The 102,698-nt window shown below is 35.6% G+C and carries 97 protein-coding genes and 2 pseudogenes (1 of these 99 only partly in view); 71 read left to right on the plus strand and 28 right to left on the minus strand.

What is annotated here, in order from left to right:
- Positions 1 to 415, plus strand: partial view of a hypothetical protein gene (locus tag J0N78_RS26370; protein WP_307794963.1) — the 3' portion only. Its footprint begins 269 nt before the window's first position; the window shows 415 of its 684 coding nt (coding positions 270-684); the start codon falls outside the window, past its left edge; the stop codon is at positions 413 to 415.
- Positions 416 to 567: 152 nt separating this feature from the next.
- Here the strand turns inward: J0N78_RS26370 and J0N78_RS26220 are convergent, their stop codons facing one another.
- The 3 genes from J0N78_RS26220 to J0N78_RS16900 all read right to left on the minus strand — a co-directional run bounded on the left by J0N78_RS26220 (position 568) and on the right by J0N78_RS16900 (position 2,908).
- Positions 568 to 1,419: a LysM peptidoglycan-binding domain-containing protein gene (locus J0N78_RS26220; RefSeq protein ID WP_209124246.1), complete on the minus strand. Its 852-nt coding sequence runs from the start codon at positions 1,417 to 1,419 to the stop codon at positions 568 to 570.
- A 280-nt stretch (positions 1,420 to 1,699) separates the two neighbouring features.
- The gene (locus J0N78_RS16895; RefSeq protein WP_209124247.1) at positions 1,700 to 2,140 is read right to left on the minus strand and encodes a Dps family protein; all 441 of its coding nucleotides are present in this window, start codon (positions 2,138 to 2,140) and stop codon (positions 1,700 to 1,702) included.
- A gap of 99 nt (positions 2,141 to 2,239) precedes the next feature.
- The gene (locus J0N78_RS16900) at positions 2,240 to 2,908 is read right to left on the minus strand and encodes a B3/B4 domain-containing protein (RefSeq protein ID WP_209124336.1); all 669 of its coding nucleotides are present in this window, start codon (positions 2,906 to 2,908) and stop codon (positions 2,240 to 2,242) included.
- Positions 2,909 to 2,994: 86 nt separating this feature from the next.
- Between J0N78_RS16900 and queG the strand changes: the two genes are divergently transcribed.
- The 6 genes from queG to J0N78_RS16930 all read left to right on the plus strand — a co-directional run bounded on the left by queG (position 2,995) and on the right by J0N78_RS16930 (position 7,845).
- Positions 2,995 to 4,134, plus strand: a complete 1,140-nt coding sequence (gene queG / locus J0N78_RS16905) for a tRNA epoxyqueuosine(34) reductase QueG (protein ID WP_209124248.1) — start codon at positions 2,995 to 2,997, stop codon at positions 4,132 to 4,134.
- A gap of 69 nt (positions 4,135 to 4,203) precedes the next feature.
- On the plus strand, positions 4,204 to 4,734 hold the full coding sequence (locus J0N78_RS16910) for a methylated-DNA--[protein]-cysteine S-methyltransferase (RefSeq protein WP_209124249.1): 531 nt from the start codon (positions 4,204 to 4,206) through the stop codon (positions 4,732 to 4,734).
- Positions 4,735 to 4,888: 154 nt separating this feature from the next.
- Positions 4,889 to 5,788, plus strand: a complete 900-nt coding sequence (locus J0N78_RS16915; RefSeq protein WP_209124250.1) for an amidase domain-containing protein — start codon at positions 4,889 to 4,891, stop codon at positions 5,786 to 5,788.
- Positions 5,789 to 5,956: 168 nt separating this feature from the next.
- On the plus strand, positions 5,957 to 6,430 hold the full coding sequence (trmL, locus tag J0N78_RS16920) for a tRNA (uridine(34)/cytosine(34)/5-carboxymethylaminomethyluridine(34)-2'-O)-methyltransferase TrmL (RefSeq protein WP_209124251.1): 474 nt from the start codon (positions 5,957 to 5,959) through the stop codon (positions 6,428 to 6,430).
- Between the two features lie 396 nt (positions 6,431 to 6,826).
- Positions 6,827 to 7,132, plus strand: a complete 306-nt coding sequence (locus tag J0N78_RS16925; protein WP_209124252.1) for an antibiotic biosynthesis monooxygenase family protein — start codon at positions 6,827 to 6,829, stop codon at positions 7,130 to 7,132.
- Positions 7,133 to 7,287: 155 nt separating this feature from the next.
- A complete protein-coding gene (locus J0N78_RS16930) occupies positions 7,288 to 7,845 on the plus strand; it encodes a DUF5366 family protein (RefSeq protein WP_209124253.1) in 558 nt (185 codons plus the stop codon).
- A 138-nt stretch (positions 7,846 to 7,983) separates the two neighbouring features.
- Here the strand turns inward: J0N78_RS16930 and J0N78_RS16935 are convergent, their stop codons facing one another.
- Positions 7,984 to 9,837 carry a transglycosylase domain-containing protein gene (locus J0N78_RS16935; protein ID WP_209124254.1) on the minus strand — a complete coding sequence of 618 codons (1,854 nt, stop codon included), beginning with the start codon at positions 9,835 to 9,837 and terminating at the stop codon, positions 7,984 to 7,986.
- 213 nt (positions 9,838 to 10,050) lie between these two features.
- Between J0N78_RS16935 and J0N78_RS16940 the strand changes: the two genes are divergently transcribed.
- On the plus strand, positions 10,051 to 11,946 hold the full coding sequence (locus J0N78_RS16940) for a PrkA family serine protein kinase (RefSeq protein ID WP_209124255.1): 1,896 nt from the start codon (positions 10,051 to 10,053) through the stop codon (positions 11,944 to 11,946).
- A 26-nt stretch (positions 11,947 to 11,972) separates the two neighbouring features.
- On the opposite strand, the gene J0N78_RS16945 is transcribed toward J0N78_RS16940, so the two are convergent.
- Positions 11,973 to 12,677, minus strand: coding sequence for an Ig-like domain-containing domain (locus J0N78_RS16945; RefSeq protein ID WP_209124256.1), 705 nt, complete (start codon positions 12,675 to 12,677; stop codon positions 11,973 to 11,975).
- A gap of 406 nt (positions 12,678 to 13,083) precedes the next feature.
- Here J0N78_RS16945 and yhbH point away from each other — a divergent pair, with 406 nt between their 5' ends.
- Positions 13,084 to 14,253 carry a sporulation protein YhbH gene (gene yhbH / locus J0N78_RS16950; RefSeq protein WP_209124257.1) on the plus strand — a complete coding sequence of 390 codons (1,170 nt, stop codon included), beginning with the start codon at positions 13,084 to 13,086 and terminating at the stop codon, positions 14,251 to 14,253.
- 134 nt (positions 14,254 to 14,387) lie between these two features.
- On the opposite strand, the gene J0N78_RS16955 is transcribed toward yhbH, so the two are convergent.
- The 3 genes from J0N78_RS16955 to J0N78_RS26375 are packed head-to-tail and all read right to left on the minus strand — an operon-like array spanning position 14,388 to position 16,917.
- A complete protein-coding gene (locus J0N78_RS16955; RefSeq protein WP_209124258.1) occupies positions 14,388 to 14,885 on the minus strand; it encodes a 3-isopropylmalate dehydratase small subunit in 498 nt (165 codons plus the stop codon).
- Entirely contained in the window at positions 14,875 to 16,125 is a 1,251-nt protein-coding gene (locus J0N78_RS16960; RefSeq protein WP_209124259.1) for a 3-isopropylmalate dehydratase large subunit, read from the minus strand. Before J0N78_RS16960 ends, J0N78_RS16955 begins: the two co-directional genes overlap by 11 nt.
- 24 nt (positions 16,126 to 16,149) lie before the next feature.
- Positions 16,150 to 16,917 (minus strand): IclR family transcriptional regulator, encoded by a 768-nt coding sequence (locus J0N78_RS26375; RefSeq protein ID WP_209124260.1) that lies wholly within the window; start codon positions 16,915 to 16,917, stop codon positions 16,150 to 16,152.
- Between the two features lie 300 nt (positions 16,918 to 17,217).
- Between J0N78_RS26375 and J0N78_RS16970 the strand changes: the two genes are divergently transcribed.
- The 16 genes from J0N78_RS16970 to J0N78_RS17045 all read left to right on the plus strand — a co-directional run bounded on the left by J0N78_RS16970 (position 17,218) and on the right by J0N78_RS17045 (position 33,927).
- Positions 17,218 to 18,564 carry an MmgE/PrpD family protein gene (locus tag J0N78_RS16970; RefSeq protein ID WP_209124261.1) on the plus strand — a complete coding sequence of 449 codons (1,347 nt, stop codon included), beginning with the start codon at positions 17,218 to 17,220 and terminating at the stop codon, positions 18,562 to 18,564.
- Positions 18,565 to 18,574: 10 nt separating this feature from the next.
- Positions 18,575 to 19,951, plus strand: coding sequence for an FAD-dependent oxidoreductase (locus tag J0N78_RS16975; protein WP_209124262.1), 1,377 nt, complete (start codon positions 18,575 to 18,577; stop codon positions 19,949 to 19,951).
- Positions 19,948 to 20,655, plus strand: coding sequence for an isochorismatase family protein (locus J0N78_RS16980; RefSeq protein ID WP_209124263.1), 708 nt, complete (start codon positions 19,948 to 19,950; stop codon positions 20,653 to 20,655). Before J0N78_RS16975 ends, J0N78_RS16980 begins: the two co-directional genes overlap by 4 nt.
- 3 nt (positions 20,656 to 20,658) lie before the next feature.
- A complete protein-coding gene (locus J0N78_RS26380) occupies positions 20,659 to 22,035 on the plus strand; it encodes a dihydroorotase (protein ID WP_209124264.1) in 1,377 nt (458 codons plus the stop codon).
- 37 nt (positions 22,036 to 22,072) lie between these two features.
- On the plus strand, positions 22,073 to 23,311 hold the full coding sequence (locus tag J0N78_RS16990; RefSeq protein WP_209124265.1) for an ABC transporter substrate-binding protein: 1,239 nt from the start codon (positions 22,073 to 22,075) through the stop codon (positions 23,309 to 23,311).
- A 63-nt stretch (positions 23,312 to 23,374) separates the two neighbouring features.
- Positions 23,375 to 24,247 (plus strand): branched-chain amino acid ABC transporter permease, encoded by an 873-nt coding sequence (locus J0N78_RS16995; RefSeq protein WP_209124266.1) that lies wholly within the window; start codon positions 23,375 to 23,377, stop codon positions 24,245 to 24,247.
- Positions 24,244 to 25,260 carry a branched-chain amino acid ABC transporter permease gene (locus J0N78_RS17000; protein WP_209124267.1) on the plus strand — a complete coding sequence of 339 codons (1,017 nt, stop codon included), beginning with the start codon at positions 24,244 to 24,246 and terminating at the stop codon, positions 25,258 to 25,260. Before J0N78_RS16995 ends, J0N78_RS17000 begins: the two co-directional genes overlap by 4 nt.
- 6 nt (positions 25,261 to 25,266) lie before the next feature.
- Complete coding sequence (locus J0N78_RS17005; protein WP_209124268.1) at positions 25,267 to 25,989, plus strand: ABC transporter ATP-binding protein; 723 nt, start codon at positions 25,267 to 25,269, stop codon at positions 25,987 to 25,989.
- On the plus strand, positions 25,983 to 26,693 hold the full coding sequence (locus J0N78_RS17010; RefSeq protein ID WP_209124269.1) for an ABC transporter ATP-binding protein: 711 nt from the start codon (positions 25,983 to 25,985) through the stop codon (positions 26,691 to 26,693). Before J0N78_RS17005 ends, J0N78_RS17010 begins: the two co-directional genes overlap by 7 nt.
- 102 nt (positions 26,694 to 26,795) lie before the next feature.
- Complete coding sequence (locus J0N78_RS17015) at positions 26,796 to 27,542, plus strand: IclR family transcriptional regulator (protein WP_209124270.1); 747 nt, start codon at positions 26,796 to 26,798, stop codon at positions 27,540 to 27,542.
- A 34-nt stretch (positions 27,543 to 27,576) separates the two neighbouring features.
- On the plus strand, positions 27,577 to 28,914 hold the full coding sequence (locus J0N78_RS17020; protein ID WP_209124271.1) for an MmgE/PrpD family protein: 1,338 nt from the start codon (positions 27,577 to 27,579) through the stop codon (positions 28,912 to 28,914).
- A 76-nt stretch (positions 28,915 to 28,990) separates the two neighbouring features.
- Complete coding sequence (locus J0N78_RS17025) at positions 28,991 to 29,608, plus strand: flavin reductase family protein (RefSeq protein WP_209124272.1); 618 nt, start codon at positions 28,991 to 28,993, stop codon at positions 29,606 to 29,608.
- A 121-nt stretch (positions 29,609 to 29,729) separates the two neighbouring features.
- The gene (locus J0N78_RS17030; protein ID WP_209124273.1) at positions 29,730 to 30,944 is read left to right on the plus strand and encodes a CaiB/BaiF CoA transferase family protein; all 1,215 of its coding nucleotides are present in this window, start codon (positions 29,730 to 29,732) and stop codon (positions 30,942 to 30,944) included.
- A 10-nt stretch (positions 30,945 to 30,954) separates the two neighbouring features.
- On the plus strand, positions 30,955 to 31,893 hold the full coding sequence (locus J0N78_RS17035; protein WP_209124274.1) for a hydroxymethylglutaryl-CoA lyase: 939 nt from the start codon (positions 30,955 to 30,957) through the stop codon (positions 31,891 to 31,893).
- A gap of 314 nt (positions 31,894 to 32,207) precedes the next feature.
- Positions 32,208 to 32,618 (plus strand): MarR family winged helix-turn-helix transcriptional regulator, encoded by a 411-nt coding sequence (locus J0N78_RS17040; RefSeq protein WP_209124275.1) that lies wholly within the window; start codon positions 32,208 to 32,210, stop codon positions 32,616 to 32,618.
- Between the two features lie 34 nt (positions 32,619 to 32,652).
- The gene (locus tag J0N78_RS17045) at positions 32,653 to 33,927 is read left to right on the plus strand and encodes an MFS transporter (RefSeq protein WP_247747390.1); all 1,275 of its coding nucleotides are present in this window, start codon (positions 32,653 to 32,655) and stop codon (positions 33,925 to 33,927) included.
- A gap of 144 nt (positions 33,928 to 34,071) precedes the next feature.
- Here J0N78_RS17045 and J0N78_RS17050 read toward each other — a convergent pair whose 3' ends face one another.
- A complete protein-coding gene (locus J0N78_RS17050) occupies positions 34,072 to 34,899 on the minus strand; it encodes a histidinol-phosphatase (RefSeq protein ID WP_209124276.1) in 828 nt (275 codons plus the stop codon).
- A 205-nt stretch (positions 34,900 to 35,104) separates the two neighbouring features.
- Here J0N78_RS17050 and J0N78_RS17055 point away from each other — a divergent pair, with 205 nt between their 5' ends.
- Both J0N78_RS17055 and J0N78_RS17060 read left to right on the plus strand, forming a co-directional pair.
- Positions 35,105 to 35,500: a 2Fe-2S iron-sulfur cluster-binding protein gene (locus J0N78_RS17055; RefSeq protein ID WP_209124277.1), complete on the plus strand. Its 396-nt coding sequence runs from the start codon at positions 35,105 to 35,107 to the stop codon at positions 35,498 to 35,500.
- 199 nt (positions 35,501 to 35,699) lie between these two features.
- Entirely contained in the window at positions 35,700 to 36,173 is a 474-nt protein-coding gene (locus J0N78_RS17060; protein ID WP_209124278.1) for a hypothetical protein, read from the plus strand.
- Positions 36,174 to 36,275: 102 nt separating this feature from the next.
- Here J0N78_RS17060 and J0N78_RS17065 read toward each other — a convergent pair whose 3' ends face one another.
- Complete coding sequence (locus tag J0N78_RS17065; RefSeq protein ID WP_209124279.1) at positions 36,276 to 37,124, minus strand: family 1 encapsulin nanocompartment shell protein; 849 nt, start codon at positions 37,122 to 37,124, stop codon at positions 36,276 to 36,278.
- Positions 37,125 to 37,136: 12 nt separating this feature from the next.
- A complete protein-coding gene (locus tag J0N78_RS17070; protein ID WP_209124280.1) occupies positions 37,137 to 37,745 on the minus strand; it encodes an IMEF encapsulin system ferritin-like cargo protein in 609 nt (202 codons plus the stop codon).
- 262 nt (positions 37,746 to 38,007) lie between these two features.
- On the opposite strand from J0N78_RS17070, the gene J0N78_RS17075 reads away from it, so the two are divergent.
- Entirely contained in the window at positions 38,008 to 38,277 is a 270-nt protein-coding gene (locus tag J0N78_RS17075) for a DUF1507 family protein (protein WP_209124281.1), read from the plus strand.
- 119 nt (positions 38,278 to 38,396) lie between these two features.
- On the opposite strand, the gene J0N78_RS17080 is transcribed toward J0N78_RS17075, so the two are convergent.
- The gene (locus J0N78_RS17080; RefSeq protein ID WP_247747391.1) at positions 38,397 to 39,932 is read right to left on the minus strand and encodes a glycine betaine uptake BCCT transporter; all 1,536 of its coding nucleotides are present in this window, start codon (positions 39,930 to 39,932) and stop codon (positions 38,397 to 38,399) included.
- 369 nt (positions 39,933 to 40,301) lie between these two features.
- Here J0N78_RS17080 and J0N78_RS17085 point away from each other — a divergent pair, with 369 nt between their 5' ends.
- The 3 genes from J0N78_RS17085 to J0N78_RS17095 all read left to right on the plus strand — a co-directional run bounded on the left by J0N78_RS17085 (position 40,302) and on the right by J0N78_RS17095 (position 43,217).
- The gene (locus tag J0N78_RS17085; RefSeq protein ID WP_209124282.1) at positions 40,302 to 41,240 is read left to right on the plus strand and encodes a manganese-dependent inorganic pyrophosphatase; all 939 of its coding nucleotides are present in this window, start codon (positions 40,302 to 40,304) and stop codon (positions 41,238 to 41,240) included.
- Between the two features lie 371 nt (positions 41,241 to 41,611).
- Positions 41,612 to 42,778 carry an iron-containing alcohol dehydrogenase gene (locus J0N78_RS17090; protein WP_209124283.1) on the plus strand — a complete coding sequence of 389 codons (1,167 nt, stop codon included), beginning with the start codon at positions 41,612 to 41,614 and terminating at the stop codon, positions 42,776 to 42,778.
- A 37-nt stretch (positions 42,779 to 42,815) separates the two neighbouring features.
- Entirely contained in the window at positions 42,816 to 43,217 is a 402-nt protein-coding gene (locus tag J0N78_RS17095; RefSeq protein WP_209124284.1) for an acyl-CoA thioesterase, read from the plus strand.
- 255 nt (positions 43,218 to 43,472) lie between these two features.
- Here J0N78_RS17095 and J0N78_RS17100 read toward each other — a convergent pair whose 3' ends face one another.
- The 3 genes from J0N78_RS17100 to J0N78_RS17110 form a co-directional block, all read right to left on the minus strand.
- The gene (locus tag J0N78_RS17100; RefSeq protein ID WP_209124285.1) at positions 43,473 to 44,498 is read right to left on the minus strand and encodes an AimR family lysis-lysogeny pheromone receptor; all 1,026 of its coding nucleotides are present in this window, start codon (positions 44,496 to 44,498) and stop codon (positions 43,473 to 43,475) included.
- Between the two features lie 265 nt (positions 44,499 to 44,763).
- Positions 44,764 to 45,204 (minus strand): cupredoxin domain-containing protein, encoded by a 441-nt coding sequence (locus J0N78_RS17105; protein ID WP_209124286.1) that lies wholly within the window; start codon positions 45,202 to 45,204, stop codon positions 44,764 to 44,766.
- 278 nt (positions 45,205 to 45,482) lie between these two features.
- Positions 45,483 to 46,445 (minus strand): DMT family transporter, encoded by a 963-nt coding sequence (locus J0N78_RS17110; RefSeq protein ID WP_209124287.1) that lies wholly within the window; start codon positions 46,443 to 46,445, stop codon positions 45,483 to 45,485.
- A 144-nt stretch (positions 46,446 to 46,589) separates the two neighbouring features.
- Here J0N78_RS17110 and J0N78_RS17115 point away from each other — a divergent pair, with 144 nt between their 5' ends.
- On the plus strand, positions 46,590 to 47,654 hold the full coding sequence (locus J0N78_RS17115) for a M42 family metallopeptidase (RefSeq protein ID WP_209124288.1): 1,065 nt from the start codon (positions 46,590 to 46,592) through the stop codon (positions 47,652 to 47,654).
- Between the two features lie 168 nt (positions 47,655 to 47,822).
- Positions 47,823 to 48,134, plus strand: a complete 312-nt coding sequence (locus tag J0N78_RS17120) for a DUF5634 family protein (RefSeq protein WP_209124289.1) — start codon at positions 47,823 to 47,825, stop codon at positions 48,132 to 48,134.
- A 154-nt stretch (positions 48,135 to 48,288) separates the two neighbouring features.
- On the opposite strand, the gene trhA is transcribed toward J0N78_RS17120, so the two are convergent.
- Complete coding sequence (trhA, locus tag J0N78_RS17125) at positions 48,289 to 48,939, minus strand: PAQR family membrane homeostasis protein TrhA (protein WP_209124290.1); 651 nt, start codon at positions 48,937 to 48,939, stop codon at positions 48,289 to 48,291.
- Positions 48,940 to 49,162: 223 nt separating this feature from the next.
- Between trhA and J0N78_RS17130 the strand changes: the two genes are divergently transcribed.
- From J0N78_RS17130 to J0N78_RS17160, 7 genes and pseudogenes are all read left to right on the plus strand, one after another.
- On the plus strand, positions 49,163 to 50,251 hold the full coding sequence (locus tag J0N78_RS17130; RefSeq protein ID WP_209124291.1) for a D-alanine--D-alanine ligase family protein: 1,089 nt from the start codon (positions 49,163 to 49,165) through the stop codon (positions 50,249 to 50,251).
- Between the two features lie 167 nt (positions 50,252 to 50,418).
- A complete protein-coding gene (locus J0N78_RS17135) occupies positions 50,419 to 50,631 on the plus strand; it encodes a hypothetical protein (protein WP_209124342.1) in 213 nt (70 codons plus the stop codon).
- 172 nt (positions 50,632 to 50,803) lie between these two features.
- On the plus strand, positions 50,804 to 51,721 hold the full coding sequence (locus J0N78_RS17140; protein WP_209124292.1) for a proline dehydrogenase family protein: 918 nt from the start codon (positions 50,804 to 50,806) through the stop codon (positions 51,719 to 51,721).
- A 26-nt stretch (positions 51,722 to 51,747) separates the two neighbouring features.
- A pseudogene (locus J0N78_RS17145) lies at positions 51,748 to 52,002 on the plus strand (aminotransferase class III-fold pyridoxal phosphate-dependent enzyme); the annotation flags it as partial.
- 324 nt (positions 52,003 to 52,326) lie between these two features.
- A complete protein-coding gene (locus J0N78_RS17150) occupies positions 52,327 to 53,574 on the plus strand; it encodes a PucR family transcriptional regulator (RefSeq protein WP_209124293.1) in 1,248 nt (415 codons plus the stop codon).
- A gap of 113 nt (positions 53,575 to 53,687) precedes the next feature.
- Complete coding sequence (ald, locus tag J0N78_RS17155) at positions 53,688 to 54,815, plus strand: alanine dehydrogenase (protein WP_209124294.1); 1,128 nt, start codon at positions 53,688 to 53,690, stop codon at positions 54,813 to 54,815.
- A 233-nt stretch (positions 54,816 to 55,048) separates the two neighbouring features.
- Entirely contained in the window at positions 55,049 to 55,798 is a 750-nt protein-coding gene (locus J0N78_RS17160; protein ID WP_209124295.1) for a glycerophosphodiester phosphodiesterase family protein, read from the plus strand.
- A gap of 64 nt (positions 55,799 to 55,862) precedes the next feature.
- On the opposite strand, the gene J0N78_RS17165 is transcribed toward J0N78_RS17160, so the two are convergent.
- From J0N78_RS17165 to glgB, 5 genes are all read right to left on the minus strand, one after another.
- On the minus strand, positions 55,863 to 58,292 hold the full coding sequence (locus J0N78_RS17165; protein WP_209124296.1) for a glycogen/starch/alpha-glucan phosphorylase: 2,430 nt from the start codon (positions 58,290 to 58,292) through the stop codon (positions 55,863 to 55,865).
- 14 nt (positions 58,293 to 58,306) lie between these two features.
- Positions 58,307 to 59,731, minus strand: a complete 1,425-nt coding sequence (glgA, locus tag J0N78_RS17170) for a glycogen synthase GlgA (protein ID WP_209124297.1) — start codon at positions 59,729 to 59,731, stop codon at positions 58,307 to 58,309.
- Positions 59,732 to 59,825: 94 nt separating this feature from the next.
- Positions 59,826 to 60,932, minus strand: a complete 1,107-nt coding sequence (glgD, locus tag J0N78_RS17175; protein ID WP_209124298.1) for a glucose-1-phosphate adenylyltransferase subunit GlgD — start codon at positions 60,930 to 60,932, stop codon at positions 59,826 to 59,828.
- 116 nt (positions 60,933 to 61,048) lie between these two features.
- Positions 61,049 to 62,206, minus strand: coding sequence for a glucose-1-phosphate adenylyltransferase (locus J0N78_RS17180; RefSeq protein ID WP_209124339.1), 1,158 nt, complete (start codon positions 62,204 to 62,206; stop codon positions 61,049 to 61,051).
- Entirely contained in the window at positions 62,196 to 64,127 is a 1,932-nt protein-coding gene (gene glgB, locus J0N78_RS17185; protein WP_209124299.1) for a 1,4-alpha-glucan branching protein GlgB, read from the minus strand. Before glgB ends, J0N78_RS17180 begins: the two co-directional genes overlap by 11 nt.
- Positions 64,128 to 64,444: 317 nt before the next feature.
- Here glgB and J0N78_RS17190 point away from each other — a divergent pair, with 317 nt between their 5' ends.
- The 15 genes from J0N78_RS17190 (at position 64,445) to J0N78_RS17260 (ending at position 78,923) form a co-directional block, all read left to right on the plus strand.
- A complete protein-coding gene (locus J0N78_RS17190; protein WP_209124300.1) occupies positions 64,445 to 65,146 on the plus strand; it encodes a DUF2225 domain-containing protein in 702 nt (233 codons plus the stop codon).
- Positions 65,147 to 65,298: 152 nt separating this feature from the next.
- Positions 65,299 to 65,754: a chemotaxis protein CheX gene (locus tag J0N78_RS17195; RefSeq protein ID WP_209124301.1), complete on the plus strand. Its 456-nt coding sequence runs from the start codon at positions 65,299 to 65,301 to the stop codon at positions 65,752 to 65,754.
- 444 nt (positions 65,755 to 66,198) lie between these two features.
- On the plus strand, positions 66,199 to 66,603 hold the full coding sequence (gene psiE, locus J0N78_RS17200) for a phosphate-starvation-inducible protein PsiE (RefSeq protein ID WP_209124302.1): 405 nt from the start codon (positions 66,199 to 66,201) through the stop codon (positions 66,601 to 66,603).
- A 37-nt stretch (positions 66,604 to 66,640) separates the two neighbouring features.
- The gene (locus tag J0N78_RS17205; protein ID WP_209124303.1) at positions 66,641 to 68,185 is read left to right on the plus strand and encodes a bifunctional GNAT family N-acetyltransferase/carbon-nitrogen hydrolase family protein; all 1,545 of its coding nucleotides are present in this window, start codon (positions 66,641 to 66,643) and stop codon (positions 68,183 to 68,185) included.
- Positions 68,186 to 68,375: 190 nt separating this feature from the next.
- Positions 68,376 to 68,879 carry a FixH family protein gene (locus tag J0N78_RS17210; RefSeq protein ID WP_209124304.1) on the plus strand — a complete coding sequence of 168 codons (504 nt, stop codon included), beginning with the start codon at positions 68,376 to 68,378 and terminating at the stop codon, positions 68,877 to 68,879.
- 67 nt (positions 68,880 to 68,946) lie between these two features.
- Positions 68,947 to 69,504 carry a glycerol-3-phosphate responsive antiterminator gene (locus tag J0N78_RS17215; protein ID WP_209124305.1) on the plus strand — a complete coding sequence of 186 codons (558 nt, stop codon included), beginning with the start codon at positions 68,947 to 68,949 and terminating at the stop codon, positions 69,502 to 69,504.
- 118 nt (positions 69,505 to 69,622) lie between these two features.
- Entirely contained in the window at positions 69,623 to 69,811 is a 189-nt protein-coding gene (locus tag J0N78_RS17220; protein WP_209124306.1) for a hypothetical protein, read from the plus strand.
- A gap of 129 nt (positions 69,812 to 69,940) precedes the next feature.
- Positions 69,941 to 71,686, plus strand: a complete 1,746-nt coding sequence (locus J0N78_RS17225; RefSeq protein ID WP_209124307.1) for a phospho-sugar mutase — start codon at positions 69,941 to 69,943, stop codon at positions 71,684 to 71,686.
- 166 nt (positions 71,687 to 71,852) lie between these two features.
- Entirely contained in the window at positions 71,853 to 72,167 is a 315-nt protein-coding gene (locus tag J0N78_RS17230) for an ArsR/SmtB family transcription factor (RefSeq protein WP_209124308.1), read from the plus strand.
- 88 nt (positions 72,168 to 72,255) lie between these two features.
- Entirely contained in the window at positions 72,256 to 72,657 is a 402-nt protein-coding gene (locus tag J0N78_RS17235) for an ArsI/CadI family heavy metal resistance metalloenzyme (RefSeq protein ID WP_209124309.1), read from the plus strand.
- A gap of 16 nt (positions 72,658 to 72,673) precedes the next feature.
- Positions 72,674 to 72,877: a hypothetical protein gene (locus tag J0N78_RS17240; RefSeq protein ID WP_209124310.1), complete on the plus strand. Its 204-nt coding sequence runs from the start codon at positions 72,674 to 72,676 to the stop codon at positions 72,875 to 72,877.
- Between the two features lie 175 nt (positions 72,878 to 73,052).
- Positions 73,053 to 74,462 carry a SpoVR family protein gene (locus tag J0N78_RS17245; protein ID WP_209124311.1) on the plus strand — a complete coding sequence of 470 codons (1,410 nt, stop codon included), beginning with the start codon at positions 73,053 to 73,055 and terminating at the stop codon, positions 74,460 to 74,462.
- A 408-nt stretch (positions 74,463 to 74,870) separates the two neighbouring features.
- On the plus strand, positions 74,871 to 76,328 hold the full coding sequence (locus J0N78_RS17250) for a PAS domain S-box protein (RefSeq protein WP_209124312.1): 1,458 nt from the start codon (positions 74,871 to 74,873) through the stop codon (positions 76,326 to 76,328).
- A gap of 59 nt (positions 76,329 to 76,387) precedes the next feature.
- Positions 76,388 to 77,593, plus strand: coding sequence for an aminotransferase-like domain-containing protein (locus J0N78_RS17255; RefSeq protein WP_209124313.1), 1,206 nt, complete (start codon positions 76,388 to 76,390; stop codon positions 77,591 to 77,593).
- Between the two features lie 217 nt (positions 77,594 to 77,810).
- Positions 77,811 to 78,923 carry a histidine kinase N-terminal domain-containing protein gene (locus J0N78_RS17260; RefSeq protein ID WP_209124314.1) on the plus strand — a complete coding sequence of 371 codons (1,113 nt, stop codon included), beginning with the start codon at positions 77,811 to 77,813 and terminating at the stop codon, positions 78,921 to 78,923.
- A gap of 45 nt (positions 78,924 to 78,968) precedes the next feature.
- Here the strand turns inward: J0N78_RS17260 and J0N78_RS17265 are convergent, their stop codons facing one another.
- The 3 genes and pseudogenes from J0N78_RS17265 to J0N78_RS17275 all read right to left on the minus strand — a co-directional run bounded on the left by J0N78_RS17265 (position 78,969) and on the right by J0N78_RS17275 (position 81,057).
- Positions 78,969 to 80,324, minus strand: a complete 1,356-nt coding sequence (locus J0N78_RS17265) for a sodium-dependent transporter (protein ID WP_280637244.1) — start codon at positions 80,322 to 80,324, stop codon at positions 78,969 to 78,971.
- Positions 80,325 to 80,470: 146 nt separating this feature from the next.
- Positions 80,471 to 80,761, minus strand: coding sequence for a M48 family metallopeptidase (locus J0N78_RS17270; protein WP_209124343.1), 291 nt, complete (start codon positions 80,759 to 80,761; stop codon positions 80,471 to 80,473).
- A pseudogene (locus J0N78_RS17275) lies at positions 80,695 to 81,057 on the minus strand (LemA family protein). The gene J0N78_RS17270 and the pseudogene J0N78_RS17275 overlap by 67 nt, the downstream one beginning before the upstream one ends.
- Positions 81,058 to 81,440: 383 nt before the next feature.
- On the opposite strand from J0N78_RS17275, the gene J0N78_RS17280 reads away from it, so the two are divergent.
- The 16 genes from J0N78_RS17280 to J0N78_RS17355 all read left to right on the plus strand — a co-directional run bounded on the left by J0N78_RS17280 (position 81,441) and on the right by J0N78_RS17355 (position 99,208).
- Positions 81,441 to 82,211, plus strand: a complete 771-nt coding sequence (locus J0N78_RS17280; protein ID WP_209124315.1) for an ABC transporter ATP-binding protein — start codon at positions 81,441 to 81,443, stop codon at positions 82,209 to 82,211.
- 18 nt (positions 82,212 to 82,229) lie between these two features.
- Entirely contained in the window at positions 82,230 to 84,131 is a 1,902-nt protein-coding gene (locus tag J0N78_RS17285) for an AMP-binding protein (protein ID WP_209124316.1), read from the plus strand.
- 4 nt (positions 84,132 to 84,135) lie between these two features.
- Positions 84,136 to 85,020 carry a branched-chain amino acid ABC transporter permease gene (locus J0N78_RS17290; RefSeq protein ID WP_209124317.1) on the plus strand — a complete coding sequence of 295 codons (885 nt, stop codon included), beginning with the start codon at positions 84,136 to 84,138 and terminating at the stop codon, positions 85,018 to 85,020.
- Between the two features lie 4 nt (positions 85,021 to 85,024).
- A complete protein-coding gene (locus J0N78_RS17295; RefSeq protein WP_209124318.1) occupies positions 85,025 to 86,086 on the plus strand; it encodes a branched-chain amino acid ABC transporter permease in 1,062 nt (353 codons plus the stop codon).
- A gap of 106 nt (positions 86,087 to 86,192) precedes the next feature.
- Entirely contained in the window at positions 86,193 to 87,467 is a 1,275-nt protein-coding gene (locus tag J0N78_RS17300; protein ID WP_209124319.1) for an ABC transporter substrate-binding protein, read from the plus strand.
- Between the two features lie 75 nt (positions 87,468 to 87,542).
- A complete protein-coding gene (locus J0N78_RS17305) occupies positions 87,543 to 88,331 on the plus strand; it encodes an ABC transporter ATP-binding protein (protein ID WP_209124320.1) in 789 nt (262 codons plus the stop codon).
- 153 nt (positions 88,332 to 88,484) lie between these two features.
- Positions 88,485 to 89,651 carry an acyl-CoA dehydrogenase family protein gene (locus J0N78_RS17310; RefSeq protein WP_209124321.1) on the plus strand — a complete coding sequence of 389 codons (1,167 nt, stop codon included), beginning with the start codon at positions 88,485 to 88,487 and terminating at the stop codon, positions 89,649 to 89,651.
- A 60-nt stretch (positions 89,652 to 89,711) separates the two neighbouring features.
- A complete protein-coding gene (locus tag J0N78_RS17315; protein WP_209124341.1) occupies positions 89,712 to 91,355 on the plus strand; it encodes an AMP-binding protein in 1,644 nt (547 codons plus the stop codon).
- Positions 91,356 to 91,456: 101 nt separating this feature from the next.
- Positions 91,457 to 92,812 carry an acetyl-CoA carboxylase biotin carboxylase subunit gene (gene accC, locus J0N78_RS17320; protein WP_209124322.1) on the plus strand — a complete coding sequence of 452 codons (1,356 nt, stop codon included), beginning with the start codon at positions 91,457 to 91,459 and terminating at the stop codon, positions 92,810 to 92,812.
- Between the two features lie 16 nt (positions 92,813 to 92,828).
- Entirely contained in the window at positions 92,829 to 93,041 is a 213-nt protein-coding gene (locus J0N78_RS17325; RefSeq protein ID WP_209124323.1) for an acetyl-CoA carboxylase biotin carboxyl carrier protein subunit, read from the plus strand.
- A gap of 22 nt (positions 93,042 to 93,063) precedes the next feature.
- A complete protein-coding gene (locus J0N78_RS17330; RefSeq protein WP_209124324.1) occupies positions 93,064 to 93,993 on the plus strand; it encodes a hydroxymethylglutaryl-CoA lyase in 930 nt (309 codons plus the stop codon).
- A gap of 3 nt (positions 93,994 to 93,996) precedes the next feature.
- Positions 93,997 to 94,779 (plus strand): enoyl-CoA hydratase, encoded by a 783-nt coding sequence (locus J0N78_RS17335; protein ID WP_209124325.1) that lies wholly within the window; start codon positions 93,997 to 93,999, stop codon positions 94,777 to 94,779.
- A 15-nt stretch (positions 94,780 to 94,794) separates the two neighbouring features.
- Entirely contained in the window at positions 94,795 to 96,324 is a 1,530-nt protein-coding gene (locus tag J0N78_RS17340) for an acyl-CoA carboxylase subunit beta (RefSeq protein WP_209124326.1), read from the plus strand.
- A gap of 92 nt (positions 96,325 to 96,416) precedes the next feature.
- Positions 96,417 to 98,357 (plus strand): AMP-binding protein, encoded by a 1,941-nt coding sequence (locus J0N78_RS17345; RefSeq protein WP_209124327.1) that lies wholly within the window; start codon positions 96,417 to 96,419, stop codon positions 98,355 to 98,357.
- 129 nt (positions 98,358 to 98,486) lie between these two features.
- Positions 98,487 to 98,699 carry an alpha/beta-type small acid-soluble spore protein gene (locus J0N78_RS17350; RefSeq protein WP_075387538.1) on the plus strand — a complete coding sequence of 71 codons (213 nt, stop codon included), beginning with the start codon at positions 98,487 to 98,489 and terminating at the stop codon, positions 98,697 to 98,699.
- A gap of 260 nt (positions 98,700 to 98,959) precedes the next feature.
- The gene (locus tag J0N78_RS17355; protein ID WP_209124328.1) at positions 98,960 to 99,208 is read left to right on the plus strand and encodes a hypothetical protein; all 249 of its coding nucleotides are present in this window, start codon (positions 98,960 to 98,962) and stop codon (positions 99,206 to 99,208) included.
- Positions 99,209 to 99,428: 220 nt separating this feature from the next.
- On the opposite strand, the gene J0N78_RS17360 is transcribed toward J0N78_RS17355, so the two are convergent.
- The 4 genes from J0N78_RS17360 to J0N78_RS17375 all read right to left on the minus strand — a co-directional run bounded on the left by J0N78_RS17360 (position 99,429) and on the right by J0N78_RS17375 (position 102,365).
- Complete coding sequence (locus J0N78_RS17360) at positions 99,429 to 100,526, minus strand: ABC transporter ATP-binding protein (protein ID WP_209124329.1); 1,098 nt, start codon at positions 100,524 to 100,526, stop codon at positions 99,429 to 99,431.
- Positions 100,527 to 100,640: 114 nt separating this feature from the next.
- Positions 100,641 to 101,537, minus strand: coding sequence for a PucR family transcriptional regulator (locus J0N78_RS17365; protein ID WP_209124330.1), 897 nt, complete (start codon positions 101,535 to 101,537; stop codon positions 100,641 to 100,643).
- An 81-nt stretch (positions 101,538 to 101,618) separates the two neighbouring features.
- Positions 101,619 to 101,816, minus strand: coding sequence for a hypothetical protein (locus tag J0N78_RS17370; RefSeq protein ID WP_209124344.1), 198 nt, complete (start codon positions 101,814 to 101,816; stop codon positions 101,619 to 101,621).
- Between the two features lie 333 nt (positions 101,817 to 102,149).
- Positions 102,150 to 102,365, minus strand: a complete 216-nt coding sequence (locus J0N78_RS17375; RefSeq protein ID WP_209124331.1) for a DUF5342 family protein — start codon at positions 102,363 to 102,365, stop codon at positions 102,150 to 102,152.
- Between the last annotated feature and the right edge of the window lie 333 nt (positions 102,366 to 102,698).

A 102,698-nucleotide genomic window follows, 5' to 3' on the forward strand; every position in this document is an offset into this window, starting at 1 on the left:
TTTACTGGCGACGACCTTTGGGTTTGTGATGTTATACTTATCATTATTCGGTTTGTGGGCTGCTGCAACTTCGGTGATGGAAGAACCGATTTCATTTACGACAATATTTAATGCAGCTATGGTTTTTTTACCAGCTATGTGGATGATGATAGGTGTAGCTGTTTTGTTATATGGTCTTCTTCCACAAATGACGAGTTTCGTGTGGTTGTATTTAGGTTATTCCTTCTTTGTTGTTTATTTAGGAGGATTGCTTCAATTTCCTGAATGGATGGGAAATTTATCGCCATTTGGTCATATTCCACAAATCCCTGTAGAAGATATGAACTTTGTAAAAGTCTTGGTGTTAACATTGATAGCAGCTGTTTTTATAGTAATTGGGTTTATCGGATATAGAAAACGCGATATTGCAGGGTAATTCAATTGAAATTCTACTGCCTCTCGTTCAGATGATTATTTGGATGAGAGATAGTGGTAATTCAGAAATATTTGGAGCCAATTATTTGAATTAAATTACTCCCCGTGAAAAAGCAAAACTACCATATCAAAATGATATGGTAGTAGGTTATTTTATTTATAGACTTTTACTTTTACTTCCTGTACGCCCCAGTTGATCGCATCTTGCTTGTTTGGGATGAAAATATCAATTTTATTACCTTGGATAGCTCCGCCTGTGTCGCCAGCTATTGCATTTCCGTACCCTTCTACGTAAACTTTTGATCCTAATGGAATGACATCTGGGTCAACCGATATGACTTTTTGATCAGGGTTATCTTTTAAATTAATGCCTGTAGATGTTATCCCTGAACAACCAGCACAGGAGGCAGTGTATGCTGTTGCTGTCATAGTGAGCTCCATGGCTACGTCCTCTTCTGTTCCATCCTCTTGAGCTTCTAAGGGCTCAGATTTTGTAGCTTTTTGTTCTTGAATGACTGGAGCTTCAATGGAAGCATTCGTAGTTTGGGCTTCTGTGTTTACACTCACACTATTCTTTTCTACCACTTGATTTTCGTTTGTTTCTGATGAAATAATTACTTTTTCACTAGAAGGGCTACCTTTGAAATAGATTGTTAGCGTATCGCCTGTTCTAATAAGATCAGGATTTGCTATCATATTCCATTCCTGCAAATCTTTCCAGGAAACGCCTTCAATCTGTTCAGCTATAGTTGATAATGTATCACCTTTTTGAATGACGTATTCCTCAGTAAGAGCTACTTTTAAACGGTCTTCAGGATAGATAAGATGTGTAGATAGACCGTTCCAATCTTTTAAGTCTTCTACTAAAATATTATTTTCTTTTGCGATTCCCCATAATGTATCTCCTTTTTGAACGGTGACTTCTTTAGCGGATGTGTGTGCTCCTAATCCTAATGTTCCATAAAATGCAGCTACTGTTACTAAAGAAACGATCCTCTTTTTCATATGCTACCTCCAACGTTTGATCTAACTACTTTATGTGGTTTTTATGATAGCACAGAAAATACTGAGACAAAGAACAAGCTGTTAACAATTGCTTTACACAAATAACGAACATATGAATGGAGTGTTACTTGGTACTGTAAAGTCGTCAAAAATAGTAAAAAATTATGAGATAGCTTTAAAGTTAAGCTATATAAGTGGATTAGTCAACCATACAAAAAAATACTTTTTAAAAAAAGCCCTTCTTTTAAATGAAGGGCCAAATTTTTACTAAGTGTGCATATTATTTTAAGAAAGAACGTAGCATCCAGTTATGCTTTTCTAATGATTGGTGAATAGCTAAAAGCATATCTGCAGTTGTTTCATCACCAAGAGTATCTGCTGCTTCCATACCTTCTTTTAATTCATCAATTAATGTATCAAAATCTTGTATAATGGTTGCTACCATATCATCAGCTGTCTCATTTCCGCTAGCTTCAGAAACTGATGCTGTTTCTAAATACTCTTTCATTGTGGCAACAGGCTGACCTCTCAGAGCTAATAATCTTTCTGCTAACTCATCGATATGTAAAGCTGCTTCGTTATAAAACTCTTCAAATTTATCATGTAGTGTGAAAAATTGTGGCCCTTTAACATACCAATGATAATTATGAAGCTTAACAAATAGTACACTCCAGTTTGCAATTTGCTTATTAAGAATAGTAGAAACTTTTTCTTGACTCATTAATAATCATCCTTTCAATTTTTTATCACAATTTACTAATTCCCATCTTAGTCGATTTATAAACCAATTTCTGTGACCTTTTCATGAATTATTTTCCAATTATGTGACGATAGAAAATTGAAAGTTGCCTCCGTGAATTTGAGTAAACATGTTTCCCACAGACTGAACCAATTGTCTACATTCACTTTCGTTCATCGTGGGTTGAAGGTAAACGATGTGAACAGCACTCGTCGTTTTCTCTGTAATGATAGATCGTTTTGAGTCAACGATCGGACTACCGAAAGCCCCTTGATCATCTGCAGAGAGCAGTTTACCTTCCATATTGTTTACACGCCCATTGATCCCTAAGTATTTATCTTCAGAAGTACCTACACGAATGGTAATAGATCCACTCAATTGGTTTAAATCATAAATACCAAAAGGAATTTGATGACGAAGGGAAAGAAAGTTATTTACATCGACTGCAGAATTTACTGAGGGTAAAAAATCATTCTTTTTTACTCTTCGAAAAAGAGCTTCTGAGGAAGGGCGATACCGTCCAGGGTCAATTCCAAGCGATTTAAAGGCTTTTCTCCATTCTACAATTCCAGTATAACTAATCAAATCGTTACTTTCTAGCTGAATGGCCATTTCTTCTTGGTATAAGCGGAATCTGCCTTTTAGCATTTGTGGTGAGTCAGATACGACAATTGAATTATATGTAATGACTCCGATTTTGAATTGAGGTACACGTCTCATAATTTCTTCAGATATTGTAAGCTGCCCCATCGCTTCCAAAAGAACACCTCTTTATTTTTTGTTTTCATATAGTGTAGCATATAATTGAGCTATCTTTGAAAGAAAGGGTTTTTTATATGGCATATGCCCAGTTAAAAGATGAAATCATTGCATATAGTAAGAGTATTGAAATAGATAAAATTGGTTTCGCTAGTGCTAATCCTTTTCTGACGTTGAAGGATAGACTAATTGCACACCGTGAGTTAGGGTATGAATCTGGATTCGAAGAACCCGATATAGAGAAGCGGGTCGATTCGAAAAACGTCATGCCTGAAGCAAGGTCAATAATAGCAATTGCCTTAGCGTATCCTTCAAAAATGAAAAATCCTCCAAAAAGTAGTAAAGGAGAAAGAAGGGGTATTTTTTGTAGAGCATCATGGGGAAAAGACTATCATCATATTTTAAAGGAAAAACTACAGCTTTTAGAAAATTTTATTTTAGAAAAGGTTCCGAATGCCCGTATAACATCCATGGTTGATACAGGAGAACTTTCGGATCGAGCTGTTGCCCAAAGAGCTGGGATTGGGTGGAGTGGGAAAAATTGTGCCATTATTACGCCTGAGTTCGGTAGCTATGTGTATTTAGGGGAAATGATTACTTCTATTCCATTTACACCGGATCAGCCTCTTGAAGACCAGTGCGGTTCTTGCAGGCGTTGTATTGATGCTTGTCCAACAGGAGCCCTCGTTCAAGGAGGTCAATTAAATTCTCAAAAATGCATAGCATATCTTACCCAGACGAAAAATTTTTTACCCGAACAATTTCGAGCAAAATTAGGGAATCGGTTATATGGTTGTGATACGTGCCAACAAGTATGTCCAGAAAATAAGGGAATTGACTTTCATATGCATAAAGAAATGGAACCAGATCCCGAAGTAGCAAAGCCGCTTCTTTTACCATTGCTATCGATGAGTAATCGAGAATTTAAAGAGCGTTTTGGTCATGTTTCAGGATCATGGAGAGGAAAAAAGCCAATTCAAAGAAATGCAATTATTGCTTTAGCGCACTTTAAAGAAACAGAGGCAATCGATCCTTTAACAGAGCTTTTAGAAAAAGACCCCCGTCCTGTTATTCGCGGGACAGCAGCATGGGCACTAGCCGTCATTGGTGGTAAATCTGTAGAAAAACAGTTAAAAAAAGCGAAAGACCGAGAAAAAGACACGGATGTTATAGGTGAGATAAATAGAGGGCTAAATATCATCGCTCAAGAGCTCTAACGTTCGTGGAAAAGATATAATTTATTCAGTAAGATAGGTACAAGACTGGAGTTGGAAGGAAGGGATAACATGTCGGCTCAGTCAACGGTGTATTATGATGAAATGGAAAGTCCAATTGGGTCATTAACAATTTCAGCAACAGATCGAGGTGTTTGCCATATTCACTTTGGTACATCGGAGTTTAGTTTACCGACCCTAAAAGCTTGGTTGAAAAAGCAAGGAATCAAAGGAGAACTCGAACATAATAAAGAAAAGATTTCTCCTGTCATTGAACAGTTAACAGAGTATTTTGTAGGTGACCGTCACGACTTTCAACTTTCAATCGATCTTTATGGAACTGGTTTTCAAAAGAAAGTTTGGGAAGCACTTAGAAACATAGGTTATGGAGAGACACGATCATACAAGCAAATCGCACAAGAAATTGGAGCTCCAAAAGCGGTAAGAGCAATCGGAGGAGCCAATAACCAAAACCCAATTCCAATCATTATTCCCTGTCACCGTGTAATTGGTAGTAACGGGGCCATGGTAGGATACGGCGGAGGACTAGATAAAAAAGAAATCCTTCTCCAAATGGAAGGTGCGATTGAAAAAATTTCATAAAATAACTCTTTGTGGGCAGGAATTCCTGTCCTTTTTTTTTGCAGGAAATAATATTCGTCCGTAATCTGTTCTTACCTTTTCTGTGGTCTAGCTACTCTTTTGGGTGAATAAGGATGTTTTATAGGGGAATAAGCATAGGGGAGGGACGCTCCTTATGGTTGATCGGTACGAACAGCTGAAAAATTTAATTGAATTAAGAAATGCTCTGTATGTAGAAGCTTACCGAAAAAATGATGTCGTGTTCATAACAGAAAGTGATAGAAAATGCTTAGAAAGAAAACTATATAGCTTACAAGCAAGAAAAAGCGAACTTGTAAATTCAACAGTGAATGCACAAGTGCTTGGACAACAAACATATGGTGATGAAGTCAAGGTAGAGTACGCCCTTCATTATCAACAATCGATCAAGCAACAGAAAAACTTCTACATTGAGGAGTCGATTCAGTATCGTCTAGCAACATTCAGAGGAAATGAGATTGTCAAAGACGTTGAAATCATCGTCGAATGCGAAGATGATACATTACTTAATCTAGAATGGATACGTGAAGGTGAAGCTCGGCAGGAACGATGGCAATATGATCGTCGTGAAGCGGTTCGATATGCTGAGAGATGGTGGAATGATTATAATCCAGCTTATCGTAAGTTTAAAGATAATTGTACTAATTTTATCTCTCAATGTTTGAAAGCTGGTGGTGCACCAATGGTGGGTTATCCTAATCGCTCTAAAGGCTGGTGGTATCAAGGCAATAACTGGAGCTACAGCTGGTCTGTTGCCCATGCACTAAGGTGGTACTTAAGTGGGGCAAAATTGGGTTTAAGGGGAGTTGAAATGTCTTCAGCAAGTGAATTATTACCAGGTGATTTAATTTGTTATGATTTCAATGGAAATGGAAGATGGCAGCATAATACAATGGTTGTGACTAAAGATGAAAATGGTGAACCACTTGTAAATGCCCAAACGACTAATAGTCGTTTGCGATATTGGAAATATGAAGATTCGACTGCCTGGACACCAAACATTAAATACAAGTTTTTTCGTATTACAGGTTCTTAATAAATTATAGGTACAGTTGATCTGATGACTGTGCCTTTTTATTAGGGTGACTTTGTGGACTAAAAAGTAGTTGGTGATGACAATGAAAGTGGGTTAGAAACTTTTCTTAAGAAATACAAGTGGTATAATAATTTCGAGCAGATTAAAATTGATTGAGGTGTACATATCGTGGGATTACATATCGTTTTATATCAACCTGAAATTCCTGCAAATACAGGAAATATTGCGAGAACGTGCGCGGGGACAAATACATCATTACATTTAATTCGGCCGTTAGGGTTTTCAACGGATGATAAAATGCTGAAACGAGCAGGATGTGATTACTGGCCAAATGTGAAAATACATTACTATGATTCAATGGACGAGCTTTTCGCTAAGTTTCCAAATGGCTTGTTTTACTTTATTGAAACAGTAGGTACGAAAAATTACAGTGAATTTGACTACAGTGACGCTACAAAGGATATATTCTTCGTGTTTGGTCGTGAGACGACGGGGCTCCCTAAGCAATTATTAGAAGAACGAAAAGAATATTGCTTGCGCATTCCGCAAACCGAAAACATTCGTTCATTAAATCTTTCTAATACGGCGGCGATAGTTATATATGAAGCGATCCGCCAACAAGGGTTTCTAGGACTAAAATAAGCAAGAAAAATGGACCTTCCTCAACAAGAGTAGGTCCATTTTTTAGGATGTTTAGCGCAAGCGCCCAGCGTCTAGCGAGACTTGGCTAAACGGGCACTTGCGCTTTTCTTATTAAGTATTAATTTTTGTGAGCTTTTTCTTCGTAGCCAGCAGTAAAGATAGCTGAAAGAAATGCTACACAAATGCCAAGAATAAGTATTAATCCCATTGTAGGTTTTCCTCCTTAAAAGCAATCCTATTTCCTTATTATAATGTAACATAATCGTGTTGTGAATGTATGGGGCTAAGTTTTCTTTAACAGAAATATGATTTTTCTATGAACGGCATTAAAATTTCTATAAATGCCATTGTTTTATGTATAATAGTGGTGGTAAAAAATAAAGGAGGGATTTTTTTATGTACGTAGTAATGAATGAGCTTCATGTACCAAAAGAAGCAAAACAACATTTATCAGAGCGTTTCGGTAAAAGCTCAGATAATATGAAGAATGTACCTGGTTGTTTGGAATTTTTATTTCTCGATAATGAGAATGAAGATGGTAAACAGGTGGTATTTACAAAGTGGGAAACGAAAGAAGACTATGAGGCATGGCTACATAGTGATGCATTCAAGCGTGCACATCAGGAAAAACGTGAGTCTAAAGAAAAAGGGCCGGCAACAGGGAACGAACTTAATGCTTATCGTGTCATCCACCATACGTAGAAGCTTGTCTCGTCGACAGCAAATTAAATTTCAAAAGTAAGTAATTAATGTGTCAGGCTCCATGTTTTACACGGTGCCTGGCACATTGTTTTTACACTTATATGAGATAACGAACCCATGTAAAAAAACGTTTTTAAGCAGGAGAGTATCGTTCAATGAAAAATTCATATATTACAAGTCATTTTCCTTTATTTTCGATCTTAATTTATAGTACCGCTTTCGCACTTTATGCAGAAGGGTATATTGCTCGTCAGCTACAAACGCTTGGGTTATATGAAGGGATGATGGAATTTTTTTCAGAAAGTGGTATTAAACTAACGCTATTATTTTTATTATTATTGTTCATTTTTATGATATTCTCTGCTTTAAAATTAATTGCAGATACAGTAGTACAACTTTCATTATTATTTTTTTCTCGAGACGAAAAAGGGGATGAACTAAAACGTATACGATCCGGTACTTGGATTTATTTGATTTCGAGTTTGGTCGCCTTATTTTTCTTCCATTCGGTGTTTGTAGTTATCATTGTTTTTATTAGTGCTACATTTTTTTATTTTATTTTCTTTTTATTTAAATTGAGTGATTCTTTAAATCCATTAAATATGTTTGGTTTAATTCTATTTCATTTATTATTTTGGTTAGCTTTCATGATTTCAGTAGTCTATGCGTTCCTTCGACTTTACAACAGTTTTATTGCGAGTTTATCGTTATAAAGAAGATGACTCTAAAGTAAGCTAAGGACTAGAAAGACAAATACTTATGAGTCATCTTATTCCTCTCTCCAAAGTAAAGTTACATCCTTTAATTGTATGAGGCGAAATAATTTTTCAGAAAAAAGTCTTCTTCTCTTATTAACGCATAATTTCACGCCAGATGAGCATATGTAGTCCTCTTTCATAAATGGATTGAAGGGAAGCCGGACGGTCTTTTCCCACCCAGACTCCAGCAGTATAATCATTTCGTATTCCAACGAACCACATGTCATGGTATGAGTTAGTAGTCCCAGTTTTTCCCCCAATATAAGTGCTTGGTTGATTTACCTTTTTCCCGGTACCTTCTGTTACAACTTTATAAAGAAGTGCTTTCATCTGTTGATTGACACTTAAGTTCCAAACTTGTTTAGGCGATTCTGGCCATTCATAAAGTATATTTCCTTCAAGGTCTGTCACTCTACGAATACCATATGATCTTTGGTAAACTCCATCATTCGCAAAAGTAGTATACGCTTGAGTTAACTCGAGCGGGGAAATACCATTGGTTAAGCCTCCGAGAGCAGCTGGTAATTTATAATCGGCTGCAACAATCTTACTAAAACCAAATGTTTTTAAATAACGGAACGAAGTGTCAATTCCAGTTCGGTCAAGGATTCGAACAGCAGGAGTATTGAAAGAGTGTTTAAAAGCGGTTTCTAGTGTTACATTGCCATACTGCTTTCCGCCAAAATTTTTAGGACAATATTTATTTTTACAAAAATTATTGGCATTGATTGAACTTTGGTTAGAAACAGCGAACTCTGCAAGATAGGGAGCGTAAACAAGTAAAGGTTTAATAGCCGAGCCTGGTTGCCTAAATGCCTGGAAACCACGGTGAAAATCAAATTTTTTGTAGTTTTTCCCACCTGTAATAGCAACAATTTCATTTGTAGGGCTATGAATAACGACTGCTGAACTTTCAATATCATTATTTGGTAAATTCTTTTGTATAGCTTTAATAGAAGTAACTTGTATATCAGGGTCTAGTGCTGTCTCAATCTTAATGCCTTTCTTGATAAGCAACTGAACTCGCTGTTCTAATTTTTCAAGTATGGATGATTGATCTTCAGGAGTGGCACGCTCGAATTGTTGCTTGTAGCCTTCTTTTTCAGCAATTAATTCAGTTAACTCATAATGAATATATGTGACATAGTCAGGATAAAGGTCAACCTTTTTGGATAATGACAAGTGAATGTCTTCATCGATCGTTTCTTCATAAACATGTTCATCAATTACGTTACTTTCTAGCATTTTCTCTAGAATCCATTTTTGTCTTAACTGAGTATTTTCCTTGTTTTTTATGGGATTATAGTGAGCCGGATTATTTGGAATCGCACTTAAAAAAGCAACTTCGGCTAACGTTAATTCAGCACTTGACTTGCTAAAGTAAAATTGACTCGCTGCTTCAAAACCATAAACTCCATTATGGAAAAATATTGAATTAATATACATTTCAATAATTTTTTCCTTACTATACATTTGTTCAAGTTTGTAGGCATATAATAATTCACTAAGTTTTCGATTGTAAGTTTGATCTTGTGAAAGAAATATATTTCGAACGAGTTGTTGTGTAACCGTACTAGCTCCTTCTTCAATGCTATTATGTTTTAAGTTTGTCAAAAAAGCTCTTAGGATTGCAGAGGGATCATAACCTTTATGATCGAAGAAACGACGGTCTTCAGTTGCAATAAAAGCATCTATTACAGTTTGTGGGATCTTTTCAAAAGGTAAGTATTTACGATTTTCAGCTTGATATATTTCTGAAATCAAGTTTCCGTGACGATCATAAACATAGCTGTTCGTGGATAAATGGATTTCTTTAATATCAACGTGCTCATCAAAAACCGATTGGATGTTTTTCGATACAGCCACCTCGTCGACGAAGATAACAAGCACATATAAAAAAATAACCAATAGGATTGCGGTTATAAAAAAACCGGTACCATTTCGCATAAACACACTCATCTCTAAATAGTTTTCTTTCATATTTTATATGATAAAGAGCTATAAAACTAGTTATCCTTCAATTTTCATCATAGATGTACTCTTGTTAATTATTCCAACTTGTCAGATAGATTTATGAATTGAGGGCATGATTAAGTTTCTGCTTGCATAGGATGAAGTAACAGCGGCAAATGTTTAGACTTGAAAGGAGGAACCAAATTAATGGATATTTTAGGTAGAATTAGGTACCACAGGGAAGAAGAGCAGAAATTACATTGGCGCGGTACATTTGCTGAGTACTTACAGATCATTAAGGAGAATCCTCAGGTTGCTCAAACGGCACATTCACGTGTTTACAATATGATTAAAGATGCAGGTGTTGAAGAAGTAAATGGAAAGAAGGAATATAAGTTCTTTAGTGATCAAATTTATGGAGTAGAAGAATCAATTGAGAAGCTTGTAGAGGAATACTTTCATTCAGCTGCAAAACGATTAGATGTCCGTAAAAGAATTCTATTATTAATGGGTCCTGTTAGTGGTGGTAAGTCTACATTAGTAACAATGTTAAAACGTGGGTTAGAACAATATTCGCGTACAGATGCAGGTGCCGTTTATGCGATTGCAGGATGTCCGATGCATGAAGATCCGCTTCATTTAATTCCACAACACTTAAGAGAAGACTTCTATGAAGAGTATGGTATAAAAATAGAAGGAAACTTATCACCTCTTAATATGATGCGAGTTGAAAAAGAATATGGTGGTCGGATTGAGGACGTTTTAATTGAAAGGATTTTCTTATCCGAAGATAAACGTGTCGGTGTGGGAACGTTTAGCCCTTCAGATCCAAAATCACAGGATATCGCAGATTTAACGGGTAGTATCGATTTTTCTACTATTGCAGAATATGGATCAGAATCAGATCCTCGTGCCTACCGTTTTGATGGAGAATTAAATAAAGCCAATCGTGGGATTATGGAATTCCAGGAGATGTTAAAGTGTGATGAAAAGTTTTTATGGCACCTATTATCTCTTACACAAGAAGGAAATTTTAAAGCAGGACGTTTTGCATTAATTTCTGCAGATGAACTGATTGTTGCACATACGAATGAATCCGAATATAAATCATTTATTTCAAATAAGAAAAATGAAGCACTTCATTCTCGTATGATTGTTATGAAAATTCCATACAATTTGAAAGTATCTGAAGAAGAACGAATTTATAAAAAGATGATTAGAGATAGTGATATTTCCAATGTTCACATTGCCCCACATGCTTTAAGAATAGCAGCAATCTTTACTATTTTAACTAGATTAAAAGAACCTAAAAAGCAAAGTGTTGATATTGTTAAGAAAATGAAACTATATGACGGAGAAGTTGTTGAAGGCTTTAATAGTCAAGATTTAGAAGAACTAAAGAAAGAATATCCTGATGAGGGTATGACAGGAATCGACCCTAGATATGTTATAAACCGTATTTCCTCGGCAATTATTCGTAAAGAAATGACATCAATCAATGCTTTAGATGTGCTTAGATCTATTAAAGAAGGCTTAGATCAGCATGCATCGATTAATAAGGAAGACCGTGAGAGATACATTGACTTTATATCGATTGCTAGAAAAGAATATGATGATATCGCGAAGAAAGAAGTTCAAAAAGCCTTTGTTTATTCATATGATGAATCAGCGAAAACACTTATGGATAATTATTTAGATAATGTTGAAGCTTATTGCAATAAAAATAAGCTGTTTGATCCATTAACAGGTGAGGAAATGCCACCAGATGAGAAATTAATGCGTTCAATAGAAGAACAGATCGGTATTTCTGAAAATGCTAAGAAAGCTTTCCGTGAAGAAATTCTTATCCGAATTTCGGCATATGCAAGAAAAGGAAAGAAATTTGATTATAATTCACATGAACGCCTAAGAGAAGCCATTCAGAAAAAACTTTTTGCAGACTTGAAAGATGTTGTTAAGATTACGACTTCCACAAAAACTCCTGATGAATCACAATTGAAGAAAGTAAATGAAGTAATTGCAAGGTTAATTGATGAACATGGTTATAATTCAGTATCTGCTAACGAATTACTGCGCTATGTCGGAAGTTTACTAAACAGATAGTTTCATAAAAAAAGGTACACCCTCAGTCAATAATAGACTGGGGGTGTATATATTCTAATCATCAATTCTTTTATTCTTACGTAAAAAGAATTAGGAGTATAAAGAAATTGTTGTTCATCATAATGTAACCACATATGTAGGTTTCTCTGGTGATGCTTTTTGTTTATTTGAACGATATCAAAATCTTCTTCTAGTTTGTTCGATTCGTTTTTATATGCGTCTATGGTTGCAATTTCCATTGAGTTCACAGACATATTCTCATTTTCCTGATCCAATTTCGTGTTTTCTAAACTAGCTACCGAAAAGTTGAATTGATAGTTTGTTGATAAAGGGATACCGTTGCTGGATTCCAACATTGAAGTAAAATAGATACTATATGTTTCTCCCTCCAAATAACGGTTAGGTGGAGGTAAAACTGTGACAGTTTGTTGATTATCATTGATGATTAAGCTGTTAACATTATTTCCTTTAGAGTCGAGGACATAAAGACTATTTGGTGCAATTGATAAAGGATTAATATTGTTATTAAAAGTAAATGTCCAAGTTTTATTATTAGGTACATTGAGGTAATTATCCAGTTGTTTAAATTCAACATCTTCATCGACAATACTTAAAGAATCACCTTCTTCAAATTGAACTGGCGTTGTCGTTTGGTCTTGAGCTGAAGCTTCTGTCATAAAAAGTGAAGGGAATAAGGTGAGAATTAGAAGCATAAGTGTCCATTTTTTCATAAAAACCTCCAATTCTATATTTACTTCATACTATATATAGCATAAAAACTAATGTTTATGCAGAGCTTATATGCTTATCTTTCTACTATACTATAGACGATTTTTATCGTAAAAAGGTTTCAAAAAAAATGAAATTTCATACATTATGAATAAAACAAACTGTTGACCTACCTAAATTGCTTGTCCAATAAAAAAAGAGCTCAATTTGTCAGAATTTATTGTCAACTCTCTTGTCTAGCTGCATAGGATAGAGTAAGCATCTGTTTTAGTCATTGTTTTCTAAGAATGACTAAAAAGGGCAGTCTCAAAAGCATTATATGTGAAGAAGATGGAGTATGTGAATAAAAAATTGACATTTGAAAAAGTGGTGTAGAGAAACCTTAAAAAAATCAAGGAGGGGAATGAAATGAAAAGTAACAAAATCAATTATGCCGTTTCAAAGGAGAATTGGTCCCTCCACCGTAAAGGATACCAAGATCAGAGAAGGCATCAAGAAAAGGTCCAAGACGCAATTCGTAAAAACCTACCTGACTTAGTAAGTGAAGAAAATATAATCATGTCTAACGGTAGAGAGGTTATTAAAATTCCGATTCGGTCACTAGATGAATATAAAATTCGTTACAATTACGACAAAAACAAACATGTCGGTCAAGGTCAAGGAGATAGCAAAGTAGGAGATGTCGTAGCTAGGGATCCGAATGCTTCTGGTCAACAAGGTCCAGGAAAAGGGCAAGGTGCAGGAGATCAAGCTGGAGAAGATTATTACGAAGCTGAAGTATCGATTATGGAAGTTCAGGAAATGTTGTTTAATGAGCTGGAGCTACCGAATTTACAAAGAAAAGAACAAGATGAGATTATCGTAGAAGAAATTGAGTTTAATGACATTCGAAGAAAAGGCCTCATGGGCAATATTGACAAACGTAGAACGATCCTTTCAGCGATTAAAAGAAATGCATTAGAAGGAAGGCCAGGAATTGTTCCAATCTACAATGATGATTTGCGTTTTAAAACATGGAGTGAAAAAATTAAACCAGAATCAAAAGCAGTTGTGCTAGCGATGATGGATACGAGTGGAAGTATGGGGCGATGGGAAAAATATATGGCTCGCAGCTTTTTCTTCTGGATGACTCGTTTCCTAAGAACGAAGTACGAAACGGTAGACATTGAATTTATTGCTCACCATACCGAAGCGAAAGTCGTTTCTGAAGAAGACTTTTTCTCAAAAGGAGAAAGTGGTGGTACGATTTGTTCATCTGCCTACCGAAAAGCACTTGAACTCGTTGATGGCAAATATGACCCGAAACGCTATAACATTTATCCATTCCACTTTTCCGATGGTGACAATTTAACGTCCGATAACGCTCGATGCTTGAAGCTAGTAAATGAATTGATGGGTATATCGAGTATGTTTGGATACGGGGAAGTCAATCAGTATAGTCGTCACTCCACATTAATGTCAGCATATAAAAACATCAAAGATGAGCGCTTCCGTTACTACATTCTAAAGGAAAAAGCCGATGTATTTCATGCAATGAAGAGCTTCTTTAGGAAAGAGGAGACTGGCGTAATGGCCTAGGTAGAGCTATAGGAGGCTTGGTTTTAAGAAGTCAAACTTTCTTAATTTTTGGTGTAAAAAAGAACCTACTCAAATGTTTTAGTTTGAAGTAGGTTCTCTTTGTATTTTTCTGACAATATATGAAATGTGACTTATTAAACGAAATTATAGCTTTTGTATTTTTTTAAGTAATTTACTAATCCACCATTATTTAAGATATTCACCATAACGTCTGGCATTTGAGTCCCTTGATAGGTAACTTCACGTTTGAGGCATTTTATCTTTCCCAAGGTTAAATCAATCTCAATCTCGGTATTATTTTTAATATCATGATCTGTAACTTCAATGACTGGAAGACCAATATTAATTGCATTTCTAAAGAAAATCCTTGCAAATGATCGAGCGACTACAGCTGAAACCCCCGCAGCTTTTAGAGCAAGTGGAGCTTGTTCTCTTGATGAACCACATCCAAAGTTATGCCCACCAACTACGATATCACCTGATTGAACCCGCGTTCTAAATTCGGGATCTAAATCTTCTAATACATGGTTTGCTAAATCGCTTAAATCAAGAGTTTTAGTGTATTTACCTGGAATAATTCGGTCAGTATCAATATTATCTCCATATACATGTGTATGTCCTTTAAGCTTCATGATATACCTCCTCTACCATCTGTGGATCAGTAATTTTTCCATACAATGCTGAAGCGGCCACCGTAGCAGGTGATCCTAAGTAAACATTAGAGTTTCGATTACCCATTCTTCCTTGGAAATTTCGGTTAGTAGATGAAATAACGTTTTCTCCATTTCCAGGGACACCTTGATGTGTTCCTACACATGGACCACAGCCTGATGTGATAAATGAAGCTCCTGCAGAAGTAAGTGTTTCAAGAGTTCCGTCTTTTAAAGCATCAAGGAATACCTTTCTTGATGCCGGAGCTATAATTAATCTAACGTCTGGGTGAATTTTTTTACCTTTTAAAATGCTTGCAGCAGAATGGAGGTCTTCGAGTCTACCATTGGTGCAACTACCGATAAAAGCCATTTGAATGGGCTCCCCAAGAACATCCTTTAGTGGTTTGACATGGTCTGGTGAATGTGGGATTGAGACAACAGGCTCAATGTTAGATGCATCAATTTCGTGAATTTCACAATAAATCGCGTCGTCATCGGCTTCAATGTGTTCGAATTCGTAAGGGAGAGTTAATCCTTTGGTATTGACCAACCCAGCTTTTGCTCCCATTTCGATTGCCATATTTGATATTGTCATTCGACTATCAAGGCTTAATTCTTCAAGTGCCTCTCCAGTAAATTCAATCGCTTTGTAAGTTGCCCCTTCTATTCCTAGCTTTCCAACTAAGTATAAGATCAGGTCTTTGGCTGTTACCGAAGACTTTAATTTTCCTTTTAATTCTATTTTGATCGTTTCAGGAACTTTTACCCATGTTTTACCTGTCAGCATTACACCAGCTAAATCCGTAGAACCAACACCAGTAGAAAAAGCTCCAATTGCTCCATATGTACAAGTATGTGAATCAGCCCCTAAAAATAATTGGCCTGGTTTTACATGTTCATTTTCAATGATAAGTTGATGACAGATACCTTCACCAACATCATAAAGTTTAATATTTTGTTCTTTTGCAAACTTTCGCATTAAGTCATGTAAGTTAGAAATGCGTTCATTAGGTGCAGGTGAAGCGTGATCAATAATTAGTGTCATTTTTTTAGAATCCCAAACTTTTTTTCCGCCCATCTCCGCAAATGCTTTTATGGTCAGAGGAGCAGTTGTATCAGTTGCCATTACACCATCAACATCAATAATGGTAATTTCATTTTTATATACTAGTTTGTTAGAATGCGCAGATATAATTTTTTCAATTATCGTTTGTCCCATAGTCATCACCTTCGTAGCTAGTATTTATTTGATATAACCCATTTGCTTTGAAATTTCATAAGAAGCTTTTTTTAATTTTTGAATATAGATTTGTTTGTCTTCAGCTGTTAATCGAGTGGTCAGGCCCGAAACTGAAAGGCCAGCAATTAATTGATTATTAACATTAAAAATTGGGGCTGAAATTGAGTACGCCCCAACTGCTCGTTCATTTTTACTAAACGAGTAACCATCCAGACGTATTTTCTTTAGCTCTTCTTCTAACTGAACTTTCTTAATGGGAATTTCATTAAATTCATTCCAATCATTTATAAGTTCATCCAAAAGTACTTGATCAGAATATGCAATTAATATTTTTCCAGAGGCACCTCTTAAAATTGGATAGGGATAACCTAGTTTAATAAATTGACGTATATCTTCTTGTCCCTCTACTTTTTCGATGCATACCCGATGTTTGGCTTGAATGATATTTAAGCTAACGGTTTCTTTTATCTCAGTGGAGAGCATTTTCATAATTGGCAGTGCTTCTTGCCTAACATCTAGACCTTCACTAACGATTTGACTTAATCCTAGTAGAGGAATACCTAACTTATAAGTTCCAGTACTTTCATTTTTTATAATAAGTCCCTTTGTTTTTAAAGAGTTAAGGATTCTAAATACGGTAGTCTTCTTTAAGCCTGTTTTATCAATAAAGTCTTGAAGTGCAAGTTCAGGTTGTTGTAGGGAGAAACAATACAGGAGATCGATCGCCCTTTCTACAGATTGGACTTTATCATTTTGTTTAATAGTAAACACCTCACCTTCTTTACAGTAAGTATTCCGTAATCCGGATTTAAAATACTAATAATGGAATTGATGTAATCGTATTAAAATAAATTTAGTTTGTCAAGAAAACTTACTATTTTTTTTTAGAATGTTTTTCTTCGTAAAACATTGGTATATCAAATGATTGATAAGGATATTAGAGTTTTTAGGTTAAGAATTATTAGAAAATTAAATATTGACTATTTTTTTTACCTAGTGTTAAAATTTAAATAAATTCAGAACGCGTTCCACATTGTGGAATTTCATTAGAAATAATAGTTAGGAGGGGTAGTGCTGGAAAATCTGAAGAAACTAAGTACATTTGCTTATCAATTTAATTCAGAAGACGTAGAAAGTGACATTTTAAATAGAGCGAAATTAATTATATTAGATTCAATCACTGCCATCGTGCATGGGAACCAAACAAAAGAAGTACATAAATTTGCTCAAAGCTTATGTTCAGAAAAACAAAGTTCTAGATTAAATCTAGTTTCTATTTATGGAACATCCCATTATACAGAATCAAATATAGCTGCGATGATAAACGGGTTAGGTATGGTAAGTGAGGAAATGGATGAAGGGAACCCCATAGCGAAAGGACATCCTTCGTGTCACTTTCTTCCATCATTACTAGCAACAGCAGATTTAAAAAAAATGGATGGAAAGACATTCCTAGAGAGCTTTATCGTGGGCTATGAAACTGGAGCTAGAATGGGGTCAGCAGTTACTTTAAAGAAAAATATACACCCTCATGGGAACTGGGGGACTATCGGTTCTGCATTTGCGTTAGGAAAGGCAAATGATTTCAACAAAGAAGATTATATGAATGCTTTTTCTGTAATTGGATCATTAACTTATGTTTCTTTATGGCAACCTGTTTTAGAAGGCCATCGAATGCGGGATATATATATTGGGTTAAATAATCTAAATTCTCTTCTCGTACCTCATTTGATTACTGCTGGTTATTCTAGCGAATCGAATTCACTACGAGAGGTATTTACCAACATCCTGGGAGAAGGATTTAACGAGCAGAAGTTAACTGAGGATTTAGGGAAAGATTATTACTTAATGAAAACGTATTTTAAATTCTATCCATTTTGTAGGTTTTGTCACCCACCAATCGATGCAGTTAACAAGTTAATTGAGAAGGTAGATTTTACTTCTGAAGAAATTGAAAAATTAGATGTTTATACGTATTCCCTTGCATCAAAACTAAATAAGAAAAGTGTAAACAATAAATATGCAGGAATGTTCTCTATTCCTTTTTCTTTAGCTAAAACAGTTCTAAACATCAAATGCCCAGAAGAAAGTTCGTTTGAAGAGATCATCAATCTCGCTAAAAAAATTGAAGTAGTAGAGGATGAACAATTAACTAAATTACTTCCGTCAAGGCGTGCCGCAAGAATTGAGTTAACACTAGTAAATGGCCAAGTACATACAGAGACAACGATGGGGGCTAAAGGTGATTCATGGGAAGAAGATATAGAGACAAAAGTAATTAGGAAATGTGAACAAATGCTTGGAGAAGTAATTGGTAGCACAAAAACTCTTGAACTAATTCATAATGTGATGAATTTAGAGAATGTACAAAATATCCATAACATTACAAAACTAACGGAAGTTAAATTAAACGTTTAGAGGTGGTATGATGTGGGATGCTGAGTTAGATGTGGTTATAGCTGGTGCAGGTGGTTGTGGTTTAATCGCTGCTTTAGCCGCCGCTGAAAAAGGTTTAGAAGTAGCAGTCTTTGAGAAAACGGAGTTTATTTTAGGTAACACAGCAGCAAGTGCAGGTATGATTCCAGCTGCCGGTACCCGTTTTCAAAAGGAGAAGGGGATCTTCGAGACTGCTGAAGAAATGGCAGAAGATATTTTAAAGAAAAATCATTATGAAAGTGATTCGGAGTTAACATTAGCACTTTGCCAGGAATCAGCTAGGTTAATTGAATGGATGGTTGATTCATTGGGAATAGAACTTTCATTGGTCGAGGAATTTAGTTATCCAGGACAGAGAAATCGCCGGATGCACGCTCCGAAATCACGTTCAGGACTAGAATTAATTAAAAAGCTTCGTATGGAAGTTTCAAACCGAGATAACATTTACTTAACATTAAAATCTGAATTAACGGATGTCATCATTGAAAATGGAAAGGTTAGCGGTGTTGAAGTAGATACTTCACACGGTAAACAAAAAATTAAGGCAGAAAAAGTAATTTTGGCAACGAATGGATTTGGAGCAAATAAAGATCTTGTTAACAAATATATACCTGAAATTGCTGACGCCCTTTACTTTGGCTATGAAGCCAATACAGGTGAAGCGATCAAAATAGGAGAAAAAATCGGAGCCGCGCTTGACTGTCTAACTGCTTATCAAGGCCATTCAGCAGTTGATGAAGCACATGGAATATTAGTCACATGGGGAACAATTATGATGGGTGGATTTATGGTCAATAAGGAAGGTCAGAGATTTGGGGATGAAGCGCAAGGGTATTCTGAATTTGCGAAAGAAATATTACTTCAACCTGATAAACATGGGTATATCATTTTTGACGAGGACATTTATGACCAATTACTTTCCATTGAAGACTTCAAAAATATTGCAGAAATGAACGGGTTTAAATCGGCAGAAACCGTTGTAGAGCTTGCTGAAAAGTTGAAAATTGACGGCGAAGCTCTTATCAATACAATGGAAGAATTTGAGCTAGCAACAGAGCGTGGTAAGGATGCTTTTGGAAGAAAGCATTTCCCGAAAAAATTAACAGGCAAACTGTATGGAATTAGAGTTGTTCCTGCCCTCTTTCATACGCAAGGAGGTTTAAAGATAAATACTCATGCCCAAGTATTAAATAATAATAATGAAGTAATTGAAAACTTATACGCGGGTGGTGGTGCTGCTGTAGGGGTTTCTGGAAAAAATTCTTATGGTTATATGTCTGGAAATGGACTATTAGCTGCACTAGGATTCGGGAAAATTGCGGGAGATCATGCAGCAAAAACAATTCAAGAAAGGGTTGAAAATAAATGAGTAATCATACTTGGGAAGATGCACTAACAAGTGTAGATCGTCTCGTTATTGAAAAAGGAGGATACGGTAACAAGCGGGGACTAGGAAAAAAACCGGTACTAGTGATAATTGATATTCAACATAATTATGTTGGAGCCGATAAGCCTATCGACGAGCAGCTAGAGGAATGGCCAAGTGGTGGAGGAGAAAAAGCCTGGGCAGCCATTCGTAAGATCAAACAATTAAAAGAGACTGCAGATGAACTTGGAATACCAACGATTTATACGAGAAATGTACAAAAGAAAACAAGTGCATTTGACTCATTTGCAGTAAAGGCGAAACGAGACAATTCAAAATATATTGATGGAAGGCCTGAAACTCAAATTGTTGATGAACTAGCACCAACTGAAAAGGATATGGTTGTCGATAAAAGTTATGCTAGTGCATTTTTTGGAACTCCATTTATTAGTTATCTAGTAAAAATGGGTGTTGACTCTCTAATTATTGTTGGTGGTTCCACGAGTGGATGTGTAAGAGCAACAGCTGTTGATGCTGTTACTCATAACTTTAATGTAGCAGTTGTAGAAGATTGCGTATATGACCGAATTGAACTCTCTCATAAAGCTGGTTTATTAGATTTATGGATGAAATATTGTGATGTATTACCATCTGAAGAAATCCATGAGTATTTCAATACATTAAAGAAACAAAGTGAAAGGGTGTAAGTCGTGAAAGTAGAACTGCTCATAAAAAATGGATCTGTCGTATTTCCTAAGGAAGGTGTAAAGCAAGTTCACTTAGGAGTGAATGGAGGTAAAGTTACTGGTATTTTTGAAAATGTTGACCAAATTGAAGCGAAAAATGTTCTTGATGCAGAAGGTCTGCACATCTTTCCAGGCGTTATAGATGCTCACGAACATATTGGGATTTACAATTCAATTGAGGAGGACTTTTTAGATACAAAACAGCACGCAATTGGAGGAGTAACAACTGTAGTAAATATGGATCGCCAACCAATCAGCTATTTAGATTTTGTTCCTCAAGTACAGGAGATTGGTGAAAAAAATAGTTACATTGACTTCACATATACTTTAGGAATTTTAACTGAACAGCATATTGATGAATTAGAAGATACAATTACAAAATGTGGAATAACATCTTTTAAATTTTTTAGAAATTACGAGAGACAATTAAATGATAAATTCAATGTAGATAATGGGATAGACTTATCATCCTATGACTTAGTTCGGTTATTAGAAAAGTTTAAAGCCATTTCTCCTAAACTATTACTTGCTATACATTGTGAAAATATGGATATCAATAGAGCCTTAATAAGCAAGTATAAGTCTGAAGGAGCAAATAATGGCTTAAAAACGTGGTCTGCAACAAGCCCTGGTTATGCTGAAGCAGAATCATTACTAAGTACTCTTTATTTAAATCATGTTGTTGGAGGGAATGTATATATTGTCCATTTATCTTCGGCAGCTAGTGTTGATGTATTGGAGAAAATGCCATGGTTACAAGAGTCAGGTGTAAAAGTTGAAACATGTCCTCACTATCTTTGTCTAACGGAAGAAGATAGTTTAGATGCTAAAGTAGGTCCGCCAATTCATAGTCAATTAGATGCAGGTCGTCTATGGGAAGGAATCGCTAATGGAACGATTAATGCCATTGGAACGGATCATGTTCCAAACTCACTTGAAAAAAAATATAGCAAAGGTGAAGGAGTATTTGACGCACTTTATGGTTTCCCAAGTGTTGGATGCTTATTACCAATTATGATTACAGAAGGATATCAGAAGAGAGGACTTCCTCTTGAAAGAATCGCTGATATAACTTCATATCAATTAGCAGAATCTTTCAATCTAGAAAGTAAAGGAAGAATAGAAGTTGGTGCAGACGCAGATTTTGCAATCGTAGACCTTGACAAAAAGAAAACGGTTACACCTGAATTGATGCATTCAAACAGTGATTATTCTGTATTTGAAGGGCGTGAAACGTCTGGATGGCCTGTATATACGATTAGTAGAGGAGAAGTTATTGTAGAAAATGGAGCACCAACAAAAGAGTATGGAAGAGGAAAGTTTGTTAGAAGATTTATTTAAATCTTTTAATCTAATAAAAATTTAGGGGGTTTTACCATTGAAAAAATTTATTGGGATTTTGGCTGCTGCAATGATCGTCATCTCAGGCTGTGGTGGAAATGGGGCATCTGGAGAAGGTGAGAGTAACAACTCGAATGATACTGGTGAAACAGCTGAGGTAGTTAAAATTGGAACATTGCACCCTTTAAGTGGTGGACTAGCTACTGAAGGACAAGAAATGAGAGATGGAATTCGTTTAGCTATTGAGGAAGTAAATGAGGCTGGGGGTATTCAATCACTTAACGGGGCTCATGTAGAATTAGTCGAAGCTGACCATGAAGGTGTACCAGAAAAAGGAGTTTCTGAGGTTCAACGATTAGACCGAGATGGTGTAGTTGGTATCATTGGTACTTATGCAAGTGGTGTGGCATTACCTGCAACACAAGAAGCAGAACGTGCAGGTATTCCATTCGTAATCGATATTGCCTCTGCTAATGAAATAACAGAGCGTGGCTTCCAATATACGTATCGCTTACAGCCTCCTGCATCTTTGATGGCAGAAAACTTTTTACAATATTTCAATGCATTAAATGAAATGTCTGACACGAAACTGAAAACAGCCATTTTAGTTCATGAAGACTCTATTTTTGGGACTAGCATTGCCGGCTTAATTGAACAAAAAGCAGAAGCAAATGGTTTAGAAGTTTTAACAACTATTCCACACTCAGCTGCTACTGCTGACTTATCAACTACAATTAATCGTATCAAATCAGAACAACCAGACATTGTAGTCGCAACTACGTATTTACGTGACGGAACATTATTAATTAATGGTATTAACGAATCAGGTTATAAGCCAAAAGCAATTATCGGTGTTGCCAATGGTGCATTCAGTAATGCACAGTTTATTACTGAAGAAGCTGCAATAAACCAACATATTATGGATGTTAACTATACGATCAATCCACAAAGTGACTTGGCAAATGAAGTAAAAGAAAACTTTAAAGCACAATACAATAAAAATTTAAGTCCGAACTCTGCGTACTCTTACACAGCGGCAAAAGTATTAATCGATGCGATTGAAAGAGCTGGTTCTACAGATCGTGAAGCAATCAAGGATGCTTTAAAGGAAACAAACTATAGTGACCATATTCTTCCGCAAGATGAAATTGTCTTTGATGAGAATGGACAAAATGCGAACGCACAAGCTGTACTTAGTCAACTTTTCGATGGAGATACAAAAGTTGTTTACCCAGAACAGTTTAAAAATGAAGATCCAGTATATCCAGCAAATTAATTTTATGATGAAGGAAACGGGAAAGTGCTTTCCCGTTTCCAATAACAACAAGGAGGGGAACTGATGTCTGCTAATTTATTTATTCAATCCCTTGTCGATGGACTATTAATGGGCGGAATTTATGGGCTTGTTGCAATAGGTCTTACATTAATTTTTGGGGTTATGAAAGTTATAAATTTTGCTCAAGGTGCGCTAATGATGCTTGGTATGTATGTTACTTACTGGGCATTTACTTTAATGGGGATCAACCCTTATTTATCTTTACCTTTAAGTGCAATTGCCTTGTTTTTTATAGGTGCATTTATTCAAAGAAGTGTTTTATCCAAAATGATCAATGCTCCTGAACACAATCAATTATTAGTCACTTTGGGGATCATGTTAATTATTGAAAACCTTGCTCTTGTTTTATGGAGTCCAGACCTCAGAAGTATTAAAGTTGAGGAGTTAACTCAAACATTAAATATAGGATCTATTGGTATCAATATACCTAAGTTCATTGCCTTTGTTTTTGCGATAGTATTAGCAATTGGATTATTTTGGTTTTTGAAACATTCGATGATTGGAAAAGCCATCCGTGCCACGTCAGTCGATCGACAAGGCGCTTCACTTGTTGGGATTGCTACAGCTAAAATTAATTATATTACTTTTGGTCTTGGAGCAGCATTAGCAGCTGTCGCTGGTTCTTTAATCACTCCATTCTTTTATACATCACCAACAGTTGGTGCAACTTTTATTTTAAAAGCATTTGTAGTTGTTGTACTTGGTGGATTAGGTAATTTTATTGGAGCGATTGTTGGAGGTCTTATTATTGGTGTTGCTGAAGCACTAGGAGGGGCAGTACTACCAGGAACTTTAAAAGAATTGATGACTTATATCATCTTTATTGCAATTTTGTTAGTTAAACCAAATGGCTTATTTGGGGGGAAAGTCCGATGAAAAATTCTAAAATATCACTTGTTCTCTTTTTGGCCATTCTCATTGCGTTCCCACTTGTATCCACGGATCAGTATTATTTGCATATTGGCATTTTAATTTTGTATTCTGCTTTAGTTAGTCAAGCGTGGAATATTCTAAGTGGTTATTCGGGTCAGTTTTCTTTTGGACATGCAGCTTTCTTTGGAGTAGGAGCTTATACTTCAACCATTTTATTAGTTAATTATAATATTTCACCATGGATTGGTATGCTAATTGGTGCAATGGTTGCAGCGGTAATTGGTTTATTCATTGGATTTTTATCTTTTAGATATAAACTTAGAGGCGCTTACTTTGCCTTAGGAACACTTGCCTTTGCTGAAATTTTAAGAATTATCGTTCAAAATTCACCTTTTTTCAAAAAAACATTAGGAATTTTAATTCCATTAAACCCTAATCCGTTTTTGCTCCAATTTAGTTCAAGATTAGGTTATTATTATACGATTTTAGCTTTAGTAGCTGTTGTAACACTAGTGGTTTATTTTATTAGCCGATCAAGATTAGGATATAACCTCATAGCCATACGAGAAAATGAGGATGCAGCTCAATCTTTAGGAGTAAACACATTTAAAAATAAAATGATTGCTATTGCCCTAAGTGGTGGGTTAACTGCTATTGGCGGAACATTCTATGCCCAATATATATTATTTATTGAACCACCTACAACATTTGGTAATGCTGTCTCAATTGCTATTTTGCTGCCAGCCATTATAGGTGGTATGGGAACAGTCTTTGGCCCAATCGTAGGAGCATTTATTATTATCCCTTTAGGTGAATTTACAAGTGCTCTCTTTGGAGATTTTGTTGGGGTACATTTAATGGCATATGGTTTAATTCTTGTCCTAGTTATCCTCTATCTGCCAGAAGGTATTGTCGGATGGTTCCAAAATAAGTTCGATAGTCGGGAAAAGGACAATGAAAAAAAGGTATCTAAAGTTCATAATGATATATCCAATGTTGAAACGAAAAAGGGGTGATGGCAGATGAGTTTACTAACTATTGAGAACCTTACAAAAAGATTTTCAGGTCTTGTTGCAGTAAATAATGTTAGTTTAAGCATTAATAAAGGTGAAATTTTAGGTTTAGTAGGTCCAAACGGGGCGGGTAAAACGACACTGTTTCATTCCGTATGTGGATTTCACAATCCTGAAGAAGGGTCTGTTAAATATAATAATGAAGAAATAAAAGGTTTAAAGCCTGAACATATTTGTAAAAAAGGGATTGCGCGAACGTTTCAAATTGTTCAACCCTTTGGGAATTTAACATTGCTAGAGAATGTAATCGTAGGTGCGTTTAATAGGGTGAAATCCTTTAAAGATGCAGAGCAACTTGCATTGCAACAATTGGAGTACATTGGAATGGATTCGAAGGCTTATACAAGAATGAAAGACTTAACGTTTCCTGAACAAAAAAAGGTAGAGGTTGCCCGTGCATTAGCGACTCAACCTAAAGTTTTATTTTTAGATGAAGTAATGTCTGGGTTAAATCCATCTGAGGTAAATGAATTTATTGAGTTAATTAAAGATATTCGAGATAGAGGGATTTCGATCTTTTTTATCGAGCATTTAATGTCGGCAGTTATGGCCCTTTCTGACCGTTTAGCCGTTATGCATCTAGGAGAAAAAATTGCTGAAGGAAATCCAGTAGAAGTTATGAAAAATAAAACAGTAGTGGAAGCTTATTTAGGGGAGGAAATGTCATGCTAAAAGTAACTAACCTAAATGTCGGCTATGGAAACGTTCAAGTTTTAAGAGATATTTCCTTTCATGTTGAATCTGGTGAGGTTGTAAGTATACTAGGAACGAATGGTGCTGGTAAATCTACAACTTTGCGTACTCTTTCTAGTTTAATTCAAGCGTGGTCAGGTTCAATAGAATTTGAGGGTCAATCGATTGAGAAGAAAAAACCAGAGGAAATTGTGGAAACGGGATTAATTCAAGTACCAGAAGGTAGAAAATTATTTTCGAATATGACAGTTTATGAAAACTTAGAGTTAGGTGCTTATATCTCTAAAGCTCGTAAAAATATGAAAAAAAATATAGAGTATTGCTTTGAACTATTCCCTATTTTAAAAGAAAGAAAAAGTCAGGTTGCAGGTAGTATGAGCGGTGGACAGCAACAGATGCTAGCAATCGGCCGTGCACTTATGTCTGAGCCCAAATTATTGTTATTAGATGAACCTTCAACGGGATTATCTCCTTTATTAACAAAACAAGTATTTGACATTATTAAACAAATTAAATCACAAGGAGTAACGGTTTTAATCGTAGAACAGAATGCAAACCAGGCTCTATCCCTATCAGATCGAGGCTATGTTATTGAAAATGGTCAAATTGTCATCGAAGGTAGTGCTGCTAGCCTCTTAAACAATGATAAGCTTAAAGCCTCGTATCTTGGGATTAGTTCATAACACTGTATAGAAATAGAATTAAATATGAGCTGGAGGAAATTGTACTTCATCTAGTGGGTTATATAATATTAAGCCTGAGGCTATAGAGGGGGATATGGTGTAATGGTTAAATCCATTGAAAAAATGCTTAAAATTTTATCCTTATATACAATGGATCGAACAAGTTTATCAATCAGTGAAATACAAGAGGAACTTAATTATCCTAAAAGTACCATTTTCAGATTGTTAGATACGTTAGAAGCTTATAATTACATTGAGAGAAATCTTGATAATCATCGTTATTCATTAGGGTTTAACTTCTTTAGGTTAGGGAGTATCGTACAAAATCAACTAGATTTTAGATCGGTTTCCTTGCCTATAATGAAAAGTCTAATGGAACAAACAAATGAAACCGTTGAGTTAAATGTAATTGATGGATCTAATCGAATATGTGTTGAGAAAGTGGATAGTCCTTTAGATGTCAGAAACTTTGTTAGGATTGGTGAACGAAAACCCATACATTTAGGGGCTTCTGGAAAGGTATTACTTACTTTTTTACCAGAAAATGAGAAGAAACAAGTAATCGAGAATTTAGGTAACGAGATTTCTTCATATGAAATTGAGCAGTTATTAGAAGAAATGGAATCTATAAAAAGTAGTGGCTATTGTGTCACCACAGGTGAGCGAGTTCCAGGAAGTTTTGCAGTTGCTGTTCCACTTTTTGGACAAAATGGACAAATGGTTGCCAGTTTAACAATTGCAGGACCTATTCAACGTTTATCAGATGAACGAGAACGGGAACTTATTGAAATTTTATTAAAAGGCGCAACAGAAATCAATGAACGGTTAGGTTATATGGTCCGTTCGTAAATAGTTTAATGAGTAATAGTATTGGAGGGAATTAATGAAGCATTTAGTCTCCACATTATATCATACTGATTGGGATGAGTTTAGCAAAGAAACGATTCAATCTGCAAAATTCGTACTGTTGGATACGATTGCAGCAATGGTGGCTGGTATACAGCAAAAGGAATGTCAACAGCTTTTGGAGGAATTAGTCGGTGAAGATATCGGAAGGTTTGCAATTATCGGAACGTGTTATAAAACGAGTCTTTATCATTCTGCGTTTCTCCATGGAACAGCTGGAGTTGCGACAGAGATGGATGAGGGGAATCAATATAGTAAAGGTCACCCTGCTGCCCATGTAGTTCCAGTTCTCATTACCTATGTTCAGAAAAAAGAGAATTATAGTGGCAAAAATTTTTTAAGTGTTTTAATAAAAGCCTATGAAGCATGTTCTAGGTTTGGAAGAGCAACAACGCTTCATTCTGAAGCACATGCTCATGGTACATGGGGAGTCATGGGAGCAGCAGCATCTACTTTCTTATTAGAGAATGTATCAGAAGAAGAAATGATAGAAGGATTAAACATTAGCGCAACCTTTGCTTTACCTACAATGTGGAATGCAGCCCTAGAAGGAGCAATGATTAGAAATATTTATGCTGGGCATGCGATTGAAATGGGGATTAAATCTCTATCATTATTAAGAACGGGACACTATGCCCCAAAAAGAAATATTGAATATGTATATTCTTCTATTCTAGGTTCTGAATTTGATGAAACAGCTCTGATTAGACAAAAAGATGATTTGTGGGATATTGAGCAAAATTATTATAAGCCTTATGCATTTTGTCGTTATACTCATGCGCCAATTGATGCATTTGTATCGATTATCGACCAACACCAGCTTTCGATTGATGAGATTACGAAGGTGAGTGTATCTACCTATTCACGTGCTGCAACATTATGTAATAAGGAATATCATAATGCTTTATCTGCAAAGTTTAGTATTCCGTATGCTTTAGCCGTTTGGCTAAAAACAAAAAAGGCGGACGAAACGATTTTCACAGATGAATTATTAAAGGATAAAGACATCAAAGAATTTGCTAATAAAGTAAATGTAATCAATTCTAGCACTTTAGAAAAAGATTATCCCAAGGTTATGCCAGCTGTCGTAGAGATTGAAACTACTAGTAGGAAAGTCTATCAGGAAAGAATTGATATCGCAAAGGGTGGTCCGAATAAAAAATTAACAGAACAAGAATTGACTACAAAGTTTTGTAAACTCACAGAGGAAGTATTTGATAGACAACAGCAGGAACTTATCATCGATTGGATTATGAATATTGAAGAGAAGCAGGATATGGCTGAACTTATCGAACTATGTCAAAAAAGACAATAGAGAATAGTACTGCTATTTACCTATAATATTCAAAAAATATCTTTCTTGCCAATTTTAAATATTGGGGTGGAATACATTGGATTTTGAACTAAGTCAACTTAATGCTAAAGAAGCATACAGTCTACTAACAAGTTGTATTGTCCCACGACCGATTGCATGGGTTACAACTTTAGACGAGAATGGTATTTTTAATGCCGCACCTTTTAGTTATTTTACAGGTGTTTCAATAGAACCACCTTTAACTTTATTTGCAGTAGAGAGGCGTCAAGGTGAAAAAAAGGATACAGTCATTAACATAGAGAGAACGAAGGAATTTGTCGTAAATCTCGTTACCTCTTCAAATGTTGAACAAATGAATATTACATCAAAGGATTTTCAAGTAGATCAAGATGAATTGAAATTAGCAGGACTGACTCCAGTTCGTTCAAAAGTAGTTAGTCCGCCTTCCATAAAGGAATCGCCTATCCATATGGAGTGCAAGTTAGATCAAATCATTGAGATAGGCTCTTCCCCGCATAGTCTCGTCATTGGTGAAGTTATTCAAGTAACTGTTGATGATGATCTTGTTGAGGAGGGAAAAATAAAAATGGAACATCTGCATGCTGTAGGGAGAATGGGTGGAAAGTGGTACACCAAGACAGAGCAATTATTTGAATTGCCAAGATTAGATTGGAGAAAAGCAGATATTAAGTAGTAGGTTTTAATTGTTAGAATGAAGAACGAAAAATAGATCAAAAGTGTGATCTTATGATATAGAAGTACATGTTTTCAGCAAAACAAAAGGAAAAACTAGCATCTTGAAAGGAGTATCATAAATGAGTACTGTTACAAAGAATGGTGGACCACTGGCAGGAATTAGAATACTAGATTTATCAACGATGATCGCAGCTCCATTTGGTGCAACATTGTTGGGGGATTTTGGAGCTGAAGTAATTAAAGTAGAAATGCCTGGCAAAGGTGACTCACTACGTTATATGGGGCCTTTTCATAATGATGAACCATTACGCTGGCCTGGTTTAGCTAGAAATAAGAAATCACTCACTCTAGACCTTCATAAAGAAGAAGGGCAATCGATTCTTAAAAAACTAGTAAAGCAGTCAGATGTTGTGATTGAGAACTTTAGACCAGGTACATTAGAAAAGTGGAATGTTGGATATGAAGAGCTAAAGAAAGAGAATGAAAATCTAATTATGATTCGTGTGACAGGTTATGGACAAACGGGACCATATTCTAGTAAAGCAGGGTTCGGGACACCTGCAACAGCATTTAGTGGTTTTACTTATTTACATGGGTATACGGACCGTCCTCCAATTAGTCCTTCTTTTTCATTAACGGATTACATTACTGGAATTTACGTTGCATTTGCAACAGCAAGTGCTTTATATTACCGCGATGCTAATGAGAACGGTACGGGTCAGTATGTAGATATGGGATTATATGAATCAGTTTTTCGCATGATGGAGTTTTTAGTGGCTGAGTATGATCAAAACGGAAAAATTAAAGAAAGGTCACCAGGCTTAAGTGGTCACTCAAGTCCTGCTGGTACTTTCCAAACAAAGGATGGACATTGGATTGTTTTAGTGACAAGCTCTGATCGTACATTCGAAAGACTCGCTCAGGCAATGGGGAGAGAAGATATGCTTGAGGATGAAAGGTACTATACAAACTCAGAACGCCTTAAAAGATTTGAAGAGACAAATGGCATTGTTGCCGATTGGGTAAAAACTAAAAATAGACAAGAACTGCAAGAACTTTTAGATGAATATGGGGTACCGATCAGTCCAATTAATAGTATTAAAGATATTTTTGAAGATGACCACTATAAAGAAAGAGAAAACATTGTAGAAGTCGATCACCCGCGTCTTGGAAAAATTAAAATGCCAGGAATTGTGCCTAAATTCTCAGAGACACCAGGAGCCATTCGGGAAATTGCACCAGATCTAGGAGAACATAACGAATCGATCCTTGGAGAGTTATTAAATCTTAGGCCAGAAGAGATTGAAAAACTAAAAGAAGATAAGGTAATATAGGAGGCTATTTATGAGTTATCCAAATGAAGTGACAATTACAGAGGTATGTCCACGTGATGGGTTTCAAAGTTTACCTGATTCTATCCCTACCGATGAAAAAATTGAAATTGTCAATAAGCTTATTGACTGTAATTATAAACAAATCGAAATTACATCGTTTGTACATCCGAAAGCAATTCCTCAATTAAAGGATGCAACAGAAGTCGTACAAGGTATAAAAAGGAATAATAGTGTTAAGCTACGTGCACTAATTCCTAATTTAAGAGGCTTAGATCGGGCAATTGTAGCAGGAGTAGATAAGGTTAAATTAATGCTATCAGCTTCGGATTCTCATAGTCTTAACAATGCAAATAGTAAAACCTTTGATGCAATGAAGGGTTTTGAGTCACTCGTAAAAAGAGCTAGTGAAAGTACAGTTATAGTATCCGGTTCCATCTCTGTCGCATTTGGTTGCCCTTATGAAGGTGAAGTTCCAATTGAAAGGTTGTCAGCCATCTGTGAACGCTATATTGATTTGGGGATTTTAGACCTTTCATTAGCAGATACAACAGGTATGGCTAACCCATTCAAAGTAAAGCAAGTAATAAGAGTATTAAGGGAAAAGTATCCACAGCTTAAATTCTCTCTCCATCTTCATAATACAAGAGGAATGGCATTTGCGAATGCTGTTGCTGGTTTAGAAGAAGGTGTAACCGACTTCGATAGTTCAGTTGCTGGCCTTGGGGGATGCCCATATGCACCGAATGCAAGCGGCAATATTGCATCTGAAGATCTTATCCATGGGTTCGAGGAAATGGGTATTAATACAGGTGTTGATCTCGATAAATTAATTAACATTGCAAAGATATTAGAAGGGAAATTTCCAATACAATCAGATAGCTTTATTCTAAAAGCAGGAAAATGCTCTGACTTACATATTGCACCAAAGGAGCAAAAGAAATTAGGATAATGTTTGCTTATTAAAAGAGTTGATATACGTGATGAACTGTGAACAAAACAGCGTTTATTAATTGGCTTAAACTTTATTTTTAAGAGGGATTAAAGGTATTCGGCCTTTAATCCCTCTTTGTTAGGGTTAAATGCAAATTTAAAATAATTAAGTTTAAGGTTGTCTAATCTCATAAGTAAGGCGACTAAGTTAAGAAAGATTATTCTTCACATATATTTGGTATGCAAAATATTTGTTTGCAAAGTATATGTTTAGGCTGTAGAATTATCAGTATAATCCGAAAAATAAAATAATAGGTAGGGTAGGTGAGGGTTTTGAAGCTAGTAGATTGTATTAACTTTCTTCTTGCAAAATCACAACAAAATGTTCATCAAATGTTTAAGTTAAGACTAAAAGAGTTTGGTATTACCCCTGTCCAATATGGTGTGTTGTATTTACTATGGGAGAAGGATGGATTGAGTTCGACGGAAATATCAACTTTACTAAAGCTTGATAACTCAACAATAACAGGTGTGATCGATCGAATGATAAACAATTATTTATTAACAAGAAAGAATGATCCGAAAGATCGCCGAAAAAGCCTATTGTTTTTAACTAGCAAAGGTATGGAATTGGAAGAGCCAGTGTGTAATTGTGTTGAAGAACTAAATAAAAAAGTATTGGAAAGTTTCACAGCTAATGAAAAAGAAGCATTTAAAAAAATGCTTTTAACATTGAGTAAGTAAAAACTAACAACGTCAAAATGTTCAGGAGGGTAGAATGAGACAAATACATAAAGGGTGGATCATTCTTTTCTTATTATTTTGTACAATGCTAGGAAGCTTAGGTTTCGGGAGGTTTTCCTTAGGTGCAATTTTACCGTTTATGCGAGAAGGATTGGGACTCGATTATCGTCACATCGGCTTAATTGCATCAGCTGCATTTCTTGGTTATTTAGTAAGTGTTTCTATTGTAGGTTATTTCGTTATCAGATTTGGTGCCAAAAAAATTATTAACTATTCCATGATTATTCTAGCGATTGCTATGGTTATCTGTGCTAATGCACATTCGTTTTGGGTAGCATATTTTGGTTGCTTACTTTTAGGTATCGGCTCTGGTGGTTCTTCAATACCTGCAATGGGTCTTGCTGGGCGGTGGTTTTCTAACAATAAGAAAGGTATGGCAATTGGTACCGCGATGGGTGGATTAGGACTCGGGATTGTTATAAGTGGCCTTGTTGTTCCTTCTATTGTTAATATTACTGATGAAGGTTGGCGGATAAGTTGGTATATTCTATCTCTCGTAACAGTAATATTTATCATTATAAATGCGATATACTTAAAAAATTCTCCAGAAGAACTGGGGATTCAAGCAATAGGAGAAGAAAAGTCTAAGTCAGATAAAAATTCTCACGATGCTTCCAGCCCCCCACGTCAAAACGACAAATGGCAAGTTTATAAAAGTAAACAGATTTGGATTATTGGGTTTATTTATATGTCATGGGGCTTTAGCTATTTAATTTTTTCGACTTTTTTAGTGGACTACTTAATGAAGGATCTTGATTTTTCTAAAGGAATAGCGGGATTATTCTTTTCAATAGCAGGACTTGCTAGTATCATAAGTGGATTTGTTTGGGGAGGGGTTTCTGACAGGTTTGGGCGTATGTTTGCTTTGTCGTTTGTTTTAATCATCCAATTTTCAATGTTAGTTGCCTTAATTTTGTCTACGTCAACCTTATTTATTGTACTAGAAGTTATTTTTTACGGATTAACGCTGTGGGGAGTCCCAACGATTATGAATGCGAGTGTTGCTGACTTTGTTGAAAGTTCTCAAGTTCCAGTTGCAATGGGCTTTATCACTATTTTTTTTAGTATTGGTCAAATAATTTCCCCTGTTATCACAGGAGTAGTCATAGAAATGACAAACGATTATTTCGTGGCATTTCTACTTTCGGCATTCATTTGTTTATGTGGAGCACTAGGTTGCATGAAACTTCATTTAGATTATCAAACAAAACAAACTAATACGATAAAAGATTCTAGGTTAAAAGCTTAATTTTTTTAATGGAGAATAATGAGTTTGATGTTTCTATATAGTTTATGATAAGAGCCAGTGATCGATACTTTACTTCGTGTATTGAGTGTCTGGCTCTTTGAATTAAGATAACTATAGCTTAGCAGTGCTTAGTATTAGGTTTTCTTATAGTGATACAATTTTTCTTTTCTTATCAATAAAGTAGACCCATTCTTTAAAGCCAATTTCTTTTAATTTTTGTTTTACGAGATCAAATTCGTCGCCAACTCGTTCAGGAATGTGTGCATCAGAACCAAAAGTAACTGAGACGTTATAATGAAGAGCTCTTTCCAATATATCATCTGATGGGTACCAACCACCGCAGTCTTTTGTTTTTCCAGATGTATTAATTTCTATCGCAAGTTCATGGTTTGCAATTATGGGGAGGGTTTTTTCAATTACATCAGATTCAATCGTAGAAAAGGCAGGAAAAAAGCCTTTCATAGCATCTATATGTCCGAGAATTTGAAACAATCCACTTCGGGCTGAAAGCTCAATGAGGCGGTAGTATTCTTCTTTCGTTTTTTTTTGTTGTTCCGCAGTTAATCCTTCCCATCGTCCCTTTTTAAAAATACTAATGTTTTCTACAAAATGAACAGAACCAATAAGATAATCAAACGGATATTTTTTTAATTCCTTTTCATAATTTTGCATTTGTCCAGGAAAGAAATCACACTCAATGCCGAGTAGTACTTGAATTTTATCACGGTATTTTTCTTTTAAGGATACAACTTCATTTACGTAGTGAGGAAAATCACTTTTAGCCATTGTAATTCCAGGGCTGGGTTGGTCTTTTTCCATATGGAAATAAGGAGCGTGGTCAGCAATTCCTATTACATCTAAGCCATTTTTTATAGCAGCTTGAATATAATCTTCGATGCTACCTTCTGCATGTCCACAACGCTCGTGATGTGTATGTAAGTCAAAACTACTGTCGGGCTGATTCTTTATCATTTTTTCACCTCATATTTTAGATTACACAGAATGGGTATAAATATAACTTTTTCTTCATTTATTAACAGTTGAAATTAATGTAAGACTAATGCCCCAACTTTTGAATTTCTTGAATAAGCTAACTAATTCTAAACTGAACCATCATAAAACTTCTAATTTTTGGCTATGCTTTGGAAAAGAGTATTAATAATTGAGGTGAAGAGCTATGAAAACACGTAAACTGACAGTTGGTTCTCTTAAAACAATAAAAGTAGAACCTGTAAAGTTCTCTGAAACTAAAATGAAGGATGTTAAATTTAAACCAAAAAATGATTTTAAGCAGGAAAAACAAGTAAAACAAAAGATAGAAGTAATGCAAAATTCTAAGACTTTTACAATCACTCCAAATCAGAAGAACCGTTTACTTTTAGACTTAGCGCTAGATCAAAATCAGTTATTAGCTTATAAATGTAAAAAAGGATCGTGTGGGAAATGTACAGTTAAGGTAATGTCCGGCAATTCGTGTTTAAAAGAGGTAACAACACAGGAACAAAAAAAATTGCAGGATCAAGTTAATTTTGGGTATCGACTTGCCTGTCAGGCTATCGTTAATTGCGATTAATAAAACTATAACATAATAATGGGTGATGTGTAATAAAATACATGTAAGAATATAATAATTTAGTGGATTGGTTGGTCTTTTTCTAATTCGTTATTATATTGGCAACGATTGTACATTGACGCTTCTCCATTTTTACTATAGAATGATAATCAATATCACTAGAGATGAGTATTATTCTCAATGGTAAGGGGATGGAAATATGAACAATTCAATCAACGGTTTCCATGATTTTTATACAATTCTTTCTAATGAGCGGAAAATTGGCGGGGGAATAGAGGCTGAAACTATTAAACTCAGAACTGGAGAGGTTTTTAGAAATCCTGTTTTTACGAATATAGACTATTCGGGCTCAGTTTTTTACACTATTGGATTTATGACAGAAGATGGTGTTTGTATGATCGTCCATGTAAATGATATTAGTTCGATCACATCACCCGTTCATAAAAAGGTAGCTATGATAAGAAATAAGTATTACAGAGCAATGAAAGTAAAAGAAAAGGTAAAATACTTAAAACGACTATTTAAAGCGGACCAAGGTGCATATACAAAGCCTTTTCTTGAAGAAGCAAAATTAATTATTGAAGATGTTGGTGTTAAACCTATAGAGAATGATCAAGAAATTGGTCAAGAATTGATTTTCAAGATTAGTAATAAAGTTAACAAAATCGCGTAAAAAACAATAAAAATGTCGTTCGATTCAAGAGAAAAGTGTCAGGCACCTTTACTGTACTAAAGGTGCCTGACACCATTTTAATTATGGGACAGCCATTTTTATTTATTCATTAGGGTCTTCTAATGTACAGATAGCACTAGGACGTTTAATTCGCGGTACGATACACTCATATATTCTGAATAGATGGTTCATATTTTCACTGTCCATATAGGCAGTTTCGATATCTTCTGCAATGACAAGGTCAAGATTATGACGGCCAGTTGCAATAAGAACGCCTGATTGTCCTTTAAGGACAGGTGTTTGATAAACACCATCTGTGACTAATTCACGTACATGCTCAATTTCGAGTACATTTGTACCTTGGTGAACACGATGGAGTAATGCATACAATTCAGGAGATAAAATGAGAGCGTACGGGCCGCTATGTCCCATTTTAAGTAACTTATTTCGTGCTTCTACAACATCAGTAAATGCATTTCCTGATTTCATCCAATCAGAACGTATGTGAGATAAATGTCCTTTTACGTTTGTAAGACCTGGAACATTAAATTCGTTTGAGCCATTAAAGATCAGATCATCTTCTAGTAAAGCACACTGTGTTACTGCGTTAGCAGCTGGTGAAAAATCAATAGGTATATCTAATGCTCTTGCTTGTTCAATGTCTCTCCAGTATAAACCAAAATCTTTGTAAAGAAGCGGAATACTAAGGTGAATACGTTGAGTAGAGGATGACATATCTAGTTCTTCACCGTGATAACTTATACTTCCACGTTCAGTTTCTTCAAAAATATCATTTACAACCGATTGAACTCCTTGACCAAGCGGGCCATAGATGTCCATAAAACGTCTCCCAATTAAATTTCGACGAGCATTTTCAATAACAATTTCATCCAATTTGTCCCATTCACTTTGATTTAAAGGTGCTTCATCATACCTTTGTAATTTATTCATATTCATAACCTCCTAATTCTCTTTCAAACTTCCAACTGTTAATCTTTTTAATGTTTTATTCTCTTTGACTGGCTGACTAGGCTGATGGGAATGTGGTTCTGCCTTAGTATTGGTATACTTTTCGATCTTTAAGTTATCATGAACGTTTTCCTTCTCATCTGTCGGTATAGAACCAGCCGCTGAAGCAGCACCATCAAATTGTTGATTTAAATCATTTAATATTCCTTTAATGCTCTGGTAATCGTTATCTGTAATATTCCGCATTTGATGTAATTGTTCGGCGTATTCAGTATCTTTAAATGAAAACAGTGATAAATCTAGATGTTCAAGAAAGTTATGTAACCCAAATTTTTCAAGACTAATATCTTGCAACAAACGAATGAAGTCTGTATTTTCAGCAGTTTTAGGTACATTATGCTCTAAGAAATACTCAATTTTCGGTATGAGTGCATTAAGTCGATCAAGCCGTTGCTCTTCTTCTTCGTAAATATGGTGATAATAAAGCCGTTCATGGTCATCTTTTGCATTTTCAATCCGTGGTGTCAAAATATTCATGAAGTTATGTATACCGTCTTTAGTTCTTTGAAACATTTCGTTTAATTCTATAAAATGCTCGGACACATTTTAACCTCCTTTTTACCTCTAGTAGGGTATAGTATATGTTTTACCATTCGCCTTAAAGAATAAACCTAATGGTCAAAACATTTTTTTAGTATTCTCCTTTTATAAAAAATTGATGCTATTTTTTTAAAACCACTCTCCAGCTCATAATAGTTGTGATTAAAGTCAATAACAACAACTTTAAAAAGATAAAAATTCCCATGCATGAAATCACAGGAGAATAATATGGTATAACAATACAAAGTTTAAGGGGAGGTATTTTATGGAAGAAGCGAATGTTGGTATAAAAGCTCGAGCACTGAATTTATTGAGAAATGAAGCGAATAAGATTGAGTATTTATTGATCGTACAAAAGGAAAAAATGGAAGTGCCAACCCGTCCAATGTATGAAGAAATATTAAATACACATATTTTCGGACTTTCTAAAACAATAGATTTTGTTATTCGATTAAAATTAGTAAGTGAAAGTGAAGGAAAAGAAATTTTATTAGAATTAGAGAGGAAATTATATAAACATATTAATGTATCTTAAAGGGTTAAGTGAAAAAAACAAAAAGTCGACTCTTTGTTTTCTGTAGCATTACTTATGAGAAACGTCCCGAGTGATTCCTCCTCACTTGGGACGTTATTAGTTTTGGAACGATAATGTTGTTAACTGGCTGTTTTTTTTGACAACAGCTTCTCTTTTTTAGTTTGTTTAATTGATTTATCTGTATTTAGCTCTTGATTAAGAGCTTTTATTAATCCATAACTCATCACTAATACAATAAAAGTTAATGGTAGGGCGCTTACGATAATCGCTGTCTGCAACCCAGCTAAACCACCTGATGCCATTAATACCAGGGTAGAAGCAACTAAGATGACACCCCAGGTCACTTTGACACGGTTAGAAGGGTTTAGCTTTCCTCCAGTAGTTAGCATACCTAATACGAAGGTTGCAGAATCAGCAGATGTAACGAAAAACGTCGTAATTAATGCAATGGTTAAAATTGATAATAAAATGCCAAATGGTAATTGTTGGTACACAAAGAACAAAGCTGTTTCAAGACCTTGTCCAGAAACGTTTAATCCTTGAATTAGCTCTAAATATATGCCCGTTCCTCCAAATACAGTAAACCAAAGACCGCATACAAGTGATGGTACTAAAAGGACTGCTATCGTAAACTCACGAATCGTTCGACCTTTAGAAACACGGGCAATGAACATACCAACAAACGGTGTCCACGAAATCCACCAAGCCCAATAGAAGACTGTCCAGCTTTTAGTCCATGCTGATTCATTAGCATCAAATGGAGAAATACGTAACCCCATAAGAGTTACATTCTGCACATACGCACCTAAGCTTGTTGTAAACATATTGAGGAGGAACAAAGTAGGGCCAAGAATTAGCATAGTAAAGAATAATAACGTAGCAATGGACATATTTACGTTACTCAAATATTTAATTCCACGTGAAATTCCTGTGTTTGCTGAGATGATGAAAAGAATAGTGATAATCGCCATGATCACCATTTGTACCATAAAGTTATTAGGGATACCAATTAAGTATTCTAACCCTGCATTGATTTGCTGTGAGCCTAAACCAAGGGAGGCTGCTACACCAAACAATGTTGCAAAAACGGCTACGACATCAATCGTTTGACCGATGGGACCTTTCACCTTTTCACCAAGCACAGGATAAAGTGTTGCACTCATTAATCCAGGTGCTCCTTTATTAAATTTTTGATACGCCAGAGCTAACGCAACAATTGCATAAATAGCCCACGCATGTAAACCCCAGTGAAGCCATGTATAACGCATTCCTAAAATGGCGGATTGTTCGGTACTTCCATCTCCTAGTGGAGGGTTTGTAAAGTGGGCAATCGGTTCTGAAACTCCGTAGAATAAGAGTCCAATTCCCATCCCGGCAGAGAACAACATGGCAAACCAAGTAGGACGACTAAATTCAGGTTTGGCTTCCTGTTTCCCTAGCTTAATTTTTCCATATTTGCTGAAGATCATAAAAATCGTAAACCCGAGGAAAAATGTTGCGACTAACTGATAAAACCATCCGAATGATTCGAGAACAAAGCTTTGGGCAATTCCCATTGCCGTACTTAATTGATCAGGAATCAGCACACCTATTACTACAAAAATGGCAGCTATACCTACTGAAACTTTAAAAATCGACCTATCACTACTATCCAAATCATACACTTCCTTTACTTTTTAAGTTTTTTAAGAAAAATTTACAGACTAAATTATTAAATCATAATCTAGTAAAATATGAAAAAACGATACAAGTGGATATCTTGATAAATTAACTTATTACGAAATAAAATATGAATTTATCTTATAATCCTATAAAAATACTACAAAATAGGACGAAATTCTTCACAATCCTTTAATTAATCGGCAAGTTGCTTTAAAATCGAATGTTAATATCAGGTGATATTCATGTATATTTGAAATTTTGTGAGTGAAAGATACCGAGTATGTGATAAACTATAATTTGGGCAATCATTTGTATATGGAGTGGTTTCCTTTAATTTCTACTAACGACTAGGAGGATTAATAATGGAGAAAGTATTTGTTTTTGGACATAAAAATCCAGACACCGATTCAATTTGTTCTGCTATTGTTTACGCTGAATTAAAAAATAAACTTGGACTGAACGCTGAACCTGTTCGATTAGGTCAATTAAATGGAGAGACACAATTTGTGTTAGACCATTTTCAAGTAGAAGTTCCTCGCCTAGTGGAAAAAGTAGCGGGGGAAGTAGAAAGTGTTATCTTAGTAGACCATAATGAACGTCAACAAAGTGCAGATGATATCAATGAAGTTCGTGTACTTGAAGTTATTGACCATCACCGTATTGCAAATTTTGAAACAAGTGATCCATTGTATTATCGAGCTGAGCCAGTTGGTTGTACGACAACGATTTTAAATAAATTACATAAAGAGAATGGTGTAGAAGTAACTAAAGAAATGGCTGGATTAATGCTATCAGCGATTATTTCAGATACTTTATTATTAAAATCACCAACATGCACTGATCAAGATGTTGCAGCAGCTCGTGAATTAGCTGAGATTGCGGGAGTAGATTTAGAAAGCTACGGTTTAGAGATGTTAAAAGCGGGTGCGGACTTAAGTGAAAAGACAATTGCCGAACTGATTTCACTTGATGCAAAAGAATTTGAGATGGGTTCTAAAAAAGTTGAAATTGCTCAAGTGAATGTAGTAGATACGAATGATGTACTTGCACGTCAAGACGAACTAGAAGCAGCTTTAGAAAAAGTAGTTGCTGATAAAAACTTAGATCTATTCCTCTTTGTAGTGACTGATATCTTAAATAACGATTCAGTTGGTGTTGCTATAGGTGAAGCTACAAGTGCTGTGGAACAAGCATTTAACGTGAAACTAACTAATAACACAGCTACGTTAAAAGGTGTTGTATCTCGTAAAAAGCAAATCGTACCAGTTCTTACAACAACGTTAAGTAAAATTGAAGCATAATTTAACCGGTAAATTATATCGAATTACAATACTAGAGGCTGACTCATAAATAGATGAGACAGCCTCATTTTTTTAAGCTGTTTTCGTAAACTTTGTTGCTATTGGACCGTTTTTTGAACATAAATCAGCCCTAATGGACAAATTCATTTGTCCATCTGGCTGATTTATGTTCAAAGGCTTCACGTCAAAGCGTGAAGAACCAAGCTTTCGCTTGGTTAACGGTCCAATAGCTAAAAGCAACAATCTTTTAGAAAAGAGCCTTTTTTTATATCCTCTGTCTTATTCATATAAAATCACGTTTATTTTAAAGGATTTATTAAGATGGAAAGAGAAGAATATAGGAATAATTTACAAAATAAGGAGGACGCTTTTTGTATTCAAAACTTATATTTCCTGAATTAAGTTATGTAGGTGTTGGGGCTATTAATAATCTTTATAATGAAGTACAGAAATTAGGCGTAAGTAAAATTATTGTGATTACTGAAAAAAACTTAGTTGACCTTGGAATTTGTTCAAAAGCATTAGAATCCATCTCGTCATATACTATAGAAATTTACACTGATATTGTTCCAGAGCCACCACTTTCAACTGCTGAAAAATTAGTTGAACACATAAGAAATGGAAAATTTGAGTTAGTCATTGGTGTTGGCGGAGGAAGTGCTCTTGATTTAGCTAAATTAGGAGCAGTATTAGCCGGCAATGATGGTGAAGTGAAGGATTACTTAAATTTAACGGGCACCAAAACAATACAATATAAGGGATTGCCCAAGGTTATGATTCCAACAACAGCTGGTACAGGTTCTGAAGTAACAGACATTTCTGTATTATCTTTAGAAGGAACTAAAGATGTTGTGTCACATCCCTATTTATTATCAGATGTAGCGATCGTTGATCCACTTTTAACGATGTCTGTTCCCCCGAAAATAACTGCAGCTACAGGAATTGATGCCTTAACTCATGCAATTGAAGCGTACATTTCGGTCAATGCTAACGATATTACTGATGGCGTTGCGATAAAGGCAGTCGAACTTGTTGGACAGTCTTTGGTAACTGCGTTCTCAAATGGGGGTAATGAAAAAGCCAGAGAGCAAATGTGTACTGCTAGTTATATGGCGGGTCTTGCATTTTATAATGCCGGAGTAGGTGGTGTTCATGCGCTTGCTTATCCGCTTGGAAACCGATTTAAGTTACCGCACGGAGAGTCAAATGCGGTATTACTTCCTTATGTAATGCATTATATTCGAGAAGGTTGTCAAGAAAAGCTGACAGATATCTTTTTAAAATTAAGTCCAAAAGCTCAACCAATAGAAAGTAAGGAGCAAATGTCAAAAAGGTGTGTGGCTACACTTTTCAATCTTAATAAACAATTAAATCTTCCTACGAGTTTGAAAGAGTATGGTATTGAGAAGAAACATATTAGTTTGCTCACGGATGATGCAGTAAAGCAAACGAGATTATTAGCAAGAAGTCCAGTCGAATTAAAATGGGACGCCATCTATGAAATTTATTCAGCAGCATATGAAGGGTCACTATTGTAATCGTGTTAGAAGATGGAAACGATAGAGGTGTGTAAAAATGTTTGAAAAGATCATTGAGCCGCGTGTTTCAGAAACGGATGGAGCTGGACACATTAACAACACAACTATTCCAATTTGGTTTGAGTCAGGGAGAGATGATATCTTTCGATTGTTTACACCAGATTTATCATTTTCAAACTGGCGATGTGTTATCTTGAAAATGAATGTAGAGTACGTAAGTCAAATTTTCTATGGTAGACCAGTAATCGTGCAAACGTGGATTGCAAGAATAGGTAACTCTAGTTTTGAAGTGTATGAAGAAATAAAACAAGATGGGGTTGTTTGTGCAAAAGGCACCTCAACGTATGTTAATTTTAATTTTGAGACCCAAAAATCAGAGCCTATCCCTGAGGGAATTAAAAGAGTCTTATCTGAGCACATGTATGAGGAAGTACTATAATCCTTTTTTATTTGTTTGTTAATGACACTTTGAGTACAGATGACCGTGGCTATATAAAAATTAAGACGTAAAACAAAAAACAGAGGGTATCCTCTGTTTTTTGTTTTACGAAAGATCTGAACTTTGAATTCTAGGACTACCACTAGGGTCAGCAGTATCCACTAATGGTGAGCTGACTAATAGGGCTGAAAGTAAAAATAAACCACAAAGAAACTTTTTCATAAATATATTCTCCTTCTTGTTTGATGTTTATTGTTATACACGCAAAGCATCGAGAACTACTTTATTTACCCCGAGCTTTTTTAATTCTAGTAAAGGTAAGTTTCTATAGTAGTAATCTCCTGCTTTTTTAAAGTGTGTAACTGACTCATAATAGCGCTTTTCACTATTTTCTAGTAGACCTCTGTAATAATAATGGAACCCTAATTGAAAATCGTTAGAGATTTCTTGCTTTACTTCATTTAGGAGAGTTTCAGCTTCTTGAAAATCTTTAGTCTTTATTAAATAAAATGCATACCCTTGTTTTTCTTCTAGTGCATTATAAGGTGATGTTCTACTGAACTTTTCAGGCTTATTCCAATAACAATGAGCAAAGTTAATACTTCTTTGTGTATGTGTTAATTCAACATGATGTCTTAAATTCAGAAACTTCTCTTTTGATTTGTAAAGAAACTCCAAAGCAAAATCCATGCTAGACTGAATAAAGGAGTTACCTAAACTGCGAAAAGCAATACCTTTTGCTAGTTCGTTAACTTCATTATTAATAATTAGTTTCCCATAGTCTCTAGATAATTCTAATTGATTTAAGTGAACGTAAACTGATTGCATAATTAAATTGAATCTAGTAAGTAACGAACTTTTCATATAACTATCTTCTAATTGCTCTATTTCTTTACGTACTAGCTCACTCATACTTGATATCATTTCAAAGCTTTTTAAATCATAATAATTGTACAACTGAAGTACTTTCCTAAAAGTATTAATTTCCTTAGATTCAGTTCTTATGTATGTTAATGTACTAGTAGCCTCTATCAAGCTTAAATTTCCTTTGACCACCTCTCGATCAATTCGATAGACTTCAGCCCAATTTTGACTTTCTTCATTTTCACAAGCTGATAGTTTTTCTATTAAGTGATCTAGTACATCAATCATACTATTGTTTATGGCATATTCTAATGCAGTTCTTGCTAGGTGGGTGGTAGGGTCTAAATTAATTAATGCTTGTTTAATATCATCCGCTGAAGAAAGATATTCTACGATGTCTTGATTATTTTCAACCATCTCTATCAGCCCTTTTGATGTGTTTTTTTGGAATTATTCCACAAATTCAATATAACACCTTGATTTTATAGAAGTCAATGAAGTAGAAGTACTATTATCATGATATTGATAGAGAAAAATAGTATTCATATGGTATAGATTTAAAATAGATAAGCTTACATAAATTTGTAAAAAAAATAGGCTAACTCAGTAAAGATGTTGTTCTGTACATAGTTAAACATATGTATGTGAACACCTTTTTGAGACAGCCTATTTAACTTTATGGTTAGTCGACAATCAGATACGCAATCATAGGGCCACTGTGATCAATGTGAGCATGAGTTGTACAAATTAGACGATAAACACCTTTATCAGTGAAATGAAGGTTGAGGATAGTCTCCTCTCCTTTTTTTACAGTCCCTTTAATATCAGTTCCTTCGATGATGAAAGGATGTTCTTTTCCATTTACTCCATAAATTGACAACTTAACTTTTTTGTCTTTAGGAATATATATTGTACCAGGATCCCAACGATAAGATTCAATTTCCTTGCCATCTTCTGTTTTCGTTTTTATCTCGCTCGTAACCATATGGACTTCAAATTCCTTTGCAACTGATTGTGATCCTGCCTCAGTTGCCGCTCTTGAGTTAAAAAGATACCAACTGAATCCAATAAATAATACGGCAATGGCAAGAAAAAACCACTTCTTTTTAATAACAATCAACATACAAGCTGCCTCCTTTAAAATTATGCTTAGTACACTATATGCATTTAAGAGGGAGGAACTTGTCTATTTTTTTATTTTTTATTTTTTAAGGCTGTTTTCGTAAACTTTGTTGCTTTTGGACCGTTTTTTGAAAATAAAATAGGCTTTTCAAGACAAATTCATTTGTCTGAACGGCTATTTTATTTTCAAAACCTTCACGCTATGCGTGAAGAGCCAAGCATCCGCTTGGCTTACGGTCCAAAAGCTAAAAGCAACAATCTTTGAGAAAAGAGCCTTTTTTAAACTGCTTTTTTCAATTCATTTTGTTGTTTGTTTGACAGGATGCTATGCAACATCATACCAACCATAATAATGAATACACCAATTAAAGCTATGGTGTTTGGTACGGGGGAAGCTAACAATAAGATATCTCCTAACATAACAAAAATAACTTGAGTGGATTGTGTCGCTTCCACTGCTCCTAGTTTTTCTGGGGAGTGTCTTGTTAACTCAGTTGCAAAAAAGAATAATGAAGTTGCTATAACACCAGAACATATTGCTACAACAAAGGTTTGTTGTATTTGGGTCACACTTGGTGGTCCAACTGTAAGTAACCCATAACCAGCTAATAGTAACCAAAATGGCATACTAGCAATCGTCATTCCGAGTATACGTTGAAAGGTGTCTAATCGGCCACCACATACTTCCATCATTTTACGATTACCTAAAGGATAAGCAAAGGTTGCGATCATTACTGGGAAAAAGCCTAATAGTAAGATGTTTAAACTCGAATGCTTAAATTGTGTGCTTTGAATAAATAAAATCCCTATAAAAATAATAGAAGAGATCATTAGTGCTTTTGTTGGAATTTCATTTTTAACCTTTTTAAGACCGCTATCTGTTAGTACCATTTTAGAAAATAAAGGAGTTAGAAGCAAACCAGCGATAATCGTGAACTGCCAAGTCCCAGCAATCAGCCAACTTGGACCATAGGCTGCTGCATATGTAATAGGTCCATAAAAAAGAACGAATCCTACGAAACTCCATAGCAACCATACACTTATATTTTGTTTCATTTCAAAGAATAGCTGCTTTACATTCCTTCTAAAAAATACAATTAAAAAAAAGAAAGGTAGCATGAAGAGAAAGCGTAAAGACGCACTCCAGATCCAGCTTCCACCTGTGAGTTCCATTGAGCGGTTTAGAATAAATGTGAAGGCAAAAAAGAAAGAAGCTAGGATTCCAATTAAAATACCTTTCATAATGACACCACCTTAACAGAATATAATATAACAAACATTATGTATATTATATTATACATAACTTTCAAAAAAATAAAATGAATAATATGGTATAATTTATAATCATTCGTGTTCCTAAATAATATTTAAAGTGAGGGTATGGCAATGTACGAACTATTAAAAACATTAACTTCATTACATGGTCCTTGCGGTTACGAGCAACCGGTAGCTAAGTGGATAAAAAATACAATTGAAGATGTCGTTGACGAAGTAAAGGTCGATGGGTTAGGCAATGTTATTGCGTATAAAAAAGGAGCTACTCCTGGTCCTAAAGCGATAATTACTGCACATATGGATGAGATCGGTTTTATTGTAAAAAAAATCGAAAGCAACGGTTTAATTCGTTTTGAAAAATTAGGAGGACATGATGACCGAATATTACTTGCGCAAAAAGTTCAAGTTCGAACAAAATCTGGGTTACTTACAGGGGTAATTGGGACGATCTCAGCCCATTTTGCCAAGTTTGATGATCCCAAAAAAGTTCGCAACCATAGGCAGCTATACATAGATATTGGAGCAACATCAAAGGGAGGTGCAGAAGAGTTAGGGGTAGAGGTAGGCAATCCAATTACATGGGCACCATCTATAGAGTTTCTAGGGAATGAGCATACAGGCAGAGTGGTTGGTAAAGGCTTTGATGATCGTGCTGGATGTGCGGTTATCATTAAGACACTTCAAGATCTACAACGAGCTAACTTCACTGGAGAGGTTATTGCTATTTTTACTGTTCAAGAGGAGGTAGGACTCCGTGGTGCACAAGTGGCTGCAAGACAAGTAGAAGCAGATGTAGCGATAGCGATTGATACGACTGCAGTGAGTGATACTCCAGAAGAAACGATGGACCAAACGCTTCATTTAGGTCGAGGAACTGGGGTAAAAATTATTGATTTTAGCTTAATTTCTCATCCGAAGGTCAAAGAAAACCTACTTTATCTTGCAAAAGAAAAAAACATCCCATTTCAACATGAAGTATTTCCAGGGATTGGAACTGATGGAGGGGCAGTTAGTTTAGCGAATAAAGGTATTCCTACTGGTGTGTTGTCGATTCCTTCAAGGTATGCTCATTCACCTGTTGAAGTGATCGATCTTGCTGATTTAGAGGTAACTCAAGAACTATTAAAAGCGTTTATTTTATCAATGAAAGCAGATACTGAATTTTCATTTATTTAGGAAATATCTACTGTTTTAGGGGAAAAGGAGTAGGAGTATGAACAGTATCATAATTAAAGAGTTACACTAAACTCCTAATGTGCCTCATTTCTTTGAAGGGGATATTAATAAAATTATGGAGATTGAAACATATTAAGACTATAAATGAAACGGTAAAGGGGTTTAGTGATGGAGTATTTATCTCGTGATGAAATATTAGAGGAAATGAATCAATCTTTAAGGCCAATTATGGAAAAATATGAAGTTGAAGATATCGGGATTTTTGAAGAACAAGGAGAAGGTAACCATTATTACATTGGGTATACGATTAGAAAAGACGGAGAAGTTTTTATGACACATACTCCTTTTGTGAGAAATGAAGAGGGACTCTTTAGACCAGAAAAAAATGAGTGGATCATTGAAACTGATAATGGCGACTTAAGAGGTTTTTCATCACTTGATGATGTTTTTGAGGAAATGAGTAAAGGACTAGAGCATTAGAATGTTGTAAAAATGAAGCTGTGATACCTTAACTCGTTCAGTTAAGATATATTGTTGGTAATGGGCAACTTTCATAATCAAGAAAATGCTCATAATGACCCATATAAATAAATAAAAATAAGAAGAGGTTGATCATTATCAGCCTCTTCTTATTTCAAATAGTTATAGGTAATACATACTTTATAACAGCAAAAAAATGGGCTATCGACCCTGCTAAGACGAATAAATGCCATACTGCATGGTGGAACTGAAATCCTCGCCATACATAGAAAACAGTACCAACAGTATAAAAAATACCTCCTAAAATTAACAGCATGATCCCTTCAGAAGGAAGGGTATGTGCCAGTGGCTTCCATGCAATGACTATAATCCATCCCATTGCAATGTAAAGGATAGTTGATAAATATAAAAATTTTTTTGTAAAAAAGGATTTAAATACAACTCCGACGATGGCTAGTCCCCAAACTATAGAAAGTAATGTCCAGCCGAGAGCGCCATTTAATACAACTAACGTGAATGGAGTGTATGTGCCAGCAATAAATAAGTAGATAGCTGAGTGGTCAAAAATTTCAAATAAATCTTTAACTTTTCCTTTAGGGAAACTGTGAACTAATGTTGAAGAAACATAAAGAAGGATCATCGTTGCCCCGTAAATGGAGAAGCTAACAGTATGCCATGCAGACCCTTGATTGACTGAGAAAATGATAAGGAAAACGAGCGCAGTAATACTTAATAATACGCCAATACCATGTGTAATGGCATTAACGATTTCTTCCCTCAATGTAAACGTATGTGTTTTAGCCAATTATTTACACCCTCTCCTAAACTTTATACCATAGTTTACATTATACAATAAATTAGGATGGAAATGGTGAATAAGAGGTTAACTTAAACGGTTTAAAAATAACAAAGTTCGCGAAAAATAACTTTTAAAAAAATTATTTTCAAACTAATTTTCATATTGCTTCTTGGTTTAGATCTGAGTATAATTTTCTTATTTAAATAACATTTGGAATGGGGAATAGGAATTGACGACGCAAAGAATTTTATTCGTCTATAATTGGGTACCTGATGAGGAAAGAACAGAGGCATTTCGTGAATGTGCTTCTACAAAAACCATTCATCAATTAACAGAAATTTTTCAGTCTTATCAAATGGAAGTAATTCCTCTAAATCTATTTAATAAAGAGCAATTAACAGAAGCGATTGGTAATTCTAGACCAGATGTAGCTTTTGTAATTGCGGAAGGATTCTTGGGTGAACCAGAAAGTTTGTATGATGGATCAGGTGCATTAAGTATTCGAGAGGTACTAGAAACGCATGAAGTACCGTATTCACATTCCAATGTTGAAACGATGGAAGCATGTCGGAATAAAGATATAACCTATGAAAAATTAGGGCAAAAAGATATTTCTATTCCACGTTTCTTTGTTTTTAATGAGAGACAGGCAGACGTAGAAAATATAGAACGTGTTGAATATGTCGTTGGTTTCCCAGTATTTCTTAAGCCGTGTGGTGGAGGATGTAGTATTGGCATTGATGAGAAATCGATTGTTAGGAATCGCAGCGAATTAGTATATAAACTAGAGCAATTACGTAATTTGATTGGTGACCAACCAATCCTTGCTGAAACCTATTTGCCAGGTCGAGAATACACAGTCGGGGTTATCGGAAATGGGGTACCGCATGTTTTACCTATAATTGCTTTTCCAGAAGCATTTAACGTTCGAAGTCAAGAAGTTAAAAAGGTTGAACATCAATCGAGAAGTGAGTTTGAAATTATTTCTACAACGTCTTCTGTTGGGGCAAAAATAAAAGATACTGCGATGCAAGTATTTCAAGCACTCGGAGGGCGAGATCTTATTCGCTTAGATTTAAGAGAAGGAGAAGATGGAAAAGTATACGTTATTGATGTCAATGGGACACCCTCTTTATCGATAACAGGTTCACTTTCTTTTATGGCTGAAAATAGCCATGTTGTTTATCATGAATTTATTGCATATTTCTTATATGTAACGTTAGTAAGGTATAGCTTACCAATTAATGACCAATTAAACGAAACAGCTATGAAAGTGAATTCGTATTTACAGGGCATTTTTGAAAACCAAACAGCATAATTAAATAACAATGGAGGCTGACGAAATAAGTCAGTCTCTATTGTTATTTGTTAAGCATTAATCTAATACATATTTCTATCTTTTTTAGAAACGATAAGTAATGGTAAAAAGTCTACAAAAACAGCTATAAAAAAAGACATTAACTATTTTGGAGGTGCAAGTAAAAAGTGAAACGGAAAAATTTTGCTGAAAATAAGCCGACTTTAACGAATAGCCCAGAGCAGGAGGAATATACGATACGTTCTGATGTAAGTAGCTATGCACCACAGAGTACAAATGCTTATTATGCAGGTGACTCAGTTAATGAACACAAAGAGCAAGAAGAAGCAAATCAAGGCATAGCAGGTGAAGAAATAAAACAACAAAACGAAAACCTCTAAAGGGCAGACGCTTTACTCCATTAAGGTGACTGACATCTTTAATGGAGTAAAGTGTAAAATAATGCAAGCACCAATTCGTTTAATATACATAATGAAATCCGTGTCGCAATAAATATAATGGTAAATAGAATCTTACGAAAATACGGAACAACAGAAGTAAGGGGTTTTGCATATGGTCCATGTAATACTTAGAAACTTCTTTTTGTTCTTATCTAAAAATCAACTATTAAATCATAGTGCTAGAAAATGGGGGCTTAAGTTAGGAGCATCTCAAGTTGTAGCTGGAGAAACAATTTCTCAAGCGATCAAGGTAGTTCGTCAGTTAAATGAGAAAGGCTTAATTTGTACAGTTGATCACTTAGGAGAGTTTGTCCAAACGAAAGAAGAGGCCATTCAATCGACCAATTATTGTATCCGTACATTAAATGCGATTACTAAGACAGGTGTTAACTGTAATCTTTCTTTAAAACTTACTCAACTTGGCTTAGATGTAGATAAACAATTATGCTATGAAAATTTGAAAAACATTTTATCAACTGCAAAGAGGCATAATATTTTTGTTCGAATAGATATGGAAAACTTTGTGCATTGTCAGCCAACGCTAGAACTTCTAGAAGAGCTTCGCAAAGATTATAATGGGCTAGTAGGAACTGCAATACAAGCTTATTTATACCGTGCAATAGACGATGTAAATAACTTAAAAGGAGTAAATCTTCGTCTTGTTAAAGGTGCCTATAGAGAGTCAGCTAAAGCCGCTTATCAAAAAAAGGAAGAAATTGATGCAAACTTTTTAAAAATTATTAAACAACATTTACGAAATGGTAGTTATACAGCAGTTGCAACTCATGACCATATGATTATTCAGAATGTCAAAGAATTTTGTAAACAAGAACAGATCGCCAAAAGTCAATTTGAATTTCAAATGCTATATGGTTTTCGGACCGATTTGCAAGAAGAAATTGCAAAAGAAGGATACACGATGAGAGTATATGTACCTTATGGGAATGATTGGTTTGGCTATTTTATGAGAAGGTTAGCGGAACGTCCACAAAATGTGTCATTTGCGTTAAGAGGGTTGTTCTCAAGGTGAATTTAAATGCACAACCTACTTCATAAGAAGGATTTTTATCAAAAGCTTTTGAACTTTGTAAACAAGAAAATGTATTATTCGTTGCTGATGAAATTCAAACAGGCTTAGGAAGAACAGGTAAATGGTTTGCGTGTGATTGGGAAAAAGTTGATCCAGATATGTATATTTTAGGAAAAGCACTTGGTGGAGATGTAATGCCAATTTCAGCAGTTTCAGCGGATAAAAATATATTAGGAGTATTCAACCCAGGTTCGCACGGATCAACTTTTGGAGTTAACCCATGAAAAGGTTATTCGTTTTGCACCTCCGCTCATTATTACGTAAGAAGAGTTAGATTGGGCATTAGAGCGTGTTAGGTCTGTTTTTAAAACGTCCTAATCGCTTGTTTACTTCAGATGGACAAGCTATTATACCTTTTTTTACGTTAGAATAAAACGTATCGGAGTGAGCGGAACGTTGTACTCTACTAAATATATATTATGGGAAACTTTCGAGTTACTATTGTTTCTAGCATATTTACTATTAATTCCGTTCTTTATCTAGTTAGTAGGTAAAGATTTCGGTACAATAGGAATAAAGATGTCAAAGAAACAAGGGGATACAAAATGAGTAGAAACAACTCAAAAAAAAGTGAGTTAAAGGTAGCTTTTAATAATTTACAAGAAGTAGTAGATAAAATAAGTGAGCTGCTTCACTGCCCTGTCACATTAGAGGATGAAACACATCGATTAATTACGTATAGTAAGCACGATATTCATACAGATCCTGCAAGATTAGAAACGATTATAAGTCGGCAAGTGCCGTTTAAAGTAACACAACGCTTATGGAAACAAGGAATTATTCAGAAGCTAAATGAAAATAGTCACCCCATTCGTATAAATGCGATTCAAGATATTGGATTAGGGAATCGTGTCGCGATTTCAATACGCCAGAAAGATGACGTTTTAGGCTATATTTGGGTTATCGAAATGGAAAATACATTAGACGAAAATGGTTTCGAGCTATTAAAAGAGGCAGCACAAACGCTTCGAATGTTTTTAGTTAAGCATCGACTACAACAGCGGAAGGAAACAGAAGGGCAGCAACGTTTCTTTTGGCGATTAATAAATAATAGTTATCAAAAGAAAGAGGATATTACTGCAGGTTTTAATAAGCTTCAAATTGAAATTCCAGAGCGTTTTTCGATTGCAATTTTTCGTTTCTCAACACGGATAACTTCTAGACAGGAACAACAGTTTATTACTTATCTTCATGCAAGTCATGATTTGGAGATGGTTTTTTATCATATTGATCAATTTGATTTTACAATATTACTTTCACCTAAGCATGAACAAATTACGATACAAAAGCTATCTCAAATCATTGAAGACATTGTAAATTCCTTTAGTGGAAAAGGTAAAACGCCAATAAATGTAGTCGGTAGTTGTAGTCATTTTTTCACAAGGATCGAGCGTATCGACAAAGCATATCGAGAAGCCTTAACGGTTATGGATTTAAAAGAAACGTATACGAGTGAGTTAACATCTGTTAATGGTTATTGGGAATTAGGAATTTTTAAGTACCTTGATATTATCATGGAGAGAAAAAAAGAAGATAGTATTGATTGCTTGCCGATTGCATTCTTAACTGAATACGATAAAAAAAATCAAACGGACTTGTTAGAAACATTAGAAGTATTTTTAAATACAGATGGAAATGTAAATGATGCTTCTAAGGTGCTACATGTACATCCCAATACACTAAATTATCGAATGAAACGAATCATTGAATTAACGGGAATACGGCTTAAAGATCCAAAGGTTAAGCTAGATTTATATTTAGAATTTAAAATAAGAAGATGGATGGGTAAGTAACTTTGTAAAAATACACAAAGATGCTTGCTCTTTTTTTATGAGATACACAAAGCAAATACGCTTCTTAATGTATATACTTTATATAAATAATTCAATTATAGGAGGCATGTCCAATGATTATCGGCGTTCCTACAGAGATAAAAAATAACGAAAATCGTGTAGCTTTAACACCAGCCGGAGTTGTTACCTTAACTAACGCTGGTCACCAAGTGTTAATTGAAGATCATGCAGGGATTGGTAGCGGATTTACTAACGAAGATTATATTGCAGCTGGAGCGCAAATTGTTGCTTCTGCTAAAGAAGTGTGGAACCAAGCGGAAATGGTGATGAAAGTGAAAGAGCCGCTTCCATCAGAATATGGATATTTCCGAAAAGGATTAATATTATTTACGTATTTACATTTAGCTGCAGAGCCTAGTTTAGCGAAAGCATTGGCAGAAAATGAAGTAACGGCTATTGCTTATGAAACTGTAGAGGTGAATCGTACACTTCCATTACTAACACCAATGAGCGAAGTTGCAGGAAGAATGGCAGCACAAATTGGCGCGCAATTCCTTGAAAAACCTAAGGGTGGTAAAGGAATTTTACTTTCTGGTGTTCCTGGTGTGAAACGAGGTAAAGTAACGATTATTGGTGGTGGAGTAGTAGGTACGAATGCTGCCAAAATTGCGATTGGCCTAGGAGCAGAGGTAACGATTATTGACTTAAGCCCTGAGCGTTTACGCCAACTTGACGATATTTTTGGTAACTCTATTCAAACATTAATCTCTAATCCATTTAATATTGCTGAAGCTGTAAAAGAAAGTGACCTTGTTATTGGGGCAGTTCTTATTCCTGGTGCAAAAGCACCAAAGCTTGTTACAGAAGAGATGACCCAATCGATGTCACCAGGTTCAGTAGTAGTTGATGTTGCGATCGACCAAGGTGGTATTATAGAAACGGTTGATCAAATTACTACACATGATAATCCAACATATGTTAAGCATGGCGTTGTTCATTATGCAGTTGCGAATATGCCAGGTGCCGTACCGCGTACATCAACGATTGCCTTAACAAATGTTACTGTACCTTACGCCTTACAAATTGCTAACAAAGGTGTTCAAAAAGCCATTTCAGAAAATACGGCATTAAAGTTAGGTGTGAATGTCGCAAATGGTGCCATCACATATGAAGCAGTAGCAAATGCATTAAATATGCCTTATGTTTCAGTTGAAAAAGCGCTAACTGAAGTGACGGCTTAATTAAATCTTGTTTTCCCGAAAATGTTAAAATAGAAATAACCAAGGAAAAGCCAATTGCGGTTTTTCCTTGGTTATTCTTTGATGCACTATATTACAGCAGGAGTGTGGAAGATACAAATCATAATTATTAAATTAAAAATTTAAATATGATTCACCGATAATTAATATAATTTTAAAGATACTATGCTATCTTTTTACTATACATCAAATTTACAAAAAAGTAGGTGATGCAGATGAAAAATCTACATACTGAGGTCATTGCACATCGAGGGCTTTCTGGACTTTACCCGGAGAACACAATGAGTGCTTTTAAAGCAGCAGCAAAACTCGAAATTGATGGAATTGAAATGGATGTGCAGTTGACAAAAGATAAGGTGCCTGTCATTATTCATGATGCAACGTTAGGGCGAACGACAGAAGGGCAAGGAATGGTGTGTGATCACACACTTAAGCAAATAAAGTCGTATAGTGCAGGGGCCTGGTATAGTGAGAAATACCGCCAGGAAAGAGTTCCAACATTAGAGGAAGTGTTCTTATGGGCTCAAGGGTTTACATTTAAGCTTAATTTAGAATTAAAAGGTTCTGCTAAGCAACGAGAAGAGCTTTGGAAAAATGTAAAACAGTTAATAGATAAATATGAAATGAGAGAAAGGATTTTTATTTCTTCTTTTGACCATGTGTTAATAGCAAACATAATAAAAGAAGACCCAACTATTGAAACTGCAATCATTGTTATATCAGGAATGTATAAACCATTATCTTATATTCAATCGATTGGTACAAAGAGCTTTCACTACTTTTACCCATTAATGATAAAGGAAGATGTTGACCCATTAATACAAGCTGGTATTGACGTAAGGTCGTATACGATTAATGAAGCTGAAATGATCGAATCAGCGTTTCAACTCGGTATCCAAGGAATTTTTACAGATTATCCGCATATTGCTTTAAAAATAAAAGATGATATGTTAAAAGAAGAATAATTAGAAGAGGCAGACGATAAAGTGTCTGCCTCTTTAATAATAGTAGATTGATAGGTTATAGCAATTAAACTCGTACAGGGCTAAGGTGCCAAATTTCACTAGCATATTCTGAAATTGTGCGGTCGCTAGAAAACTTACCTGAGTGAGCAATATTTGTTATACTTTTCTTTAACCAATTACGTTGATTCCGATAATTTTGATCTACCATTTCTTGAGCTTCAACATAGCTATCGAAGTCTTTTAAAACAAAGTACTCATCATTGTTTGAAAGAATATTATAATAGATATCTTTAAATTCATATTCATCTTTATTAAAGAAGCCATTTACTAATTGATCAAGTATTGTTCGAATACGATGATCAGTATTATAAATATATCTAGCATTATATCCACCATATTGGTAATAATTTAATACTTCCTCAGCAGTTAACCCAAATATGAAGATATTTTCTTCACCGACCATTTCTTTAATTTCGACATTTGCTCCATCTAATGTTCCAAGAGTTAATGCACCATTCATCATTAATTTCATATTACCTGTTCCGGAAGCTTCTTTACTTGCTGTTGAAATTTGTTGACTAACATCTGCAGCAGGAATAATTTTTTCCGCAAGAGAAACACTATAGTTTTCAAGGAATACGACCTTTAATTTACTGTTAACCAATGGATCGGTATTAATCATATTTGCTGCTGTGACAATAAGATTAATGACTTCTTTGGCAAAATAATAGCTTGGAGCAGCTTTTGCGCCAAAAATAAAAGTCCGAGGGGTAATATCTAAATTTGGATTTTCTCTTAGTACATTATATAAATGTATAATGTGGAAAATATTCATTAGCTGGCGCTTATAACCATGTAGCCGTTTAATTTGCACATCAAAGATTGAATGTTCGTCAACAGTAACATTACAGCGTTCTTTAATTAATTTTGCTAATGTCCTTTTATTGTCTTGCTTAACATTACTTACTTTTTGTTGAAAAGCTGAATCAGAAGCATATTTTAGCAAACCAATAAGTTCCTTTGGTTGGCTGATCCACCTTTTCCCAATGGTATCTGTAATTAATTCAGCTAAATTTGGATTGGCATTCATTAGCCAGCGCCTGTGGGTAATTCCATTCGTTTTATTATTATATTTATTAGGAAAAACAGTATAGAAGTTTTTCATTTCTTTTGCTTTTAAGATATCTGTATGAATTTTAGCTACTCCGTTTACACTGTAGCTCCCAACAATAGCTAAATGAGCCATATGAACTTGTTCATAAGCGATAATGGCCATTTGTGGAATCTTTTCACGAAGCTCTGGGAAATCAAACCACAACATTTGGCAAAAACGTTCATTAATTTCCTCAATAATCATATAGATTCGTGGAATGAGTTGTTGAACTAATGATACAGGCCATTTTTCTAGTGCTTCACTTAACGTCGTATGGTTTGTATAAGCAACTGTTTGTGTAGTAATATTCCATGCTTCATCCCATCCAAATTCTTCTTCATCAATTAAAATCCTCATTAGTTCTGGGACGACTAAGCTTGGATGTGTATCATTGATTTGCAGTGTAATTTTTTCTGGTAGTTTTCTTAAGTCATTGTTGTATTTCTCCTTAAACATTTTAATGATGCTTTGAACCCCAGCTGATACTAAAAAATATTGTTGTTTAAGTCGAAGTAGTTTTCCTTCAAAATAGGAATCATCAGGATAGAGAAATTCAGATATTGACTCAATGGACCGTTTATATTCTAGGTACTTATAATAATCATTTCGATTGGAAGAATGGAAGTTAAAATCATTTGTAGTTGATTCTGCACTCCATAAACGTAGTGTATTTACCGTTTGATTTTCAAAGCCGACAATAGGTACATCATAAGGAATAGCCATAACAGTTTCGTAATCGGTGTGATGAAATGCTAATTTTCCATCGACGATTTCAGGACTTACTTTTCCCCCAAAACGTACTCCGATTGCTTTGTCAGACCGACGTACTTCCCAAACATAGTCTTCTTCTAACCAATAATCTGGGAGTTCCACTTGATGTCCATTTATTAGTTTTTGTTGAAACAATCCATATTTATATCGAATTCCTACACCATGACCTGGAAGTTCGAGCGAAGCTAGTGAATCCAAAAAACACGCTGCGAGCCGACCTAAACCACCGTTGCCTAGGCCAGCATCATGCTCTTGTTCAAAAATATGCTGAGCATTAATACCTAATTCCAATAGTGCATCTCTAACGGTTGTTAGCGTCCCAGTATTAAGTAAATTGCTTTCTAATAATCTTCCTAATAAAAACTCCATTGAAAAATAGTAAACTTGCTTCTCTTCATTTTTCAAATACCGTTGGTTTGTCGTAATCCACTTTTTATTTATTCTCTCTTTCACGAGCATTCCGATAGTTTGGTAAATTTCCATTGGGGTAGCATCTTCTAGGACTTTGCCAAACTTTGTTGCTAAATTATCAATAAAAGCAGCTTTAAACGATTCTTTACTTGAAAACATACACTCTCCACTCCTTAAACCTTTAAGGTTTTCATATACAGATCTGTATAACGTTTGGCCGAATGTTCCCATGAGTAATTTGATTGATAGACATTTTCTAGTAACTGAGACCAATGCTCTTTGTTATTGTAAAATTTGACCGCCCGCTTTATTGTAAATAACATGTCGTGTGCATTGTAATTGCTAAAGCTGAATCCGTTTCCTTCGCTAGTAAATTCATTATAAGGTTGAATTGTGTCTTTGAGTCCACCTGTTTCTCTTACAATTGGCACACTTTCATATCTTAAGGCGATAAGTTGGCCAATTCCACAAGGCTCAAAGCGAGAAGGCATTAAGAATAAATCTGAAGCTGCATAAATTTTTCTAGCTAAAGGTTCACTAAATGTTACACTGGTAGAAACTTTTTCTGGAAAACGGTAAGCGGCTTCTTTAAATGCATGTTCAAATTCATGATCTCCAGTACCTAATATGACGAGCTGGATATCTAGTGAAAGTAGTTCTTCTAATACATGACGAATGAGCGGAAAGCCTTTCTGCTCAACAAAGCGACTGACAATTGCAATCATCGGGATATCTTCCGCTTTGGGGAGCCCTAATTCTTCTTGTAGGAGTCGTTTATTGACCATTTTATCGATAGTTGAATATTTAAAGTTTTTAAAAATATACGGATCGGTTTCAGGATTATATTCCTCGTAATCCACACCGTTAACAATTCCGTGCAAATCTTCATTTCGATAAGTTAATATACCTTCTAAATTTTCACCAAAATAAGGATATTGAATTTCATTGGAATACGTTTCACTAACGGTGGTTAATACATCGGAGTGTATTAAAGCTGCTTTCATAAAATTAATACATCCGTTGAATTCAATACCAAAATAGTGATCATCAGAAAAATTTAGAAGATCATGAAAGATGGTTGCTGGATATATTCCTTGATACATTAGGTTATGAATCGTAAAGACCGTTTTTAGTTCACGATAAAACGGTTGATATGTATACATTGTTTTAATGTAGGCTGGAATTAGCCCAGTCTGCCAATCATGACAATGAAGAACTTGCGGCTTTTCTTCTAAATAAGGGAGAAAATCAATTACGGCATGATTAAAAAAGGCAAAACGTTCACCATCATCATAATGCCCATAAAGTCCATTTCTCTTAAAGTAGTATTCATTATCAATGAAATAATACGTAATATCATTTTGATCTAATTTAAATAATCCGCAATACTGCTTTCTCCAACCAACATGTATTGTTAATGTTTTTATTAATTTCATTTCCTGTTTATATTCTTCAGGAATATCACTGTATTTCGGTAGCATAATGGATACATTGACACCAGTTTTTTTTAAGGAGGAAGGCAGAGAGCCGATAACATCGGCCAATCCGCCTGTCTTAATAAATGGTGTGCATTCTGATGCAATGAAGAGTACGTTCAATTTTTCCACTCCTTATAGGTGTTGCTCAATAAGTTCGGGATATATTCTGTCGATCTTTTCGGATCTTTGTGTCCCCCTTATTAAACAGAAATGATTATATTACTTTACGCTTTGCAACAACATATGGTTGTTCACTACAACCAACGAGTGTTCGATCAACGGATAGAACCACATCTTTATCAAGTATGACATTTTCAAGTAAACTATTCTCTTTAATATCACACCGCTGCATGACAATTGAGTTTCTTATGGTTGTTCCTTTTTCTACATGAACTCCTCGAAATAATATACTGTTTTCAACTGTTCCTTCAATAACGCACCCATTAGCGATTAAAGAATTTTTTACAGAAGAGCCTTTTAAATATTTTGCAGGAGATTCATCTTTTACCTTTGTATAAATGAGGTTTTCATTAAAGAAAAGGTTACGATAAATTTTAGGGTCTAGTAAAGACATACTATGTTTATAATAACTTTCTAGAGAATTGATTACCGCTAAGTAACCGTGATAGGAGTATCCCATCACTTTAAGTTGATCTAAATTTTGGATAATACCATCTCGAAAGAAGTTATCCATACGACGGGCAATACAATGATCAACAATATCCATTAACAGCTTTTTATGGATAATCATCATGTCTAAAGAAACGTAGTGATTGAAATGATCATTCGTAATAGCGGTAATTCTACCGGTATCATCCATTTCAATTTTGTGACATTGTTTATGCTCTTCCTCAAGGTTAGGAACAGGCTTATAGATAACTGTTACATCTGCTCCTGTTTCTAAATGATACTTAAAAGCATGATTATAATCAATATTGCAAACATTTTGACTACCTGTAATTAAAACATATTGAGAAATGCCTCTATCGAAGAAATCTCGGTTATTGTGAAAATGTTGCAGATCACCTTGAGAAATGTCAGAAGGGTCATTCCAATCCGGAGGCAGGATAAACAATCCACCTCGTTTCCGATCTAGGTCCCAAGCAGCCCCAGTGCCTAGGTGGTCCATAAGCGAGCGATATTTTCTTCTTGTAAAAACCGCTGTGTCACTGATCTTAGCATTGGTCATATTTGATAAAACAAAATCTATTAAGCGATATCTTCCACCAAACGGAACTGCAGCTCCGCAGCGAAAATAAGTTAACTCATTTAATAAATCTAATTCACTATCTAAATTTATTACACCCATCATTGAATCCATTCAAAAATTCCCCTCTCTACTAAGATCCTTTCTAATGTTGTATCTATGATCGTTAATAAGGTCCTCTCTAAAACCTTGTCTAGATCTTCAATCAAAATCTTATCCTCTAAGATCTTTTATCCATTTACAACGGCAATATCAGAAAGAATTGTATCTTTATCAATTACGACAATATCTTTTGGTGTACTTGGCTTAATAACAACATTATCTGGTATAATCGTACCTTCATTAATAACAGCCTTTTCTATTACTACATTCTTACCAACTTGAACGTTAGGCATAATTACAGAATCTTTGATTCGGCTATTTTCTTGAACTTCAACTCCGTAAAATAGAATGGAGTGATCAACACTACCATAAATTAAACAACCCTCATTAACCATGGAGCATTGTACAGTTCCTGTAGGTGCTATATATTGAGGAGGCTGATTAGGATTAACAGAATATATTTTCCAATTTGAATCATTTAATTGCAGGGAAGGTGAATCCTTTAATAAGTCCATATTTGCTTCCCAGAAGCTTTTAACTGTTCCTACATCCTTCCAATATCCTTTAAATGGAAATGCAATCAAACTCTTGTCATCAGCAAGCATTTTCGGAATAATATCTTTTCCAAAGTCGTTACTAGAATAAGGTTGCCTAGAGTCCTCTATTAAATAAGATTTAAGAACTTGCCAATTAAAGATATAAATTCCCATAGATGCTAGGTTGCTTTTCGGATTGGCTGGTTTTTCTTCAAATTCATTGATTCTTAAGTGGTCGTCAGTATTCATAATTCCAAAACGACTAGCTTCATCCCAAGGAACTTCAATAACTGAAATCGTAGCATCTGCGTTGTTTTTCTTATGGAAATCTAACATCGCAGCATAATTCATTTTATAAATGTGATCTCCAGACAGGATAAGAACATATTCTGGATCATATTGTTCAATATAATTAATATTTTGGAAGATGGCGTCTGCCGTTCCTTTATACCATGAACCACCTTTCTTTTCGATAAAAGGTGGGAGAGCAGAGAGTCCGCCGCTACGTCGATCTAAATCCCATGGACTTCCGATTCCTAAATGAGTGTTTAATGCTAATGGCTCATACTGAGTTAATACTCCAACTGTATCAATTCCAGAGTTTGTGCAGTTACTTAATGGGAAGTCGATAATTCGATACTTTCCACCAAAGTATACGGCTGGCTTAGCAATTTTCTTAGTTAAAAGACCTAATCGCTTGCCTTCCCCTCCTGCTAATAACATTCCCACACATTCCTTCTTATGTTTCATTGTCATCGCCTCGCTCTCTTTCTATTTCACTATCTTTTAACTTTAAAACTAGCATTGCTAGTGGAGGAACTTTAATCGTTAAACGATAAGGTTGGTTGTGCCAAGTCTTTTCTTTACTTAATAGTGGTTCGTCTAAAACTTGATTAGAGCCACCGAATTCTTGTCTATCACTATTAAATACTTCTATATAAGATCCCTTATTAGGAACGCCAATATGATAGTCATAACGAACAATAGGAGTGAAATTGCAAACAACGATAACAAAATCATTAGCTTCTTTACCTCTTCTAATGAAACTAACAATGCTTTGTTCATAGTCATGTGGGTCGATCCACTCAAAACCATCTGAATGATGGTCTAACTCCCATAATGTTTTTTCAGACTTATAGAATTGGTTAAGCGACTTCATATAGGTAGAAAAGTTTTGATGAGAAGGGTATTCCAGTAATTCCCAATCTAAATCTTCAAGATCTTTCCACTCATCAAATTGTCCAAATTCACTACCCATAAAAAGAAGTTTTTTTCCAGGGTGTGCCATCATATACCCAAGAAAAGCACGTAAATTAGCAAATTTTTGCCAATAATCTCCAGGCATTTTATTTAGCAATGACTTTTTTCCATGAACAACTTCATCATGTGATAAGGGAAGGATAAAATTTTCTGAGAAAGCATAAAAAAAGGAAAAAGTTATTAGTTGGTGGTGCCACTTTCGGTGAACCGGTTCCATTTCCATATATCGAAGCATATCGTTCATCCAGCCCATATTCCATTTATAGTTAAAACCTAATCCACCAACATATGTTGGTGCGCTTACTAATGGCCATGAAGAGGATTCTTCTGCCATCATGTAAGTGCTAGGAAAAGTTTCAAATACAGACTCGTTTAGTTTTCGAAGAAATTGAATGGCTTCTAGATTTTCATCTCCACCGTATTGGTTTAGAATTTTTTCCTCATCTTCTCTACCAAAATTTAAATAAAGCATACTAGATACAGCATCTACTCGTAGCCCATCAATATGGAACATGTCAAGCCAAAAAAATGCATTTGAAATTAAAAAGCTTATAACTTCAGAACGGCCAAAATCAAAGGACAAGGTTCCCCAGCCTTTTTTCTCTGCTTTTCGTTCGTCTGCGTATTCGTAAACAGGTTCCCCATCGAATAAACGAAGGCCGTGGTCATCTTTACAGAAATGACTAGGAACCCAATCTAATAAAACCCCAATTCCATTTTGATGACATTGATCAACGAAGTACATGAAATCTTTAGGTGTACCAAAGCGACTAGTTACTGAAAAAAAGCCTGTTGTTTGATATCCCCAAGATCGGTCATATGGGTGTTCGGTAATAGGCAATATCTCAATATGGGTATATCCCATTTCTTTAACATAATCAATTAGTGTTTTTGCAAGTTCCCGATATGTATAAAACTCCCCATTTTCTTTATGTTTCCATGATCCTAGGTGAACCTCATAGATGAGCAGTGGTTCATTTAATAAATTTTTAGATTTTTTCTTTTTTTGCCATGTCTCATCTCCCCAGTTGTAGTTAGTTAAATCAGTTACGATGGAGGCAGTTTGTGGACGTAGTTCGGAGTAGAAGGCGTATGGATCTGACTTCAGGATAATTCCTCCATGCTTAGAGTGAATTTCGTATTTGTAGATCGTTCCTTCTTCGATCTCTGGAATAAAGCACCACCAAACTCCTGACTCATTTAGTCTATGCATGGAGTGGTTTGTTCCATTCCAATTATTAAAATCTCCTACAATATGAACGGCTTTTGCATTAGGAGCCCAAACCGCAAATCTTATCCCGCTTACCCCCTCTCTTTCACAAAGGTGAGCACCAAATGTCTTGTAGCTGTAAAAAAGGTTGCCTTGATGAAATAAGTAAAGATCGTATTCGCTAAGCTTTTCAGTTTGCAAGAGGAACCTACAACCTTTCTAAAATAAAATTCTTAGTGTTACGTTTTCTACAAAATGAAAAGAATCCCTTTTGAATTTACATAAACTAAACAAAAAATAATGTTACAAAAACTAACAAAATTCATGTTGAAACGAAAAATGAAAACGCTTAATTTTAAAAAAAGGACAAAATAATGTTCGAAAAAAGTCACACTTTGTCATACAAGAAAGAAAACATAGTTCAAAAGTATTAAAAAATAATTTAGTGCTAGGTAGAAAGTTGTTTAGGTTTTATATTACAATAAAAGTAGAATACTAAACTCGAGCGGGTGATATCATTGTCTATTCAAGTCGAACCTTTATACGACAAAGAAATAACATGTTTGGTATGTGAAAAAAAATATTTTACAAAACGTATTCGATCGCGATTTATTCGAACGAAGAAAATAGAAAGTGACTTTTTTACAGTGTATAAAGACCTTAAGTGTAATCCCTATTATTATGAAGTTCATGTTTGTCCGAATTGTGGGTTTGCTGCATCTGAACATTTTTCAAATTATTTTCCTCCTGGTACTAAAGAAAAAGTTAATAAAGAATTATCATTGCATTGGAAGGAGAGAAATTTTGGAAATGAGCGAACAATTGATGAAGCAATTGCTACATACAAAATAGCAATTTTTTCAGCGACTTTAAAAAGTGAAAAGCACATTGTTTTGGCAGGGCTTTGTTTGCGATTAGGCTGGCTCTATCGAATAAAAAGAGATATTGAACAAGAAAAACGTTTTTTGCGTTTAGCTTTGAAAGAATATGAAAATTCATATGCTCTTTCTGACTTTGTAGGGACACAACTAACGGAAATAAGAGTATTGTATTTATTAGGAGAATTAAATCGAAGAGTAGGATCGGAAACAGATGCTGTTAAGTATTTTTCAAAAGTAATTCAACATCGTACACGGAATAGCGAAACCAAAGTACTAGAGATGGCAAGAGAACAATGGTATTTAATAAGGAATCGCGAAGAAAATGTTGTAATTCGATAGATAATTCCCAAAAAAGACAACACTTCAACAATAAATATGATAAAATTTACATATGAATATAGTTGCAGTAATAACCGATTACTATACTTCTATTTTAATTATTAAGTAGTAAATAGATTATTAAACTATTTATTTAGTGTGTGGGGGCTATTATGAATGTAAATCATGTCAATGCGATTTGTCGTGCAACACAAACCATCTTACAAAGTCATTTTGGAATAGAAGTGACACCGTTAAAACCGTCAGCAGGTAAAGGGCCGGTCCCTTCCAATCACGTGTCAGTCATTTTAGGTGTAAGTGGCCAATTAAATGGACAAATTATTTGTTCGTTTTCTGATGATACGGCAAAACGCATCGTAGGTGTCATGATGGGTGGAATGGAAATTGAGTCACTTGATGATTTAGGTTGGAGTGCAGTACAAGAGTTTGGAAACTGGGTAGCTGGTACAACAGCAACAGAACTTTCTAAAGAAGAATGTATTATTGATGTAACTCCGCCTATAGTAAATGAAGGTGCATCAAAGTATCACTCTAATAAAACGTTTGTGACGATTCCGTTAGATAGTCAAATCGGTTCAATAGAAGTTCATATTTCAGTTACGGATTAATAAAGAAAAAAGCAGCGACCTGCGTTTTCTACTTTTAGGCTGATGAGAAGTATATTCTCAGACAGCCTATTTTTATGTGAAAAGATAATTTGAAAAGGCTATAATATGTAATAGGGAAAATGATGTTAAAATTTGGCTCTTCACGCATAGCGTGAAAAACGGTCCAAAAGCAAAAAAGTTTACGAAAACAACCAAAAATTTTATGCCAAATCGAAACATAAATTGTCACTATGAAAAAAAGATATGTTTTTGCTTGGCTATAGGCTGAGAAATCTTAAAGTAGAAAAAAGTACGATAAAAGTTATCTGAGAGGTAGTAATGTTGACAAGAGTTGATGTCTTTATCCTTAACTGACACCTTTATTGGCATGGTTTTTGCATTAATATTAATGTCTGTGAAAACAAATTTATGGACATAAATATTAATAGAAATAAGGTGAACAAAATGTCAAAAAAGGGTGAAATATTTTCCGTATCAAAAGTGTTTCAATTTTTTTTAAATGTGTCACTTATACTCTTGTGTGTGTTTCTTTGTGTCTTGCTTTTAAAAGAGCTTTATCATTTTGGCGTGGTTATCGTTTTAAGTAAAAATGAAACGCATCTCTTAGAAGATGTCTTACTTTTTTTTCTTTATTTTGAATTCATCTCAATGATAGTCAAGTATTTTAGAGATAATTATCATTTTCCATTACGATATTTTATTTATATTGGGATTACTGCAATGACTAGAATTATAATAGTGGATCATACTGACCCGATAAACACACTTTTCTATGCTTTTGTAATTTTAATACTAATACTAGGATATTTTATTATTAATTACACTCCATTAAGTAGACCTAAGGGTTAATATTATATGATTCAGCAAACTAAAAGGAGTTGGAAAGATGACAAAAATAGACGTCTCAAAATTTGAGAAAAAAATAGAAATTCGAAATATAAAGGAAAAAGACTTTAAGGATATTATTGCTTTACAAAAAATTTGTTTTCCTAATATGGAACCATGGAGAATAGAACATCTTGAAAGTCATATTCACGTTTTTCCTGAAGGTCAGTTTGTTGTAGAGTATGATGGACAAATTATTGGGTCTTGTTCAAGTTTAATTATTAATTTTGATGAATATGATGATCAACACACATGGGATGAAATTACTGATAAAGGATATATAACTAATCATAATCCTGATGGTTATAATTTATATGGTATTGAAGTTATGGTTCATCCTGATTACCGGAAGATGAAGATAGGAAAACGATTGTATGAGGCGAGAAAAGACCTAGCGAGATCACTTAACTTAAAAAGTATTATTATTGGTGGTCGAATTCCTAATTATTATCAACATGCCATGCAATATACACCCCGTGAATACGTAGAGCAAGTGATGTTACATAATATATATGATCCGGTTTTAACATTCCAAGTGATGAATGGATTCACTTTAAAGAGAATTAACCCCAATTATTTACAAGATGATAAAGCATCGATGAAATACGCAACATTAATGGAATGGAATAACATTGATTTCCAACCAAAGACGAAACGGCATTTTCGAACAGCTTTCCCTGTACGTATTACAACGATCCAATATATGATGAAACGAATAGAATCATTTGAAGAGTTTGCGACTCAATGTGAATATTATACGGATGTTGCAGCGGGATATGGTTCTGACTTTGCTGTTTTTCCAGAGATTTTTACTACTCAGCTATTATCTTTCTTACCAGAAAAAAGCCCTAGTCAGGCGATCCGTCGCTTAACGGAGTATACAGAAGACTATATTAAATTATTTACAAATTTAGCGGTCAAATACAATGTGAATATTATCGGTGGATCTCATTTTGTTGAAGAGGAGAGTAAGGTATATAATATAGCTTATTTATTTAGAAGAGATGGGACGATTGAAAAGCAATATAAAATTCATATTACCCCAAATGAGCGTAAATGGTGGGGGATAAGTCCGGGAAATGAAATTAAAGTTTTTGATACGGATTGTGGGAAAATTACGATCCAAATTTGTTATGATATAGAATTTCCTGAACTTGCAAGAATAGCGGTTGATAAAGGAGCTAATATTATTTTTACCCCTTTCTGTACGGATGAACGTCAAGGTTACTTGCGAGTCCGGTATTGTGCACAAGCACGTGCTGTTGAAAATGAAGTATATACTGTGATTTCAGGAACGGTTGGTAACTTATCTCAAGTTGAAAATATGGATATTCAATACGCACAATCAGGAATATTTACTCCTTCAGACTTTGAATTTCCGCGTGATGGTATCGTTGGGGAATGTCATCCTAATATTGATACCGTAGTGGTAGGAGATGTTGATCTTGAAATACTTCGTCGTCATCGTCGGAGTGGAAGTGTTAACCAATTACGTAATCGTAGAAAAGATCTATATGAAATAAATTATAAGTTAGAAAAGAACTAAAACTTGTATCGAATGAATTAAGAAGAGGCTATCAATCAATTGGTGGATATCATTAGACCGTTTGATAGTCTCTTTTTCAAGCTCCAGATTGTCTTCTGTGGGCATTTCAATAAATGGCTTATGTTTCGAAATTTATTGTTTATTTCACACTTTCGATGGAAATGCTGTGATAAGAGAAAGGGTGAGAACGATGAATTTAGAACAAGTAGTAGTGAAGCGACCTATCATGACAATTTTTATTACTCTATCTTTTTTAATCATTACTGCCCTGCTATGTTATGCACTTTTTATCCGGGAGAATCTTATTACTAACTGGTCCATGGAGTTGGTTGGAAGTGACAATGTGATTACAGCAGGTACAACCAATGATCTTCATATCTTTCTTTATGATGAAGAAGGTCAACCAATTAAAGATGCCAATGTAAAAATAATTTTAGATATGCCAGAAATGGTTCACTATATTAAGAAGCCAATGAATCATGTAGAAAACGGGCTCTATGAAGCAGAAATTATTTTATCAATGGGTGGAACATGGATTGGATGGTTAGAAGCAAAGCGTAGTGGTGATACATATATTAATCAATTCATACTTCGTGCAGATGGTCGTGTGATGTCTAATGACTTTCGTGATCCGAAAGATTATTTTCATTTAGATCAACCTGTTCCACCTTCAGTTCAACATAAGTTAGATTAGTTCCCTCTAGTTGTTGACAAGTAGCAGGACTATTGGTTAAATGACTTAATGGAGGGAGGGCCTCGTAATGAAGTATACATTTAATGAACAAAAAATATTACCTGCTGCAAGAGATATCAAACAATTTGAAGAGTTGGTCGAAAGTCACTTTACATATATTATTTTATTAAATAGTCATATTGGACAGTTAAGAAGTTTAAATCGACTTGCGAAAAATAACAAAAAACAGTTACTTTTACATGCAGATTTAATACAAGGGTTAAAGAATGATGAATATGCAGCTCAATTTTTATGTCAAGATATTCGGCCGGCTGGATTAATTTCGACGAGGAAAAATGTAGTATTAACTGCTAAAAAGAGTGGATTAATTGCTATTCAAAGACTTTTTTTGCTCGATAGTATCGCACTTGAGTCGAGTTATAAATTATTAGAAGTAACTAAACCAGATTTTATTGAGGTTCTTCCAGGTGTCATGCCTCACATTATTACAGAGGTATATGAGGAAACTAAAATTCCAATTATCGCAGGTGGACTCATTAGAAGTAAAGAAGAAGTTGAAAACGCGATTAGTGCCGGAGCAGTTGCGGTTACTACTTCAAGAAGTGATTTGTGGGAATATGAGTGAGTCATCTTATAGAATATAAGTAGTATTCATTTTTACTAAATAAATAGGTTTAAAAATGTGAGCCGAAAAGAAAGTCTTCTTTTGGGCCATTTTTAATGTATTATAGAAGATCAGGAATATGTCTTTAATTTTGGCTGTTTTCGTAAACTTTGTTGCTTTTGGGCCGTTTTCTGAAAATAAAATAGCCTTTTCAAGACAAATTCATTTGTCTGAACGGCTATTTTACTTTCAAAATCTTCACGCTATGCGTGAAGAGCCTAGCATCCGCTTGGCTTACGGTCCAAAAGCTAAAAGCAACAATCTTTGAGAAAAGAGCCTTAATTTTTACAAAAAATTAGTAAGATGCTTGCAGGAATGACAAATTTTTTAGGGAAATAAAATAAGAGTTTACTAATAAAACTAAATGTTAGCACATGTAGAAGACAAGGAGGAGACTATGGTCTGGAAACAAGCTTATAGTAGATGGGTGAATTTTGGTGGTTTAGAAACGGATTTAAAAGAGGCCTTGGAGAACTTAAAGGAAGATGAGATCCGATTGGAAGATTGTTTTTATAAAGGGTTAGAGTTTGGTACTGGTGGTATGCGAGGAGAAATTGGTCCTGGACCTAACCGCATGAATACATATACAATTCGCAAAGCTTCTGAAGGCTTTGCTCGATATATTTCAGAATTTGGAGCAGAAGCAAAAAAGCAAGGAGTTGTTATTGCTTATGATTGCAGGCATAAATCTCCTGAATTTGCTAAAGAGGCCGCTTTAACATTAGGAAAGCATGGGATTCAAACCTACTTATTCCGTGATTTACGTCCAACCCCAGAGCTATCTTTTGCTGTCCGGTACTTAAAAGCGTTTGGGGGAATTGTCATTACAGCGAGTCACAATCCTCCTGAATACAATGGATATAAAGTATATGGTCCAGATGGTTGTCAACTTCCGCCAGGACCAGCAAACGCTCTGATTGAAAAGGTTAATGAAGTAGAAGATGAATTATTAATTGATGTAGCTAGTGAAAGCGATTTAAAAGCATCTCAACTATTAAAAGTAATTGATGAAGAAATTGATTTAGCCTACAATAATGAATTACAAACGATTATCGTCAATCCAGAGATGGTCGTCGCAAAAGGAAGTGATGTAAACATTGTATTTACACCTCTTCACGGAACAGCTAATATCCCTGTTCGCCGTGTATTGGAAACGAGCGGGTTTAAAAATATTGTTGTAGTAAAAGAACAAGAGCTACCAGATCCGAATTTCTCAACAGTTAAGTCTCCAAATCCCGAAGAGCATGCTGCGTTTGAAATTGCCATTCAGTATGGAAATGAACACGATGCAGATGTATTAATTGCTACCGATCCCGATGCAGATCGAGTAGGAATTGCGGCGAGAAATGACCAAGGAGAATACGTTGTATTAACAGGAAATCAAACCGGAGCTCTTATGCTAGAATATATTCTTTCACAAAAGCAAGAGCAGGGAAGTCTCCCGGAAAATGGAGTAGTATTAAAGACGATAGTTACTTCTGAATTAGGAAGAGTGATTGCCGAGGAGTATGGACTTGAAGCGGTTGATACGCTGACAGGCTTTAAGTTTATCGGTGAAAAAATAAAAGAATATGAAGAAACAGGATCGAAAAAGTTTTTATTTGGTTATGAGGAAAGCTATGGTTATTTAGTTGGAGACTTTGTTCGTGATAAAGATGCTGTTCAAGCTTGCTTATTAGCTGCTGAGATGGCAACGTATTATAAATCTCGGGGAATGACATTATATGAAGGGCTTTTGGAAGTATTTGAAAAATATGGATTTTATCAAGAAGGGTTAGAATCACTAACGTTAAAAGGTAAAGCAGGAGTAGAACAAATACAGTCAATCCTTTCTTATTTCAGGCAAAACCCACTACAGGAGCTAGTTGGAGAAAAAGTGACGATTGCAGAAGACTATCAAACCCAGGAACGTGCTTACTTAATCGAGAACCGTAATGAAGCTTTATCGTTACCTGTATCAAATGTATTGAAATATACATTAGAGGATGGGTCATGGATATGCATGCGTCCATCAGGTACTGAACCGAAAATTAAATTTTATTTTGGTGTGAAGCGCCCAACTTTGGAAGAAAGTCAAGAATGGTTAAAAGAACTTAAAATACAGTTAATGAATCAAATCAATCAATTAATTGAACAACGATAATGGAATGGGAAAAGGGGCGATTTAAATAGAATCGACTCCTTTTCTTCTTTTATAAATTATTTTGTCGAACTGTTACATCAAAAAAAATTGATTTTTTAGTTGTAAAAAGAAAAATATGGGTATACAATATTATTAACAGGATGATAATTTTTGGTGGTGAAAAAAAGTGAAGGAAATTCCACTTTTAGATCTAAACTTAGAAAGAACTTTTGCGGAATACGAAGCGAAGTTTAAAGCATTAGCGGATAAGAAACGGCTTGAAATTATGTATGAATTAACACAACGGGGAAAGGTTTGTGTCTGTGATTTATGTGATACCTTTCAAATGCCGCAATCGAAAATTTCTTATCATTTAAAGATTCTTTTAAATGCAGCTTTAATAAAGAAGGAAACGAAAGGGACTTGGAGTTATTATATGCTTAATGATGAACAAGTAAATCATCTTCTTTCAGAACAATTATGTTGTTTGTTTCGAGGCTAGTAATAAACCTTGGTCTCGATTTTTGATAAATAAATCAATTTTTTTTGATTTAAACATCAATATTATTTGATTAAAGGGGCGATTTTTAATGAATATTCATGTTGGATTAAATGTTACAAGTTTATCTGAGTCAATTAAGTTTTATACGAAACTATTTGCAGCGGAACCAGTAAAAGTAAAAGAAAATTATGCAAAATATTTAATTCCTGCCTTGTCTTTAAACTTTACTCTAAATGTCCGTCCGACAGTCGAAGGAAATCAAATTAATCATTTTGGTATTCAAGTAGACCGACCTGAAGACATTAATAATCATAAAGATCGCATGAATGACCAAGAAAGCTTAACCCGAGAAGAAATGAATACGGTTTGTTGTTATGCCAGACAAGATAAATTTTGGGTTACAGATCCAGATGGAAATGAGTGGGAGTTTTTCTATACATGGGAAGATACAGAGCAAGAAAGTATAAAATCAAATAATTGCTGTAATTGAAAGGAGAATGGAAAATATGAATGAATTCGAATATCGTGCTTTAGCTAAATATAAACAAGAAAATATTAAGAAGGTGTATCAAGAAGTGAACAGGGGAAATAAAGTTGATAAGAAAGAACGTTTTAATATAATGAGGTTATTGATGAGTCTAGTTTCAAAGAAAAAAACAGTAAAGAGTCAACATCCATGTTGTAAAACACAGTGCTGTCCAACAGTATAAATTTGCGGGAGAACTAAATAGTTAATAGATAGATCACTAGAAGATGCAGTTGTAATCAAAATTAGATACAACTGCATTTTGTTTCATTTAATTTTGCCGAATCTATAATTCCTTCTCATCATTTGTCTTTCTTTTTCATAAATTGTTATAACGGAAGACTAGAGGAGGGTCGACTATGCTACCGCATGAACAAAAGGAGTTAGAATATGCAATTAATGAAATTACTGAGATTGCCCAAGGTTTTGGTTTAGACTTTTTCCCGATGAGGTATGAAATCTGTCCTGCTGATATCATTTATACGTTTGGTGCATATGGGATGCCGACACGATTTTCCCATTGGAGTTTTGGGAAACAATTTCACAAAATGAAACTCCAGTATGATTTAGGTTTAAGTAAAATTTATGAGTTGGTTATTAACTCTGATCCTTGTTATGCTTTTCTACTCGATTCAAATACCCTTGTCCAAAATAAACTTATTGTAGCTCACGTTTTAGCTCATTGTGACTTTTTCAAAAATAATGTCCGGTTCTCAAATACGAGACGGGATATGGTTGAAAGCATGAGTGCAACAGCAGAGCGAATTTATCGTTATGAAATGATTTATGGAAGAGAAGAAGTTGAGAAGTTTTTGGATGCCATATTATCGATCCAAGAACATATTGATCCAAGTCTCTTACGCTCTAAGTTAGCTTGGTCACTTGATGAAGAAGAGGAAGAGGTAGCTCCAAAAGTAAACTCTCCTTATGATGATTTATGGGAACTTGAAGATAAAAAGCCCGTTGAACGAAAAAAGAAGAAGAAGAAGTTTCCGCCTAAACCGGAAAAAGACTTATTGTTATTTATAGAAGAGTATAGTCGTGAACTTGAGCCATGGCAGAGGGATATATTGACGATGATGAGGGAAGAGATGCTTTACTTTTGGCCACAACTAGAAACAAAAATTATGAACGAAGGATGGGCCTCGTACTGGCATATTAGAATAATGAGAGAGCTCTCCTTAACAACAGATGAGGCCATTGAATATGCAAAACTAAATTCTGGTGTTGTTCAACCTTCAAAAACAAGCATTAACCCATACTATCTTGGTTTAAAGATCTTTGAAGATATTGAGGAGCGGTATAACAATCCAACAAAGGATATGCAGGAGCGACAAGGAGTTACACCTGGAAGTGGAAGGGAAAAAATTTACGAGGTTAGAGAAATAGAGTCAGATATTTCTTTCATTCGAAACTACTTAACGAAAGACCTCGTCAATCGAGAAGATTTATTTTTATTCCAAAAACAAGGTTCGGATTATAAAATTATTGATAAAGAATGGGAGAATATTCGTGACCAGCTCGTTCAGTCAAGAGTTAATGGAGGTTTTCCATATATTACGGTAACAGATGGCGATTATTTAAAAAATGGAGAGTTGTACATTACCCATCAATATGAAGGCACTGAATTAGATGTCGGTTATTTAGAAAAGGTTATGCCTTATATTCATCAATTATGGGGGCGATCGACTCATATGGAAACAGTAATCAATGATAAGAAAATCGTATTTACGTATGATGGAAAGAAAATGCACAGGAAATACTTGTGATGCGTAAGAACCACATTCAATAGGGGTGTGGTTCTTATTTTTTGGCTCTTTTCTAAAAGATTGTTGCTTTTAGCTATTGGACCGTTAACCAAGCGGAAAGCTTGGTTCTTCACGCTTTGGCGTGAAGCCTTTGAACATAAATCAGCCAGATGGACAAATGAATTTGTCCATCTGGCTGATTTATGTTCAAAAAACGGTCCAATAGCAACAAAGTTTACGAAAACAGCTTATTTTTTAGAAAATGTTCTTTTCAAATGTTTGCTGCAAAGTTTACGAAAGCAGCCTAGTAAATAGAACAAATTTACAAATTACAGGAAAAATTGTTACTTTAATGATCAAACTAAGGTAAAATAAAAGTAATATTGACCTAGCGGTGATAGAAATACTCTTAGTATGGAGGATACTGGTGTGATTAAACTTTCTAATAGTCAAGTAGAACAGGCTTTATATCAGAATGCTTTTGAGTATGCCTCTAACGGTAAAGCAATCGTTACGTTAGATGGAAGGCTTTATATGGTTAATAGGACATTATGTAATATTTTAGGCTTTTCTAAAGCCGATTTACATAATCTATATTTACCACAACTCTGTCATCCTGATGATCTACAGAAGACTACATACTTATTTAATGGTAATCCTCCTGATATTGAAGGTAAAATTATTATTGATCAACGATTTATACAAAAAAATGGTGACGAGATTTGGGTAGCATTACATTTTTCGTTGCTAAACATGCAAGAAAACAAAGATACGTCTCTCTACCTTGTTGATATTTATGATATTAGTAAACAAATTGAAAAAGAGAAAGAATTGAAGAAGTTTCATCAAATTCATCAATTAATCTTAGATTCCATCTCAGATGGCATCTATGGAATAGATTTAAATGCTAATGTCATCTTTTGGAATAAAGCAGCTGAAGAGATGGTAGGTTTTGAACGGGAAGAATTGATAGGAAGTAATTTCCATGATTTAATTCACCACACGAATAAGCAAGGTGAGAACGTTTCAATTGAAGAATGCCCAGTATATAAATCGTTAAGAACTGGGGAAATTATCCACGTAGCAGACGATGTATTTTGGCGAAAAGATGGATCAAGCTTTGATGTAGAGTATATGACAAATCCGATTATAGAAAATGATCAATATATTGGCTCAGTTGTTACGTTTAGAGATATAACGGAAATTAAAAAGACAAAGGAATTTCTACAGAAATCAGAAAAACTATCATTAGTCGGGCAGATGGCAGCAGGCATTGCCCATGAAATTCGAAATCCTTTGACCTCCTTAAAGGGGTTTTTACAACTTATCCAATCGGGGGAATCAGAGAAACAACTTTATTATAAAATCATGAATGAAGAATTTAATCGAATTGAATTAATACTAAATGAATTACTCTTATTAGCTAAACCAAATGCAACAACATTAAGTGACAAAAATATAATTGCAATTCTAGACCAAGTAGTGGCTATCCTTCAACCACAATGTAATATACAAAATGTACAAATTAATTGTAATTATTCTGAAGCAGAACTATTAGTTAATTGTGATGAGAACCAATTAAAGCAAGTGTTTATCAACTTAATCAAAAATGCGATTGATGCAATGCCAAATGGCGGTGAAATTTCCCTTGAAGTTAAACGAGAAGAGGATCAGGTGATGATTAGCGTAAAGGATCAAGGAATTGGCATACCTGAGGACAAACTTGAAGCGATTGGCCGACCATTTTTCTCAATGAAAGAAAACGGTACGGGTTTGGGACTGATGATCTCATTTGGCATCATTGAAAATCACAATGGAAAAATATCAGTAACGAGTAAAGAAAATATTGGTACGACGTTTACTGTGAATTTTCCTTATCCTTATTGACTTTCTTTCGGAATAAGGTATATTTATTTAAAATTCCGAATAAATTAGAGGTGTAAATTATGAAATATGCATTTGCAAAACGAGTACGTCATCTTCAATCTTCGGCTGTTCGAGATATTTTAAAGGTAGTTTCAAAAGGAAATGTCATTTCATTTGCAGGCGGCCTACCTGACGATGATTTGTTTCCTCTTGATGGTATTAGAGAAGCTTTTGAGGAAACATTCAGGTCTGGGAAGAAGTCATTACAATATATTGAAACAGAAGGGTTTCTGCCACTTCGAGAATTATTAATTGAGCGGATGAAGCGAAAAAATATTGATTGCTACAATTCAGAAGAAATATTACTAACGACTGGTTCGCAGCAAGCGATTGATTTATTTTCTCGGGTAACGTTTAATCCTGGAGATATTATTCTAACTGAAAATCCGACCTACCTAGCAGCACTACAAGTTTTTGAATCATATGAGGCGAAAGTCATTCCAGTAGAGTCCGATGAGCATGGTATGGTTGAATATGATTTAATACAAAAAATTAAAAAATATAAACCGAAGTGCATATATGTTGTTCCTACCTTTTCAAATCCAGCGGGAAAAGTGTGGTCGAACGAGCGTAGAAAAATGGTCTTAAGACTCGCACAAAAATATCATGTGATTATTTTTGAAGATGACCCTTACGGTGATATACAATTTGATCCAAATGAAACGTATTATCCAATTGCTTCTTTTGATGAAGAAGGTACGCATGTTTTATATACAAGTACGTTTTCTAAAACAGCAGTGCCTGCATTGAGAACAGGGTGGATTGCTGGACCACATCAAATTATTAGAATTATGTCCCAAGCGAAGCAGGCAAATGATTTACATTCGAATTCCTTATCGCAACAAGCGCTATTTCATTTGTGTAATAATTTTGATTTGGATGGGCATATTCGTAATTTGATAGAGGTGTACCAATCTAGGATGAACATTATGTTACGTGAATTAGAAAAAGCAAACCTCCCTGGCATGTCTTATGTCGTTCCAAAAGGCGGTATGTTTTTTTGGATCGAACTAGATAAAAGAATTAATACAACAGAATTACTTAACATAGCGGTAAAAAAAGGTGTTGCCTATGTTCCAGGAGCTCCTTTTTACGTAGGAAAAGGGAAGCAAAACACATTGCGCTTAAACTATACCCACTCGACTCCGGAAAAGTTAGAAGCAGGAATGAAAATATTAACAGATGTCATTAAGGAGCATACTCCGTCTAAAGAAATTGTACGATAGAATAAAAGGAATACATTTAAATTTTAAATACAAGAGGCATCGGCAGGGCATTATTGCTCCTGCCTTATTTAATATAATAAGAGGTATAAATTTCGCATAGTGTTGGATATAAGTATCTATTTAAATAACAAACTATTTTGAAAATAATTGTCGGATTATTAATTCTTTTGTATAGTAGAGGTAGAGATTGTTAAATAGGTATGAAGGAGATTATATAATGGTAGAGGTAGAAGACAAATTTTGTAAATATTTAGAGGTAAATACAGAAAGATTTCTTTCCTATTGGAGGAGAAATGTACGTATTTCTGATGCTGACCTATTTTCAGATACTGTTCAAGATAATGGGAAAGCTATGTTTGAGCTCCTAATATATTGTTTGAAAAACCCTTACCAAGATGAAGTAGTTAAAGACCTAGCATATAAAGTTGCGATCGAACGTGCGACAACTGACGTAAATATCGGTGAATTTATTTACAATGTGAACCTAGGGAGAAGTGTTATTTTTCAATCACTAGAAGAAATTGATTTATCAGTGAAAAGCTTGCAACCGATTATTAATAAAATTAATTTTTGTTTTGATCAATTTATATACCATGCTGTATATAAGTATACTGAACTAAAAGATGTACAATTACAAGATAAAAACTTATTTATAGAGCAATCTCATAAAGATCGATTGACACTCCTTGGTCAAATGTCTTCAAGTTTTGTCCATGAATTTAGGAATCCGCTGACTGCTGTAATGGGGTTTGTAAAATTACTGAAAGAAGAAGACAAAGAGGTTAAATATATAGATATCATTATGCATGAATTGGAACAATTAAATTTTCGAATCTCTCAATTTTTACTAGCTTCGAGAAGAGATACTAATTCCCATCAGCATAAAGAGGATTTTGATATAAAGGTGTTAATTGATGAAATTATTGAGTTTGTCTATCCGAGTATTGCTGATGGTGATGTAGTTGTACTGACTGAAATTGGTGAACAGAAAACTGTAAAAGGCTACCGTGAGGAAATTCGTCAAGTGTTTATTAACTTAATCATGAACTCAATTGATGCACTAAAGAATAATGATGATAAAAAAGAGATCAAAATCGAATCAAATGTTACAGCAGATGGGAAAATAAACATTTCAGTTTCAAATAATGGACCTACCATTCCAAAACATGTACAAAGTACGATATTTGAACCATTTTTTACTACCAAAAAGTTAGGTACAGGTATTGGTCTGTATGTAAGTAAAAAAATTATTGAAAAACATAATGGGGAAATTACTTGTTTTTCTAATGATGAAATTACTACCTTTACCGTTACTTTACAACTAGAATAAATAAACAAAGCGTGTATGTCAGTTTAACACACACGCTTTTTGTCGTTAAAAAAGTCCGATTGCACTTAAGAAAATCAGCACGATTGCGATTGGAGCGATAAATCGAAGGATAAAAATCCAAAGGTGGCCAATGAATGTATCACCGAAATCAGATTCTTTCATCGCCTCTGACTTATTCCAACCCCATCCTACAAATAATGCAATAATTAATCCACCGATTGGTAAAAAAATGTTAGAAGCTAGAAAATCCATACTATCCAATATACTTTTATTAAAGATGGTAATATGTGACCAAGCTCCTAAGCCTAAAGAAGAAGGGATGCCAAGTAAGAAAATTATGCTACCAATAACGATGGTAGCAAACCTACGACTCCAGCTAAATCTTCTAATAAAATAAGCCACAGCAACTTCAAGAAGTGAAACAGCTGATGAAAGACCAGCTGCTACTAGTAAGAAGAAGAAGGCTAATCCGACCAATCCACCAAGTGCTATGCTATCAAAAATATCAGGAAGTGTCACAAAGGCAAGGCCTGCACCATAGCCCGGTTCAATTCCAAAAGCAAAAACAGCCGGGAAAATCATAATTCCAGCAATAACTGCAAACAATGTATCCAGTGATGCTACGCTGTATGCGGCACCAGGTAATTTTTCTTCTTTTGATAAATAACTACCATACGTTATAAGGGCTCCCATACCTAAGCTGAGAGAGAAAAATGCTTGACCTAGTCCTGCTAAGTATACTTCTGGATTTTTGAAGGCAGACCAGTCAGGTGAAAATAAAAATAATAGTCCTTCTTTAGCCCCTCCTAACGTTAAACTGTACCCTGCTAAAACAATCAATAAAACTGCTAGAATAGGCATTAAAATTTTATTTGTTTTTTCAATCCCATTTTTTACCCCAATTAATACTACGGCAATTGTAAGTCCCATAAAAATAAATTGCCAAATAATTGGGTAAGTAGGATGGGTAATGAAGGTATCAAAATAAGCTCCGTATCCTTCAGATGGAGCGCTCCACAGTGTACCTGTTAAATAATTAGTAAAATAAAATAAAGTCCAACCCGCAATTACTCCATAAAAAGAAAGAATAATGAACGCTGAAGCTACTCCTATAAATCCACCAATTACCCAGGGTTTTCTTGGCGCCAGTGTTTGAAATGAACCAACGACATCACTCTGCGCACGTCGGCCGATTGTAAATTCTGCCATTAAGATGGGAATACCGATTAATATTATACAAAGAAAATAAATTATTAAAAATGCGGCTCCGCCATTCTCTCCTGTTACATAAGAAAAACGCCATATATTACCTAGCCCAACAGCTGACCCCATGGCTGCCAAAATAAATCCTAGGCGTGATCCCCATTGTTCTCTTGGTTGATTTCCTAGTTGATTATTCAAGAAATTTCCTCCTTTAAACCGTTAAAGATAAACAAGCGATATTAATATAACATAAAATTTAAATATATTCGACATAGTTTGACATATTTCTTTAGTTTGGGAGAAAAAACAAAAAAGACTTAAAGTAAGTGTAGTGTACCCTTACTTTAAGTCTGATAATCATTAACTACATTAGGACTTGGATCATTAATAATATATATCTTAGGTTGAGGGATTCGAGCTACCATTGCTAGATTTTCAACTGAGTTCCATAAATGTGGATGATCAGTTTTTGTCGCAACTTCTTTTGCATGGTTCATTCTCATGACGACATTCGTACTTGAAAGCACCATAAATAGTGCATATGCTCCACCAATGACGATCGCCATTACTATACAAATATAGATTTCTTTATATGAAATATAAGTAAATGTTGCACCAACTGCCATAACAAACAAAATAAATACTGTATCTTCGTATTGTACTTCATCACGGTATTATTATAGAGCTGTCTTGCATACGCTATTTCATTTTCTGTTGCGGAAAGCTCTTCTTAAAGCATCATAAAGTTCTGGTTTGCTTTTAAATCCGGGTATGCTTCTCTTAGGGCAAATAAATTTTTTAATGCACCCGTTAATTCATTAATTACATTCATCTGTGCTTGTCTAGAGTTTGTAGGAGCTACAATTTTATTACGAAGCTCTACGACTAAGAATATCGTTAGGTTTCGTTTTTTTAAAGAATAAGAAAGCATAAATTTAGAGGATGTCTAGCTGCAGGTGTCATCGGCTCGAGGTCGCTTCGGTCCATCAAACGTGTCTAAAAGTCAAGACACTAATTGCTGGTCCTCCAGCGCTTGTCGCCGATAAGCAGACACCTTCCGCTTTTCATGTCTAGCTGCAGGTGTAATCGGCTCGATGAATCTCGCCGTGTTTCCTTTATCTCATACGGTGGGGCTCCAGTCCATACGCCGCTGAACGGGCGCTTGCGTTTTTCTTGGTAAGCTAGTATATACATAATTCAGTTTTGAATTTTCTTAAAATTATAAATTTTGTGTTGACATGAACACATGCTCATCTTTATAATCATGATAGCGCTTACAAATTACCAGATTAATGAGAAAAAGGGGGAAATTGCATGGGAGCTATATTGGAGGTGGAAAATGTTTCACTTCAATTTGGTGGTGTTAAAGCATTGAATGATGTTAGCTACCATATTAATGAAGGTGAAATTTTTTCGCTCATCGGGCCAAATGGTGCCGGAAAAACGAGTATGTTGAATTGCATTAGTGGCTTATATCGTCCTTCAAATGGTTCGATTCGTTTCAAAGGCCAAGAAATTTTAAATATGAAGCCTTATAAAAGAACGACGCTAGGTATTTCTAGAGCCTTCCAAAATATTGCCCTTTTTGCTCATATGTCAGTACTTGATAATTTAAAGTTAGGGCGACACACTTTAATGAAATCAGGTTTATTGAAGGGTGGAATATATTGGGGAGCAGCACAGAAGGAAGAAGTGGTGCACCGAAGATCGGTAGAAGAGGTGATTGACTTCTTACAATTGCAAGATTATCGTCATACTCCAGTTGGTACTCTTTCTTATGGGTTACAAAAAAGAGTAGAAGTAGGAAGAGCACTCGCTTTAGAGCCCGAATTAATACTTTTAGATGAGCCAATGGCAGGTATGAATTCCTCCGAAAAAGAAGATATGTCGAGATTTATATTAGATATGCATGAACTAAAAAATATAACTGTTGTATTAATTGAGCATGATTTAGGGGTTGTTATGGACTTATCTGATTCGATTGCCGTACTAGATTTTGGAAAACAAATAGGATTTGGCACTCCTACTGAAATTCAAAATAATCAGGATGTCATTAAAGCTTATATTGGTGAGGAAGCTATTTAAGGGAGGAGGACTAATAGGATGTCAACAGAAAAAACATTACCCTATCTTTTAATTGAACGAGGAATAAAGATGGGTGACCAAGTAGCATTGAGACAAAAAGAGCTCGGTATATGGAATGAAATTACGTGGGCTGAATATTTGGAAAATGTTCGTACATTAAGTTTAGGGCTTGCCTCTGAAATAGGTTTTAAAAAAGGTGATAAATTAGCCATTCTAGGAGATAATCGACCGCAGTGGTTATATTCGCAGTTGGCCGCACAATGTTTAGGTGGGATTGCAGTAGGAATTTACCAAGATGCAATGGGTGATGAGTTGATTTATTACTTAAATCATTGTGATGCAAAAGTTGTCATCGCTGAAGATCAAGAACAGGTAGATAAGCTACTTGAAATAGAAGATTCGATCCCATTTGTAGAAAAAATAATTTATTACAATAATAAAAGTTTGAGGAAATATACGAATCAAAAATTGATTTATATGAAAGATTTGCAAGTAAAAGGGGAGGCCTTTGATCAGAAGAATCTAGAGTTTTTTCGTGAAAAAACTGAACAGGTACTCGGAAGTGATGTTGCAATCATTTCGTATACATCTGGTTCAACTGGGGATCCAAAAGGGGTAATGTTAAGTCATAGTAACTTAATCCAGACAGCATTCAGTCTAGCAGAAGTAGATCGTATGGAAGAAAAAGATGATTACTTATCATTTTTACCACTTGCTTGGATAGGAGAACAAATGATGAGTATAACGATGTCACTTTGTAAAGGAGTAGCAGTCAACTTTCCTGAACAACCGACTACTGTACTCAACGATTTGAGAGAAATCGGTCCACACTCATTATTTGCTCCACCAAGGACATATGAAAATATGATTTCAAGATTTAAGCTGAGAATCGATGGTACGACTTGGTTTAAAAGAAAAGTTTACGAATTTTTTAAGCCGTACGGAAATATAGTGGCAGATGCAAAATTAAACAATAAAAAGGTTACATTTACTACGAAATTGATGTATGGGATAGGTGATTTCCTCATCTTTAGTGCTATTCGTGATCATCTTGGATTATCACGAATTAAGCGTGTTTACAATAATGGAGCTCCACTTGGAGAGGAAGCAATCCATTTCTTTCATTCGCTAGGAGTTAATGTGAAGCAGTGCTACGGTGCAACAGAAGTGTGTGGGATTGCGTTTGTGCAAAGAGATAATGATATGAGTCTAACAAGTGTCGGACTACCTTTACCAAATACACAAGCTAAAATTTCAGAAGAAAATGAAGTACTTATAAAAAGTCCAGGTCAATTTATTGGATATTATAAAGAACCATATATCGAAAATTCACTATCAGATGAATGGATTCCATTAGGAGATCACGGAAAGTTGGATGATGATGGTCATCTGTATATTAAAGATCAGCTAAAGAGTATTTTTACTACATTAAATGGCGAGACCCTTGCACCAAGCTATTATGAGAATAAGTTAAAAAATAGTCGTTTTATTAAAGAAGCACTCGTTTACGGTAAGAATAAGCCGTATTTAGTATCGATGATCAACATTGATATGGCAAACGTAGGACGTTGGGCTGAAAAAAATCAAATTGTTTATACAACCTATGCGGATTTATCAACAAAAAAGGAAGTGCTCCAATTAATTGAAAAAGAAGTTGCTCGTATTATGAAAGCTATGAAAACTGAAGCAAAAATTAAAAAGATTGTCATCTTCAATAAAGAGCTTGATGCCGATGATGGTGAACTAACACGTACACAAAAAATCCGTCGTAGTTACTTAGAAGAAAAATACCAATCTCTTCTCGAAGGGTTATACTCATCAAACGGTCAAGTGACTTTAACCTACAATGACAGAAATCAAAATGATGTGAATACAAACTTAGAAGTCATTGATTTAGATACAAATAAGGAGGTGGCATAAAAGTATGAGCTTTTTCTTGCAACTACTCATAACCGGTGTTGTTGTTGGTAGTATTTACGCATTAGTTGCTTTAGGATTTGTCCTTATTTATAAAGCAAGTGATGCACTGAATCTAGCAAACGGTGAACTCGTTTTAATTGGTTCATATATTTGTCTTACTCTAGTCGCAGTATATAAAATTCCATTTATTATCGCAGTATTAATTACCCTAGTGTTCAATGCCCTTCTAGGAATGGCAATTGAGCGAGTCGTACTAAGACCTCTAATAAATGCTCCAGTCATCTCAGTCATAATGGCAACCATTGGTTTAGCTAGCTTGTTAACTGGTTTAGTTCATATGATTTGGGGACATCAAACAAAATCGTACCCACCAATTTTTTCACAAACTCCTATTCGGATGGGAGAAATCATTATCGCTCCTGTATACTTATGGTCATTTATTATCGTTATGGCTTTACTTGTTATTTTTACAATCTTTTTCAAATACTCCAAAATGGGTCTAGCAATGCGAGCGGTTGCAGATGATCAAATGGCTGCACTGTCGATGGGCATTAGTGTTAAATCTGTTTATGCAATCACTTGGGGGATTGCAGCATTAGTTGCAGCTGTAGGTGGAGTTTTACTAGGTAATATCAATGGCGTTAACGCTTCTATGGCAACGATCGGTCTCGCTGTACTCCCAGTTGTAATTTTAGGGGGGTTAGATAGTATTCCAGGTGCAATTATTGGCGGGTTCATTATTGGGATTATCCAAAATTTAGCTGCAGGTTATTTGCAACCTATCTTTGGAGGGGGATTAAAGGAAGTAATCCCATTCATTATTGTAACGATAATATTAATGCTTAAACCAAATGGTCTCTTTGGTAAAGGCGGAATAGAAAGGGTGTGAATAAATGAGGAATCCATTCGTGATGGAATGTGGAAACTACAAGACGAGTTATAGTAAAGATATGGAACTATTTCGTACGCCACAAATGAAATTAAGGATGTTAGTTATTGTCGTTTTACTATTTTTGTTTCCGTTAATAGCCTCCAATTATGTAGTTGGTTTAGCTACATTATGTGCAATTGCTGTTATTGGAGCAATAGGGTTAAATATTTTAACTGGATTTACAGGCCAAATATCAGTAGGGGTTGGTGCCTTCTTAGCCGTAGGTGGATACACTTCAGCTATATTAACAATGACGCTAGGGTGGAGTTTTTGGATTGCACTACCGCTCGCTGGATTAGTTACTGCAGTTATTGGAGGGTTGTTCGGAATTCCATCTTTAAGGCTAAAAGGCTTATATTTAGCAATCGCAACATTAGCAGCCCAAGTGGTTATTCTTTGGATCATTGGTCGTTGGAGTAGCTTAACAGGTGGAGGAGCAGGGATGGTATTAAATCGCCCATCTATTGGAGGATTTTCGTTCGCTAGCCACAACAGTTACTATTTCCTGTGTTTATCGATTGCAGTATTGACGACGATTTATGCGCTTAATTTATTTCGAACACGAGCGGGTCGTGCGTTTCTAGCGGTGCGTGACAGAGACGTTGCTGCACAAATAATGGGTATTAACTTATTTAGCTACAAAGTGATGTCGTTTGCGATAAGCTCATTTATCGTTGGAATTGCTGGAGCACTTCTTGCCCATTACACGATGGTCGTAACAGTAGAACTTTATAGTATTCAGGTGTCTATTCAGTACTTAGCGATGATTTTAGTTGGTGGATTAGGTAGCGTATTTGGCGCTATATTAGGAGCTATTTTTATCACCTTATTACCTGTTGGTTTAGGGTATATGGTTGAATTCCTGATGATTTACATGCCCAATGCCTACCATTTACTTACGTCATTTCGTGAATTTGTCTTCGGATTAGTCATCATTTTGTTCTTAATTTTTGAGCCTGGTGGCTTAGTCCACATTTGGAATAACATAAAAAATTATTTCAGGCTATGGCCATTTTCTTATTAAAACTTTTCAACTACTACTAAAATCTTAAAAAAATGGTTCCGAAGTCTCTTACATAAAGGAGATCTTCATCCAATAAAAAGATGTATCAATTTAAGGGGGAAATGAAATGAGAAAAAGTCATTGGAGAAAAACGATGGCAACAGTTGCAACTTCAGTACTTGCCTTAGGGTTACTTGCAGGATGTGGAGGAAATGAAGCATCAAGTGATACATCAAATGACGCTGATTCAGAAAAAGTGATTAAATTAGGTGGACTTTTTGATGAGACTGGAGCTACTGGGGATGTAGGTGCTCCTTATGCAGAAGGAGAGAGGGCTTACTTTGAATACCTCAATTCAAAGGGTGGAGTAGACGGGTACAAAATCGACTTTATTGGTGAAGACTATGCCTATGATACGAGCAGAGCCCAACAAGTATATCAATCATTAAGAGACCGTCATGAAGTTGCTGCTGTTTTAGGGTGGGGAACAGCGGATACAGAAGCGTTACGTCAACAAATCATTAATGATAAAATTCCATTTTTCTCAGCTTCATATTCTGAAAATTTAAAAGATACTGGAAGTGAAAGTGGATTTAACTTCCTCGTAGCTGCAAGTTATTCAGATCAAGGGCGAGCGATGCTGGAATGGATAAAAGAAAATCATAAAGGATCATCTCCTGCCACTGTAGCCTTAATCTATCAAGGAGGACATCCGTTTAGTGAGTCCCCAATTCAAGATATGAAAGATTACGCTGCAGAGCATTTAGAGGGTGTCGTCGAAATTGTTCCAGATATTCAAATTGAACTTGGTGATACAGACCCGCAAACCACACTACAATCATGGGCAAGAAGCAATGAAGTTCCAGATTATGCGATCATTAACTATACTTGGAACCAAACGCGAAACGTAGTTCGTGATGGTAAACAGCTTGGATGGGATACTCAATTTATGGGATTAAACTGGACAGCTGGTGAAGGATTAATTCCTAGTGGAGATGACAACCAGCAATGGGTTGACGCTTTAGATGGCTATATTGGGGTATTAACTCATGCTTTCCCGACAGAAGACCTTCCTGGTATGGAGCCAATTGTTGAATATTTGGAGTCAAAAGGTAAAACAGTTGAGGACATCAACCAAAAGTTCGTTCAAGGTTGGGCAACGGCCTCAATTATGGCAGAAGCAATTAGACTTACGATTGCTGAAACTGGTGGTGAAGTGACAGGCTCAGACATTCGAGCAGCAATTGAATCGATCGATAACTTCGAATTAGGTGGATTAGGTGCAAATGTTTCTTTCGCTCCTGATAATCATGCAGGTACAGACAAAATCCGCTTAGGTCAACTTAATAATGGAGAGTGGAACATAATAACTGACTACTTCGGTGTAAGTGATTATCGATAAAATTAGATTAGAGAGGGTACTTCCCGTTTAGTACTCTCTCTTCCAAAGTGATTTAGAAATAAAGGAGGGTACAGTATGCTCCGTCTAAACAATATTGAGGTTGTATATAACAAAATCATTCTAGCAATCAAAGGAATGTCCCTAGAAGTTCCTGATGGAAAAATAGTTGCGCTTTTAGGTAGTAATGGTGCAGGTAAATCCACGACATTGAAAGCAATCTCAGGATTATTAAAAAGTGAGGGGGGGCAAGTAACAGACGGCTACATTGAATTTGAAGGGGAAAAGATTAGTGGAATTGACCCGGATAAAATAGTGAAAAAAGGTGTTTTTCAATGTATAGAAGGAAGAAGAGTATTTAAGCATCTGACGGTCGAAGAGAACTTACTAGCGGGAGCTTATACGAGAAAAGACCGAAAAAATATTCAAGGTGATTTAGATAGAGTGTATCATTACTTTCCAAAATTAAATTCACTTAGAAGTAGAGCGTCTGGCCTTCTATCAGGTGGAGAGCAGCAGATGCTTGCTATAGGTAGAGGAATTATGGCAAAGCCAAAGATCTTATTATTAGATGAGCCATCCCTTGGAATTGCACCACTCCTAGTTAAAGAAATATTTCAAAATATTAAACAGATTAACCAAGAAGAAGGGACTTCGATCCTCGTTGTTGAGCAAAATGCAAATGTTGCTCTTTCTATAGCGGATTTTGGTTACATTATGGAAAATGGCAGGATTGTAATGGAAGGGCCTGTTGATCAGTTACTATCGAATGAAGGGGTTCGCGAATCCTATTTAGGTATGAACAAAGAAGGAAAGAAAAGTTTTCGTGAAGTAAAGTCGTATAAAAAAATCAAACGATGGGTTTAAGAAAGTCATTTTTTATTGAGAGAAATAGTATGTATGAAGAGGTAATTAATTTTAAAGAGGTTTCATAGTGTAACTATCTAGCAATCTCTTTTTTTCTAAAAAAGTTGAACAATTGCTCAGTTTCATAAAAATGAATTTTAGGAGGCCAATAATATGAATTTTGAATTAACGAAGGAGCAACAAATGATCCGTGACATGGTGAGGGACTTTGCTCAAAATGAGGTAGCTCCAAAAGCAGAACATGTAGATAAAACAGCAGAATTTCCAATTGAAACATTTAAAAAAATGGGTAAATTGGGAATGCTTGGTATTCTGTTCCCAGAGAAGTATGGTGGGTCTGGTGGGGATACAATTTCTTACGCATTAGCTGTTGAAGAAATCGGGCGTGCTTGTGGAAGTACAGGGCTAAGTTATGCAGCAGCTGTTTCATTAGGGGCAAGTCCTATTTATTACTTTGGTACAGAAAAGCAAAAGCAAGATCACCTCGTTCCGCTTGCTTCAGGAGAAGCATTAGGTTCATTTGGTCTGACAGAACCAAATGCTGGGTCAGATGCAGGTGGTACGCAAACTCGTGCTGTTATTGAAGGAAATGAATATGTGATTAATGGCGAAAAGTGCTGGATTACAAACGCTGGGTATGCAAGAACTGTAATTGTGACAGCTGTAACAGGTAAAGATGCGAAAGGTAAAAATATTATCTCAGCAATCATTGTTCCAACAGGGACACCTGGTTTTACAATCAATAGTAATTATGAAAAGATGGGGGTTCGCGGTTCAAACACTTCTGAACTAATATTAGAAGATGTTCGTGTTCCGACTGAAAACCTTTTAGGTGATCCACAAGGAGGGTTCAAGCAATTTCTATATACACTTGATGGAGGGCGTATTTCTATTGCAGCATTAGCTGTTGGTATAGCTCAAGGTGCTTTTGATAAAGCATTGAAATATTCAAAAGAAAGAAAACAGTTTAGGCAATCGATTTCGAACTTCCAAGCGATCCAGTTTAAGCTTGCAGACATGGCAATGGAAATAGAACTTGCAAGAAATATGGTGATGAAAGCTGCATGGTTAAAAGATCAAGTGAAACCATTCTCAAAAGAAGCAGCATATGCAAAATTGTTTGCTTCTGAAATGGCTACTCGAGTTTGTAATCAAGCGATCCAAATTCATGGTGGGTACGGTTACATGCGTGAATATGAAGTAGAAAGAATGCTACGAGACGCAAAGTTAATGGAAATAGGCGAAGGAACATCTGAAATACAACGACTAGTTATCGCTCGTCATTTAGGGTGTGGTGAAAAAGCAAGAGTAAAAGCGTAAGAGAAAACATAGAAGTAATAGTGATTATATTTAAAGGAGGAATAAGAGTTGGCGGAGTTAATGAATGTAACGGTTGGAAGATTGCTAGAAGAGGTAGCAGAAAAACAACCAAATCATGAGGCTGTCGTTTACCCTGATCGAGGTTTACGTTACACGTATAGACAGTTTGACGATTTATGTCGTCAAGTTGCAAAAGGACTAATAAAACTTGGAGTTGAACGTGGAGAGAATGTAGCGATTTGGTCAACAAATAAACCTGAGTGGTTAACTTCTCAATTTGCAACAGGAAAAATGGGCGCGGTATTAGTTACAGTTAATACGAACTATCGAACGGCTGAACTAGAATACTTGCTAAAACAATCTGATTCAACAACATTAATTTTAATGGAAACTTACCGTGGTGCTTCGTATACAGATATGTTATATGAAATCCTTCCTGAGTTGAAGAGTTCAGAGCCTGGAAAATTACAATCAAAAAAGCTTCCCTATTTGAAAAATATTATTTTTCTAGGAGAGGACCGCAAACCAGGTATGTATTTGTGGTCAGATATTTTAGCAATGGGGGACCAAGTGACGGATGCAGAATTAGATAAGCGATTAAATTCACTTGAACCAGATGACGTAATAAATATGCAATACACGTCTGGGACAACTGGATTTCCTAAAGGAGTTATGCTCACTCATAACAACTTAGTTAATAATGCTATCAATATTGCAGAGTGTATGAATTTAACAGCGAATGACCGGATGTGTATCCCTGTTCCATTCTTCCATTGTTTTGGTTGTGTTCTTGGGACGATGGCATGCGTAACGGTCGGAGCGACAATGGTGCCAATTCAGGAATTTGAACCCATGCAAGTTCTAGAAGCGGTTCAGGACGAAAAGTGTACGGCATTACACGGTGTCCCAACGATGTTTATTGCAGAGTTGAATGATAAGGCTTTTGAAAAATATAATTTATCTTCATTACGTACGGGAATTATGGCGGGTTCGAATTGTCCGATTGAAGTGATGAAAGCAGTAATTGACCGGATGGGGGCATCAGAGATTACGATTGCCTATGGGCAGACAGAATCTTCACCAGTTATTACACAAACCCGTGTCAATGATTCTTTAGAACGTCGAGTAGAAACTGTTGGCCGTGCCTTACCAAATGTCGAAGTGAAAATTGTTCAACCTGGTACAGAAACGGAAGTTCCTCGTGGAATTCAAGGAGAACTTTGTACACGTGGATATCATGTCATGAAAGGTTACTATAAAAATCCTGAAGCAACAGCTGCTGCAATTACCGAAGATGGTTGGCTTCATACAGGGGATTTGGCCGTTATGGATGATGACGGGTATTGCAGTATTACAGGACGTCTTAAAGATATGATCATTCGGGGTGGGGAGAACATTTATCCTCGTGAAATTGAAGAATTTTTATATCAGCACCCAAAAGTATTAGATGTACAGGTAGTTGGAGTACCTGATCCAAAATATGGAGAAGAAGTTTCGGCTTGGATTGTATTAAAAGAAGGAGAAACGGCTACTCCTGACGAAATACGTAATTATTGTGAAGGGAAAATTTCTCGGTATAAGATTCCTCGCTACATTGAATTTGTTTCAGAGTATCCGATGACGGCGTCTGGAAAAATTCAAAAATTCAAACTTCGTGAAATGGCATTGGACAGTTTTAGTATTTCCGAGTCAACAGAAGTTTAATATTTTGAAAGCGTTATCAAATACTGAAGAACCTTGTCGAAAAGGAGGTTCTTCAGTCATTTCCTTTACTAGCTTATTAAATGATTAAAGAGGTGAGGCCATTGTTTCAAAAGGTATTAATAGCGAACCGTGGAGAAATTGCATTACGTATTATTCGTACGTGCCAACGTTTAGGAATTCAAACTGTAGCCGTTTATTCTGAAGCCGATGCAGAATCACTCCATGTGAAACAAGCTGATGAAGCGTATTTAATTGGAAAACCGCGAGTCAATGAAAGTTACTTGAATATGGAAGTTATTCTTGAAAAAGCAAAAGAAGCAGGCGTAGATGCTATTCATCCAGGATATGGATTGTTATCTGAAAATAGTAACTTTGCAAAAAGATGTAAGGAAGAAGGAATAACGTTTATTGGGCCTTCTCCTGAAGTCATCGCAAGTATGGGAAGTAAAATTGAAGCAAGAAAAGCAATGGAAAAAGCAGGTGTTCCTGTTGTGCCTGGGATTACTAGACCACTTGCTGATGTAGAAGAAGCTGTAAAACTTGCTAATGAAATTGGCTATCCAGTCATGTTAAAAGCTTCTGCTGGTGGTGGCGGTATTGGGATGCAGGTAGTCAGAAGTGATGAAGAAGCACAAAAAGCATATGAAGGAAACCAAAAACGTGCGACTGATTTCTTCGGTGATGGAGCGATGTATATTGAAAAATTTGTAGAAAACCCACGCCATATCGAAATACAAATTTTAGCGGACCAAGCTGGAAATACATTGTATCTCTGGGAAAGAGATTGCTCAGTACAAAGACGCCATCAAAAAGTCGTTGAAGAAGCACCTTCTCCATTTTTAGATGAAGCAACTCGTAAAAAAATGGGTGAAGCTGCAGTTCGAGCTGCAAAAGCGATTGGATACGAAAATGCAGGAACAATTGAGTTTTTAGTTGATGAGGATAAAAATTTCTATTTTCTTGAAATGAATACGAGATTGCAAGTTGAACATCCAGTAACTGAAGAAATAACAGGTCTAGATCTCGTTGAACAACAGCTGAAAATTGCTTCTGGACAAATACTTGAATTACAGCAGGAAGAAGTAAAAAGACATGGGCATGCAATCGAAGTGCGAATTTATGCAGAAGATCCAAAAACATTTTTCCCATCTCCAGGAAAAATAACGGCTTTTCAATTGCCTGTGCAGCCGTTTGTCAGAAATGAGTGTGCAGTGAGCGAACACTCAGTTGTCACTCCATTTTATGATCCGATGATTGCGAAGTTAATCGTTAAAGGTGAAGACCGGGAAGAGGCAATTGAATATTTACAACAAGCTCTAAAGAATTATGTTGTTGAAGGAATTAAAACGAACATACCGATGCTTCAACAAGTTGTCGAGCATCCTTCATTTATCATAGGAGATGTCACAACAAACTTCATAGCTGAAAAATTACAAAATAAACCAATCAAAAAATAATTTAGGAGGAATTAAGATGAGTCAAGTAATTTCAAATATGGCAGGGAACCTTTGGAAACTATTAGTTCAAGTAGGAGATCAAGTGGAAGAGGGCCAAGACATTGCTATTTTAGAATCTATGAAAATGGAAATTCCAATTGTAGCCGAAGTGAGCGGAACAGTTAAAGAGGTGTTAAAACAAGAGGGTGACTTTGTTGATGAAGGTGAAGGATTAATCGTTTTGGAATAGTACAGGTACGAGGAGGAAAGCTATGAAATTTCCTGAAAAGATTACGTTGAAGGAAGTAGGACCACGAGACGGTTTGCAAAACGAAAAGACTTTTATTTCAACAGAAGATAAAGTCGAATGGATTAATATGCTATCCGATACAGGGCTTTCTTACGTTGAAATCACATCTTTCGTTCATCCTAAGTGGATCCCAGCACTTGCAGATGCTGTTGATGTAGCAAAAAAGATCAAGCGCAACAAAGAAATCACATATGCTGCTCTTGTGCCGAATGAAAAAGGACTATACCGTGCGTTAGAAGCCGATATCGATGAAGTTGCGGTTTTTATGTCCGCAAGTGAAACACATAATCAAAAAAATATTAATAAATCCATAGACGATACGTTTAACGTCCTTCGACATGTTGTACACGAAGCTAAAGCGAGTGGAAAAACGACGAGAGGGTATGTTTCGACGGTTTTTGGTTGTCCGTATGAAAAAGCTGTTTCCATCGATCAAGTCATTAAAATATCTGATAACTTGTTTGAGATGGGAATTGATGAGTTGTCACTAGGTGATACGATCGGGGTTGGTAATCCAGCTCAAGTGCAGCGCATTTTAGAAGAGCTTCTCAAAAGATTTCCTGCTAATCAGCTAGCTATGCATTTTCACGATACGAGAGGTACGGCCATAGCTAATATTTTAGCTTCTTTAGATATGGGGATCACAAAATTCGATTCCGCTGTAGGAGGTTTAGGTGGCTGTCCGTATGCTCCAGGTGCTTCAGGTAATGTTGCTACAGAAGATTTACTTTACATGCTTAATGAGATGCAGGTTGAGACAGGTATTAATTTAGATCGCCTACTTCAGGCTGCACAGTGGGTTGAGAAAAAGGTAGGTCGGTCTTTACCAAGTCGAAACCTACAAGTAGCTAAAGCAAGCACCAATCAAGAGTGTAATCGTAAGGGGGACTAAATGTTGGAAAAAAAAGTGTTATTGACGATCGATGATACAGGAATAGCTCAAATTACCCTTGATCGTCCTGAAGCAGCAAATGCTTTATCTCTTCAAATGCTATATGAGCTACATGAAGCTATTCAAGAAGTAAAATATAACCCCAAAGTACGTTGTGTTGTCATAAAAGCAACAGGTGAAAAAGTATTTTGTGCTGGAGCTGACCTTAAAGAACGAGCAGGGATGGACCCCGTTCAAGTGAAAAAAACAGTAGCACTTATCCGAGGAAACATTAATGATATAGAAGCACTCCCGCAACCCGTCATTTGTGCATTGAACGGAAGTGCATTTGGTGGAGGACTTGAGCTTGCATTAGCATGCGATATTCGGATTGCTGCTGATCACATTAAACTAGGATTAACAGAAACCTCCCTTGCCATCATTCCAGGTGCTGGAGGAACGCAACGTCTCCCAAGGCTGATTGGTAAAGGGAAAGCAAAAGAACTCATCTATACAGCAAAACGGGTAGATGCTGCTGAAGCTGAAAAAATCGGATTAGTAGAGTATGTTGTTCCATTAGAATACTTAGAACAAAAGGTGAGTGAAATTACTTCACAAATAGCAAAAAATGGACCCATTGCCTTGCAACAAGCAAAGTACGCAATTGATAAAGGATTAGAAGTCGATTTACAAACTGGTTTAGCAATTGAGCAAAAAGCATATGAAGTAACGATTCCAACGAAGGATCGCATCGAAGGGTTAACGGCTTTTAAAGAAAAGCGTATACCTAATTATACTGGGGAATAGAGGAGGCGACCTAGCATGTCATTTGAAGAAGAATTGCAAGAACGAATAGAAATAATAAAAAAGGGTGGCGCGGTAAAATATCATGAGAACAATGCGGCAAAAGGAAAGTTATTCGTTCGGGAAAGACTTGAACTTTTATTTGATGACGGATTAAACATAGAAGATGGATTTTTTGCTAATTGCACGGCTGAAGGACTTCCAGCAGACGGTGTTGTTACTGGAATAGGTAAGATTAATGGTGAAATGGTTTGTGTAATGGCAAATGACTCAACAATTAAAGTGGGTTCATGGGGATCAAGAACTGTTGAGAAAATCATTCGTATTCAAGAGACAGCAGAAAAATTAAATGTACCAATGTTATATTTAGTAGACTCCGCAGGGGCCAGGATTACGGATCAAGTCGAAATGTTTCCAGGACGGCGTGGAGCTGGAAGAATATTTTACAATCAAGTTAAGCTTTCAGGACGGGTTCCCCAAATTTGTTTGTTATTCGGGCCATCAGCTGCAGGTGGAGCATATATTCCTGCATTTTGCGATATCGTAATTATGGTCGATGGTAACGCTTCAATGTATCTAGGATCTCCGCGGATGGCTGAAATGGTGATTGGTGAAAAAGTAACATTAGAGGAAATGGGTGGTGCGAAAATGCACTGCTCGGTATCTGGTTGCGGCGACATTTTAGCGAAAACGGAACAAGTAGCGATTGAAATGGCAAGACAATATTTATCTTATTTCCCTGCTAACTTTGGTGAAGATGCACCAGTTAAAGAACCAGTGCCTCCAAAAGCTTTTGATAAAACGTTAGAGGAAATTATCCCGCAAAATCAAAATGCGCCATTTAATATGCATGATCTAATTCAGCGTATTATTGATGAAGGTACGTTTTTTGAAATTAAAAAATTGTTTGCTCAAGAGTTGATCACTGGGTTAGCTAGAATAAATGGTCAGCCGGTAGGAATTATTGCAAACCAGCCAAGAATGAAGGGTGGAGTGCTTTTTCACGATTCAGCGGATAAAGCAGCTAAGTTTATTAACCTATGTGATGCTTATAATATTCCGTTACTATTCTTAGCAGATATTCCTGGATTTATGATTGGTACGAAAGTAGAACGTGCTGGAATTATTCGCCATGGGGCAAAAATGATTTCAGCGATGAGTGAAGCAACGGTACCGAAGATTTCAATTATTGTCCGAAAGGCTTATGGAGCTGGGTTATATGCGATGGCTGGTCCAGCATTTGAACCAGATTGCTGCTTAGCACTTCCGAATGCTCAAATAGCAGTAATGGGTCCTGAAGCTGCTGTAAACGCGGTTTATGCAAATAAAATTGCAGAGCTTTCAGAAGAAGAACGTCCTGATTTTGTCGCTAAAAAGCGTGAAGAGTATAAAGAAAATATTGATATTTACCGATTGGCTTCTGAAATGGTCATTGATGGTATTGTGCCAGCTAACTCATTACGAGCTGAGTTATCGCAGCGATTTGAAGCTTATATGACTAAATACGTAGTATTCACTCACCGTAAACATCCTGTATATCCAGTATAAAAAATGATGCCAGGCACCTTCAACACTTTAATGTAGTGAAGGTGTCTGGCACTTCCAAGTATTTAGTAAATAATATCAAAGGAGGATTTCACATGAGTGTAGCTTGGAAACCGTCAGAAGAAATGATGAAGTCAACTCGTCTTTACCAATGGATGGAGCAATTAGGTTATACAGATTATGAAGCTTTTCTGAGCGCTTCTACTAATGATATTGCTTGGTTTTGGAAAGAAGCAGAAAAAGCGTTAAATATTGATTGGTATGAGCCTTATAAGGAAACGCTAAACCTTGAGAATGGTATTAAATGGCCAAATTGGTTTGTTGGCGGAAGGCTAAATACTGCCTACAATACAGTTGAAGCTTGGGCTGAAAAAGAAGAAACAACCGATTCTAAAGCAATCGTATGGGAAAGTGAAGATGGAGTTGTTCAAACGTATACCTATGCCGAATTAAAAGAAGCTATTGCTCGAGTTGCGAATGGGTTTAAAAAGCAAGGTTTAAAAAAAGGGGATGTTATTGCTATTTATATGCCGATGCTACCAGAAACGGTAATTGCGATGATGGCAGCAGTAAAAATTGGGGCCATTTATTCTCCGATTTTCTCAGGATATGGTACTGAAGCGGTAGCAACACGATTAAATGCAGCTGAAGCTAAAATGATTGTAACAGCTGACGGCTTTTTACGGAGAGGTCGTCCGGTTGCGATGAAAGAAGAAGCGGATCGAGCAGTTGAAAAGTCTCCATCAATTGATAAAGTCATCGTTTTTCGCCGTCTAGAAAGAGAAATTCCTTGGAATAAAACAAAAGATGTAGATTGGAAAGATATATTGAAAGAGCAACCGTTAAATGAGACTCTTTCAATGGATAGTGCCGATCCACTAATGCTTATTTATACTTCTGGAACGACAGGCCGTCCTAAAGGGGCAGTACATACACATGCTGGCTTTCCAATTAAAGCCGCTTTTGATGCTGGTATTGGAATGGATGTCAAAAAAGGAGACACATTATTTTGGTTCACAGATATGGGCTGGATGATGGGACCCTTTTTAGTCTATGGTGGATTAATGAACGGAGCAACAATTCTTCTCTACGAGGGAACACCTGATTTCCCGAAGCCAGACCGCTTATGGGAAGTAGTTGCAAAGCATCAAGTCACCCATTTAGGGATATCCCCTACATTGATTCGTTCAATGATGAAGCATGGGGAAGAGTGGCCGAAAAAACATGATTTAAGTAATTTACGTGTTATAGCTTCTACCGGTGAACCGTGGAACCCTGAGCCATGGTTATGGCTCTTCGAAAAAGTAGGGGATTCAAAAATACCTATTTTTAATTATTCTGGAGGAACAGAAATTTCTGGTGGTATTTTAGGGAATGTTTTAGTTCGTGCGATTGGTCCAATCACATTTAATTCTCCTCTTCCAGGCATGGATGTAGATGTTTTTAATGAAAATGGAACCCCTGTTTTAAATGAAGTGGGGGAACTCGTAATTAAACAACCGTGGGTAGGAATGACTAAAGGTTTTTGGAAAGAGCCAGAACGTTATGAAGAAGCGTATTGGAGCAGGTGGAAGGACGTTTGGGTTCATGGTGATTGGGTAATCAAGGACACTGAAGGTTATTGGACCATTACTGGGCGATCTGATGATATTTTAAATGTTGCTGGAAAACGTCTAGGTCCAGCAGAAATTGAGTCAGTACTAGTGGAGCACCCGAATGTCGTAGAAGCAGGAACTATTGGTGTTCCGGATGATATCAAGGGAGAAGTTGCTGTTTGTTTTGTTGTGTTAAATAAAGAAGAAAAACAAGTAGACCAATTAAAAGCTGAGCTATTTCAACTCGTTGCTGATAAGATGGGAAAAGCCTTAAAACCGCAAGAAATTTATTTTGTAAAAGATTTACCGAAGACAAGAAACGCAAAGGTAATGCGCAGAGCCATAAAAGCAGCTTATTTAAACAAAGATGCAGGGGATCTTTCGTCTCTTGAAAATCCACAAGCTCTTACGGAAATAAATGAATTAAGGAAAAAGGCTTAAAACCTTATTTTTATCGAGTAGTTTTTATTCATTTTTTACAAAAAATTTACCTAAAATTACTAATAAAGATTGGTACATAGACTTGTCCAATTGAAACATACTATGCTTACAAAGAGGAGGTGAACACAAATGCCAACAAACAGAAGCAACAACTCAAATCAACTAGTAGTTCCTGGTGTACAACAAGCGCTAGACCAAATGAAGTATGAGATTGCTCAAGAGTTTGGTGTTCAACTTGGTCCTGATGCTACTTCTCGTGCAAACGGTTCAGTAGGTGGCGAAATTACAAAACGTTTAGTTCAAATGGCTGAACAACAAATGAGTGGTTTTCAACAACAATAATATATTTGGCTAAGGAAGAGGTGGATATCCATCTCTTCTTTTTAAGAAGACAAAAAAGTATAACTTTTCAGATGATGTCTAGCTACAGCGCCCACCGACTAGCGAGACTTCCTTCACCTCCGTACGATAAGTCAACATCGCCTCACTAACGTTCAACGTGTTTCCTTTATCTCCTGCGGTTCAGTCCAGTCCTTACGTCGGTAAACGGGCGCTTGCGCTTTTCTTAGAAAAACGACACACACTCTTAAGGAGCTAATGAAATGGATCACATTTGCCCTATTTGTAATGGATTGGAAGTAATTAGAGCAGCTTGTGAACGTTGTGGATGTTCTTTAGAAGATAAAGGTAGGTTAATGGATTACTTTGATGATTATAGTGCTTATGAAGATATTGACGGTATGAAAAAAGAAGACGGAATTTCAAATGACTATAAAAACAATCAATGTCCACACACTTTAACTTGTCCAAACTGTGGCTCAAACTCAATTATGCTTGTGGGTGAATGGTAACAAAGTGAGGTTGACTAATAAGTGTTCCTAGCTCATTGTACTATTAGCACTTTTAGTTCTCTTATTTTAACTTATGGATCAGCATTAACTTTCCTTGGTAATACGTTGATATTCAATAATAAAACATGAAATGATAGGAATGGGAATTGAAAAAGCACACGAACATAAAAGTAGTTGGTGTGCTTTTTCGTGTTTTAATTTTAACGTTTACCTGCCAATTTTAGTGGATGCGTTGTTCTGTTTCAGGGTTAAAAAAGTGAACTTTATTCATATCGAATGCGACATCAATGTTTTGTCCACTTTGAATATCAGTACGTGAATCGATACGGGCAACAACATCTTGATCACCTAGCTTGGAATATAAAATAGTTTCAGCTCCAAGTAGCTCGGCAACATCAATTTTAACTGTTACTTTTGATTCCGGTGATGATTCGATAAAAAGAAGTTCATCATGAATATCTTCTGGACGAATTCCTAAAATAACATCTTTATTGATAAATCCTTGATCTTTTAATGTTTTTAATTTCCCTTGAGGAATACGAACAGATATGTCATTTAGTTTGAAAAATTCACCTTCGATACGACCACTAATAAAGTTCATAGCAGGTGATCCAATAAAGCCGCCAACAAAAATATTTTCAGGGTTGTCATATACTTCTTTTGGTGTTCCAACTTGTTGAATAACACCATCCTTCATAATAACGATTCGTGTAGCCATCGTCATTGCTTCGGTTTGGTCATGTGTAACATAAATCGTAGTTGTTTGTAAACGTTGGTGAAGCTTAGTTATTTCTGCACGCATTTGTACACGAAGTTTTGCATCTAAATTCGATAATGGCTCATCCATTAAGAATACTTGTGGATCACGTACGATAGCACGACCAAGGGCAACACGTTGACGTTGTCCACCTGACATAGCCTTCGGTTTACGATCAAGCATTTCTTCTAAACCTAGAATTTTAGCTGCTTCCTTTACACGACGGTCAATCTCGTCTTTTTTAAATTTACGTAATTTCAAACCGAATGCCATATTATCATAAACATTCATGTGAGGATATAGTGCATAGTTTTGGAATACCATTGCGATGTCGCGATCTTTTGGTGCTACATCATTCATACGTTTTTCGCCAATAAAAAGATCACCTTTTGAGATGTCTTCTAGTCCTGCGATCATCCGTAAAGTTGTTGATTTACCACAACCAGATGGACCAACAAATACGATGAATTCTTTATCTTTAATATCTAAGTTAAAATCTGTTACGGCAGTTACATCACCATCATAAATTTTATACACATGATCTAATTTAATTTCAGCCATTTTTTATTCCCTCCAAGTTCTTATTAAGTAAGTTAATTGTAACCCCTTTCATTAGGACGAACAATTGGCAGCGTGAACAAAAAAATAAACTCTCTATTGTGCAAGGTGCACCAATTAGAGAGTTTGATAAATAAGAAGTGCAAGGTAAACCGATACTGCTTGGTCAAAATGTTTAATGTCGATTCCTGTTTTTTCAATAAATTTATCAATTCGATATTGTAGTGTATTTCGATGCATAAATAATTCTTTCGCGGCAAGAGAAGTGTTCAAGTTATTTTTAAAATAAACTTGAATCGTTTTAATTAGTTCTTTATCTAACTTCACTTCCTTTATTAGATGACTCGAAATCTTTCTTAGGTCTTCTAAAGGGACATGTTGGAGGAGCATATATGGTGTTGCTTCATAGTAATAGATGACTTGGTTTGATGTTGATAAGCTTTTAATTACAGCGAAACATTGATCTTCCCAAGCATATTGTTCTCTTGCTGTTGTAATGCTTGCAAGCTTTGATCCTATAAAAAAATGGATGTTAATAAAAAAGTCAGAGGTTAATGCGGCACTTAACTCCTCAAAATTGTCAGTTTCAATTGGTTGATCATTAAATAATTCTACAATGAGTCCTTCTTCGTTATTTTTCCAGATAATAATGATTTGGTGATCAGAGAAGCTATTAAAAAAAATATGATTCAATTCTGCGATGTTGTCGATTTCCTGACTCGTATGAAAATGAATAAATCGGAAATGTTTTGAATCAACCAAAGGCTCTTTTTCATCCGATGTTGTTAAATAATTCAGCCACTGTTTTTCTTTTACATTCAATTCAACAGGTTGAATTTTTGCTGGCTCTAAGATAATGTCTAACAGTGCAATATCATTACTGCTTACTTCGGTCAAATCAATTCCAAATATCTCACCTTGAGGAGTGAGATACCACTTAATATGATTAGGTAAAGAGGATTGGTAGTTTAAGTAAAAAGCGGATCCAAAACGATGTTCAAGTTCATTAATCATATGAATACTCCCTTATTTCTATAAATGACTGTACTATGCTTTATTGTACCAAAAAAAAGAAAGAGCCGAAGCTCCTTCTCCTTATTTCGTTTCTTCAGAATGGTACGGTGGATCTTCTTCAACGAGGTCGCGTGCTTCTTCAATTTCACCCGAATTATAATTCATACTGACGGTACCGCCACCGAGTCCTTCGTTAATCATTCGATCGACATCCATAAAGTAATTTGCACGGTCTTCATTAGCATTTTCATATTTATCCTTATTTTGATCTTTACTCAACTTTTATCCCTCCTTTAGTATTAACTTTTGAAGTTTCTATTAAGGTTATTCATTCTCTAAAACCTTTTGGAGTGAAAAAGATAATAAACGTCAAAAATCGCATTGGAAGTTGAAATCCAATGCGATTTTTTTGAAGAATAAGATAGTTTAAATTTCGAGGATGTCTAGCTTCAGGTGTCATCGGCTCGAGGTCGCTTCGGTCCATCAAGCGTGTCTAAAAGTCAAGACACTAATTGCTGACCCTCCAGCGCTTGTCGCCGATAAGCAGACACCTTGCGCTTTTCTTGATGTTCATATAATTTTTCTTTTTAAATTAACGGTTAATTGACTAGGTTAATGTTCCTCGTAAACATGATATAAAAATAAATCGTGGACTTGCATTTCTAATTGCTTTTTTTCCGCTTCTGTTGGAGTCGTTTCAGACCACTCAATCGCCCCATTTTTGTAATACATGCCACGAAAATAGTTCCCCTTATAAAAGAATGAAAATTCCCATTCTTGACGAACGAGGTTATTACGAAGTTCTTTCCATTGAAAATGTGAAATCATCAGCTTCTTCCCTTTCTTTTTGTACGTTTAGTAGAAGGAATATCGTCAGGGTTTTCATATTATGACTAAATATAAGCAGACACCTTCCGCTTTTCTTGTCTAGCTGCAGGTGTCATCGGCTCGAGGTCGCTTCGGTCCATCAAACGTGTCCAAAAGTCAGGACACTAATTGCTGGCCCTCCAGCGCTTGTCGCCGATAAGCGACACCTTCCGCTTTTCATGTCTAGCTGCAGCGGCCACCGACTAGTGAGACTTCCTTCACCGCCGTACGATAAGTCAACATCGGATCGCTAGCGCTTCTCCGTGTTTCCTTTATCTCCTGCGGTTCAGTCCA

The sequence above is a fragment of the Alkalihalobacillus sp. BA299 genome (genome assembly GCF_017745675.1).
Classification (GTDB): domain Bacteria; phylum Bacillota; class Bacilli; order Bacillales; family Bacillaceae_F; genus Alkalihalobacterium.

Coding starts and splice junctions, on each gene's coding strand:
- J0N78_RS17355 (WP_209124328.1), top strand. CDS start 98,960: ATGGATCACATTTGCCCTATTTGTAATGGATTGGAAGTAATTAGAGCA.
- J0N78_RS17350 (WP_075387538.1), top strand. CDS start 98,487: ATGCCAACAAACAGAAGCAACAACTCAAATCAACTAGTAGTTCCTGGT.
- J0N78_RS17060 (WP_209124278.1), top strand. CDS start 35,700: ATGAACAATTCAATCAACGGTTTCCATGATTTTTATACAATTCTTTCT.
- J0N78_RS17245 (WP_209124311.1), top strand. CDS start 73,053: ATGCTACCGCATGAACAAAAGGAGTTAGAATATGCAATTAATGAAATT.
- J0N78_RS17205 (WP_209124303.1), top strand. CDS start 66,641: ATGACAAAAATAGACGTCTCAAAATTTGAGAAAAAAATAGAAATTCGA.
- J0N78_RS17045 (WP_247747390.1), top strand. CDS start 32,653: ATGAGACAAATACATAAAGGGTGGATCATTCTTTTCTTATTATTTTGT.
- J0N78_RS17315 (WP_209124341.1), top strand. CDS start 89,712: ATGAATGTAACGGTTGGAAGATTGCTAGAAGAGGTAGCAGAAAAACAA.
- glgD (WP_209124298.1), bottom strand. CDS start 60,932: ATGGATTCAATGATGGGTGTAATAAATTTAGATAGTGAATTAGATTTA.
- J0N78_RS17075 (WP_209124281.1), top strand. CDS start 38,008: ATGGAAGAAGCGAATGTTGGTATAAAAGCTCGAGCACTGAATTTATTG.
- J0N78_RS16955 (WP_209124258.1), bottom strand. CDS start 14,885: ATGAAGCTTAAAGGACATACACATGTATATGGAGATAATATTGATACT.
- J0N78_RS17035 (WP_209124274.1), top strand. CDS start 30,955: ATGAGTTATCCAAATGAAGTGACAATTACAGAGGTATGTCCACGTGAT.
- J0N78_RS17010 (WP_209124269.1), top strand. CDS start 25,983: ATGCTAAAAGTAACTAACCTAAATGTCGGCTATGGAAACGTTCAAGTT.
- J0N78_RS17210 (WP_209124304.1), top strand. CDS start 68,376: ATGAATTTAGAACAAGTAGTAGTGAAGCGACCTATCATGACAATTTTT.
- J0N78_RS17100 (WP_209124285.1), bottom strand. CDS start 44,498: ATGGTTGAAAATAATCAAGACATCGTAGAATATCTTTCTTCAGCGGAT.
- J0N78_RS17195 (WP_209124301.1), top strand. CDS start 65,299: ATGAATGTAAATCATGTCAATGCGATTTGTCGTGCAACACAAACCATC.
- J0N78_RS17225 (WP_209124307.1), top strand. CDS start 69,941: ATGGTCTGGAAACAAGCTTATAGTAGATGGGTGAATTTTGGTGGTTTA.
- J0N78_RS17365 (WP_209124330.1), bottom strand. CDS start 101,537: ATGATTAATGAACTTGAACATCGTTTTGGATCCGCTTTTTACTTAAAC.
- J0N78_RS17085 (WP_209124282.1), top strand. CDS start 40,302: ATGGAGAAAGTATTTGTTTTTGGACATAAAAATCCAGACACCGATTCA.
- J0N78_RS17055 (WP_209124277.1), top strand. CDS start 35,105: ATGAAAACACGTAAACTGACAGTTGGTTCTCTTAAAACAATAAAAGTA.
- J0N78_RS16910 (WP_209124249.1), top strand. CDS start 4,204: ATGTCGGCTCAGTCAACGGTGTATTATGATGAAATGGAAAGTCCAATT.
- J0N78_RS17375 (WP_209124331.1), bottom strand. CDS start 102,365: ATGATTTCACATTTTCAATGGAAAGAACTTCGTAATAACCTCGTTCGT.
- J0N78_RS17140 (WP_209124292.1), top strand. CDS start 50,804: ATGGTCCATGTAATACTTAGAAACTTCTTTTTGTTCTTATCTAAAAAT.
- J0N78_RS17360 (WP_209124329.1), bottom strand. CDS start 100,526: ATGGCTGAAATTAAATTAGATCATGTGTATAAAATTTATGATGGTGAT.
- ald (WP_209124294.1), top strand. CDS start 53,688: ATGATTATCGGCGTTCCTACAGAGATAAAAAATAACGAAAATCGTGTA.
- J0N78_RS17280 (WP_209124315.1), top strand. CDS start 81,441: ATGGGAGCTATATTGGAGGTGGAAAATGTTTCACTTCAATTTGGTGGT.
- queG (WP_209124248.1), top strand. CDS start 2,995: ATGGCATATGCCCAGTTAAAAGATGAAATCATTGCATATAGTAAGAGT.
- J0N78_RS17065 (WP_209124279.1), bottom strand. CDS start 37,124: ATGAATAAATTACAAAGGTATGATGAAGCACCTTTAAATCAAAGTGAA.
- J0N78_RS16935 (WP_209124254.1), bottom strand. CDS start 9,837: ATGCGAAATGGTACCGGTTTTTTTATAACCGCAATCCTATTGGTTATT.
- J0N78_RS17260 (WP_209124314.1), top strand. CDS start 77,811: ATGGTAGAGGTAGAAGACAAATTTTGTAAATATTTAGAGGTAAATACA.
- J0N78_RS17105 (WP_209124286.1), bottom strand. CDS start 45,204: ATGTTGATTGTTATTAAAAAGAAGTGGTTTTTTCTTGCCATTGCCGTA.
- J0N78_RS17310 (WP_209124321.1), top strand. CDS start 88,485: ATGAATTTTGAATTAACGAAGGAGCAACAAATGATCCGTGACATGGTG.
- J0N78_RS17220 (WP_209124306.1), top strand. CDS start 69,623: ATGTCTTTAATTTTGGCTGTTTTCGTAAACTTTGTTGCTTTTGGGCCG.
- J0N78_RS16960 (WP_209124259.1), bottom strand. CDS start 16,125: ATGGGACAAACGATAATTGAAAAAATTATATCTGCGCATTCTAACAAA.
- J0N78_RS17325 (WP_209124323.1), top strand. CDS start 92,829: ATGAGTCAAGTAATTTCAAATATGGCAGGGAACCTTTGGAAACTATTA.
- J0N78_RS17120 (WP_209124289.1), top strand. CDS start 47,823: ATGGAGTATTTATCTCGTGATGAAATATTAGAGGAAATGAATCAATCT.
- J0N78_RS16980 (WP_209124263.1), top strand. CDS start 19,948: ATGAGTAATCATACTTGGGAAGATGCACTAACAAGTGTAGATCGTCTC.
- psiE (WP_209124302.1), top strand. CDS start 66,199: ATGTCAAAAAAGGGTGAAATATTTTCCGTATCAAAAGTGTTTCAATTT.
- J0N78_RS16940 (WP_209124255.1), top strand. CDS start 10,051: ATGGATATTTTAGGTAGAATTAGGTACCACAGGGAAGAAGAGCAGAAA.
- J0N78_RS17305 (WP_209124320.1), top strand. CDS start 87,543: ATGCTCCGTCTAAACAATATTGAGGTTGTATATAACAAAATCATTCTA.
- J0N78_RS26220 (WP_209124246.1), bottom strand. CDS start 1,419: ATGAAAAAGAGGATCGTTTCTTTAGTAACAGTAGCTGCATTTTATGGA.
- J0N78_RS17110 (WP_209124287.1), bottom strand. CDS start 46,445: ATGAAAGGTATTTTAATTGGAATCCTAGCTTCTTTCTTTTTTGCCTTC.
- J0N78_RS17020 (WP_209124271.1), top strand. CDS start 27,577: ATGAAGCATTTAGTCTCCACATTATATCATACTGATTGGGATGAGTTT.
- J0N78_RS17030 (WP_209124273.1), top strand. CDS start 29,730: ATGAGTACTGTTACAAAGAATGGTGGACCACTGGCAGGAATTAGAATA.
- J0N78_RS17300 (WP_209124319.1), top strand. CDS start 86,193: ATGAGAAAAAGTCATTGGAGAAAAACGATGGCAACAGTTGCAACTTCA.
- J0N78_RS17150 (WP_209124293.1), top strand. CDS start 52,327: ATGAGTAGAAACAACTCAAAAAAAAGTGAGTTAAAGGTAGCTTTTAAT.
- J0N78_RS17340 (WP_209124326.1), top strand. CDS start 94,795: ATGTCATTTGAAGAAGAATTGCAAGAACGAATAGAAATAATAAAAAAG.
- J0N78_RS16915 (WP_209124250.1), top strand. CDS start 4,889: ATGGTTGATCGGTACGAACAGCTGAAAAATTTAATTGAATTAAGAAAT.
- J0N78_RS16895 (WP_209124247.1), bottom strand. CDS start 2,140: ATGAGTCAAGAAAAAGTTTCTACTATTCTTAATAAGCAAATTGCAAAC.
- yhbH (WP_209124257.1), top strand. CDS start 13,084: ATGAAAAGTAACAAAATCAATTATGCCGTTTCAAAGGAGAATTGGTCC.
- J0N78_RS17290 (WP_209124317.1), top strand. CDS start 84,136: ATGAGCTTTTTCTTGCAACTACTCATAACCGGTGTTGTTGTTGGTAGT.
- J0N78_RS17235 (WP_209124309.1), top strand. CDS start 72,256: ATGAATATTCATGTTGGATTAAATGTTACAAGTTTATCTGAGTCAATT.
- J0N78_RS17015 (WP_209124270.1), top strand. CDS start 26,796: ATGGTTAAATCCATTGAAAAAATGCTTAAAATTTTATCCTTATATACA.
- J0N78_RS17115 (WP_209124288.1), top strand. CDS start 46,590: ATGTACGAACTATTAAAAACATTAACTTCATTACATGGTCCTTGCGGT.
- J0N78_RS17160 (WP_209124295.1), top strand. CDS start 55,049: ATGAAAAATCTACATACTGAGGTCATTGCACATCGAGGGCTTTCTGGA.
- J0N78_RS16900 (WP_209124336.1), bottom strand. CDS start 2,908: ATGGGGCAGCTTACAATATCTGAAGAAATTATGAGACGTGTACCTCAA.
- J0N78_RS17005 (WP_209124268.1), top strand. CDS start 25,267: ATGAGTTTACTAACTATTGAGAACCTTACAAAAAGATTTTCAGGTCTT.
- J0N78_RS17255 (WP_209124313.1), top strand. CDS start 76,388: ATGAAATATGCATTTGCAAAACGAGTACGTCATCTTCAATCTTCGGCT.
- J0N78_RS17330 (WP_209124324.1), top strand. CDS start 93,064: ATGAAATTTCCTGAAAAGATTACGTTGAAGGAAGTAGGACCACGAGAC.
- J0N78_RS17240 (WP_209124310.1), top strand. CDS start 72,674: ATGAATGAATTCGAATATCGTGCTTTAGCTAAATATAAACAAGAAAAT.
- J0N78_RS16930 (WP_209124253.1), top strand. CDS start 7,288: ATGAAAAATTCATATATTACAAGTCATTTTCCTTTATTTTCGATCTTA.
- J0N78_RS17095 (WP_209124284.1), top strand. CDS start 42,816: ATGTTTGAAAAGATCATTGAGCCGCGTGTTTCAGAAACGGATGGAGCT.
- J0N78_RS17295 (WP_209124318.1), top strand. CDS start 85,025: ATGAGGAATCCATTCGTGATGGAATGTGGAAACTACAAGACGAGTTAT.
- J0N78_RS17285 (WP_209124316.1), top strand. CDS start 82,230: ATGTCAACAGAAAAAACATTACCCTATCTTTTAATTGAACGAGGAATA.
- J0N78_RS16945 (WP_209124256.1), bottom strand. CDS start 12,677: ATGAAAAAATGGACACTTATGCTTCTAATTCTCACCTTATTCCCTTCA.
- J0N78_RS17345 (WP_209124327.1), top strand. CDS start 96,417: ATGAGTGTAGCTTGGAAACCGTCAGAAGAAATGATGAAGTCAACTCGT.
- J0N78_RS17000 (WP_209124267.1), top strand. CDS start 24,244: ATGAAAAATTCTAAAATATCACTTGTTCTCTTTTTGGCCATTCTCATT.
- J0N78_RS16925 (WP_209124252.1), top strand. CDS start 6,827: ATGTACGTAGTAATGAATGAGCTTCATGTACCAAAAGAAGCAAAACAA.
- J0N78_RS16995 (WP_209124266.1), top strand. CDS start 23,375: ATGTCTGCTAATTTATTTATTCAATCCCTTGTCGATGGACTATTAATG.
- J0N78_RS17050 (WP_209124276.1), bottom strand. CDS start 34,899: ATGATAAAGAATCAGCCCGACAGTAGTTTTGACTTACATACACATCAC.
- J0N78_RS16975 (WP_209124262.1), top strand. CDS start 18,575: ATGTGGGATGCTGAGTTAGATGTGGTTATAGCTGGTGCAGGTGGTTGT.
- J0N78_RS17180 (WP_209124339.1), bottom strand. CDS start 62,206: ATGAAACATAAGAAGGAATGTGTGGGAATGTTATTAGCAGGAGGGGAA.
- J0N78_RS17165 (WP_209124296.1), bottom strand. CDS start 58,292: ATGTTTTCAAGTAAAGAATCGTTTAAAGCTGCTTTTATTGATAATTTA.
- J0N78_RS17215 (WP_209124305.1), top strand. CDS start 68,947: ATGAAGTATACATTTAATGAACAAAAAATATTACCTGCTGCAAGAGAT.